The sequence below is a fragment of the Shewanella sp. genome (assembly GCF_013214165.1).
In the GTDB taxonomy this organism is placed as follows: Bacteria; Pseudomonadota; Gammaproteobacteria; order Enterobacterales; family Shewanellaceae; genus Shewanella.
In genome coordinates this window covers 57,672-147,017 of record NZ_JABSSM010000001.1, presented here as the reverse complement: position 1 = coordinate 147,017, position 89,346 = coordinate 57,672, and the positions used below count along the sequence as shown (strand labels likewise).

Below are 89,346 nucleotides of genomic sequence, written 5' to 3'. Positions count from 1 at the left end.
TACGCTTCGGGCCTGAAGGCCCTCCTACAAAAATGGGACAAACTGCATATTCCCATTAACATCGATATCGGGCCATCACGGTTCGGGCCTGAAGGCCCTCCTACAACGGAATAAACCGATACCATCCACAACAAATCTGATGACGCTAGGATTGTCTGCAATTGTTTATAATCGCTTGTCGTAGGAGCGGCTTTAGCCGCGAGAGAACCCATCAGAACCCATCACAACACATCATCAATCCATTGGGCTATCACGCTTCGGGCCATTACGCTTCGGGCCATCACGGTTCGGGCCTGAAGGCCCTCCTACAAAAATGGGACAAACTGCATATTCCCATTAACATCGATATCGGGCGATCACGGTTCGGGCCTGAAGGCCCTCCTACAACGGAATAAACCAAAACCGATACCATCAACAACAAATCTGATGACGCTAGGATTGTGTAAAATTGTTTGTAATCGCTTGTCGTAGGAGCGGCTTTAGCCGCGAGAGAACCCATCAGAACCCATCAACAATCCATCGGGATTCGGGCCATCACGCTTCGGGCCTGAAGGCCCTCCTACAACGGAATAAACCAATACCAATACCATCCACAACACATCAACATCGATATCGGGCTATCATGCTTCGGGCGATCACGGTTCGGGCCTGAAGGCCCTCCTACATGAAACCCATAATCAGCGTAACAGGCTCAACCTGAGGTGAGTGCCAGCGACTGAGTTCTGGAACTTCATCTGATCCATCCAATTTTGTATGATCCATAAGCCTCTCCCCGAGAGTGAGAAAGGGGAGGGACAATCTACTTGATTGTCTATGGGGGTGTAAGGGGAGTTATCGAGCAGATCTATGGTGATGATCTCTTGATCGCAATGCAGAATGACGACTATCTGTTCCAGACGGCTGTCGGTATGCTGTAAGACGTTGGATAATGCCTCAAGAATGCAGGTTATGACTTTAAATCTCTGTTGAGTAGGCACGCTGTTTTGTTGCAGAAACAGTTCGAACTCGGCACATAAGAGCTTACTACTCCAGACTTTTTGCGATAGATTTAATTGTATGCTGTTCATATTGCCTCCAACGGGCCTGGGCTAACTTGTTTATATCGAAATATACGGGTTGAGATCATGTTTCAAGTTTTTGTAGAACTGACTCGCTGATGCACGATTCATATTGATCACTTTTCTTGTCCTGATTCATGTCCGGATTGAGTCCTGAGACCGTGGATGCAAAGTCATTTCATTATTAGGGTACGACTGGGCGACGTTTATTTTTGCTGTATCCAAGTTCGAGGTGGAAATTATCATCATTGAGATATCATCCTGAGGGGAGTTTTGTTGCCAGAGGTCGATGGCGTGACTGAGGTGATGCAACAGAGCTTCCGGTGATAGTTGGTGTGCATCTGAGCAGGCCTTGACTAGCCTCTGTTGGCCAAACTCGCCATAGGTGGGGTGCTGGCATTCATATAAACCGTCTGAGTAGAGCATTAGGTGCTGTTCACTGCTCAAGAAGAATGAGTTGTACTGGTATTGAAATTGATTATCGATCCCTAGAGGCAGGCCTGACTCTAGGCTCATCATAGTAGCGCTATCATTATCGAGCAAGATTGGCTGGGGGTGGCCTGCTATCGTTATTCTCACTTGGCCACTGTCAGTATTGGCTATGCCCAGGATCAAGGTAGCGAACCGCCCGGCATTTTCAGGGTCTTCAAAGTCTGCATTAAGCTCAGTCACTATTAACGCGGGATCTAAGCTGTCCCAATGGCAACTCTTACCGCTGAGTCTCTGGGCCAGTGTAAAACTTTGCATCGAGGCTGCGATGCCGTGGCCGGTGACATCGAGTAAATAGAAACCCAGATGAGAATCGTCGATGTTAAAGCATTGGAATATGTCGCCAGCCAGGTCCTGAGCGGGTTTAAATCGGGTGGCCAGGCTCCATTGATTGGTAAGCTTGCTCGATGTTGGCAGTAATGAACCTTGTAGTCTGGCGGCGCTATCGAGATCTGCTTGCACTTGTGCTAAGTAGGCTTGTTCCTTAGACAGGGCGTGGTTGAGCGCCTGGTTCTGGTCGCTCAGGTGCTGTTGCATCTTGACGATGCGAGCCGCGGCTAATAGCCTCACTTTTAATATGCTAGGTATAAAAGGTTTGGTGAGAAAGTCATCGGCACCCGATTCAATGCCTTCTACCATGTGTTTTGCCTGATTATTGGCGGTTAGCAAGATGATGTAAGGTGGAGATGGGGCCTGCTTGAGTCGTTGACATAACTGGGGGCCGGTTAAACCTGGCATGCGCCAGTCACTGATCACAATATCGGGAATCTGGCTTTGATATAACTCGATTGCTTCCTCACCGCTAGCGCAGCTGGAGACGTTCATTCCCATGCTCTGTAGTAGCTTGACTATAAAATCGCGCTCGCTCTGAGTATCTTCAACCAGCAGGACTGAAAGTGTGTCTAACCGAAACTTGACAGCAGCCGTGGACATCCTATGTGTTGCAATCGAAGTCATAAGCAAGCTCATTACCTTATAGGGGGTATCAAGATAAAGGCAATCTTTGTGCCATAGCCTGAGCTTATGGTTCTATCTTGTTGTTAGTCTTTATAAAGTGTGCTGACTGGTGTTCATCTTGCTGCTGTATATTAATTGCAAAATGCAAAAATGTGATACATATTGGAGTAATAGATTGTTTTCTTGTGAGAAAAGGATCTTGTTGCCGAATTGATGATGGTGGGGTTAGCTTAGCCTGCTGAGATTTGGCATAGGCTTTGCTCCAGTATCTAGGATCGTCACAGGTAAGGATACGCATAATGAAAATATCACCATGGCTCAACACGTATCTGCTCTCCTCTATTGCCTTGTTTTTTTGTGGTGTTTTTGCGATGCAAGCATCTGATACAGAACACACAGTTAACGAACCTTCGAATCTCACCTTTGGCGTGGTGCCGCAACAAGCCGCTAGCACCCTGGCAAGAAAATGGTCTCCCTTACTGGCAGCCTTGTCGCAAAATGCAACTTTCCAATTGCATTTTGCGACGGCTCCCGACATTCCCACGTTTGAGAGGCGCTTGGCCAAGGGGGAATACGATATTGCCTATATGAACCCCTATCACTTTACCGTGTTTAATGAATCGCCCGGTTATCAGGCGCTGGTAAAAGAGCAAGGTAAAAAAATAACAGGGATTATTGTCGTGCAGAAGGGTTCTAAGGCTCAGTCCCTGTCAGATCTCGATGGACAGTTATTGGCCTTCCCAGCTCCCGCCGCTTTCGCTGCGAGTGTGCTGCCTAGAGCCAACTTGAAGATAAAGGGCATTAACAATCAAATAAAGTATGTTGGATCTCATGACTCCGTTTATCTCGCCGTAGCCCAAGGGTTAGTGGCTGGTGGAGGAGGGGTGAAGAGAACCTTTAAAACCATGGATAAAGAGGTGACCGAGCAGCTGCGAGTGCTATGGGAAACACCTGGGTACACTCCCCATGCCGTGGCGATTCATCCAAGAGTGCCGGTGAGTGTCAGAGAAGAATTAATGATAAAGTTCACACAATTCTCTTCGACTCAAGAAGGATACATGCTACTGGAAGGGCTTGGATTTAAACCTTTCGAAGCCGCTAATAGTCGTGATTGGAATGATGTGAGAGCGTTAGGCTTGGGGAGTTTCTCTCAGCCCTTAGAGACGAAGGATAAATAATGATGAGGCGCTTATTGCTTTGGCTCAAAGATAAGAGGGCGGTTACTTATGACGTTTAGGCTCAAAACGGTTTTAGGCATCGCGCTTATCGAGGGCGTGCTTTTGATGCTGCTGGTTTATACCAGTGTCGATTACCTCAAGAGCTCCAATCAGGCTGAGATTGAAAAACGTGCGCGTTCAGTGGTGGCGCTATTTGCCGCGGCGGCTAAAGATGCGGTTATTAGCACAGATGTCTCCACCTTACAGGAGTTGTCCAGCGAGCTACTGGACAATACTCAGGTGTTATATGTGGCAATTTATGATCGCGATAACTTGCTCGTCAGGGCGGGAGAAGTAAGCTTAACCTCGACTCGCGATCTATCATTCGCCGCTGAAGAGGTGTTAGCTAAAGTGGGTGGCGGCTTTGTCGATATCGAGGATGGTGTGCTCGATGTGAAGGCCGATATTATTGAGTCAGGATTTGTGTTCGGCCGTGTTGAACTGGGGATCAGTATCCATGAGTTCGATCAATTTTTAGCGCGGGCCACGACGCGTTTTAGTTTGATTGCCGGGTTGGAGATGTTGTTGGTTGCGCTTTTTTCTTGGTTATTGGGCAGTTATTTGACCAAGAACTTGAGTGAGTTGAAACGGGCATCGAAGAGAATACTCCAGGGGGAAACCGGGGTTCAAATCCCGGTGAATAGCCATGATGAGATAGGTCAAACTAGTCTGGCATTCAATCGTATGATTGAAAAAATCGAGAAAAATGCTCAGGAGCTTGAGAGTGCCAATATTCGACTCAGTACGATTTTAGAAGCCGCCGTGGATGGCTTTATCATCATAGATACCAAGGGGATCATCGTGCAGGTAAATCCGGCCATCGGCCACCTTTTTGGTTATGAAAATAAAGATTTGATTGGCCAGAACGTATCCATCTTCATGCCGAGCCACGAACGACACATGCAAAATGATTTCCTGATGCGTTTTATTAACTCTAAACGAGGTGTACTACAAGGCAAGGGCAGGGAGCTGGTGGCGCAACATAAGAGTGGTAAGCTATTTCCTATCGATCTGTCCGTCTCTAAGATGTTGATCGACGGCGACATCATGTTACTGGGCTTAGTGAAAGACTTAAGTGATATAAAGCGCAAAGAGGCGGAAGCTAAACGGACCGAGTCGATTCTACTGGCGACACTCGAGGCGAGCCAAGATGCACTCATTACCATAGATATCACCGGGCGTATTCAAGAGTTTAATGAAGCGGCCAGCCAGCTGTTTGGCCATAGTCGCGAAGAGGCCCTGGGTGAGATTTTAGAGGATCTGATTTTTGTCGATATTGAGAGAAAGGCGTTCAAGGAAGGGCTGGAAGTCTTCAGGAAAACCGGTGGTGGTCCTGCGATAAAGAAGAGCGTAGAACTCATGTCTATTCGGTCTGATGGCACTCACTTTCCGGTTGAGATGAAGATGATCCCGGTACAGCTGGGTGATGAGATCTTGCTCACTGCCTTTTTACACGATGTTTCAGAGCGTATGCAGTATGAGACTGAGTTAAAGCAGGCTAAGGAACAGGCAGAATTAGGCAGTAAGGCTAAATCCAGATTTCTGGCCACCATGAGTCATGAAATTCGCTCCCCATTGAATGCCGTGTTAGGTGGAGTCGAGCTCATGCTGGACTCTAAGCTGAATAAAGATCAACGTATTTATGCGCATACGGCTAAAGAGGCCGGTACCGCCCTACTGAGCACCATCAACGATATTTTAGATTTTTCCAAGATTGAAGCGGGACAGATGGTGTTGGAAAATATGAGCTTCTCGCCTGCTAAGATGGTGGCTCAGGTGATGCAGATTTTAGCACCTAAAGCCAATGAGAAAGGCGTCAATTTAGCGACATTTATTAATAGAAATGTACCGGACCTCGTCAAGGGGGATGCTCAGCGATTGCGTCAGGTGCTGCATAACCTCGTCGATAATGCGATTAAATTCTCCAGTGGTGGCTGCGTGTCGGTAGAGATGTGGATCCCGGACAGCCATCACCAAGAGGTGCAACTTCACTGCGCCGTCACAGATGAAGGCATTGGCATTAGCCTGCCGGCGCAGAAGAAACTGTTTCAAGAGTTTAGTCAGGTCCATGATCAACATAATACCAATTACAAGGGCACCGGATTAGGCTTAGCCATTTGTTCCGAGTTAATTATCATGATGGGGGGGGAGATCGAGCTGAGTAGTCGTCTTGGACATGGCAGTTGTTTCAGATTCAACGTACGTCTACAGCTAGAGGAGCAAAGAGGCAGTTTTTTCCATATTCCTGCACATGCGAGAGTCTTGCTGGTTCACCCTGATAAGACCTTTTCTCATCTGGTCAGAAAACAGTACAGCCAGTATGGGGTGCAGACCGTCAATGTGAGTCAACTCACAGATATTTTCAAGATAGAAGCGGTGAAAGGCAGATTTAATCTTATACTGATCGATGATACTAGCTTATCTCAGCTCAGTTTAAACTTATCGAATCAATTTAAGCGAGACTTCCTGTTCGAAGATGGCTTAATTGCCGCCTTGATGTCGGGATTAAGTCCTGAAATGCCTGTGGTTATGGCCGATATCGGCTTAGAGCAAATGATCAATAAACCCTTGAGTCGAGAGATGTTGCTTGGTTTGCTCAGTGGCGAGAGTCTGGATGAATCAGATAGCAAAGAGGTCGAAACTCTATTACCTGAGCTGACATTAAGGAATAAAAGGCTATTACTCGCTGAAGACAGCCCGTCAAATCGGGTCATCGCTGGGGCCATGTTAGCTAAATCGGGTTTCGAGGTTGAGTTCGCCCATAATGGCAAAGAGGCGGTTAAGATGTCAGCCGAACATGACTATGGCTTGATATTGATGGATATGCGCATGCCTGAGATGGACGGCGTCGAAGCGACGCGAGAGATCTTGCTCGCTCAGCCAGATACCGTGATATTAGCCATGACGGCCAATGTGTCGAAAGAGGATGTAGAGTCTTGCCTCGATGCTGGCATGAAAGACTTTGTCGCGAAACCGGTTAATCAGCTTGAGCTGGTGAAGGCGATCAACAAATGGCTTCCCAGCTCAGATGTCATTGACCTGCAAAACAAATATACTCAGGATGAAGGGGAAAATACCGACAAACCTTGTGAAGCCAGTGTTCAGGAATTAAGCTTGATTAAAGAATCAACGATAGACGATATCATGAATGAAAAAACTGATGGCCCCTATGTGATAAATAATGAAACGCTCCTTACGGACAGATTATTCGACGAGCTAGTGCTGTCTGAGCTGGTCGAGGCCCTAGGACAAGAGTCCATGCAAGGCATGTTTAATGTCTATCTGCAAGAGACCCAAGATCGTTTAGAGAAGTTAGCCTCATTAACACTGTCGATGAACTTTAACGAGATAGATGATCAGGCTCATACCTTGAAGAGTAGCTCAGGCAGTTTTGGCGCTCAAGCCCTTTATGAAGTGGCTAAATGCCTGGAAAAAAGTGCCCGAGATAAAGACAAGAGTGAGGTAGAGTCATATCTGCTAGAAGTACAAGAGATTGGTGAGCAGACAATAAAGGCCTTTAGGGAGCGCTTTGCCGCTTAGATGCCGCCAACCAGACTTATTGATAGGATATGGATAAAACCATAAGTAAATAAATTGGTGAAAAGAATAGGTAAAGAAAATATGGAAATTAAGCACTCATTTACCGTTTTACTTGTTGAAGACAGCATGTCGCTGGGGGCCTTGTATACCGAGTATCTGCGCGGAGAAGGCGCGAAAGTCACCCATGTTAATCATGGCGAAGATGCGTTAACTGAATTGTCGACTTGGCAGCCAGATCTGCTGGTGCTGGACATCAAGTTACCCGACATGTCAGGCATGGAGATACTGCAAAAGGTTCAAACTCAATACCCTGATACGACAGTGATAATGATCACCGCCCATGGCACCATAGATCTCGCCGTCGAATCGATGAAATCTGGTGCTTTCGATTTTATCATTAAGCCATTCGATGCTAAACGTCTCTCCATCACTGTCCGTAACGCGCTGAAACAAAGGCTGCTGGTTAATCTCGTTGCCAACTATGAGAAAAGCTTACCTAAGGCTAACTACATGGGATTTATCGGTGAATCCCTCGCGATGCAAACCGTATATAAAACCATAGATTGCGTTGCCAATAGTAAGGCTTCGGTTTTTATCATAGGAGAGAGTGGCACAGGTAAAGAGGTCTGTGCTCAGGCCATTCATCATGCCGGCAATCGCAGTGATAAACCATTTATCGCACTCAACTGTGCCTCAATTCCTAAAGATTTGATAGAAAGTGAGATCTTTGGCCATACCAAGGGGGCTTTTACTGGAGCCGTCGCTAACCGAGATGGCGCAGCGACTCGTGCACATGGGGGGACGCTGTTTTTAGATGAAGTCTGCGAGATGGAACTTGAGCTGCAAAGCAAGTTTTTACGATTCATTCAAACGGGGATCTTTCAAAGAGTCGGTGCAACCAAGGAGGAGAAAGTCGATGTGCGTTTTGTCAGTGCGACTAACCGCATTCCATGGGATGAAGTGAAAGCCGGAAGATTTAGAGAAGATCTATTCTATCGATTGCACGTGATACCTATTGAGTTACCTGCGTTAAGAATGCGTGGAAAAGATGTGCTATTACTCGCTCAAAAATTCTTAAAAGAATATAACACCGAGGAAGGTAAGCGGTTTAAAAGTTTCAGTGGTGAGGTGAAAAAAGTCCTACAGGCTTATCATTGGCCGGGAAATGTCCGTCAACTGCAAAATATAATCAGACAGATGGTGGTACTTAACTCCGCCGATATTATTGATGAGTCTATGCTACCTTCGTTATTTAAATCAGACTCGAGCAACAGCCTGACTCAAATTAAGCCCGTTATCTCCATTACGAGAGCCAATCAGGCTTCGGCAGTCAATAACTGCGAGTCACTCGCGATAGATGAGCAGGCCAGCAGCAACAAGCTGCAAGTAGCAGACTCAGGAATTGATAACGTTGAGACCATAGTGCCACTCTGGTTGTCAGAGAAACAGACGATAGAGGCGGCCATTGTGCAGTGTGGCGGAAATGTACCTAAAGCCGCAGCCCTGTTAGACATCAGTGCTTCGACAATTTACCGCAAGCGTCAGGGGTGGGATGAATTACAAGGCGCTGTGTCTGAAAATTAGCCTCTAGGTTTTACCAAGCCAAGCAGGCAATGCTTATTCGATGAGCTGTGCTCTATTAGGAAAAGAGAAAGAGACTGGCACCCGAGCTCAGTCTCTATCCTTCGGCAGCGATGCAGGCCTAGATTAGCTCTCGTGGTGAGCGTGCCAAGGCCTAGGAGCTGCTATTAAAAACTTCTTTCCCAGGCGGCGTACACAGTCGTATCCCAGTCATCACCACCGCTAGTCATGTATTCACTATATCCTAAGGTGCCACCGACTTTTAGCGTACCGTCATAGAAGGGTCTGTGATAGCTGGTATCGAACTGAACCATACGTTCATACTCACCAGGCGATACCGGGTTGCCCCCTTCAGGGTTAGATGTATCTGTGCCATCGAAATTGAGTTTTAGCAATCTCAGTTTGTTGGTGATGCTCTGACCGCCACCGAGCTGAGTGATGCCACCTATGACCAATGTTCTGGAGTCATTGTCATAGGTGCTACCTAGACTCTTGCCATAATAGCGGTAGCCATCTTTGTAGAAGCCGTGCTCATACATGCAGTTATAAACCTTGTCATCAAGGCCACAAGAGGCTGCAGTGTCAACATATTCGATGAAGACTCGGGTTCTGATATTGGCCAATACGAAGTCAATTCCCCCCATGTTAGATGCATTGATCAGCTTGTTCTTACCGTTATGGTAATCTTCATGGGTGCGCTCGTAATAAATACCGTAGGGGATGCCAAAAGCGGTGTCTGACCAGCGGAAATCATAGCCGGCGAGCATGTTTTCCTGACCATTTGCCAGATCGGCTTCTGTGCCTCCACCGTTAGCTAATCCATCCCACCAATCACTTAAGCTATTGCCATAGCCTTCACCGCCCCACTGCATGGTCCAGGAGAAGCCAATCTCTAGCTTAGAGATGGGTCTGAGTGTTCCCCGAGCGCCCCAATGTTTAGTATCTGGCACATAACGGTCACTCTCCATCTGACTGAAGCTGGTGGTGAAAGTCCAGGGGCCAATCCAGTTTAGCCAAGGTGTTTCGAATGCCTGGCTGTTATTGCGGCTAAAGGTGATGCCTGGCATAGGTCTGGCGTTAGTCGTCTGAATGAGACCCGTATCCCAGCCAGGTCCCCAGTACTTTTTCTGGGCACCGGCGCTGACAATCCAGTTACCTAACATGACGGCGGCGAAACTGTTATCTAAACGGGCGCTGTCACCATCGATAGGATCGTAATGATAACTGGCTGATACTCGGCCGCTGAACCAGTCTTTGGTGACTTCGGCATTGACTGTGGTTTCCGCTTTATCTCGGTAGTCATGACCAAAACCTAGAAAGCGGGCATTATCTGTTGCCGCTGCCAGTTTAACTTCGGCATTAAAGCTCTGGTGATCTTTTTTATAGGCGGCCATGACTCGGTCATAGGCGTTGGCCTGCATTGAGGATAATGTTTCAACTTCTGCCTTATCCATATCTTGCTTTAGCCCTGCCCACATCAAGGGGTAGGTTGTCACTGGCTGCAAAATAATGCCGGTATCGGCGAGCAATTGAATGTCGGCTCTTAGAGCAAGGTCGTCAGGCTCGACCCACCAGGCGGCTTGTGCCGAAGCACATGTAAGAAGTAGCAATCCAGATAATACTTTTAGTTTCATGGTAATCCCTTATTTCATTGGCGGGAATTCTAAGTGATTTAAGCCATGTGTGACAGTATTGAGATGAGAAACTGTGTAAAATATATTTATCGTATCGTGTAGATTTGATGCCTATTTATTTTATGTGTGTTTCGCTTTATTTTTGATGTCGATTGGGAAAAGGAGGAGTGAATAAAGAGATGGATTTTTTCACAAGCAAGCAGTCGAGGTCAGGTGCTTATCTGGGTAAAGGGTATAATAGCGTTTCCTTATTCTTTAACTTGCTGATTTTTCTAGTGGGGTGAGACTCGATATCGCACTCGAAAACTGGGTTATCTATTTAAGTGAGTCGATGGTGAATACGATTGCAGTACGCTTGAGCTGGCTACCTTTCACTCGTAGCTTAACTTAATCTGGCGAGTATAGATGAGGTTAACTAGCACATTTTCGATGTGTTTCGATGAAAATGTTATTAAATGCCGTTAAATGTTGCTCGTGTTTACTGATATAGTTATCACGTTGGGGAGTAACGTGAGTGTGCCAGGCAGGGCGAAATAGTCAAAAATTAATCAGATTGGATAGTGGAGTAAGACAGATGTTGCGAATGGGCGTTGATCTTGGTGGTACTAAAATAGAGCTGGTAGCCTTGAATGATGATGGAAAAGAGCTATTTAGGAAACGTTTGCCTACACCTAGAGAGTATGAGGCTACACTCGACACTATCGTGAGTCTAGTGAATGAAGCCGAGACGACACTCGGCATGACGGGGAGTGTCGGTGTCGGTTTCCCGGGGGCTATCTCGCCCTTTTCAGGCTTAGTCAAGAATGCAAACTCGACCTGGATTAATGGTAAGCCTCTGGATATTGACTTAGGTCATCGTCTGAATCGTGAAGTCAGGGTCGCTAACGATGCTAACTGTTTCGCCGTCTCTGAAGCCACCGATGGTGCGGGCGCGGGTAAAGGCATGGTGTTTGGCGTCATCATAGGCACGGGCTGTGGCGGTGGTATCGCCATCAATGGCCGCGTTCACAGTGGCGGTAATGGAATATGTGGCGAGTGGGGCCATAACCCACTGCCATGGATGTCGACACAGGAGTTTAATTCCACCTCGTGTTTCTGTGGTAATAATGACTGCATCGAGACCTTCATTTCCGGTACTGGTTTCGTGCGGGATTATAACCTGGCCGGCGGTAATGCCACCAAGGGCTCAGAGATCATGGAGCTGGTCGATGCCGATGATGCACGGGCCGTTGCGGCATTTGAGCGCTACATAGACAGGTTGGCCAGATCCCTTGCCCATGTGATCAATACACTCGATCCGGATGTGGTCGTGTTGGGCGGAGGCATGTCCAATATCGATGCCATCTATCCTAAGCTGTCCCAAGTGTTAGCAAAATATGTGCTTGGCGGCGAGTGCCGTACCCCTGTGGTGCAGAACCGTTATGGCTGCTCATCTGGAGTGCGGGGGGCCGCTTGGCTGTGGTAATGCCAATCCCACTAATAAAGGTGTTCGATGCTAATACTAAACGCCTAATACTAAACACCTAAAGCTACAGATATAACGACTTATGTTAGACTAGCCCAAAATTAGGTTCACCGGGCTAGCAACATGATGTTTGAGCTTAAAAAAGCACTCTCGCAACTCTTTATGCCAATTCCTTTGCTTGTTCTATTATTGCTATTTTGCATCCTGATGCTGAGAAACCGTAATAGGGTTCGTTTCGTGTTGGCTGTTGCCGTGGTCATTCTGGTCTTTTTGAGTAGCTCGGTGGGGAGTAATTTATTAACGGCTTCTCTTGAAAATCAATATAAGGTCAATAACCAAGCCATAGGTGCCAGCTGTTTAGTCATGGTGCTCGGCAGTGGCCATGATGATGACATCCCCGGCGGCGCCGTGCATCAGTTATCGGCCACAGCTTTGGCTAGATTAACCGAAGGCGTACGCCAGTATAGACTCGGCAAAGATTGTATTCTGATTGTTAGCGGCTGGGGCGGAAGTGCCTCTAAAACGCCTCATGCTCACATCATGGCTGCAGCTGCCATGCAGCTTGGGATCCCTAAAGATAGAATTATTACGTTCCCATTAGCTAAAGACACCATAGAAGAAGCCCAATATCTTCAATGGGAGATGGGTACCCATCCATTTAGGCTCGTCACCTCGGCAACTCATTTGCCTAGATCCATGGCCATTTTTCAAGGCCAAGGTTTAAGCCCAGAAGCCGCCCCCACAGATTTTATCACCAGACAAGGCTATTGGTGGCAGCTGGATGCCAATAACTTACTCTCATCTCAGCGCGCCATTCATGAATATGTCGGCAGACTCTGGTTTACGCTTAAATATGAAAGTGGCTAGGACTGGTGTAAAACAAGTAATTAAAACTCAATAGCAGTAAATAGATCTTTTTAGGATAACTCTTGGATATTGAACTAGTACAGATCAACTCGAAATTTAAACGTAACAGCAGAACCTTGACCTTAGTCGGTGCGATACTACTGACAATAAGCATAGGCTTGTTTTTGTCCTCTACAGCCATGTTTGCCCCTGGTATGCTCTGCTTCTCGTTAGGGGCAATATCTATAGTGCTCGGAGTGTCCAAAATTCTTGAGCCTGAAATCAGCCTGGAGCTTAACCAGCAAGGGCTTAAGTATCACCACAGACGTGGCAGTATTTTCATCGAGTGGGATAATGTACAGAGGATAGACATTCCTCGTGGACTGGATGGTTTCGAGCCTATCCAATTGCCATACATAGGTTTCAAACTCAAGCGAATCAACCCAGTGCTGGACATGATACCCGGTCGACTGGCCACAGGCCTGTTAACCGAGCAGCGACCCTTGTTGATGTCTGCGGTCACCCTGGATGAAGACTTAATCGAGTTCGAAGCCTATATGAACTCAGAGTTTACCCCATTAGAGGTCAATGATGAGCGCTACAGAGGTGTCCTGGCTATGTTCGGTCACAGATGTGAAATGTTAAGCAAAAACATGGGGTTTCATATTTATATCCCCATAGATTGTCTGGACAGGCCCGCCGATGAGTTTGTTAAACTGCTCAGAGAATACCTGCTAAAGGTAAGACAAGTCCAAGAGTAGCCTTGTCGCTGGAGTAGGCGCCCTAGGAAGGCGCCTGGAACTGTATTTACCGCAGATGAGGTCAATGAGTTACAGCGGGTTAATTCAGTTTGCTTGTCGCTCAGCTTGAATATCTGCTTTAGGCTCAGTGTGACTGTCTTGGTTCAGTGGAACTGTGTTCAATAAGGCGATATCTTCTCTTACACGCATACCGATAAACTGACCCCCCTCAAATATCTCCATAGACTCACAGGCTATCTCACCTTCGACTGTGCCTGTGCTGGTGATATTGAGTTTTTTACACTTAAGCTTGCCCTTGAAGCTACCCGAGACTTTCAGCTCCTCACAGTTCAGTTCTCCATCAACATAACCCTCAAGTTCTATGGTGATTTTCCCCGTTGAGCTTACCTTGCCGTACACCTCTCCCCCGATGAGCGCTTCCCCGGTAAAGTGGCTCTCGCCTGAGATTTTTGTACCCTGGGCTACGAAGGTGAGTCCTGTGTTGTTTTTTTTATTTCCGAACATAATGCTCTACAAATAGACCCTGAATAAATTGATATTAACCTTTTATTAACAGTAAACACACCACTAATATTGGGCACATTTTAGTCATTTTTTGGCTGTGCCTTGTTTGAGTCGACTAGAGCAATCGCTCTGTTTATGGGCCAAGGGACAGAAAGTGGATGGCATTGCTGGGGCAGGGAGAAGCACAGGCGCCGCAGCCGGTGCATAGGTCTGTGTTTATCACAGGTTTAGGCGCCTGGCCGATGGCGGATTTAAAGCTGATGGCGCGCTCATCGCAGGCATCTTTACAGCTTTGGCACCAGACTCCTTTATATGCCAGACAGGACTCCTGTACACCAGCCTTTAATTCCCAGGGGGCTTGTTCGGTATCGAGAAACAATGGCTCGGGGCAAACTTCAACGCACTTCTTACAGAAGGTACACTCGTCATCGGCAAAGTTAATCTCAGGAAAACCACCATCACCCCGGAAAATAATCTGTGTCTCGCAGGCCTTGATGCACTTATCACAGCGGGTGCAGATATCGGTGAATTCGATATCTGTTTTACTCCATGGCGGACGTATGGCGTTGGACTTTTTTCGACTAAAAAGGCGTCGACGACCCTGATTAATATTACTCATTTGATACTGCTTCATTAAGTGAAAACTAAGGTCCTAAAACCCTCTTATATTCAAGCTTAGGACCTTAACTTATAGTCTATTGTCCATAGCCGTTAGGATTACTCGACTGCCAGTGCCAACTGCTACTGGCCATATCTTCTAGGCCATGGGTCGCTTTCCAGTTAAGCTCGCTCTGGGCTTTATCCGGGTTGGCATAACAAGCGGCAATATCTCCTGGGCGGCGTGGGACAACTTGATACTTGATGGGCTTACCGCAGGCATTCTCAAAGGCTTTCACCATATCGATGACGCTGTAACCTTGGCCTGTGCCTAAGTTATAGGTTACCAAGCCAGACCGAGTGTTGAGTTTATCTAACGCCCTTAGATGACCTATGGCCAGATCGACCACATGAATATAATCACGCACTCCGGTGCCATCATGGGTGTCGTAATCATCACCGAATACGCTGAGTTTATCACGTTTCCCCACGGCTACCTGAGCGATAAACGGCATCAGGTTATTGGGTATATCATTAGGATCTTCGCCTATACGGCCACTCGAGTGAGCGCCTACGGGATTGAAGTAGCGCAGTATGGCGATGTTCCAGCTAGGATCTGAATGATGCAGATCTTGTAATATATGTTCGACCATCAGCTTAGACTGACCATAGGGGTTAGTGGCACCTGTGGGAAAGTCTTCGGTGATAGGCAGGCTGGCAGGATCGCCGTAAACGGTGGCCGACGAGCTAAAAACGAGATTTTTAACATGGTTAGCCGCCATGACTTCGCATAGGACTAAGGTGCCGGTGACATTGTTCTCATAATAGCGTAATGGCTGGGCCACAGATTCACCAACGGCTTTGAGCCCGGCAAAATGGATCACAGACTGGATTTTATGGTCACTAAACACCTTCTGCAGGAAGGCTTTATTGAGCACATCACCTTGATAAAATGTGACTGATTTTCCGCTGATCTCTTCTACTCTATGTAGGGCTTCGATGCTTGAGTTTACTAGGTTGTCGACGATAACCACGTCTTGTCCCGCATTTAACAGCTCTACCACTGTATGGCTGCCGATATAACCCGCGCCGCCTGTGACTAATATGGTCATGACTGTTTTTCCTCGTTTAACTGTGTGACTAGATTAATTAGATATTGTTTGAAATCTGGACCTATCTGTTTATGGCGCAGTGCATGTTCTATGTTGGCCTGCATATATCCCAGCTTGTTGCCGCAATCGTGGCTCTTGCCCTTCATGTAATAGGCATTTACTGTCTGCTTTTCCATCATCATGGCGATGGCATCGGTGAGCTGAATCTCATCTCCTGCCCCAGCTGGAGTCTTGGCCAGTAATGGCCAAATGTCTGCGGGTAGGATGTAACGCCCGACGACGGCCAGATTTGATGGCGCCTCTTCTATGCTGGGTTTCTCTACCAGCTGAGCTAAAGGCGCAGAATCACCGGGCCTTAGCTGATTGCCATTGACGTCGGCGATACCATATTGATTGACTTGCTCTAAGGGCACGCCTTCAACCATGATCTGGCCGACATTGGTTGAATTAAATAACTTCACCATTTCAGCCAGGTTATCTTGGCTGAGGTCGCAGCTGGCTTCATCGACGATAACATCGGGTAATAGTACGGCAAAGGGCTCATCTCCGATCACTGGCTTAGCGCACAAGATAGCATGGCCTAACCCTTTCGCTTGGGCTTGCCTGACACTGATCACTGTCACACCGGTTGGACAGATGGACTGTATTTCGGTCAATAGTTGACGTTTCACTCGTCTTTCTAGCTGGGCCTCGAGTTCGAAACTGGTATCGAAATGGTTTTCAATCGGATTCTTACTGGCATGGGTAACCAGGACGATTTCATTGATGCCTGCGGCGATGGCTTCATTGACTACATATTGAATTAGCGGCTTATCGACGACGGGCAGCATCTCTTTTGGAATGGCCTTAGTCGCAGGAAGCATTCTTGTTCCGAGTCCCGCAACCGGGATCACAGCTTTACGTATTTGCGCTTGTTTCATTTTTATCCTTCGCTTAGTTGCCTAATTCGGTTGCAAAACCTGCTTAACCTGCTGAGTTTAGTCGCTTATCACTCGCTTAGTCAGTGATAATTCCAGCCTCATGGCTCTATTTTAATAAACTGACAAGGAAAAGCCATGTTATTAGCCTACTTAGGAGTAAAAGTGTGTTTCTATAATATAGCGTAAAGTTAAAGGTACGGGGTAATGTCATTATTTATAGTTGGTTACAATATTCATTACTTAGGCTGTAACAGAAAGATTACGAACTTGGTGTGGGTTTAGGCAAACAATAAACCGTGAGGGAGTTAACAAAAAAGCTAGATTGATTGAGTATGAATAAGGGAACCATAACGAGTAAAGTAAAAAGACATGAGTAAAAATACCGAGTATGTGGCTCGATTACCAGATGCAGATGGTCACATCGATTACCCTCAAGCAGAACATGATATCTGGCAAGCCTTGTATTCGAGACAGCTGGGGAATTTATCCGCATATGCCTGCAGTGAGTATCAACAAGGTTTGATCGATCTGGGTTTATCGGACAGTAATATTCCACAGCTTCAGGATATCGATAAGGTGTTGTTGGATTTAACGGGCTGGAAAACGGCTGCAGTGCCTGCGTTGATCTCTTTCGAGCGCTTCTTTGAGCTGCTGGCTAATCGAGAGTTTCCTGTTGCCACCTTTATCCGCAGTAAAGAAGAATTTGATTACTTAAGAGAACCAGATATTTTCCATGAGGTCTTCGGTCATTGTCCCCTGTTGACCAACGAATCGTTCGCTAAGTTTTCGCATACTTATGGACAATTAGGTTTGGCGGCTAGCAAGGAAGACAGGGTATTATTGGCTCGTTTGTACTGGTTTACCGTCGAGTTTGGCCTGATCCGCAATCGAGACGATTCCTTGTCAATCTATGGCGGGGGTATATTGAGTTCACCGGGAGAAACCTTATATGCGATGGGTGGTGGGCCACAGATTAAACCCTTTAACCTGGTCGATGTGTTAAGAACACCTTATCGCATCGATATCATGCAGCCTGTCTATTACGCCATAGACGGCTTATCGTTTCTCGATGAAATCGCTGAGATGGATATCATGGGAGCCGTCGCAGAAGCTAAACAGCTAGGCATGTTTGCCCCCCTGTATGAGCCGAAATCTAAAGCCAGTTAAGTCATAGCAAATTTATCTGCTAAGTGCCATATTTGTCATTTAGTTTACGAGCATAAAATAAGAAGGAAGAATAATGTCTAAGTTATCGGAAATGAAATGTGAAGCGTGCCAGATAGATGCGCCTAAAGTTTCTGACAGCGAGCTCGCAGAGCTTATCAGAATGATCCCCGACTGGGGAGTCGAAGTGCGTGACGGTGTGATGCAGTTAGAGCGTGTCTACAAATTCAAAAATTTTAAGCTTGCCATGGTATTCACCAATGAGCTGGCGGAACTGGCCGAGGCAGAATTTCATCATCCGGGGATCTTAACCGAGTGGGGCAAGGTCACTGTGACCTGGTGGTCTCATTCAATTAAGGGGCTGCATAAAAACGATTTCATCATGGCAGCCAAGACAGACCAGTTATTAAAGTAATATTAATTAATATAAAATCAGCAGGTTAGTTTATCTGGTCTGCTCATTTTTTTCAAAACCGCCCTTCGTACTGTAAACAAGACTTGCCACATTTATCATAACCTTCTAACGTATAAGCCTTTGATGAACTGCTAAAAGCCGAGTTTCATATTTGAAATGGACGGCTTTTTATTTGTGAGTTATCCCAATAACGATACTATTAATAAAGGGAAATTTGACAGTATGCGTCTTGAAGTATGTTGCTTGGACCGGGTCGGTCTGGCCAAAGACATTTTGATGATTTTAGAAGGTTACGGCATCAACCTTATCGCGATAGATGCCAGTAACCAAGGGTTCCTCTATCTGCAGTTCGCCGAAGTCAATTTCGATGTACTCAGTGAATTATTGCCCCTGATCAGGAAAGTGGAGGGGGTGCATGATGTCCGCACCGTGTCTTTTATGCCATCGGAGCAGGAGCATTACGCCTTAAAAACCTTGCTCAAAACCCTGCCCGACTCTGTATTTTCAATCGATGTGAAAGGTCGGGTGCGGATCGTGAATGAATCCGCACTCATGACGGTGGGCATGGCCGAACATGAAATAATCGATGAACCGCTTAGCCACTGGGTGCAAGGCTTTAACTTTAGTCGTTGGCTCAGTGAGAATTTAGTGCTGGCGCAGGCGACCCGAGTCAACATAGGGCAAAACGAGTATCTAGCCGAGATGCTACCCATCTATCTGCCCGATGAGAATGAGAAAAGCATACTCGCAGGCGCCGTAGTCTCGTTGAAATCACCGGCACGAGTGGGCAAGCAGTTTAATGCACTCCAGAATCAGACCTTAGGTTTCGAAAACGTGCTTGTGACCAGTGACAAGATGAAAGAGGTGCTGGTACAGGCACGTCGTATGGCGCAACTCGATGCCCCCCTGTTGATCACTGGTGAGACAGGCACGGGCAAGGAGCTGATGGCCAGGGCTTGTCACGATGCCAGTATGCGCAGAGAGCATCCCTTCGTTGCCATCAACTGCGCGGCCTTGCCGGACAGTGCCGCCGAAGAGGAGCTATTTGGTTTCGTCAGTAACGGCACTGTGGTGAAGAGAGGTTTCTTCGAGGAGGGCAAGGGAGGTACCGTTTTTCTCGACGAGATTGCCGAGATGTCTAAATCGGCACAGGTTAAACTGCTTCGCTTACTCCAGGACGGAACCTTCAGACGGTTAGGCGGAGACAATGAGGTGAGGGCCGATGTCAGGATCATCTGTTCGACTCAGAAGAACCTGGCTGAGTTGTGTCAGACCGGTGAGTTCAGAGAAGATCTCTTTTATCGGATCCATGTATTGAGTTTTCACATGCCTTCACTGCGTGAGCGCAAGGTAGATGTGATCCCGTTGACTGAGATGTTCCTCGAGCATTATAGCCAACAATTGTCTATTCCAATCAGGCGTATTTCGGCTCAATGTCGGGAGCATTTACTCAACTATGCCTGGCCGGGGAATGTACGTCAGCTAAAGAATGCCATCTTCAGGGCCGTGTCTATGTGGGATGGCTCTGCCGAGTTATCGGTGGAACACCTGAAATTGCCTTCCTACGCGGAAGGATTCGGTTATTTTGATCATCAATTTGAGGGCAGCTTAGATCAGGCGATGAAACAGTTTGAATCCAGCCTGCTAAGGCGACTCTACCCGGCATATCCAAGCACGCGTCAGCTGGCTAAGAAGTTGGGGGTTTCACACACGGCCATCGCCAATAAGCTCAGAGAGTATAAGATCAGCAAGCAAAAATAGATGTAAAAGCTTATTGCCACCCGGTGACGGGTTTTGCTGCATATTTTCGCTGAAAAGCCCTTATTTTAGCTGGATAGAGTGAGTGTAACTATATCTTTACGCAATAGGAGCGTGTTGGGCCTAATGTGATTTAGGTCACGCTATTCCTATCTGGCTATGCTTAGGGTATTTATACAGTCATTATTGTAATAGACATGATACTCAACTGAGAGTAAAACTCAGTCGGGTGCCGATTTAGGATAGGAGCGGGTATGAAGTTAGCCAGTTATAACAATGGTCGTCGTGATGGCCAGTTGATGTTAGTGAGTAAAGATCTTTCTAAAACTGTAGCTGTGCCTGCAATTGCTCATACGATGCAGCAGTTAATCGATGCCTGGGAGCTACTGCAGCCACAACTGCAAGAGCTGTATGAAGCGTTGAACGATGGCCTGATCGATAATGCCGTCGATTTCGATGAGGCCAAGTGTTTATCCCCTCTGCCTCGTGCTTTTCAATGGGCCGATGGCAGTGCTTATGTTAATCACGTCGAGCTGGTTCGTAAGGCTCGTGGCGCAGAGATGCCAGAGACATTCTGGACCAATCCCTTGGTCTATCAAGGCGGCTCAGATTGCTTTATTGCGCCTAAAGCCGATATTCCATTGGCGAGTGAAGAGTGGGGCATAGATTTCGAGTCAGAAATTGCCATTATTACCGATGATGTGCCCATGGGCGTATCGGCTGATTCTGCACAGAAGCATATCAAGTTGCTGATGTTAGTGAATGACGTGTCTCTGCGTAACTTGATCCCGGGTGAATTGGCTAAGGGCTTTGGTTTTTTCCAGGCCAAGCCATCGAGCAGTTTCTCTCCTGTGGCGGTGACGCCTGATGAGCTGGGTGCTCGCTGGGAAGACTCGAAAGTGCATCTGCCACTCATCACTCATTTAAACAATGAGCTGTTCGGTCGTCCTAATGCTGGCGTCGACATGACATTCAACTTTAGCCAGTTGGTGTCACATGTTGCCATGACCAGACCCTTAGGCGCTGGTGCCATCATAGGTTCGGGTACCATCTCAAACTATGATCGTTCGGCGGGGTCCAGCTGTTTGGCCGAGACGCGCATGCTAGAAACGATTGCCGATGGTAAACCATCGACCTCATTTATGAAATTTGGCGATCGGGTCCGTATCGAGATGCTCGATGATAATGAGCAGACTATTTTCGGTTCAATCGATCAGCAAATCGTCGAATATAAAGGTTAACTTTTACAATATGTGATAAGAACGGGGCTAATTCAATCGGATTAGCCCCGTTTTTGTAAGCCCAGACTTTTAAGTCCAAATTTTTAAGTCCAAATTTTTAAGCCCAAATTTTTAAGGATGTATGATGTTGAAATTATACGGATACTGGCGTTCGAGCGCCGCATATAGAGTCCGAATTGCCTTGAACCTTAAGGGACTCGATGCCGACTTGTTATCAGTGCACTTGGTGAAAGATGGCGGTGAGCAGCATAAGGCCGATTATGCCAAGCTAAATCCCCAGGAGTTGGTACCGACCTTAGTCGATATCGATGACTGTGGTAATGAGTTCGTGTTGTCGCAATCTATGGCTATTCTCGAGTATCTGGAAGACTGCTATCCACAGGGTGCTCTGCTTCCTACCGAAGCCAAATCTAAGGCACTAGTGCGCGCCCTCGCATTGTCTATAGCCTGTGAAATTCATCCGCTCAACAATCTTAAGGTGCTGCAGTACTTGGCCGGCGAGATTGGCATAGCCGATGAGGCTAAATCTGCCTGGTATCATCACTGGATAAATGAAGGATTCGGTGCATTGGAACAACAACTCGAGCAGCATGGCGGACGTTTCTGCTTCGGTGACAGCGTGACCTTAGTGGATCTGTGTTTAGTTCCACAGGTATACAACGCCCACCGCTTCAAGGTGGATTTGACCCGCTATCCTAATATTGTACGTGTCACCGAAAATTGTAATCAATTAGATGCATTTATCCAGGCTATGCCAGAGAATCAGTTTGATGCCGTCTAGCGGATGCTAGTCTGTTGGAGGGTATTCTCTAATAGACTCGTTGCCACATAGGGTCAGGTTGAACTGGCTCTATATGATTAAACTCAATGCAGGTTAGTCATCTCTTGTGAGCACTTCTAATAGCTCAATCTCGAAAAATAGATCAGAATTAGCTGGGATCATAGACCCTATTTGACGCTCTCCATAGGCGAGATGAGCCGGGACCTCGAGCTTACGCTTACCGCCGACCTTCATCCCCATTAAGCCGATATCCCAGCCCTTGATCACTCGGCCCGTGCCTATGACACATTGAAATGCCTTGCCCTTGTCGTAGGAAGAATCAAATTTACTTCCATCTTGCAAAAAACCTTCATATTGGGTGGTGATCAAGGCGCCTTTGACTAATTCTTTGCCGTCGCCAATCTTTATGTCTGTTACGTGTAATTCACTATTCATCTGTTTGTCTCAGTTAATACCAATCGGTATAAATGCTTTTATTCTGGCTATGTGGCGATGATTTTATCACGGCTATAAACTAAGCATCACCTGTTTTTCATCAAGAAATCAACGAAGGCCCGGTCAGCCTGGCTGATGGGGCGCTGTTTTTTCCAGGCGATATGCAGATCGAGAAACACTTGAGGCTGAAAGGGTTTAGCCAAAATATCGTCCTTATCGCCGATCACCATCTCCAGCACGCTGGTGATGGCAAAACCTTGTGATACTACTTGCTTGATAAGGTTGATAAGGTTGGTTTCGAAGGCAATATTGGCTCTGAGCCCCAAGGATTTAGCTTGGGTTAACATCCATTCCCGATGAAAGTAGCCGGGTTTGAACATCACCAGCTCATGTTCGAAGAAGGCTTCTAAACTGATGCTCGGCTGTGCTGCCAGGGGGTGTTCAGGTCCCATGGCGACCACCATCTGTTCCCTTAGCAACAGGTGGCTGTCAAACTCAGGGCTAAGATCTTGGGCGGTGATGATGGCGATATCCACCTCTTCACGGGCAAGCATCTTGAGCGAGTCCCGGGTTCCCCCTTCGAACAGGCACAGTTTAAGATCTGGGTATTGATGACGAAATGCCATCAGGCGTGAGGGCAGGTAGAAGGAGCCAAGCATGCCAGGCACGCCGATCCTGACCTCTCCCTTAGTCAAGTTTGCCATTGACTTGATGTGGGTCTCGGCCTGCTTCATTTGCTTGATGATCAACAGGGCATGCTGATGCAGCACCTTACCTTCTGCGGTGAGACTAAGCTGTTTGTTGCCTGGGCTAGCCCTGTTCACCAGAGTGACGCCTAAGGAGCTCTCGAGGCGTTTGATACTCTGGCTTAAAGCCGGCTGGGCCATATTCAGGCTCTGGGCCGCCTTAGTGAAGCTGGCTGTTTTTACCAGGGCATCGAGATGCTTAAGTTGTCGTATATCCATAACAATAATCAATGACTTTGATTGATATAATCTATTATTGTTATGTTAACCTCGGTGCTAACCTATGTCTATGGAGTTCGACCATCGACTTGGGCCTATGTCTTTAACTGATAACACAAACATTAAAAATAAAGAGCTAAGGCTTATTTGGGGCTTGTCTATCGCCTCTGTGGTCATCTATATCAACCTCTACTTAGTGCAAGGCATCTTGCCTTTGATTGCCGAGACCTTCGATGTCGATATCAGTCACTCGACCTTGTTACTCTCGGTCACTAGCTTTGCCATGGCGTTTTCACTGTTGTTTTATGCCTTGCTATCCGACAGGATCGGACGTAAGACGCCCTTGATGATCAGCTTATACCTACTATTGTTGACCGATGTCCTGATGATCTTTGTGGCAGATTTTCCATCTCTCGTACTCTTACGATTGTTGCAGGGAGTCTTGCTCGCGGCCGTTCCTGCCATTGCCATGGCTTATTTTAAGGACGAGCTGAGCCAAGCATCCATGCTAAAGGCGGGGGGAGTCTATATTGCAGCGAATAGCATCGGCGGGATCTTAGGTCGTTTGATCGGCGGCGCCCTGTCATTACACTTACATTGGCAGCAAGTGATCTTGGTTATTTTAGCTATCTCGATTGCAGGTGTGCTCTTAGTACATTATTTGCTGCCCAATACCACTAAGTTAAAGAGCCAAGAAGAGCCCAAAGCGAGGGGCAGCATGTTCAGGGCTGAAGATCTTAATGGCTTTGTGGTGCATCTGCGTGATGCCAAGCTCAGACAAATTTACCTAGTTGGCGGCCTGGCTTTTCTGGTCATGGTGAATCAATTCAGTTTCATTCAGCTCCACCTGATGTCGGCGCCGTTTAGCTGGGGCCGCTTCGAGGTGACCCTTATTTTCCTCTGTTATCTGAGCGGTACCTGGGCGTCTTATCATTCCGGTCGTTGGATTACGCGCTTCGGGCGGCGGACTCTGTTTCGATTATCTCTGTTGCTGATGTTTTTAGGCTCCTTGATGACGCTAGTCGATACCGGCGTATTCATCTGTCTGGGATTCCTGATGACAGCATTCGGTTTTTTCTTTATCCACAGTGGTTGTAATGCCTGGGTCACCCACAGGGTAAAGCGTCACCGAGCCAAGGCGACGTCTCTTTATCTGTGTAGTTATTATCTGGGAGCCGCCTTGGGTGGACCCTTATTGATGCCATTTTGGCATCATTGGGGCTGGGAAGGCGTGGTGCTTGGCTCAAGTATGGTTATGCTGCTCTTGAGCCTGGTTTTACTGAGATTGACTAAGGATGAGTCGATGATATTGTCAGTCCATGCAAGTCATAGCTAACTATGCTTGTGAGTTATGACTCACTGCACTTGTTTTTCTGAAAAGGCCAAATTTTTGCCTTAAAGTGTCCATGGTAGAAGATGATGCCTGCTGTGAAGGTAATCGATGAGCCCAATAGCAGTGCCCACTTCACATCAAACATAGAAACCACACCGCCCACTAAGGCCGCGAGTAAATTACCCAGACAGAAAATGGTCACTAGCATGCCCATTAGCTTGCCTTGTGCCCGGTTTTCATAGGAATGAGAAAGGTAAGCAGGAAGGAAACCGTTGTAAATGGCGATGCCGGCGCCCATTAAGGCAAATGTGATCAGGTAAGCTTGACCGATAAAAAAGGGTAATGCAGCCAGAGCTGAGCCGAAAAGGAATATTCCCAATAGACCCGCATAAGGGTGATCTAGCTTTCTTTGTATGATGGGGTTGATAAAAATACTGGTTAGAATCATGCATGTAGTAAGAAATACAGTGGCCCAGCTGATATCGACAGCAAGATAGCCAAACTCTCTTACCAAGTACAGGGGATAATACTCATAATAAAGATTGACCCCCATAGTCAAGAAGAGATAAAGCACAAAGAAACGCCTCAGATCCGGTTGCGATAGCAGAGACAGGCTTGATCCTGTCTCGGCATTTGTATCGGGTTTATCTAAGCTCTTGGGCAGTAAAAGATGACTGATCAGGGCGCAGATCAGGCAGGCGAGTGCCGCTACCCAGAACACCATATCTATGCCTGCCATAATCAGGTATCCCCCAGCCAAGGGACCGAGTAAGTAACCGCCATATCCCATAGAGCTTATCAGAGAAAAGCTGCGCGTCTTGTCTATAATGGGGTGGAGATCGGCTGCAATTGCACGTGCGATAGCAATATTGCCTTCACATAATCCTGTGAGTAAACGCGAGATACAGAAGAGGAGAAAGTGCTCAGAAACGGCGGCAATAGCGGTTAAACTATAGCCTAGGGCGCTGCCCAATAACGTTAGAGTTAATAATTTTTTACGGCCGTAATTATCTGATATTGCGCCAATAACGCTACTGCCTATGATAATTCCTAGCGGATAAATTCCTAATACTATGCCTAACAGTATCTCAGAAGGGAGATCTAAGAATTGAGTCAGTGGTGATGTCCCTTCAGCAAACAGTGGTGCCAATATCGGATAGGGTAGGGCGATGCCGGCAACGCTGATCAAGGTAACCAGTAGGGTAATATAGAGAATATTATTGCTGCTGCGTTTCTCGTTGTTAGAGTCCGAATTTATCGCTTTTAAGTGTGGCTGGCTGTGCTGAAATGGACTCATATAGATAATTTATTAGCTGAAAGTCATTTTACTATTACATCAAAAACTAATTAAGTAAAGCATAAGCTTTACTTAATCTGGAGGGGGAGTCCGATTAGTTATTTTTCTGGGTTGATTCGTTTCGAGATAGCGTCGCTGGGGAGTAATTCTAAGTGGCCCAGTTCGTCGAAATACCAGCCGGTGATAAACCCTTTCTGTCTCATACTGACAAGATTGTGCATGACTTCTTTCGCTTCAACTAACGCAGAGGCTTCATCGCAGTTATGAGTTAGCTTAAGGTAAGCTGCTATGCTGCTCAGGGAGGCGGATTGACTGACATCTGCCATAGGATAGATCTCAATTAATGTTATATCTGAAGAATAGTTGAACTTAGCTAGAATGGGGCTGTAATGGCTTTCATATCGGGAAATATTATAGCGACTAGCTGTGTTATTCGATAAACAAAGGTCTCGAAATTAGCGGTATAAATTGGTTTTTATATTAATTTTAACGGGATTAATGTTGAGGGATTTACTATTTACGCAGGCAGAAAATGGTGGTCGATACTGGGCTCGAACCAGTGACCCCCTCCTTGTAAGGGAGGTGCTCTCCCAGCTGAGCTAATCGACCTGGGACTTTCGTTTTTACTGGGTATTTTCTTAGTCACTTATTCGCATAAGCCGTAAGAAAATGGTGGTCGATACTGGGCTCGAACCAGTGACCCCCTCCTTGTAAGGGAGGTGCTCTCCCAGCTGAGCTAATCGACCTGGGACTCTCTATATCACACAATTTATTTCATATTAAACAGAAACATGGTGGTCGATACTGGGCTCGAACCAGTGACCCCCTCCTTGTAAGGGAGGTGCTCTCCCAGCTGAGCTAATCGACCTCGCTGTGTGGGCCGTATTATAGGGGGGAACGATTTAGTGTCAACGGTTTTTTAGATAAAAAAGCGTGTCCGGTGTTATTTTACACTGACTGGTGCATTGTTACCCAAGGCGAGCTTCTGGTAGGGATAAATCATTAAAATCATTAGCCGTTAGCTGCTTGTTATTTTTAAACGACGCACTGAGTGCTTACACATAATGGCTCCAAGCCGCGTGATGCTTAGAAGAACAATGAATATTGATACTCATCTTGATAGCGATGAGTTGAATTTTGAGTGAATCGAATGCTCTCACATTTATATAAGGTGAATATCAACTCCAATTGCCTCAGTTTGCATTTATCCTGCGTATATAAAGAATTAGGTCTAAATTAAAGCCAAAAGCGAGATAAAGACGACATAATCAAGTTGATGAATACGCTTCTTAGCACTTGGTAATGTCCCTGAGGCTGTTTGGCTGTTAGAATATGCGCCACATTCATTGGTACAGTCTAGAATTTAGGCTTTTCTATATAGGTTAGTGTCCATTATGACAACTAAGACGCGTTTTGCTCCAAGTCCTACCGGTTTTTTACATGTCGGTGGTGCTCGTACTGCTCTTTATTCATGGCTATATGCTCGTGCCAACAGTGGTGAGTTCGTTCTTCGCATTGAAGATACCGACATTGAACGTTCGACACCTGAAGCATGCCAGGCAATTCTTGATGGGATGGAGTGGTTAGGGCTTAATTGGGAACATGGGCCTTATTACCAGACGAAACGTTTCGATCGTTACAATGAGATCATTGCTCAGATGTTAGATAAGGGCAGTGCTTATAAGTGCTACTGTTCACGTGAACGCATCGAGAAGATGCGTGAAGAGCAGGCTGAGAAAGGCGAGAGTCAAAAGTATGATGGCCGCTGTCGCGATCTGGCTCCCCGAAACACGGATGAGCCTTTTGTTATCCGATTTAAAAACCCGCAAGAGGGCAGTGTAGTATTTGACGATCATGTTCGTGGTCGAATCGAAATTGCTAACGCTGAGCTCGATGATCTTATTATCGCGCGTACCGAAGGAACGCCTACTTATAACTTCTGTGTTGTTGTTGATGATTGGGATATGGGGATCACTTGTGTTGTTCGAGGTGAAGACCATATCAATAACACCCCGCGTCAAATCAACATTTTAAAAGCATTAGGTGCCCCAATTCCTGAATATGCTCACGTTGCTATGATTTTAGGTGATGATGGTACCAAGCTTTCTAAGCGCCATGGTGCAGTTGGTGTCATGCAATACCGTGATGATGGCTTCTTGCCCGAAGCACTACTTAACTATCTAGTGCGTTTAGGTTGGTCACATGGCGATCAAGAGATATTCTCTATCGATGAGATGAAGCAACTCTTTAAACTAGAAAATATCAATAAGGCCGCTTCGGCATTTAATACCGATAAGTTGATTTGGTTGAATCAACACTACATAAAAGAACTCGATCCAGTTTATGTTGCCAAGCAACTAGAGTGGCACATGACAGATCAAAGTATCGATATCAGTAATGGTCCAGTGTTATCAGATGTGGTCACTGCTTTGGCAGAACGTGCAAAAACATTGAAGGAGATGGCAGCATCGAGTCGTTACTTCTTTGAAGATTTTGCCGAGTTTGATGCGACTGCGGCTAAAAAGCACCTTAGAGGGGTTGCTATGGAGCCGCTGCAACTCGTTCAGAAGAAATTGGCTGAGCTAAATGAGTGGACCTTAGAAGAGATCCATCAAGCAATTGAAGATACTGCTACTGAATTAGAAGTAGGAATGGGCAAAGTCGGTATGCCTTTACGTGTCGCAGTTACTGGAGCTGGGATGTCTCCTGCCGTGGATTTGACCTTATTCTTGGTTGGAAAGGCTCGTTGCGAGCAAAGAATCTCCAAAGCGATTGAATTTGTAGCAAATAGAATAAATTCCTAAAAAACGAGTTGACACTTTTGGGTGTGCTGCATAGAATGCGCCACGCACTTGAGACACAACGAAGCAAAAGCTTAGTAGCGTGCTCAGAAGTGTAGTTTTATTGTTAGTGAGGGGCCTTAGCTCAGCTGGGAGAGCGCAACACTGGCAGTGTTGAGGTCAGCGGTTCGATCCCGCTAGGCTCCACCATCTAACATCACTCTTCTTAATAGAGTCTAAACAATAAGAACCTACCCTAGCGTCTTGTGGGAGTGAGTAGGTCAAGTTTGAATCCTTATCCTTCGGATTTGAGCTTATAGACAACTCTTTATTTGTAGAGTTTAAACAATGAATGTCCGGGTCCCCATCGTCTAGAGGCCTAGGACATCGCCCTTTCACGGCGATAACAGGGGTTCGAATCCCCTTGGGGATACCAAATTTTATTTTTAACTGATGTAAAGTCGGTTAGATGTGAAAAGACTCACTCTCTAACGAGAAAGTGAATCGCAATGTTCCGCTTTTACTCACGCCTTTGAGTACTGGCCTATAAGCTCTTTAATTTTATAGAGTCTAAACAATAAATGTCCAGGGTCCCCATCGTCTAGAGGCCTAGGACATCGCCCTTTCACGGCGATAACAGGGGTTCGAATCCCCTTGGGGATACCAATATTCTTATTTAACTGATAATTACTTCGGTTGAATGTGAAAGACTCAGTTTGAGTCGCAATGTACCGCTTTTACTCACGCCTTTGAGTGCTGGCCTATAAGCTCTTTTTACTAGAGTCTAAACAAGTAAGTCCAGGGTCCCCTTCGTCTAGAGGGAACAAGACTAGGACACCGCGCGCTTAGCTCTTTTTATAATGAGACGAAAAGCACGGTACTCTCTTAAATGAGAGTGAGGTTCGAATCCATAGCCTTCGGAATTGAGCTTATAGACAACTCTTTATTTGTAGAGTTTAAACAATGAATGTCCAGGGTCCCCATCGTCTAGAGGCCTAGGACATCGCCCTTTCACGGCGATAACAGGGGTTCGAATCCCCTTGGGGATACCAAATTTATTTCTAACTGATAAATATTTCGGTTAGATGTGAAAGATTCACACTCTAACGAGCAAGTGAATCGCAATGTACCGCTTTTACTCACGCCTTTGAGTACTGGCCTATAAGCTCTTTTTTACTCGAGTCTAAACAAGTAAGTCCAGGGTCCCCTTCGTCTAGAGGGAACAAGACTAGGACACCGCGCTCTTACCTCTTTTTATATGAGATAAAGAGCACGGCGCCTCTCTTAATTGAGAGTGGGGTTCGAATCCATAGCCTTCGGATTTGAGCTAATAGACAACTCTTTATTTGTAGAGTTTAAAGAATGAATGTCCGGGTCCCCATCGTCTAGAGGCCTAGGACATCGCCCTTTCACGGCGATAACAGGGGTTCGAATCCCCTTGGGGATACCAAATTCTTATTTAACTGATAATTACTTCGGTTGAATGTGAAAGACTCAGTTTGAGTCGCAATGTACCGCTTTTACTCACGCCTTTGAGTACTAGCCTATAAGCTCTTTTTTACTAGAGTCTAAATAAGTAAGTCCGGGTCCCCTTCGTCTAGAGGCCTAGGACACCGCCCTTTCACGGCGGTAACAGGGGTTCGAATCCCCTAGGGGATACCACTATTTACCAGTTTCATGCTTATTTCCAGTGCATGAAATGGGGCCTTAGCTCAGCTGGGAGAGCGCAACACTGGCAGTGTTGAGGTCAGCGGTTCGATCCCGCTAGGCTCCACCATATCTAACTTACTCCTATCTGAATAGGATAGAGTAGACACCTAAACCACCGAAAGGTGGTTTTTTTGTATCTGATCTTCGTGGCTTTATCCGCACCCATTATCTTCCCATGCATTGCAATTTCCCACTAACTCGATATCTGTACATCACAGGCGCGAATTTCTTTTATACCAATCGGTATAATATCATTCCATATCAGTATCTGGTCAGTTCAGAGACTCTCAGTTTTTTCAATTCAAGGCGCATTGATGAGGAAATGGTTATTCCCGAATCCAAAGCATAAAAAAAGCCATCTGAATGATGGCTTCATCTTGTTACTATCGATACCGATTAATCTAGACCTAGGCGATACCGATTAATCTATCCCTAGGAAGCCTCCAGTCTGGTGTGCCCATAGTTGAGCATATATACCGCCATCGTTTATCAATTCCTGATGGGTACCTTCTTCAACAACCTTGCCTTCATCTAAGACTATTAATCTATCCATGGCCGCTATGGTGGAGAGTCTGTGAGCAATCGCTATTACTGTCTTGCCTTGCATTAGCTGGTATAAGCTTTCTTGTATCGCGGCTTCTACTTCCGAGTCCAGTGCCGATGTCGCCTCATCCAGTAGCAAGATAGGGGCATTTTTGAGAAGCACTCGTGCAATGGCGATACGTTGTCTCTGACCGCCAGAGAGTTTGACACCTCGTTCACCCACTTGAGCATCTAGGCCTCGATTCCCTTCGGCGTCCGTCAAGGTTTGGATGAAGTCATAGGCTTGTGCACTCTTAATTGCACTCATTAGCTCCTCTTCGCTGGCTTCGGGCTTGCCATAGAGAATATTTTCGCGAATCGATCTGTGTAGCAATGACGTATCTTGCGTCACCATGCCTATGTTGGCTCGTAGAGAGTCTTGTTGAACATGTTTGATGTTCTGTTTGTCGATTTCGATAGTGCCTTTTTCTACATCGTAGAAGCGCATTAGCAGGTTGACTAATGTCGATTTTCCAGCGCCAGAGCGACCGACTAGACCCACTTTCTCACCCGCTTTTATCTTGAGGTTCAGTTTTTCGATCACACCGCTATTCTCACCATAATGAAAGCTGACTTGGGTGAAGTCGATGGCGCCTTTTTCGACCGTGATCTTTGGTGCGTCCTTTATATCTTGAATCTCAGTCGGCTTAGACAAGGTATTCATACCGTCGGCGACAGTGCCTATATTTTCGAACAAGGAACTTATTTCCCACATGATCCATTGTGACATGCCATTCAACCTTAAGGCCAGACTGATGGCGATGGCAATGGCGCCGACTGTGATGGCACTCGTCGTCCATAACCAGATTGACACGGCTGCGATGGCAAATGCGAGTAGGTAGTTGATGATCTGCACACTGACATTGATACCTGTGACGAGTCGCATCTGTCGATACACGGTATTGAGAAACGTCTGCATGCTGCCTTTGGCGTATTCGGCTTCTTTCTGGGTGTGGGAAAACAGCTTCACTGTGGTGATATTGGTATAGCTGTCGACGATGCGGCCTGTCATATTTGAACGCGCATCGGCCTGCTCGGTTGATACTTGCTTCAATCTAGGTAAAAACCGCAACTGTAGGCCGATATACAGGCCTAACCAGATCAACATAGGCAGCATCAAGCGTAGATCTGCATTGGCTATCATAACCAACATAGAGGTGAAATAAACTAAGATGTACACCAGAACATCCAATAGTTTAGTGACGGTCTCTCTGACGGCTAACGACGTTTGCATCACCTTGGTGGCGATACGGCCCGCAAAATCATTTTGATAAAAAGACACACTCTGTTTCAGTAAATATCGGTGGGCTAACCACCGAATGGACATGGGGTAGTTACCAAGGAGTCCTTGATACACTATCAGTGCATGTAACAAGACTAACGAGGGGATCACCACCAAGACTAATACTGTCATCCCGATCAGCTTGAGGCCTTCCTTCTCAAACAGGGTATCAGGGTCATTGGCTATCAATAAGTCCACAAGCTGACCCATGAAGCCGAATAATGAAACTTCTAATATGGCGAGTATGGCGGTAAGGATGGACATTAATATTAGCGGGCGTTCGAATCCCTTAGTGTAATGACGGCAAAAAGCATATATCCCCTGAGGAGGTTGTTCTGGCTCCGCTGCGGGGAGGGGGTCAACCCATGACTCGAATCGTTTAAACATTGGTTACTCAATCATAATGAATTATCTCTGCCGCTAGCATATCGTAAATCGGTCACCTTGACTTAACTTTGCCTTTTTTGTATTCAGTTCCGTTTTCCGCTAGTTCGTAGTGCGTTTATTCAGTAAAGTGCCTTTAGGATTTTCTCTTATAGTTAGCACCAATATGTCGAACGTTTTGCCTAAGTTATCCAACGAGTCTTGTAGAAAAGCCAGGTTATCCCGTGATCCACGTTTCGATGGCAAATTTTTTATCGGGGTACTCACAACCGGTATTTTTTGTCGGCCAATCTGTCCAGCAGTCGCTCCGAAGGAGGAGAACGTTCGTTATTTTGATTCAGCGGTGAGTGCGTCCAGTGCCGGGCTAAGACCGTGTCTTCGTTGTCGGCCCGACAGCGCCCCTAATTCCAGTGCCTGGAAAGGGACTCGAACGACATTAGAGCGGGCATTGACCTTGATAGAGGGGGGCGTGCTTTCAGGAAGCGATGGCATAGACATTGAGGCTCTTTCGGATAGGTTGGGTATTTCTAGCCGTTATCTCAGGCAGCTTTTTAGCGACAACTTCGGTACGTCGCCTAAAAAGTACGCCCAATTTCGTGATTTAATGTTCGCCAAACAGCTTCTACATCAGACAAATTTAACCGTCACTCAAATTGCGTTTGCAGCAGGATTTAATAGTGTCAGGCGATTCAATGAATCATTTAAACAGACGTTAAAGCTCACGCCTACTGCTCTTAGAAAAACGACGCCGAAAAGCGCTAAAAGTGGCAAGGGGACCGATAAAATGGATCCGATAACTGATGGTGTGATGCTATCTCTGTTTTTCGCTTATAGGCCGCCATTGAATTGGACTCGTCAGATGGCATTTTATCGGCTGCGTATGGTTGACAAAATGGAGTGGGAACTCGATGGAGAAGGTTATGGAAGATGTTTTCAGTTTGGTGAAGCGAGAGGATATTTCGAGGCAAGTCATCAAGCAGAAAAAAATAGATTTAAAGTAAATATCTATCTGACTTCGAGTGACCATCTTGCCAGTTTAAAAGATATCACCATGCAGATCCGTAGGTTGCTAGACTTGGATGCAGACATGGAAAAGATTGAAACCGTTTTAGCGTCGACAGGCATCATGACCCAAGATATGATCCAAGGGCTAAGGTTACCGGGTACCTGGTCCGTTTTTGAAGCGGGTTGCCGTGCTGTACTGGGTCAGCAGGTGAGCATCATTCAAGCGACTGCACTGTTAAATACCCTGGTCAAAGCCTATGGCGAGAATGTCACGATTTCTGGCAAGCAAGTGGTACTTTTTCCTACGCCTGAAGCCATTGCTGCAGCGTCTCTCGATGAGCTTAAAATGCCGGCAGCGAGGAAAGCGGCCCTAAAAGCGCTGGGTTTATTTGTCAGTGAGCATCCCAACGGCTCTGTCGACTCCTGGTTATCTATCAAAGGTATCGGCCCCTGGACGCTTGCATATGCCAAGATGCGTGGCCTAAGTGAGCCTGATATATTATTGTGCTCAGATCTGGTGGTTAAGAAAAAAGTATTGGCTCTGTATCAACAAGGCGTAGAGCCTGTCGCCCACGATAAGCCAACCAAGACCTTATCCCAGGTCGATTACCGTGAGCTAACCAGCAGGCTCACCGAGCAAGCCTCGCCTTGGGGCAGCTACTTAACGTTTCAATTATGGAATTTAGCATGAAGCAATCAACAATCAGCCCCGAATTTGTCTCTATCGATAAAGACTCGCCAACTCCCCCAGATACCTGCATGGCTAAAACCGTGACGACCCAGGTGGGCGAGATCTACATTAAGGCCAATCAATTTGGTTTATCACATCTGAGCTTAGCTGATGCTAAACAGGAGATGAGTGAGCAGACAGCGCTAAACCAACAAGCGTTTAGCTATTTAATGCAGACTGAAAAGGAGTTAGAAGAATACTTCGCCGGTCAGCGACAACACTTTTCGGTTCCTTTAGCGCCAAAGGGAACCGAGTTTCAAACTGCCGTGTGGCAAGCCTTGTTAGCGCTGGAATACGGCACGACCTCTTGTTATGCCGATATTGCCAACAAGATAAACAGACCTAAGGCCGTGAGAGCCGTGGGGGCGGCGAATGGCGCTAACGCCATTGCCATCATCATTCCATGCCATAGAGTGATAGGCAAAAATGGCAGTTTAACCGGTTATGCTTATGGTCTCGAGATGAAAAAATCTCTGCTCAAATTGGAAAACTGTAGCGGCTTTTAGCTCATTGAATGATTAACGTGTTGAGATCTCTGCTGCACAGGATGGTCTCATAGGGTTTTGAGGCAAAGGGCCCCAATGGTAAAATCAAAATAAAAGCTTTCCCTGCTGATCTAGCGTAGAATATGGGCCATATTTAATACTAGAATTATTTCTAACGGATCTTTCCAACGTTATGACCCAAGTAGACTCTTCACAAGCAATATCTGACACGACATTCGAACAACTTGGGTTAATCCCTGAACTGCTAAAACGTTTAACCTTACTCGAGTATCTTAATCCCACCTTAGTCCAAGGGAAAACGATTCCGGCCGTTTTATCGGGTAGAGATCTATTGGCAGGGGCTATTACAGGCTCAGGTAAAACAGCAGCTTTTGCTTTACCTATGCTGCAGAAACTAGCCAAGAGTAGCGCTAAGGTTTCTAAAGGAAATCAGGTCAGTGGACTAGTTTTAGTCCCGACCCGAGAACTTGCTCAACAGGTGGCTGAGAGCTTTAAGAGCTACGGACAATTGATTAAGCCTAGATTGAAAATCGAGGCAGTATTTGGTGGTGTGTCGGCTAATACCCAAATGTTAGCCATGAGAGGGGGCGCCGATGTTCTCGTGGCGACTCCTGGACGATTACTCGATCTTATTTCGAGTAACGCCATTAAGCTTGATGATGTGAAAACATTAGTGCTTGATGAAGCGGATCGCATGTTGAGTCTCGGATTCACCGAAGAGTTAAATCAAGTTCTGTCCTTGTTGCCTAAACACAAGCAGACCTTGCTTTTTTCAGCCACATTCCCAGAAGAAGTCAAGACTCTTACCGACCGTTTATTATCGACTCCAGTCGAAATTCAACTTCAGAGCGAAGAGAAAACTACACTTAAACAACAGGTCTATACGGTTAACCGTAATCGTAAGACAGCCCTGCTGGCACACCTGATTAAAGAGAATGACTGGCGTCAGGTGTTAGTGTTTGCCAGTGCGAAAAATACCTGTAATCGACTCGAGCAGAAGTTGGCTAAGGCTGGGATTGCGGCGCAAATATTTCACAGTGATAAATCACAAGGTGCGAGAACTAAGGTACTCGAGGCGTTTAAAAATGGTGAGATCCATGTGTTAATCGCGACCGATATCGCGGCCCGTGGTATCGATATAGAAAAGTTACCTGTGGTGATTAACTATGAGCTGCCAAGAAGCCCAGTCGACTATATGCACCGTATTGGCCGCAGCGGTCGTGCAGGTGAAGCTGGACTGGCGCTATCACTCATCTCTCACGATGAATATCAGCATTTTAAGCTCATAGAGAAGAAAAATAAAATCAGCTTAGAGCGTGAACAAGTTGAAGGTTTCGAAGCCGATGATGAGGCGCCCTTGGATTGTCCCTCAAGAGAGATTAAATCTATGGCAGCCCCAGAGGGAATGGGTAAGAAAAAACGTAAAAAATTGCCTAAAGCGAATACTGAATTCTGGACGAAAAACTCGCCGAGTTAATGGCTGGTTAATAAGTTTTATGTTTGACGGGGCTGGTTACTGTGATGAACTATCAGTATTAAGTGCCCTTGTATTTCAATGTAATTAAGAGTGGTAAAAGGTATGCAGCATCTTTTTTGGTTAGTTGAAGACAAAATTGCTGGACGTAGTGGGCCAAACAAGGAAGCGTGGGATTTAAAGGACATAAAGCGTGCGGGTATCGGCGCTGTGCTGTCGGTCAATGGTGGTGAAGCATGCGAACCCCAGGCGTTTATCGATGCTGACTTATCTTATGCCTGTATTCCATTTTCAAGTAACATACCTCCAAAAGAAGAAGATTTAGCTCTGTGTGTGGAGCAACTACCTAAGGCACTAGCCTTCATTCGTCAATGCGAGGCAAACAATATGCCGGTATTGATCCATTGCCGTTCTGGAAAAGACAGAACGGCGTTAATCATGGCTTATTACTTGATGGAAAATGGCGCAGCGCCGTTACATGCCGTCAGTCAGGTTCGTGCCGTCAGGGATATCGCTTTCAGCGCAGAAGGCTGGGATCAATTTGCCTTCGATGTGCTCTATGCATTACAAGATTAACGCATAAATAATCAACAAGCGAGTAGGGCAACAGGAGCTAAGGTGGCGAGAGATAAACGGTATTTGACGCTAGTGTCAGTTTTATTTTTTCTCTTGTCTGCTTGTAGTAGCGTCCCCGAGTCTGTAGATAAAAAAGCAAGCTATCGTCTTATCCCCGCAGACGATTCCCCTCTGGCCACATACGTTGCACCACTCATAGAAAAACATCCTCAGCAAACAGGGGTGATCCCGCTAATCAATGGACTGGATGCCTATGTTGCCAGGCTGGCATTAATTGAGTCTGCGAATACGAGTATCGATCTTCAATATTATATCTACCGTAACGATGATACGGGCAGGCTACTTATCTGGCATATTATCGATGCTGCCAAACGTGGCGTAAGAGTCAGAATACTACTCGATGATCTCACCACCAAAGCGTTAGACAAGGGCTTGATGATGCTGGCCAGTCATCCTAATATTGATGTGCGCCTGTTTAATCCTTCCTATTCTCGGACCCTGAGAGGACTGGAGTTCATTACCGGTTTTTCGAGAATGAATCGCCGCATGCACAATAAATCATTGACCGTAGATAATTCAGCCTCGATTGTTGGCGGCCGGAATATCGGTAACGAGTATTTCTCCAACAATATCGATGATGTTAACTTTGGCGACTTCGATTTGATGTTTATTGGTGATTCTGTCGATGACGTTTCTATACAGTTCGATCGATACTGGAATGCGGATGTCAGCTTACCGATAGAGGCGCTGTCAACTCATGTCATTGTTGCAGAAGATATCTCTCAAGCCACTGAATCAATTGGATTTGAGCGTGAGGCATCTGAGTCGAGCCAGTATGTCGGACGTTTACAGTCAAGCCTGTTACTGAAACAGATCCAAGACAATGGGCTTGTGTGGTACTGGGGAGAGGCTGAGGTGGTTTATGATCCACCGGAAAAAGCCCAAAGGAAATCAGCAGACAGCTGGCTGTTATCAGACTTATCTCGATTTTTATCCGCTGCGACCCGTGAGGTACTTATCGTGTCGCCCTATTTTGTGCCGACCAAAGAGGGAACTAACATCTTGGTCGCCGCGGCTAAATCCGGGTTAGATATTAAGATCATCACTAATAGTCTGGCTGCCACCGATGTACTGGCGGTGCATGCCGGTTATCAGGGCTATCGATTGCCTTTATTAGAAGCTGGCATAAAGATATATGAAGTGAAGGCATCTCCGCTTAAGAAGCCTTCATCCTGGTCTGGGAGCTCTCGCTCCAGTCTGCATGCGAAAACGTTCATCTTAGATAGAGAGTCAATCTTTGTCGGTTCTTTTAACTTCGACCCCAGATCGGCAATGATTAACACCGAGATGGGGATCATGTTCCACAATGCCATATTTGCCGATGCGATAGTGACTGGAATCGAAAATGGCTTATCCGAGGCGGCTTACACGCTCGCCGTGGAAGAGGGTGAGCTGGTCTGGTTAGATGAAGCCGAGGGGCTGACTGTCTACGCCGAACCCGGATCGGGCTTTTGGCGCAAGTTTATGGCAAATTTTCTCGCCCTGTTTCCTTTTGAGTCCCAACTATAGAATTTATCACGGTTATTTTGATTGATGTCATCTCTTTTACACTATGATAGATTAGACTTATTCCATTATTTAATTCTCAATTCGGTACGCTAATGAAGAGTAAGGCAAGTCAATCACAAGGCTTATTGCTTTTTCGTCTGTCACAGACACAACTTTTTGCGCTGGGTACACTTAAAATCCGTGAACTCGTTCCCTACACGCCTCTCAGCGCTATTCCACATTCGCATCCCACTATCATGGGCGCCGCTACCATCAGAGGAAAAACCATACCCATAATTGATATGGCATCTGCTGTTGGCTATACCCCCATCACTCGAGAGGAGTTATCGAAAAGCTATATTATTATCACCGACTGCCAACGTATGGTCATAGGTTTCCTGGTTCGCGCCATAGATAAGATCATTGAATGTAATTGGCGAGATATCGAGTCTCCGCCAAATAATTTAGGTAAAAATGCGTATTTAACCGGGGTAACCAAGTTCGATGATAAGCTGGTTCAGCTGCTGGATGTCGAGCTACTGCTCTCCAAGGTGTTTCCACCTAGCCCTGAAACAACGCGAGCCATCTTGACCGATGTCCAACGTGAGAAGCTTAAGCCCCTGAGTATTTTGTTGGTTGATGACTCCAAAGTCGCGCGTAAACAGTTATCCGATGCACTCGACAGTATCAATATCCCCTATCAAGTCACAGCAGATGGGCGAGAAGCATTAGCCATCATGGAGCAGGCGGCGAATGATGGTATGCCAATACAGCTGCTGGTGAGTGACATAGAGATGCCGGGTTTAGATGGCTATGAGCTGGCGTTCGAAGTCAAGAATACACCGGCTTTAGCTCAGGCTTACATCATCTTGCACACCTCTTTGTCCAGTGAAATTAGCGTGAGCCAAGCTCATCAGGTCGGCGCCAACGAAGCCTTAACCAAGTTTGATGCCAATGAGTTGATAAGCGCCATGCTCAGAGGGGTAGAACAACACAATGCTAATGTGTAGTCTTGTGTTACCACTTTGCTGCCACAGGGTAATATAGTCAGCGTTTTATACTGTATTACTAGACATTAGTAGGCCGTTTAGATACAAGTTCCCAGTGAAGGAAGAAGATTCAGGTGAGGCATAGGTTTTGTAAAAACCTATGTAGCCTGATTAAAAATAAAACATAATAATGACAGGTCTATCAATGAAAGAAAATCGAACTCTGTTAGCAAAAATTGTTAACGGCAGCTTAGTGCTGCAAATATTATTTGGCATCATAGCCGGTATCTTAGTGGCGACGTTCTCAGAAAGTGCAGCCCAGAGTGTTGCCTTTTTAGGCGGTCTCTTCGTCGGCGCTTTAAAAGCCATCGCCCCTATTTTAGTCTTTATTTTAGTGGCGGCCTCTATTGCCAACCAGAAGAAAAATGCTAAAACAAATATGAAACCCATTGTGGTCTTGTATCTGTTCGGTACTTTCGCTGCGGCACTTACGGCAGTGTTGATGAGCTTCGCATTCCCAACGACTCTGATATTGGCGACGGGTATTGAAGGTGCGACTCCACCCGAAGGGATCGGTGAGGTTATCCATACTCTGCTGTTTAAGGTGGTAGACAATCCCGTCAATGCCTTGATAACAGGCAACTATATTGGCATCTTGGCCTGGGGCGTCGGTTTAGGCTTAGCCCTGCATCGTGCCAGTGAATCGACTAAGCAAGTATTTGCCGATGTCAGCCATGGTGTCTCTGAGATGGTGCGATTCATCATACGTTTGGCCCCTATCGGTATTTTCGGACTGGTAGCGGCGACATTTGCTGAAACTGGCTTCTCCGCTATCGCAGGCTATGCCCAGCTGTTAGCGGTATTACTGGGGTCGATGGCGATCATCGCACTGGTGGTTAACCCCATCATAGTGTTCATCAAGATCCGTCGTAATCCCTATCCGCTAGTATTTACCTGCCTGCGAGAGAGTGGCGTCACAGCCTTCTTCACCCGCTCCAGTGCGGCAAATATTCCGGTTAACATGGCTCTGTGTGAGAAGTTGAAGCTCCATGAAGATACCTATTCAGTATCGATCCCCTTAGGGGCAACCATCAACATGGGCGGCGCAGCTATTACTATCACGGTATTAACCTTAGCTGCAGTTCACACCATGGGTATTCAGGTTGATATGCTGACAGCCATTCTCTTGAGTGTGGTCGCTGCAGTTTCGGCCTGCGGGGCATCCGGTGTGGCTGGCGGCTCTTTACTGCTTATTCCACTCGCGTGTAGCCTATTTGGTATTTCAAATGATGTGGCCATGCAGGTAGTTGCGGTGGGCTTCATCATAGGTGTTATTCAGGATTCGGCGGAGACGGGCTTGAACAGTTCTACCGATGTGATATTCACCGCTGCAGCGTGTGAAGCGGCCGAAATGAAACAGAATAAAACCAGCTAACTGATCCGTTAAAACAGATATAAGTTTAGTTATTGAAAGCTCCCGGGTTCTGCAACCCGGGAGTTTTTTTATTGCCTGTGCTATCCCCTGTATCATGAGCCTGATAGAAAACCAGTACCTCAACTAGGCGATCGATTTGTTTGGCTAGCTGCTGTGTCTGGGTAACAGATACACGCTCGCCGTGATGAATAACCAGTAATTCTTTAGGCTTGATAGCTAAGCGCTGTAAACATAGGGTAATGGCGAGTGACCGGCGATGGCTCAAGGCTGTATTGTACTGCTGTGAGCCTGTTTCATCGGCATAAGCGTGCACCTCTATCCTGTCGGGGTCTGCGTCAAACTGGTTTATCCAAAGAGTAAGCCGCTGTATTTCACTGATATTAAGCTGGTCTTGATCGAAGTCAAAAAACAGCTGTAGACGTTTAAAGTAGGGACTGGGCTGCTGTTCTAGTGTGCTCTGGCTCGGATTCTCTGAAAAATCATATTCATGGGGACTAGGCTCAGTCATATAAAAAGTCAGTAGCGTTGGGATGGTCGGTATGCGCAGGCTCTGGATCTGGATGAACTGATGTTCGTACAGGGGCACAGCGATAATCTGATTAATTCTTGGGGCCCCGTGCCATAGCCAGGTTTGCAGCGGTGAATGACCAATATATTGACCATCTTTATAAATGGCAGCCTCGGTTGGCTTGGTCTCTATGGTTAATAGCTTGCTTTCACTGCCTTGGGGCACATCTTTGGAACTAAGCTGGGCACAGGCTGCAATTAACATGAACATAAGCATCAACAGATATTTCATGATGAAATTTCTTCATACAGGTTCGCCAGACGTTTGGATATGGCTTGCCATGAGTAGGTTTCGACGGCTTTGAGGGCATGAGCTTGAATGTACTTATAGAGCACCTTATCGCGTAAGATCTTGGTCATTTCTAGGCAGAGGCAGTCCACAGACTCAACGTCAAAGAACAAGCCATTTTCGCCGTTTGTTACAAAAGAAGGTAATCCTCCGACATTACCACAAAGGACTGGAGTGCCAGATGCCCAGGCTTCAAGCACGACAATGCCGAAGGGTTCATAGAGGCTAGGCAATACAAACAGTTCTGCGGCGGCATAGGCATTGGCTAAGCTAGGGTCATCGAATTTCAGGTTGATGATAAAGCGAACATCTTGCTGCAGTTTGAACTCAGTCCGTAGGCTCTGTAAAAGGTCAAAATAGTCCTGATCATAAATAACGCCAATTAACACCAGTTTTAACTCAGGGGAGTGCTGGTGTGCTTTGGCAAAAGCCCTGAGTAAGCTTGCTTGGTTTTTTTGCGGGGTAAAACTACTGACGCACAAGATTATCTTGTCGGATTCGGTGAAATGGTACTGGTTAATAAATGCGCATGCATCACCCGAGGCAAATCTTTGCTGGTCAACGCCATTGGGTAAATAGATCACTTTTTGTTGGGGATATTTTGCCGCTATCTTCTCCCGCTCGTTTTCCCCTACGCATATAACGGCGTCTGCACCTTCTATCACCTTCGCGCTTCGTATCAGGAGATCGAAGGGTTTGCCCCAGTTAAAGCTACCTTTCAGGGGGAGCATCATATCGTCTAGTTGCTCTTTGGGCAGACCCAAATAGCCGCCATGAATACTGACGACATAGGGGATACCTTTCAGTCGAGCGGCGATGCGGGCCAATGCCCCCAATCTGCCCATGGTATGCAGGTGGATAACACGGATATTTTTACTGAAGATAAGATAAAAAAACAGAGGCAGTGAGAACATATTCCCGCCGCGTTTATCGAGCAGGAGTCTATGCTTCTTCGATAGACCTAGACGAGTATAACTATAGTCAAAACGTTTAACTGGAATGCCGAAAATACACTCATGCTTATTGTTGGATAAGGCCAGTGTCGTCACGCTCTCAAGCTGGTATCCGATAGATTTAAGCTGATGTGCAGTTTCAGTTATCACGGTTTCGGTGCCGCCCCATTCATCTTTTACGAATCTGCGGGGAATATTGATAATGGTTCCTTTGGTCATATTCTTGCTCCAAAAGTAGATGTTGAAAATTCACTCACCTAATTATGATAAATACTAGTCATGTATTGGCTCGATTTACAATTTCAACTGCCAGCTAGGCAGCATAGAACTGATGATGCGTTTCAATTGATGGCGCTCACCGGCAGACAGACAACACTTGTAGGCTGAAAAGAGTGCCGGGATCGCGCAGATCACGCTGACCGCAATGATATGCAGCAGAGAGTTATAACTTGCTGTCACTTGCTCAAATAAGACTAGCCCAGCGGCGTACGGCAGGCCAACGGTCAAGCCGACGATAATCAGTGGCTTGTAGGACTGCCAATGTGATGTGTTAGTGAATTTTCTTGTCATGGGAATGTTGACGAAGATGGCCAATAGGATATTGGGAATGAGTGTGCCCAAAGCCACACCTAGGATGCCAAGGGGGTGTATCAGCAAACAGCTTAGTATCAGGTTGGCGATGCATTCGGTTATTCCTATCCACATCAAGGGTTTTTGGTAACCACACATGAGTAAGATTTGATTGGTGGTATTGCGATAAATAACCAGAATGGCGATATTGAGTAATAAAATCCGTGCACACCAAAAGGTTTGTTGATTATCAATCTCGAGCCAGATCCGCAGCAGATCTTCGATAAAAAACCATGAAGGCACAATGAGTAAGACCACGATAAGACAGACAAAGCGTTGGCTACGGAGTAAGAGTTGGCGTAACGCCTGTTGATCTTGTTGGGCGTTAAAGCTTGAAGACATAGGGGCTAACAGGTCATGTATTTGCGAGCAGAGCAAGCGGAAAATCTCGGCCACACGAGTCGTTACGTGGTAGTAGGCCACTAGGCCTACACCAGCCAGGGCTGAGATGACTATCTGGTCGGTTCTGAAAACAATCAAGTTACTGATGGTGATCACATAGGCGCAGAGTGAGAAGCTCATCAGTTCGACCATTTTTGTTGGGCTGTATAAACGCCATGAGAGCCGTAAGCGAGGCAAGGCACGCTTGGTGGCGATATACATGGCAATATTCGCTAAGCATTGACTGGTGACTGCGATAACGGCGAGTACACGTATGTCGGCATGCATTCTGAGGGCTATCACCAGGGCAATACAGTTGGCTATATCTCTGAGTACCTCGATACGATTGCGGATCTGGATGCACAGAGCGCCGCGCAACACCTCCATAAATATGCCGAAGGGGAAAAGCAAGCCGGTACCGATACCGAACAGCAGAAAACATTGGGTGTATATGAGCCCTTGTCCCGGCTCAAAGACAAAGATGACATGTAAAAATGGGGCACTGAGGCAGGTGAGTAACACGATGACAAAGCCTAATAAGAAATAAGTGCCGAATAATGTCGATGCCGTGCGGTTATAGCTTTTCCAATCTTGATGCACCAATACTTCACTGGTTTTTTTCTGTAAGGCGATGCCAAAACCCAGATCCAGTAACACCGAGTAGCCAAATATGGACCAAAGCAAGGCCCAAAAACCATAGGACTCCTTGGGTAACAGGAGGAACATCTCCCGGGTCAAGTACACCATCACCACAAACTTGATGATGGTGGCCAAATAGTTTGACGCGGTTAATTTAATTAATTGTTTAGTGCGAGGCATAATGCATGATCCTCCACCGTTTGGAGCAGAACTTGTTCCACTTTCGCCTTGACGCTCTCCAGTCGAAAGTGAGCGTCGACATGCTGATAGCCGGCTTTAGTCATGTCATTATAACGGGCAGGGTCGTCGATAAGCTGTGCCATGGCATCGGCTATGGCGATAGGGTCCTCTGGGTCGATCAAAATGCCCAGCTTATGCTGATTAATTATCTCGGCCGGCCCGAAACGGTCACTGGCGATGACTGCCAAGCCATTGGCCATGGCTTCGATGATGACCAGACCAAAAGGCTCAGGCATCAAGGTTGGCATCAGTAACACATGGTGTGCTTGATAGACCTGCTTCATGTCATCGGTAGGAGGTAAAATCTGTACATGCTCTCCTAGGTGCAAGGTGTGGATCATCTGTTCGATAACCTGCTGGTAACTGGGCTCTATCGGGCCTATACAGGTTAGGCTCAGCGGTTTTTTAGGGCATTTATCGAGCAATAATTTAAATGCCTGTAGGCTTTGCTCTATTCCTTTGATTTGACATAGTCGTCCACAAAACAGGAATGAAGTAGGCTGCTGACGCTTGCTTTGAGGCTCAGCGCCCAATTGAGTACCATTGTGTATGACGGCTACATTTCGGGCGTTGAGCTGCTCTTTAATGGCTTTGCCCAACCAGTGAGAGCAAGCGATGCAGGGGCCAAAATCGAACTTTCCGCCAATCAGACCCGGTAGCCAAGGTTTTACCTTACGTTTTAGGGCATTAATAAAGCCTGGACGAATATAAGCGGCGGGCCAAAAGTCACCAATTTCATAGAGTTTAGCAATACCACTATTTTGGCTGGCAAGTGATGGTGCTAAAGAAAGGTATTGCTGATTCCACAGATAGATAAGGTCGGGTAATACCTGTTCAATATATTCTTGGCAGATTTGGTAGTTAGCCGTTTCAACCTCGGCTCGTTGGCGATAGCTGGGGTTATCATAATCAATATAAGAGAGCTCCCGATGGACAGCTGCCATTTGCTGAATGCTTGATTGAGTACCCTGACCTTTATTCCCAGTCAGTACCGTTACCCTATGCCCTTTCTTAGTTAAGAATTCCACCGTATCTCTACAGGCGAGTTCATAACCGCCAATGTGAAAGGGTGGGTAGTAGTTACTGATGATCAAGATATTGAGTTTTTTCATAGTAATGACCTAATTAAATCGACAAGGTGAAAATTCTTAAACAGGTCGACTCCGAGGAGGGATTTGATTTCGTATGCCACCCAGAAGATGATTAAACTGGCCAGAATAAAACATATTCCTTTGGAAAGAATAAGGGTGCCATTGGCGAGTAAACCGCTGACGATAGGGACGGCGCTGGTGCGTTCTCTGGCGCGAGAGTCGAGTCCCCAGTACAGCACCAGATAGAAATGCCGGAAGCACCAGAAGCTGAGCTGGAGTGAGAGTAGTTTTTGACTGGGTACGGACACTGCCCGGTTTAATACTCGCAGAAATTCCTCACCTTGCTGGCGAGATAAGTCGGCTTTGACACCGGCAGAAAGCTGCTGATAAAAATAATTAGCATCTCTTTCGTTTGGCTTGGCCATTGAGCTCTCCTGTTTGGATCATTCGGTCCATGGTGGCAATAAGTGCAAATACCAACATCAATTGATAAAAATTATTGGTCTGTTTCAGCACCCACTCTAAGGTGGACTGCAGATAGATACAGGTCAGTGAAGCAATCAAGGCAATGCAGATATAGCGACTCTGCGAGCCTTTCAATCGGAAATAATTGTTGATGTTTTTGGTATAGAAAAAGAGTAGCAAGCTGATAAAAATAATCAGGTTTAACCAGCCTGTTTCGGCTGCAATCATTAAGTAAACGGTTTCCACCAAACCATGTTTTTCATCGGGATCATTTTCGTCGACCATGGGGATATGTGATGAGTATGAATAGGGAGGATTGATCTTATGCGCGAAGTTATTCAAGCCCACACCAAGCACCTTGTCATTGGCCATATAGAGCGCTGCTTTGGCGAGTCGAATTCTCACCATCTTTGACTCTTCCGGAGCGGATAAGAATCGTTCAAGAATGGTGTCTGAGGCCTTGATTAATACTAGGGTTCCCGCCAGTGGTAGGATGATCAGTAAGATCAGGTGACGCTTTCTGACCTTGGCATTGCTTTGTTTACTGACGACTGAGATGAAAAACACCATTAAACTATTGAGAATAAACAGGGCAAGGCCTGCGCGAGAGAGTGTGGCGAGTATGCAGATAGAGGCCATACCAAAGATGGTGAACCAAAACCAACTTCGGCTGCTGGCAACATTGAGCAGATAGGCATGGGCCATGGCGCCAAAGATTGAAACATACATCACCAATGAGTTTTGATGGGGAAAGGGGCCTTTACATTGAAACATGCCGAGTAGATATTTTTGTTTCATGACAGAGAGAAAGATGTAGATGATAATGGCGCCGATGGTGGTCATCAGCCACTGCAATTGCCGCTCATTTCTCAGGTAATTTGCTATGGTCCAGAAGTAGACATACATACGGCACATCTTGAGAATTTCGAAGGCGGAATAGATCCCAACATCGGCATTGATGATCGATGCCAGGCTAAATAGAAAATATAACAGGTACAGACTTGAGCCCATTGGAAACCAGTCGATGGGCAATTGATGCCTGCGATTAAGCACTAAACTCAGCAAAATATACAGTGAAATATCCACCATGCCGAATTCAAATCCTCTAGTCGTGCCACGATAGGTCTCCATGGAGACAAAGTTGATATCGACCATGTCGCAGGTAAAGAATATCACCAGAAAGAACACTAATTTCTCGCAATTTTTAGAATGCAGGCAGCAGAGGTAACCTAGAGGTACACCTATTATTAAGGTCATGAAGAAGATGAGGTACTTAAACTCAGTCATGTCTGCTGTCCTTAATTACGACTTTGTAAGTCGCTTACTCTGTGTTCGAGTAATAAGCCTGTCAGCATGGTTTCCAGCGTTGGCATTAACTGACTGAGTAATGCATTCCACGAGCCGATCATACTCTTGGGCACATAAACCAAATCGTTGGGTTGAATTAAAAAGTCGCGGGTTTCTCCGTTGAGGATCTTGTCTATGTTGACCTTATAGACCAGGGGGTGTTTGATGTTGCCGCGGATCACCAGCACATGGCTATTGGCGGTAAGTAATAGGCCTTCCGCTCTCGATACCAGGCGCGCTAGGGTCATGCGTTCACTGTAGCCATAATAGCTAGGCTTATTCACTTCACCTGTGATAAAAACTTCCTGACTCATGGAGGAGGCAATATAAACGTAATCCCCGTCCACTAAGGGGACATTGTGATGCATGTTTCCTTTACGTATAAGCTTAGTTAAATCAACGGGTAATAAGTATTCCCCTCGCTGGATATAGGAGTGTTCTAGATCCGCTAATTCGATGGTATTGTCATCAAAGACACCCGTGGAGAACCCGCCTGCTAGGCCAATGGCTTCGGCGGCTCTCAGTGAACCATCGAAGTAATATACGCCGGGGTGAATGACTTTACCTATGATGGTGATGGATGCACTACGCATGTCGTATGGCATCAGGGTCACCTTAGGAAAGTGAATATAACGCTGTAATTCTTTCTCAATTAGGGCTGTGGCCTGTGGCACGGTTTTCCCCGCAATTTGTACATCACCAATGAGTTTAAAAGTCAGGCTACCATCGAGTTTTACTATCGCCTGTTTACTGTCTAAATCAGGCTCGCCATAAACAAAGACATTAAATTTATCCCCGGCTGAAATTTCATAAGTACCGGGTTTCACCTGGTGTAACTCGGTTAATTCTTGCTCTCGGCGTTGCAGGGAAATATGTGCTGGTTCGTCTAAGGTCTCTACATCAGCTATTTTTTGCAGTACTAAGGGTAATTCAAGGGGCGGGTTACTAGTGGGGTCTCGGCTGGCGCAGCTCGATAACAGAAGCGTCAGTGCAAGTAATCTAGTGAACAGGATAAAATTAGGCATGGTAGATGTCCTTAGGTACTTGGGTGAGTATGATCCCTATGGGCTTAATATTCTTTTCGCTCAAGTAGTTGCTCACTCTATTAAGCTTGTCTTTTCGCGTAAATAGGCTTTTTGCTATTAACAGAATCGCGGCAGGGGAGTTATTGATCACGCTGTAGAGTTGCAAATGGCGCTGGGCAGGAAAAAGCTCCCAGATAACGACATCATAGTCCTGAGATATCGCCTTGATAGTCACGTCGAAACTGGCTTTATCCAGATAATTTAAATATATGTCTTGATCGTAAACGAAGTAAGCATGATCGATATTATCGGCAATATTGAGTGGCTGCCATTGGGACTCTTTTCCGTAGATGAAGGGATTGAGTACGGCCTCATCGACGTTGTCGCCTTCTTCAACTGACTCAATATACAGAACGCGCTTGCCCTGACGCAGGTAAATATCTGTGAGGGCATTGGCGATGGTGGATTTACCTTCATGCTGGTGAGTGCTACTTAAGGTGATGAGTTTACTTTGATTGCCACTCTCACTTCGAAGTTGTTCAAGGTTGCTAAATAGGCCCTGAAATGCGCTGTAATAGTGGCATTCTTCGACTGTGTCTTTATCGGGAAGGACACCGATTAAACGTTTGCCGTCTAGGTCATCGCGGGTTTTCACTCTTGGATCGAAAATGACTCTAGCGATCAGTACCAGTGCGCTAATGGTAAAGCCAAATATGCCTGCCGCGACGGCAATGAGTTTACGATACGAGCGCTCAGGATATTTTGGCGGCAGCGCGTTTTCGATGATTTCAAAGTCACTGATATTCGACTCTAACGCGAGCTTAGAATCGGTGACCCTGCCTTCCAATGTGCTGACCAGATGACGATATTCATTTATTTGGTCCTGATGACGCTGATGGTCTTGTCTTAGGGCACTGAGTCGCTGCAGACTGGCCTTGGTATTATTAATGCCAAGGCGATAACCGGCTAGTGACTGATCAGAGACATAAAGGTCAAACTCATAATGGATCTTCTCCAACTCTAGCTCCAGATAAAGGGGGTTTTGACCATAGATTTTTGTGCTGGCCTGGCCGGTAACAGACGTGTTGTCGGAATTACTCTGCAGGGTGGAAATTTTTTGTTCCATTGCCATGACTTTAGGGTTTTGTGAGGTGTATTTCAGTTTGAGCAGTTGTAGATTCTCACGTAGTCCATTGATACGGCTTACCGCGGTACCGGCAACCATGGTTTCCAGTGGGATCTCCTTTGGAATGGTGGTGAGCTTTGAGATTGTCGCTTTTAACTTGGCTCTTTTTTCGTCAGTGGCTACCTGGCTTTCGATGTATTTAATTTCTAACGTCTGTATTTTCTGGTAGTTCGATGCCATCTGTTCGTCAAATGACAACAACTGGTGTTGCTGCCTGAAGTCGGACTCTGCTTGCTGTGCCGCTATGAGTGCTTGGCGGCTTGCTGAAAGCTCATTGAGGAAGTAGGTATTCACCTTTTGTGCGGCAGAGTTTTGTACGCTGGAATAGGATTCAAGAAAGACCGCACTGACAGTGTCCGACATCTTGACTGCCATTTCTGGCTGGTGCCAGACAGCGGCGATATTGATAATATCTGAGCGATTGCCCCGGCTGATATTGATGCTGTTGTACAAGTCCTCGGGTGTGAGGGAGAGCTCCAAGCGCTCGATAACCCTAAGCAGATGATCCCGAACCAATATCGTTTGCATTATGGTGTTGAAGTCAATTTGCAGATACAGGTAGGGGATGTCAGCTTGTGAGGACATATTCTTCTGATGGCGGATGATGATGGTGTTGGCTTTCCAGCTATCTTTTATAAAATATTTAGTTAACAGTAGAGTCGTGGCGCCGCACAATATGGCCACCAGAAATGGTAACCATATTTTGCCTTTTAATTGGGACCAAAGCAGCTCCAGATCGATCTTAAGACCACTGGTTTCAGTTTGAGGCCCCTCGGCGGAAGAAAACTCAGGTACTGAGTTCATGCTCGATGATCCCGCGGATATCAGTGATACTTTTCACGTTTGCCGTGATGGGTTTGTTGGCAGCGATCATGGCGTAAGAGTCTTTGTCTTCAGGGTGATAGCCATGCATTCCAGGAATGGATTTAAGCCCCATGTAACAGGGCGTGATGAGCATACCTGGCTCCATCAAGAAGAACAGCTCACCAAATCTATGGTCATCAAAATACACATGCATCTTCTTCAGTTCATCGTCTTCGACGATCGCGCCGTGGGTTTGGCCTTCGAGTACCCCGCGAATGATGGCCTCTGCATCTGGCTGCATAAACCAAAAGCGCGCCATGGTGGAATCGTACATGGCAACATAATCTTTACCGTATTCCAGCCCGGTCGCCTGAATATCTGGAATGAGATCGATATCCCCAGTGACATCCTTCATGCCGTGGTCGGAAATGATGTAGAGCGCCACTTCATCATATTGGCTCAACGCCAGTTCATATAAGGAACGAATTTGTTGGTCGAGCCAATTTATCTGTTTTTCAACGGCCGGGTGATTGGTGCCATATTGATGCATGATGCCATCGAGCCTTGGCAGATAAACATAGTTAAATCGGGTCTCACCCTTCTCTATTTCGGCGCGGTTACTGGCCAAAATCTCTGGTTCACTATGACGCCAGTTCGAACAGTAATAGGGAATATCTTGGTTGACACACCAGTCAAATATGGTGTCCGTAGCCATTATTCCACCGGGGACGAAGTAGTCACGCTTCTCCAGATAATCAAAATAGGGCAGATGAGCGAAGGGCACCGAATACATTTCGAAATAACCTGTATATCCGTATACCTTGGCCATGACCTTGCTCAGCCAATGGCGTACACGGCCACGATCGAAAATGGCACTGGGAAGATGTGCTAGGTATTTAAAGGCTTTGAACGGAGATTTTTCTGGGTTGTAATTAAAGCAAGACCAATGGGTATGTTCGTCCGGAAAGCGACCCGTGAGTATAGAGGGGTCGGCTCCGGAGGAAAAACCGAAGGTGGTTTGCAGCGGATGGGCATCTTCAATGATCCCTTCAAGAAAGCCGTATCTCTGGTAGATCTCCCAACCAAATGCATCAATAAATGTAAAAAGAGTCAGTTTCTTTGTCATGGGCCTTGCTCCAGTTGTTTTTTGTATGCTCCTGATAATAGTCAATCAATCGTCGTGCCAAATCTTTCCAGCTATACTTTTCCCTCACAAGATCAGCGCCTTGCTTTGATATTTTAAGGGCGAATGCTAGGTCTGATAGGGTCTTTAAAATGTTATTCGCAAATTGGGATGCATTGTCGGCGTAGTAAATATGTTGCTGGTCGCATAATGCCAAGCCTTGTGCACCGACCCGGGTGCTAACCACAGGCCGCTCCATTGCTAAGGCTTCTACGAGTTTTAGTCGGGTGCCACCGCCGATGCGAAGGGGGCAAATATAGACATCAGCCATGGCGTAATAGGGACGTATATCGGCGACTTCACCTGTAACGACAACTTGTTCACCATTTTGCCAAGAGTAAACTTCTTCCGTAGGCTTAGTTCCAACGATAATTAAGCGAGCATCAGGAAGTTTTTCTAGTACCTTGGGCCAGATATCTTGTATAAACCAGCGCATGCCGTCTAGGTTAGGCTCGTAGTCCATGGTGCCAGTAAAGACTAAGGTTGGATTATTATTAATGGGTTTTTCTTGTGGGTAAAAATAGTCACTGTCGAAGCCATTTTCTAATACCAATGGAGGCGTGTCGAGTTGCTGGTGGTGCATTAGGTAATCTTTGTCTTCTCTTGAGCACACCACATGCAGGGGGAATCGTGTGCTTAATCGCTTCTCGAAACGGCGCGTTTTAAACATGTTCTCTCTGGCTGACAGACGGCGTTTCCAGCCCCGTAAATAGGGCAGTTGCTCTAATTGGTATTCGCTATCTATCCTGCTATGGTCGTTAATTAGCGGGCATCGACAATCTATGTCCTGAAAATACTGAGTCATACATATATCACTACAATGCACTAGGTCAAATGAATTAGATTGCACCAACTGCCTGAGTGCATGACAGATCTCAATATCAAACCAGTGGTGTAAGGTATCGGGAATAGGATCCAATATGCGTTTTGACAGACTGCGCCAGGCTTTTAATTTTATGGGCTCAGTGTGGAACTGGCTAAATGGCAATAGTGACTGTAATTCTTCGGCTCGTGATAGCTCGGCATCGTTATGGGTCAGGCTAAAAAAAATCACCTCATGCTCATCACATACGGCCTTAAGCAGGTTAAACACGCGTTGGTTGGTTCCACTGTTAAGGGGATAGGGGATATAAGGTGTTACAAAAAGTACCTTCATTATGTTCTCCTTGTCTCGATTGTTTTTGAGATCTTGTTAAGTGATCAAGTGTTCATTTTTTCCTGCTGGTTGCTTAACGTATTGAGTAACATTCTGGTATGTACTCCCCAGTCGAACGCCGTTACCCGTTCGAGTCCCCGCCGGATCAATTCTTGCTGACAAGACGGCTGTGTGAGTATTTTTCCTAGGCATTGGGCCATACTTGTTGAACTTTCTGGGTCGAAACAAAGGGCTGCCTCTCCCACAACTTCCGGCATCGCCCCCCGATTAGAGCAAGCCACAGGTGTTGCGCATGCCATTGCTTCCACAAGAGGGAGTCCGAAGCCTTCATAAAGCGAGGGCATCACAGACGCTGCTGCGCCGTGATACAGGCTAGGCAGATCGCTGCTATCAACAAAACCAAGCACCCTAATGGAGTTTGCTGCAGGTGAGTCGGCAATTCGCTTAAATACCACTTGGGCCCCTGACCAGGCACTACCGACAAACACCAAGGGGTGCTTGTTACGTATGGTCTCGGGCAGTTTTTCATACGCTTGGATCAGGCCGATATGATTTTTCCCCGGATGTTCTATGCGCGAGACATATAACAGGTAATCCGGTTTAAGCTGCAGGCGCTGCAAGCGTTTGGCGTGATCAGTGGGTTGTTGCTCATTGAACAGACTCTTGTCGTATCCATTGTGTAGCACACTGATATGATGAGCCGGAATGTGCAGAAACGTTTCCATATCCTTACGGGTATTGTCACTCACGGCAATGAGATGAGGGCGGTAGGGACTGGTTCTGGGTTGTAGACATTTGGGAATAAGATGACGAATGTAGTGCATACGAAGCATATCGTATTTATTGGCGATATGGCATTGGGACAAATCGTGAAACGTGGCAACCGTAGGCAAGGGATAATGACTCAATACTCGGCGATTGGCAGCCGGTAAAATAAGCGCATCATAATGGCTAGTCTTGAGTCGTTGCTTGAGTCTGTAAGGCAGTACCCAGGTGTGGTAAACCATATTGGCAATGGGGTGGTTTAAATACCAGGGCAGTACCAGCAGTGTTTGTCTTGGGTGTTCGATGGGCCAGAACTTTTGATCCCTGTTATTGATTAACACAGTAACATGATGTGATTTGAGTAATTCAGTCACCACATTTTGCATATATTGAGAAATGCCTGATTTGCCGCAATCGAAGCCGCAAGCACTAAATATAAGGCGCATATTTTTCCCTCTTGTTAATATCTTATCCATGAGATACTAAGTCCTGTGACCCGTTCATTCGCTACTTACTGTAATGCCAGTTCTCTACGGTTCGATAAAATGCCTCTAAATGGGAGACCAGTCGAGGCCAGCTGTATTCGCTTTTAACTCGAGCAAGCCCATGTTCAATAAGACGTTTCGCGAAGGATGGTGAGCTTAATACCTTGCAGACATTCGCCTGCAGTGAGTCCAGGTTGTCTGGATTAAAAAGCAAGCCATCTTGATTGTGCCTGATCAGGTGAACCAGGCTGCCGACACGACTGGCAACCACAGGTAATCCGGCGCTCCATGCTTCCAATACCACAATGCCAAAGGGTTCATGAGTGGAAGCGAGTAAGAAGCAGGACGATTGTTGATACAGAGCTGGCAGCAATTCATCATCGGGCTCAATGCCTGGAATAATAGTGACATGGGCCTGCAGTTTAGTGCGCTCTATGCTTCTGAGTAATTGACTCAAGTAACTTGACTGGATCACCGGGCCTGCCAAAATCAATTGATACTGAGTATGTCCCCTCGCATGTAATCGGCTGAGTAATTCGATAAGCATCAGTTGGTTTTTCTGACTGTCGATGCGCCCGACCGATAGCAGTAATTTTCGGCCCTTGGGTATGTGCAGATGTTGGTGTACATTCAGGCTCACGGGTGTTGAAAAACGGCTGGAATCCACTCCGTTTGGCAAATAAATTACTGGTTTATCAGGGAAACATACTTGGGCTTTAAGGTACTCATTGTAGCCAATACAGATGATGCCACTGGCATCGGTCAATACTTTGTGCGGTTGCATAAGCAGATCGATAGCCTTACCGGCATTGAGGGTGTTTTGCAAAGGTTTGCTCAGGCTGTCTATTTCGGTCTTTGGAACCGTAAATTGACCGCCGTGTAAGGAGATGACATAGGGCAGTCCACGCCGCATGGCTGCATATCGCACCATAGCAGCCATACGCTGCATGGTGTGGCAATGATATAAACGAAATTCACCTCTCAATAGTCTCTGGCTAAGGGAGAAGGAGTAGGGATTTCCGCCTTTTTTATCCAGATTGAGCCTCTTTTCTTTGGTTAACCCTATATAAGGGTAATGGTAGCGAAAGCGTTCGATAGGGATGTTATCTATCACCTCCGATGAAACGCTATTGAGTGCTTGTGTACACAAAATATGACTATCGATGTGATGTTGTTGTTTTAAGCCCAAGCTGGTATTCCAAACGACACCTTCCATGCCCCCCCATTCCTTTATATGGAATCTACGCATGACTTGAGCGATAGGGTATTTGTCGCGATTTTTCATATTAGGTCCCTGATATAACTTGAGCCATATAGGCATATCTCTGAGTTACTGAACGTATTCAAGGGTTGAGATCACTGGTAGCGGGATAACACGGCTTGTTGACCAGTCGAGTCGTTTTTTAACTGCAAGCTAATCCGGGTGTTACCCCAGCGTAAGCCGGAATAATATGCCCAGTGGTAGACACACACTCGACCCGGAGTGGCGAGCAGCCCTGCTAAGTCAGCTGTGATGATGTGGTGATAACAGCCGCGGATAAATCCTTTGCAAAAACGAGTAAAGGCTGAGATAAGCTTATGCTTTTTATGATAGATAAACGCATCCGCTTCTCCCTCCACAAACCGTCGACCGTACAATTGTTTCAAGGTGTAATTATGAGAATGCATAAGAAGTGCCTGGGGAACATAGGCTATTTTGTATCCGCAAGTTTGCGCCCAATGTCCCCATTCAGTATCTTCAGATCCCCAGGCATCCTCATAGAAAGGATGTTGTAGCCAATATTGTCGGCGCATGGCGGCGAAGGGTAATGACAAGGTTATCCAGCTTGGGGGAGTGCCTGTTGCAGGAAAGCTGGTGGCATAATCGCGCTTTACCCATTGATGGGCTTCGGGGCGGGGGATCTGACGGCCAAATGCTGCGACAGTGTCGGGAGCATTAAACGCATCGAGTAAATGAGAGAGGGAGTCGTCCCTCAGTAATACGGCGTCTGAGTTTAGAAAAACCAGGATATCGGCCTGACATTGCTCAATGGCCTGATTGAGCACCTTACCCGGGTAGTAATCGCCTGGCTCTATATGGATGAGTTGGCAATCATAGAAGCGGGCGATGTCTAGAGTTGTATCTGTCGAACCTGAATCCACCAGAATCAAATCATAATCTTGGAAGTCTTGTGAATGTAGCGCCGCAAGTGTGTTGGCGATGACCCAAGCTGAGTTCTTTGAGCGCATGATGATGGCTAATCTGTGGCTGCTCAAATTAAGGGGCGCGGCGATTGTAGCTTTCTTATGCTCTTGTGAGGCTGATTCAGGCATGGCGAGTTTCCTCTGTGAAGTCCGGTGAAGATTGAGGGACTGGGATTGCGTCACTGAGCCAAGCCGTCTCTTGGGTACTTATGTAGTCGAGTATCTGGTCGAAGCATTGAAACTTGTCACATAAGTACATGGTGATGGGGTGGATCAATAAGTTGGCATCGAGCCCCTTGGCTTCACACCTTTTCAGCTGGTTTAACACCCGCTCTGTCCATTCGCGGATATAGTAGCTTTCGCTGCCAAAATCATCGGACCATGAGTAACGTTTTTGCCAGTGTTCGACCCATTCAGGGGTGCGCTCTGCGTGGTAGAGGTGCTCATGGTCAGGAATGATGTTAATAGGGAAGTTATACACCCCATGCTTGGATTCGAGGGGCTGAAAATTGTTGCGTTTTACTCCATCGGAGCACAGCTTGATCCCGAGCTGGCTCAATACTCTGTCGGTATTGGGACCATGCATATACATGTGGTTTCGCCAGCAGGTTATCCGCTTGCCAGTCTTGCGTTCGATGATCTTGATGGTGCCTAGAGTATCTAAATATTGATACCAGTGCGGGCCGTTATAGTTGCCTAACAGCTTGTTACAGATGCGGTGCCAAATCTGTGGCGTAAAACCACTCCAGGTGTGACCACCAATTTCAACCCAGTCACTCATGCATAGCACCCGTGTATCGGCCCATTCTTCGACGAAACAGCGACCGGTAATAAAGCAAGTTAACTTGACGTGCGCCTGTTCGATACGCTTAAGAAATAACCTTGCCGTGCCTAGCTCTGAGATATCACAATGGGCTTGATTGCCGGTGCGCAAACTGGCGTGATGAATATCTGCACTTAGATAAATCATAAGTTAGCCTCCTCCAAGGATAAGCCTAAGCCGTCCAGTAGATTAGCTAGGTTAGTATCCACAAAGTTCTGCCAGTTTTTAAGGTAGCGCCGAGTCAAGACATCGGCAGCGCCTTCTGCTTGTTTCCCTTGACGATAGAGCACATAGGGAAAGCACAGCGGCAGTTTTTCCGCTTGAGTCAATGCCAGATAAGTCCAGGGAGGAGCCTCTTGGATAATGGTAAGCCTTCGCGTCATCATTCCCTCCTGCATTAGCCGTCCCAGAGTGCGCTTCATCAGATTTTTAAACTGGTTGTCGTTATGCCAAAAGGCATCACTGGATGCGTATTTAAGGTAGCTTGTCCAGGTGAGATCCGCTTGGTGCAGACGCTGGCGCTCACAGCGAAGATGGACAGGCTGCAAGGCGGTTATGATGGATTCGTTCCAGTCGTTGAGCTCGATATTCTCAAACCGAGTATAGCTGGGGGAAAAGCGAAAACTCATTGCCTCTAGATACAGCTGTTTGAACCCTGGTTCTATGCTGGTTTCATGGGTCATACGCAGCTGTTTTTCTGCATAAGACCAATGGTATTTCCCTAAGGAGAACAAGAGCGCATCACCATAGCCAATGATCGCTTTCATGGTATGTTTAATGATGGTGGTTCGATAACGATCGGGTTCGTTTTGAGCCAATAAAAATCGATTGATAAGCAATAGGGAACCCCTGTTAATCAAGAGGTTTCGTGCATCCCAAGCCGGGATGTTCTGCAGCGTATGTTGGGTTAATGACGGCACGAAATCTTCATCCCCTAGCAAGGTTCGGTGACCGTGTCGCATGTCATACCAGATCACGCGACAAGCCGAACTACGCATCTTAGCTCGGGTGGTAAAAGAGATATCAATTCCTAATCCCGCTTGCTGGCTAATAGGCTGCAACGCCTGATTAATGGACTTTTTTAGCTGTGGATCTGCATATATCTGCCGGTTAAGGATCAGTAGCAGATCGAAATTATTGTGTGGATAGAGCTTGCCACTCACAGGGTGGCAGATCAATCCTCCTTCACCGCGGCCATAACCGCCTAATAAGACTAAGGCGCAGACTTGGTTTTTATCCAGGTATGTCTCGACGGTATCGCACACCTGTGTCAGTACATCTTGGCAAAAATCTTCCGCCTGGGGATCTTGTAGCAGAGTGACGTGTTTAATGGTTAACATGGCTGCTCCCTTCGGTGATTGACGTTGACGTTGCCGTGATGGTGTGGCTTGAATTTTCCCTCTGGACATGGTGAAAAACCTGTAGAAGCTGGTTAATATGAGTCTCTAAATTGTATTGCTGCATAATATCTTGCTGAGTATGGCTCTGAGTCGTTTGGGGGTGGAGAAGGTGCTCCCGAATAGCGTCACTGAGTGCGACAAGATTATTGCTCTCTACTAGAGTGCCGTTTACGCCATCTTGTAACCACTCGGGGATCGCACCGACACGGGTTGCGATCACGGGGCAGGCATAGGAAAGCGCCTCTATACCCGTCAAACAAAAAGTTTCAGGCGTGCGAGATGGGATCACCAGCGCCGATGCTTGTTGGTAGTATTTGGCCAATGTCTCTGGGTTACACTGGCCCTTAAATTCCACTCTGGTATCAATTCCAAGTTTTTGGCTGAGTTGTTGCAACTCCTCTTTTTGAGGACCCTCTCCGCAGATCAGTAAGTTAGCCTGCTTATTCTGCCTAGCAATCGCATGTAATAACAGGTCGACGCCCTTGCCGCGCATCAGGCTGCCAACGTAGAGCAACTGGTTCGAGTATCGAGGCTGTGGCAGCTTGAAGGTTGATTTGTTGGAGGTGGTGAATAGCGGGATCACATGGGTTTTACTCACGTCAAACTCATGTTGTTTGAGGACCTGTGACATATATTGAGAGCCAACAATAAACCCGGCTAATTTTTGATTACTGTGTTGTTGAGCGCGTAAATTACCCAGTCGATTCAGGGTTAATTTATGTTGGGAATTTCGACCAATAAAACCTAAGCAGGCATAGCAGGTTGGCCCCGTTTTTCGCTGACAAGTGTTGAGCCCTATTGTGGTGTATTTGTGCTCCCTAAGGCAGAAGAGTTTATGGTCGTGATAAAAACGAATACTGGCAATACCACTGTGAACGCAAGTCTCTATATCCTGTACATGGTCTAGCTGATGGAGGTAAATAACAGTGGCGGCGTGGTTTTTGAGTTGTGTTTTAAGCTCTGTGATTGGATAGACACTATTAAATACATGAGTGAATCTGGGATGGATCTTGCCGTCTAACTGATATAGCAAGGTTGATTTAATGCCTTTTTCAGCTAATGCCTTCACGGTATCGTGGATATAGCGCTCCGCTCCACCGACAAAATCCGCATGTTTATTTATCCAGAGAACATGTAATTCATCGGAATTTGTATTCTGCATACGACTATGCGACTGAGTGGCTGCATTATTTGCCTTTTGCATACCAGCTATCCTTTTTGCTTCAGGGATACTGAGTTACTGCATGGAACTTGCCAATATGGCTGATAGGCTGAAACTGCTAGCTTGATCCATCTGGTTAGTTTGAATTTTTCGTTGAAGTGAAGTTTATTTTCAGTTTCAAGAAGTGCTGTTCGAACCGGTGGAAATTGCTTAAACCGAGTAAGCTGGTGAAAACGATAGTGGCTGAGAATGTGATGTCAGGCCTTTTATTGCCACAGAAGTCGGCATAGCGATGAGAAATATAGGACTGGCTCCAGATCTTGTAATGAGAGGTGATATATAAGCTGATGACTCTTCTTGTTAGCGAATTCATAGGGCTATTCTCCCTTATGTTCCATACTCGTTGCCTTGCCCCTGAAGCGCTAAACTCGCTTCCCTGAACATAAAATCGAATCAATCTGCTCGCTAGGCAAAAATTAACCAATATTGTGCATAAAAAGTGACTTGGATCGCATTTTTATGGTAGAAATAGGTTACACTTTTAGTCAGATATTGAGCTAAACTGAGTTGTAAACAACTTGCGGTTATTCGGTGTCAGTTTAGTTTAAAGTGCATATAAGTGGTAACACGTCTAGTTTCAATGGAGTTAATTGAAAATGAGTTCAATGGCTGAAGTCATACAATACCCAGATCGCCCTACAGAAAGCAGAGAATTACTCAAGGTGATTAAAATGTCAGTAGTAGATAAGCGAAAACGCTTAGGTTGGCAGCATAAAGACTTAGAGGCTCGTGAAGTCATGGGTCGATGGATTGATGGGCGTGACAGCACTTCAAACACATTAACGCTTTATAGGCAGGACGATAAAATTTATTTAGAAATTTGGTCAAGCGATGGCTGTCATAGCTTAGATGTAATGCTGTGCACTCAAACAGAGGCAGGCTTAAAACTCGAAGATAAAGGTGGCAATATTTTTGGTGAATATTTCTTGTTAACAGATGATAATTCACTGAAATTTTGTAATTCGAGCGAGTGTTACTATACCGCTAAAGCGGCATAGTTTGATTGCAAATCACACAGCTTGCAAGCAGGATAGAAGGCATCAGGGTGAAGGAGTCTTGCCGATGCCTATCTTAAACTAGTGTTTCCTTGAGACTTTCTTCACGAATTTAGCTTCTTCGAAAAGGGTGAAAGCTCTTAAATGTCATCTCTTTCCCCGAAAATGGATGGCCGATGCTCAATGACATCGCATGTAATCTAAGCCTGTTTGAAGCCGCTATTACCTCTTCATCCCCATAAAAATCATCGCCTAATATTGGATGACCTATAGCCAGCATATGAAGTCTGAGTTGATGCGTCCTGCCTGTCACAGGTGTTAACTCTACCAAGGTACTGCTTTCTCTGCGCTCCAGCACCTTGTAATAGGTCTTAGAGGCTTTGCCATCTGCGGCTATCTCTTGCAGCGGAGGCCGGGTTTTATCGGCTTTCATTGCCAGCTCTATCACGCCTTGATCTTGGCTCAATAATCCACGAACCTCAGCAATGTAGGTTTTCTTACTCATTCTATTCTGAAATTGAGTCTTAATATTAGACTCTGCCTGCTTATTTAGCGCAAAAACCATAATGCCAGAAGTCGCACAGTCGAGACGATGTACCAGTATGGTTTCAGGGTATCGCTGCAGTAAACGGGTGAGTGCGCAATCAAAGGTATGCTCTGCTCGACCGGGATTGGAGAGTAGACCCGAAGGTTTATTGATAACGAGTAAATCTCGGTCTCGATAGCGTATATCTAACCAAGGCACTGAAGGGGGGGCGTAAGTGAATATCTGCATGAGTTCTCCTGTAGCGGCGAATTCTAGCAAAAACAGATCCCGTTGAGAATTGCTAAGACTGAATTTTATTGGATTTTATGCTGCTAAAGCCCTAAAGCCCTAAAGCCCTAAAGCCCTAAAGCCCGTTATAAATATTCTGTCGGTGTCTTACGGGCCCAAATTCGGCTGTAGGCCATCAGTTGTGGATAGAAAGTTCTAAAGGCAATCTCTATCTCGATATCCAGCTTGTCGACCGCTTGGGTTGCACCTTGGAAAATTTCCGGTTTAGAGAGGCGCTGCGCGACAGAGTTGATGGTTCGGTGGAGACCTTTCTTGCTTCTATACGCGCTAAGCCAGTTTTCGCTGCGGATTTTCGGCGCGAGTAGCTGCAATTTTTCTGGCAAGTGTTCACAAGCATCTATGGCATCGTAAGCATTATCGGCAAATTGTTGCAGGGTAAGATGATGATATTCATCCCAATATTTCGCCAACATATGATCGAACGCCAGATCGACAATAATTGGCGCGGCTCTGGTTAAACTCTTGGGAAACTGGGCGACTAGGTCTTTGGTGAGTTCGTGGCTGTCTGTGAGTTGGTCAATTTGTCTGTGTATCCAGATCCCTTGCTGTAAGTGTTTAGGATAATTGGCTATGTTGCCTTTGGCAAAATCGCCGGCAAGATTAGCCGCTAAACTGGTTTTACAATTATCGGCAAGATGTAGGTGTGCGAGGAAGTTCATGATGTTTTTGTTAATTTTCTTGGTTATAACTCAAGTTTCACGTTATCATGGCCTCAGATGCTAAGATAGTTTTTCTCCAATTAAAATGGGTTTTAGAGTGACTTCTTAAGGATGTGCATCGTTTTGGTTGTATTCTCATCAATTATCGGTTTAAGGGTCAAGGACGATGTGGAACTGGTTATCTAAAGTGTTTCTCAAGAAAGAGCGATCTCAGCGAAAGCGTGTGCAAATCGATATTCCCTACGAGCAGCATAGCTACCGCAAGGAAGATTTCGATATCGGTGAGCAGTCAAGCAGCCTGGAAGATGGTAAAAGCAGTAACTGATCCTTGATCTTATCTGTCTCTGTTAATAGACTAGCGCCGGATTTATGTTAAGCAGAGACTAACCATGCGTGTGACCGATTTTTCTTTCGAACTTCCTGACGAGCTTATTGCTCGATATCCTACCGCCGAACGTACCGCGTCGAGACTACTCTCGTTAGATGGTAATACTGGTCAGGTCACAGACAAGCAATTTACCGATATTCTCAATTTGGTCAATCCTGGCGATCTTATGGTGTTCAACAACACTCGGGTGATCCCGGCGCGACTGTTTGGCAAGAAGCAGACCGGTGGCAAGTTGGAACTTTTAGTCGAGCGTATGCTCGATGATAAAAGCATATTGGCTCATGTTAGGTGTTCAAAATCCCCTAAGGTCGATTCGATTATCTGTTTAGATGGCGGCTATGAGATGATCATGCTTGCCCGTCACGACGCCTTGTTTGAGCTTAAACTGCTGTCGGAAAAAACCATACTCGAAGTGCTCGAAGATGTAGGGCATATGCCTTTGCCGCCCTATATAGATCGCCCAGATGAAGACGCAGATAAAGAGCGCTATCAGACTGTCTACAATGAGGCTCCGGGGGCTGTAGCCGCACCAACGGCGGGATTACATTTTGACGATGCTATGTTAAAGGCGTTGGCCGATAAGGGTGTCGATACCGCGTTTGTCACCTTACACGTTGGCGCCGGGACCTTTCAGCCGGTAAAAGTGGATAATATCCTCGAGCATAAGATGCATTCTGAGTGGGCCGAGGTCACTCAAGAGGTTGTCGACAAAGTCATACAAGCTAAAGCGAATGGAAAACGTGTTATTGCCGTAGGCACCACATCGGTGCGTTCATTAGAGAGTGCGGCCAAGGCCAGTATTGCTGAACTGGAAGCATTTTGCAGTGACACTGACATCTTTATTTATCCCGGATATGAGTTTCAGGTGGTCGATGCCATGGTGACCAACTTCCATCTGCCCGAGTCGACCCTCATCATGTTACTCAGTGCCTTCGCCGGCTTCGATGAGGTAAAAAACGCCTATCAGCATGCGATCGCGCAAAAATACCGCTTCTTTAGCTATGGTGACGCCATGTTTGTGACTAAAAAAGCGAACTAATTTCGAAAATTGTTTTAAAATACCCACCCACAAGATGAGGTGGGTATTTTTTTTCTGCTATTTTTGTACATATTTTGAGGATGTAGGGTTGATACTCAGTTGTTTGCCCTTATCTCTAGTCTTAATGTTAGCTTGTACAGGTTTCTTAAGCCCTGTGCGGGCAATTGTGAGTCAGACTGTTTATCTGGCGAGGTGAAATCATGAAATTTGAATTAGATACAACCGATGGACGTGCCAGACGCGGCCGTTTGATTTTTGACCGTGGCACAGTAGAGACGCCAGCCTTCATGCCAGTGGGCACTTATGGCACTGTAAAAGGCATGACACCGGAAGAAGTGCGTGAAACTGGCGCCGAAATTCTTCTGGGTAATACGTTCCACCTCTGGCTACGCCCGGGTGAAGAGATCATGCGTAAGCATGGTGATCTGCATGACTTCATGAACTGGCAAGGTCCGATTTTAACCGACTCGGGTGGATTCCAAGTCTTCAGTTTAGGTGATATCCGTAAAATCACCGAAGCAGGCGTGCATTTCCGTTCACCTATCAACGGTGAGAAGATTTTCCTGGACCCGGAAAAATCCATGCAGATCCAGAACTCTTTGGGCAGTGATGTGGTGATGATTTTCGATGAATGTACCCCGTATCCAGCCACCGAAGATGAAGCGCGTAAATCGATGCAGATGTCGCTGCGCTGGGCTCAACGTTCACGGGATGAGTTCGATAAGTTAGAAAATACTAATTCTCTGTTTGGTATCATTCAAGGCGGCGTCTATGAAGACCTGCGTGATGAGAGCGTAAAAGGGTTAGTCGATATAGGTTTTGACGGCTATGCCGTCGGTGGTTTAGCAGTGGGTGAGCCCAAAGAAGATATGCATCGTATTTTAGAGCATGTCTGTCCGCAAATCCCTGCTGATAAACCTAGATACTTGATGGGGGTCGGTAAGCCAGAAGATCTCGTTGAAGGTGTGCGCCGCGGTGTCGATATGTTTGATTGTGTGATGCCAACACGTAATGCCCGCAACGGTCATCTGTTTACCAGTGAAGGTGTGATTAAGATACGCAATGCGCGTCATCGTGATGATACTGCCACACTCGATGCTAAATGTGATTGCTATACCTGTAAGAACTATTCACGGGCATATCTTTACCATTTAGATCGTTGTAATGAAATTTTAGGTGCGCGTTTAAACACCATGCATAACCTTAGGTATTACCAAAGGTTGATGCAAGGTTTGCGCGGTGCAATCGAGACAGGTACATTAGACGCCTTCGTTGAGGAGTTCTATACCAGTCAAGGTCGTGAAGTTCCTAAATTATCTGATTAATTTTAACTACTGCTAAATAAGAAGAGAGAACTATGTTCATTTCAAATGCGTACGCTGCAGATGCTCCAGCAACTGGTGGCACCATGGAGTTAATTTTCATGCTGGTTATATTCGGCCTGATCTTCTATTTCATGATTTTCCGCCCGCAGTCTAAGCGCGTCAAAGAGCAAAAGAACCTAATGGGTTCATTGAGCAAGGGTGACGAGGTACTCACCAGTGGTGGTATTTTAGGTAAGATTGCTAAAATCAGTGACGAAAATGATTATGTGTTACTGACAATCAATGAAACATCTGAAATTACGATTAAAAAGGATTACATAGCGGCCGTATTGCCTAAAGGCTCTATTAAGTCACTTTAAGCCAAGAGGGCGATGGTGTGTTAAATAAATACCCAATGTGGAAAAACGTGATGGTGGCTTGCATCATCTTTGTCGGTTTTTTCTATGCAATTCCGAATCTCTTCCCCGAGGACTACGCGGTACAGGTAGTTGGTACTCGTGGAGCCGAGGTGACTGTGGCGACTCAGTCGACAGTCAAGGATATTCTTGCCAGCAAGAATATTGTGATGAAGCGTTCAGAGCTTGAAAATGGCCAACTGCTTGTTCGTGTGATGGACGGCGATCAACAGTTACTCGCCAGAGAAGCGATATCCGCTGCACTGGGTGACAAATACACCGTCGCCTTAAACTTAGCGCCAGCCACGCCTGAATGGCTGGAAGCTATGGGCGGCAGCCCAATGAAGCTAGGCTTAGATCTTCGAGGCGGGGTTCACTTCTTGATGGAAGTGAAGATGGGCGAAGCGGTCCGTAAGATGACCGAGTCTAAGATGGCCGATTTCAGAACTGACCTGCGTGGTGAGAGAATTCGTTATGCCGGTATCCGTGACAGTGCTAAAGGCATAGAGATTAAATTCCGTGATGCCGAGAGCTTAGCCAAGGCTGAGCGTTTCCTCAAGTCTAGTGGCAATGACATGGTGTTCACCGATACCTCATCGGGTGGCAACTATTTCTTGATTGCCAATCTCAGTGAGACTTACCTTAAACAGGTCAAAGAGGATGCATTACAGCAAAACATCACTACTATCCGTAATCGAGTCAATGAGCTGGGTGTTGCTGAGCCTGTGGTACAACGCCAAGGTGCAGAGCGTATTATCGTGCAGCTACCTGGTGTACAAGATACCGCTCGCGCCAAGAAAATTTTGGGTGCTACGGCATCAATCGAATTTCGCATGGTTGATGAGAAAGCCGATGCAGCCGCTATAGCCAGTGGTCGTGTCTCACCTAATTCTCAGATTTACGAGCGCCGTCGAGGTGGAGAAGTTGCCCTCTATAAAGAAGTCATGCTATCTGGTACCCATATTCAAGGTGCACAGCCAAGTTTCGACGAATACAGTCGTCCTCAGGTAAGCATCAACCTAGATTCCAAGGGGGGGTCAATCTTCTCGAATGTGACTAAGGATAACATTGGTAAACCAATGGCGACCTTGTTCATCGAGTATAAAGATAATGGTGCCAAAAACCCGGATGGCAGCATTAAGCTGGAGAAGATAGAGGAAGTTATTTCAGTCGCGACCATACAAGCGCGTCTGGGACGTAACTTCGTTATCACAGGTCTGGATCATGGCGAAGCACAAAGTCTCGCTTTATTGCTGCGTGCCGGCGCCTTGATTGCGCCTGTGGTTATCGTTGAAGAACGTACTATTGGCCCAAGCTTAGGTGCTGAGAACATTCAAAATGGTGTTCAAGCTATGATCTGGGGTTTGGCCGTTGTGCTGCTGTTTATGCTGGTTTACTACCGTGGTTTTGGTCTGATTGCCAATCTGGCACTGACGGCAAACTTAGTCATGGTGGTCGGTGTGATGTCGATGATCCCTGGGGCTGTGCTAACTCTGCCGGGTATCGCTGGTATGGTATTGACCGTAGGCATGGCAGTCGATGGCAACGTGCTGATTTATGAGCGTATCCGTGAAGAGCTAAGAAACGGTCGTAGTGTGCAGCAGGCCATTCATGAAGGTTATGCTAATGCATTCTCTACCATTGCCGATGCCAACATCACCACTTTTATGACAGCACTTATTTTATTCTCTGTCGGAACGGGTGCAGTGAAAGGTTTCGCCGTTACTCTGATGATAGGTATCGCGACGTCTATGTTCACCGCAATCGTGGGCACCCGCGCAATAGTTAACGCTGTTTGGGGTGGTAAGCGCGTTAAGAAACTGTCTATATAAGGGAACTTGATTATGTTTCAGATTTTATCGATAAAAGGCACGGTCAACTTTCTGCGTCATGCGGTGCCAATCAGTATCCTGTCGCTTATTTTAGTTATAGGTTCTTTGACGTCGCTCGCGACTAAAGGCATTAACTGGGGGCTAGACTTTACCGGCGGTACCGTTGTTGAGCTAGAGTTCTCATCGACTGCAAACCTGCAGGCACTGCGCGCCGAACTTACTAGCGTAGAAACTGAAGGCGTGGTGGTACAGAATTTTGGTTCGAGCCGAGATGTGATCACCCGTCTTCCAGTTAAAGAAGGTGTGAAGAGTGAAACCCAAGTCCAGCATGTGATGGAGGCGGCGACTAAATTAGATCCCCAGGTGATCCAGAAACGTGTGGAGATGGTTGGACCTCAGATTGGTAAAGAGCTTGCAGAGCAGGGCGGACTCGCCGTGTTAGTGGCACTGATCTGTATCTTGATTTATGTCTCTTTCCGCTTCGAGTGGCGCTTAGCGCTCGGCTCAGTGGCGGCACTGGCACACGATGTGATTATCACCTTAGGTGTGTTCTCTGTGTTGCAGCTGGATTTTGACCTCACGGTACTGGCTGGTGTCTTGACGGTTGTCGGTTACTCACTCAACGATACTATCGTGGTATTCGACCGTATCCGTGAAAACTTCCTTAAGATGCGTAAAGGTTCGCCAGAGGAGATTGTTAACACTTCAATCACTCAGACCATGAGTCGTACCATCATTACCACGGGGACGACTCTGGTTGTGGTCATCGCCTTGTTCCTCAAGGGCGGCACCATGATCCATGGGTTTGCAACGGCGCTGCTGATGGGTATCTTCGTCGGTACTTTCTCATCTATCTACGTGGCGAGTTTCCTGGCGGTTAAGCTAGGGATCAATCGTGAGCACATGCTGCCCGTCGAAATAGAAAAAGAGGGCGCAGATCAAGATCAATTGATGCCTTAAGCTTTTTAAATCTTATAAAGCATAAAAAACCACCTTAGGGTGGTTTTTTATTGCCATTTTTATATTCACAGCATCGACTGTGCTCCACAGCAAAATAACTGAATTCTTGTGCGTTATCCGACTTGGCCTCGACAGACTCGCTAATTTAGCAGTAGGATATTGCACTCATATATCAAATCTCAAATTTGCCAGAGGAGCAAGAGCTGTAGGGAATAGCATGGAAGAGCTACGTTGAATGGTTGCGGGCGGTAATTTATTACAAGCTCACATGTGGAAAGGTCTGTTAGAAACCAGTGGAATTGAAGTAGAGCTGCGTGGTGAAGCCTTACTCGGTGGAGTAGGCGAGCTGCCAGTGGATCTGCAAAATGTAGAACTCTGGGTATCTGAGTCTAGATATGAGCTCGCTAAGGCTCAACTCGGATCTCTTAACGCCGAAGGTTCTAGGTGGCGCTGCGTAAAGTGCCAAGAAATGAATGAGGCTAGTTTTGACTTGTGTTGGCAATGTGGCACTGAGAGTTGTGAGATACATAAGTCACTAGCAGTTACACATCAAATACATATACTCTAGTCTTCTGTTTCGCTGGAGCCTTTAGCTCCAATTCGATTGCCATTAATACAAGTTTAGGAATTGAGCATTAATGCGGTACTTTCCCCTCTTTGTCGATACATTCAAGCTGAAAGTCTTGTTGGTGGGCGCTGGCGATGTAGCCAGTCGAAAATTAGCCCTGTTAGCCAGAACCCATGCTGAGATTCTGGTTATTGCCACAGATATCTCTGCAGAGGTGTCTAAGTGTGCCCTGCAAGGCCGTATCACGCTCGTTAAGCGTGGTGTGGTACCTGAAGATATCCAAGGGGTCGATCTGGTTTATCTTGCGACTGCCGACGACCAGCTTAATGCAAAGTTTGCCAGTATTGCCGATGAACGTGGGATCTGGGTGAATGTGGTCGATAGCCCCGAATTGTGTCGGTTCATCACCCCCTCGATAGTCGATCGAGGCCGTCTGCAAATCGCCATAAGCACGGCCGGCGCAGCGCCTGTTTTCGCTCGAGAGCTAAGGGCACGACTCGAGTCCTGGTTACCTCCATCTCTCTCGCCTCTGTTTGACTTTGTGGCGGCTAAGCGCAAAGAAGTGCAGCAAAGACTGCCTGAATTTAAGCAAAGAAAGCTATTTTGGGAGCATTTTTTCAGAGCCAATGGTGATAAGTTTGATGATGAGACGCCTGTTCATTACCATAATGGTTTTCAAGGCTTGTCCATAGGTGGAGAGATCTTACTCATCGATGATGAGACTCAAGCCTCCTTGTTACCCATAGCTGCAATGCCATTAATGCAGAAACTCGATCATATTTTTAGTCTTGAAACGCTGCCTTTTATGCTCAATGAATTTGTCAGACGCGATGCCCATAGAGGGACGTTACCCACTCTGGGCGAGCTGAGTAAGCTATACGAAGCGGGTCAACGTTGTCTTGTGTATGCCGATAACGAGACTGTTAGCCAATTTAAAGCCCACTTCCCCGTGGCGAAACACTTGAGAGCCGGGAAAATCTAATGTCAGCGCTAGTGAGTTTATTCATCGAATTCAGCGCGACATCGCTCATTAGGCGTGAGATTGAGTTACACTAGCGCCAATTAATTGAGAGAATTAGAAGTTATGGCACCAAAAGCTACCGTGTACAAAGTCACTCTGCAGATAGCCGATATGGATCGTGGCTATTATCACGATCATCAACTGACATTAGCCCAGCATCCTTCAGAAACAGACTCCCGCATGATGGTCCGTCTGCTGGCTTTTGCAATGAATGCCAGTGAGTCATTGGCATTCAGTAAAGGGCTTTGCGTCGAAGATGAACCTGAGCTTTGGGAGAAGTCGCTAGTGGGCGATATAGAGCTTTGGATTGAGTTTGGCCAGAGTGATGAGAAGTGGTTAAGAAAAGCCAGTGGCAGAGCGAAACAAGTACAGCTATTTACCTATGGTGGACGAGCCGTTCCTATATGGTGGCAGCAAAATGAAAAAGCATTAGATCGTTATAAAAACCTTAAGGTGTGGAATATCCCTGAAGAGGCGGTGAAGCAGATGGGAGAGCTGGTCACGCGTAATATGGAGCTTCAATATAATATCAGTGATGGCGAAGTTTGGTTGTCCAGTGAGCAGGGCAGTGTTCGATTTACCCCAGAAATACTGAAAACCGGATAAAAATTCTGATGCGGCGTGAGCGAGTGATTTTTTCTCAACCGCTATGCTGTCTAACTTCCCTATTGTAGCTTCAGTTAGAGAGAAAATAGCCTGTTTATAAATTCAACTTAACAAGCGCGATAGTAGTGAGGGAGTGAAGGGATTTACTCACCGAGCATTGCTACCGATTGGTATTAGCTAGGGATACTTGGTGAGGGAAGTGAGTGCTTGCTGGTTAATGCTCTTCTTTAGGTGGGTAAGGAAGTTTAAGCTGACCCCAGCGAATAACAATAACGGTTATTGAGAGTACTAGTGTGGATAATGCTATGGTCATGATTCGCCAATCATCCATGGCTTTTATGTCTAATATCAGGTAACGAGCCAGTGCAACAATCGCGATATAGATGGGCATGCGTATCGGTAGCTTCCCAGATTCGGCATAATTAGCCACCATAGCCAGTACTTCTAAATAGATAAAAAGCATTAATAGATCGGCTAAATCGACCCTGGCATTTCCGACGATATGCACTATCTCCTGACCTATGGCGACAATTGTCGCGATGGCAATGATGATGAGCACGAAATGTTCGACAGCTTTAAGACTTTTCGAACCGTATTGACTGTATAGCTTTCCCATAGCGATCTCTTGCAGGTGTTTATTTTATGGTAGCAATATTTGAGGATTCTGCTTATTTATCTATGTGACGGAATTCACATTATGGGTATACGTAGAGAAATGGATAACCAGCGAGTGTTGGCTGCTTGGCTTGGAAGTGATGAACTATGATAATCGGTGAAAATTTTAACACTTGTTGAAACAAAAAAGCCATCAGACTGATGGCTTTTTAATCTGTTCTTTTAAACGCTAAGATTAACGTTTAAGTGCTTCGCTCAGTAATGGGCGAGCCGTTTTCACTATGGCAGATGTCGTTTTCGGCGCACCTGCTACGATATTGCCTGACGTCATATAGCCGTGATTACCGGTAAAGTCGGTAACTGTGCCGCCAGCTTCACGCACGATAAGATCGCCTGCAGCAATATCCCAAGGCTTGAGACCAATCTCGAAGAAACCATCTACGCGACCCGCAGCAACATAAGCAAGATCCAGGGCGGGAGAGCCTGCACGGCGTAAATCTGCACATTGGGTAAACAATGAAGCGAAGATTTTCATGTAGGTTTCTGTGTGTTGCTTGGCTTTGAACGGGAAGCCTGTCGCTAAAATAGTGTCTTTAAGATCATTATGCTTAGATACGCGCATACGGTAATCATTGAACTTAGCGCCTTTGCCACGTACTGCGCTAAACAGTTCATCACGGATTGGATCATAAATTACTGCAACTTCTGTCTTGCCCTTGTATTGAACGGCAATAGATACTGCGAAATGAGGAATGCCTCTAACAAAATTGTTAGTGCCATCCAGAGGGTCAATGATCCAAATGTAATCTTTATTCTCGCCTTTGTTCTCACCACTTTCTTCACAAATGATGGTGTGATCTGGGTATGATTTACGGATCTGATATGTAATGGCGGCTTCAGCTTCTATGTCTACATTCGTCACGTAGTCATTCACACCTTTCGCTGTCACTTCGACTTTATCGAGTTCAGCAAAAGCACGTATAATCGTTTGGCCGGCGGCGCGGGCAGCGCGCACGGCAATAGTCTGCATCGGATGCATTACAATCCCCTGGATGTTAAAGAACAGATATAATAATCGGGACGTAGTATACGCCAACAAGTGAATATATCAAATACCGATTTTTGTATTAAGCAAACAAAGTTCACTGTGTTAATATCTATGCATTGTTTAATCATCAAAATTAAGTAGTTTCATGCTTAGCAACATTCGTGTAGTACTCGTCGGCACATCCCACCCTGGCAATATTGGCTCTACCGCCCGTGCAATGAAAACCATGGGACTCTCTACTCTGTATCTAGCCGAACCTAAGGTCCAACCCGATGGCCACTCGGTAGCCCTGGCAGCCGGTGCATCTGATATTTTGAAACATGCAGTGATAGTGGACAGTGTTGCCGAGGCAATTGCCGATTGCAGCCTGGTTATCGCGACTAGTGCGCGTAGCCGCACGTTAGATTGGCCCATGCTGGAACCGAGAGGGGCTGGCGAGAAATTAGTCGCATCGGCACTAGAAGGTCCTGTTGCGATCGTATTTGGTCGTGAAAATAATGGTTTGAGCAATGAAGAGCTGCAGAAGTGTGATTATCATGTCGCTATCCCAGCTAACCCTGAATACACCTCATTGAATCTTGCCCAGGCCGTGCAGATCATCTGTTACGAAGCCCGTGTCGCTCATTTAGACCACGAGAAGCGTGAATTTGAAAAAGGCCGTCCAGTAGGTTATGTCGAAGAACAAATCGAGTATCCTTTTGCCAAAGAACGTGAAAACTTCTTTGATCACTTGGAATCAACCTTATTAGGCACTGGATTTATCGTTAAACAGCACCCAGGTCAAGTGATGACAAAACTGCGTCGTCTGTTTAGCCGCGCTCGCCTTGAAAGACAAGAGATGAATATCTTACGCGGCATGCTGACTTCGATAGATAAGCAGATGCCATCGAAAGACGACAAACAAGCATAAGGAATAGAACCATGGGAGTCATTGCTCGATTAAAAGATGATATTAACGCTATCTATCATCGCGATCCTGCGGCTCACGGCACCTTGGAGATATTATTGAACTACCCAGGGATGCAGGCGATTTGGATCCATAGGGTAAGTCACAAACTTTGGCAACGAAAATGGCGCCTGGTCTCACGTTGTTTATCTACTTTTTCCCGCTGGTTAACCGGTGTGGAAATACATCCGGGCGCCACCCTAGGTGATCGATTCTTTATCGATCACGGCATGGGCGTGGTGATCGGCGAAACCGCTGAGATTGGTGATGATTGCACTCTATATCATGGGGTGACACTAGGCGGCACCACGTGGCAAGCGGGTAAGCGTCATCCTACGCTGGGCAATAATGTGGTGATTGGTGCCGGTGCCCAGGTGTTGGGGCCAATCACCATCAATGATGGTGCGCGTGTGGGGTCTAATTCTGTGGTGGTGAAAGATGTGCCTAAAGATACCACTGTCGTAGGCATACCAGGGCGTATCGTTGCAACGCCAAATGCTGGTCATAAAGCACAGCATAAAAGACGCAGCGAGATAGCCAAGAAGTATGGCTTCGATGCTTATGCCGTGTCTCCTGATAACCCAGATCCAGTCGCTAATGCCATCGGCCAGATGCTAGACCATATGCATCTGATGGACTCAAAAGTCCAGGAAGTCTGTCAAGCGATTCAAACCATGGGCGGGAGTGTTTGTACCGATAAACTACCAGAACTTGACGTCGAAGATTTTAGCGATGCTGAGTTGGCTGCGGCAAAGCAACGCGAGAAGGCAATTAATGAGTTTGATCCCATTATCTGATTCTCAGTAACAGAAACCCAAATCATTGATTGAATATTGAGACGCAAACGGGTTAAATACCCCAGTCAAATGGACGGTGTTATATATGAGCTATAAATTCATAATACTTGACTGTTTTACTAGGTTTAATACTTGACTAAATTACTCGGGTATGTTTGAATTCCCTTATGCATTATTGGGAGCCATTGTCGCTATGAAACTTACCTCGAAAGGCAGGTATGCAGTTACTGCTATGTTAGATGTTGCTATGCATTCTACATCAGGGCCTGTACCTTTAGCCGATATTTCTGAGCGTCAAGGGATATCTCTTTCTTACCTCGAACAACTTTTCGCAAAACTCAGAAGACATGGACTGGTTTCAAGTGTCAGAGGACCCGGCGGTGGCTACCGTTTAGGTGCCGATGCTGTCGATATCTCAGTTGGTATGGTCGTTCGCGCCGTCGACGAGTCAGTCGATGCAACCAGGTGCAAAGGCCAGGGGGCTTGTCAGAATGGCACCCGTTGCCTCACGCATTCCCTGTGGGGTGACTTGAGCAAACAAATTTCAGATTTCTTAAATGGGATCAGCCTTGCTGGCTTAATGAATAAACGAGACGTTCAATTTATTTCAGTGAAGCAAGACGCAATGCAACAGGAACAAAGAGTAACGTTATAAGTTAACTTTGTATTTTTATATTATTTTTTGTACATCTGTTTTGCCTCTCTGAGGCTACGCTGTACGGAGTGTGTGATGAAGCTTCCTATTTATCTAGATTATGCTGCGACAACGCCGGTTGATCCACGTGTTGCAGAGAAAATGATGCAGTGCCTGACTATGGACGGTAATTTTGGTAATCCTGCGTCTCGCTCCCATCGCTATGGCTGGCAGGCTGAAGAGTCGGTTGATATCGCTCGAAATCAGGTCGCTGATTTGATCAATGCCGATCCGCGTGAAATTGTATTTACCTCGGGTGCCACTGAGTCAGACAATCTGGCCATAAAAGGAGTTGCTCATTTCTATCATAAGAAAGGTAAGCACATTATCACCAGTAAGACAGAGCATAAAGCGGTATTGGATACTTGTCGTCAGTTAGAACGTGAAGGTTTTGAAGTCACTTATCTTGAGCCTGAGTCAAACGGATTCCTACCTCTTGATCGAATTGAAGCGGCTATGCGCGACGATACCATTCTTGTCAGCATCATGCAGGTTAACAATGAAATTGGTGTTATTCAGGATATCGATGCCATAGGTGAACTTTGTCGTAGCAAGAAGATAGTTTTTCATGTCGATGCAGCCCAGAGTGCGGGCAAGTTACCTATAGATATGCAGAAAACTAAGGTTGATTTGATGTCAATCTCGGCTCATAAGATGTACGGGCCTAAGGGTATCGGTGCCTTGTATGTGCGCCGTAAGCCGCGTATTCGCCTCGAAGCGACAATGCACGGTGGTGGGCACGAGCGTGGAATGCGCAGTGGTACATTGGCGACCCATCAAATAGTGGGTATGGGCGAGGCAGCCGCTGTGGCTAAAGCCGATATGGCATCAGACAATGCCCGTATCAGAACATTACGTGACAGATTGTGGGATGGCGTCAAGCATATCGAAGAGACCTACATCAATGGCGATAAAGCACAAGGTTATTGCGGTAGCCTCAATGTGAGCTTTAACTTCGTTGAGGGTGAGTCCTTGATGATGGCATTGAAAGATCTTGCCGTATCATCGGGTTCAGCCTGTACCTCAGCCAGTCTGGAACCAAGCTATGTTTTACGTGCGCTTGGCTTGAATGATGAGATGGCACATAGCTCGATCCGTTTCTCAATCGGTCGTTTTACCACCGAAGAAGAGATAGATCATGCTATCGAAACTATTAATAAGTCTATCGATGACTTGAGGGAGATGTCTCCACTTTGGGAGATGTTCAAAGATGGTATTGATTTGAGCACGGTTGAGTGGGCCCACCACTAAGTCGCATATTAACGAATAAATATTTTGGAGTAGTATCATGGCTTATAGTGAAAAAGTAATCGACCATTATGAAAACCCACGTAATGTAGGGTCTTTCGATAAAAACGATCCCTCAGTTGTGACCGGCATGGTCGGCGCACCGGCCTGTGGTGATGTGATGAAGTTACAACTTAAAATCGATGACAAGGGCATGATTCAAGATGCCAAGTTTAAGACTTATGGTTGTGGCAGTGCCATCGCATCGAGCTCACTGATCACCGAGTGGGTTAAAGGCAAGTCTATCGAAGAAGCTGCTGCGATTAAGAACACAGATATTGCTGAAGAGCTTGCATTGCCTCCAGTGAAAATTCATTGCTCTATCTTGGCTGAAGATGCCATTAAAGCCGCAATTGAAGATTATAAGTCAAAGCAAGCTAAGTAATTTCCGGAGTTAAGATGGCTATTTCAATGACTCCGGCCGCCGCAGATCGCGTTAAAAGCTTTCTGTCTAACCGCGGTAAGGGGATTGGTTTACGTCTGGGGCTTAAGACCTCCGGATGTTCAGGCATGGTTTATGTCATCGAGTTTGTCGATGCATTGAATGACGATGATGAAGTCTACGAGGTCGCAGATGTTAACATCATTATCGATGCGAAAAGCTTCATCTATCTTCAGGGCATTGAGCTGGACTTCGTTAAAGAAGGGCTCAATGAAGGTTTTCAGTTTAATAACCCTAATGCAAAAGGCGAGTGTGGTTGTGGCGAAAGCTTCACAGTCTAACTAGCCGAAAGAATTAAACCATGAACTATTTTGAGTTGTTTAGTCTCACGCCCTCCTACGACATTGACACCGCCCTACTTGCAGAACGTTATCACGAACTGCAACGGGCGGTTCATCCCGATAAGTTTGCTCATTGCAGTGAACAAGATAAACGTATCGCCGTGCAACGAACCGCTCAGGTTAATGATGGCTTCTCGACATTGAAAAATCCCCTGTCGAGAGCCGAACATATCCTGGCGCTTGCAGGCATAGATCTTAGCCATGAGTCGACCACGGTGAAAGATACGCAATTTCTGATGCAGCAGATGGAATGGCGTGAGTCGTTAGAAGATATTGCTCACAGTGAAGATCCCGATGCTATGATAGCCGAGTTATATGCTTGTTTTAATGAGTATAGCAACTGCATCAGTCAGGACTTAGCTGGCTTGTTACTCAGCCATTCTGAGTCGGATCTCGCATCCGCAGCAGACCTTATCCGTAAATTGAAATTTATGGCAAAATTACAAATCGAGCTGGAACGCATCGAAGATGCACAGTTTGACTAGTCGTTTTTACTCTTTTTTTGATTAGCTATCCTTTCTCAATGGCTAATATTTAGGTTGGAATTTTATGGCCCTTTTGCAGATCGCAGAGCCTGGACAGAGCACAGCACCACATCAACATAGGTTGGCTGTTGGCATTGACCTAGGTACTACAAATTCGTTAGTGGCTACGGTTCGTAGCGGCGTTGCTAACACCTTGGCCGATGAGCAATCCAGACACTCGTTGCCTTCGATTGTACGTTATACGGACGATGCCATCCAAGTCGGCGCCGAAGCCGAATCATATTCGGCACAAGACCCGCAAAACACCATCATCTCTGTTAAACGTTTTATGGGTCGCAGCCTCAGTGACATTCAGTCAGGTAGCCAAGATCTTCCTTATCGATTCGAAGCCAGTGAAAATGGCCTTCCTCTGTTTGTGACTAAGCAAGGTCAGGTGAACCCGGTGCAAATTTCGGCCGAAATTTTAAAGCCGCTGATTTCGCGGGCAGAGAAGACCTTAGGTGGCGATCTCGAAGGGGTAGTGATCACAGTACCTGCCTATTTCGATGATGCTCAACGCCAGGGAACCAAAGACGCCGCAGCCCTTTTGGGAGTCAAGGTCTTACGTTTATTGAATGAGCCAACGGCTGCTGCGATAGCCTATGGCTTGGATTCGGGTCAGGAAGGCGTGATTGCCGTCTATGATCTGGGTGGTGGTACCTTTGACATCTCCATATTACGCCTCAATAAAGGCGTGTTTGAGGTGTTGGCCACCGGAGGTGACTCGGCGCTTGGTGGAGATGACTTCGATCATCTCTTGCATCACTATTTATTAAATGAATGGCAGCTGGTGACTCCTTCGGCAACGATCAGCAGACAACTGCTTATCGAGGCCAGACGCATCAAGGAGCAGTTGACCCAAGATACTGAGGTTATGGCTTCATTGACGTTAGCGGATGGTAGCCAATTACAGCACCAGGTTACCAGAGCCTTATTTGAGTCATTAATCGGTAAACTGGTGAAGAAAACCATCAGCAGCTGTCGTCGCTCTTTGCGTGACGCTGGCATTAAAACCGATGAAGTGCTTGAAATTGCCATGGTGGGAGGCTCGACTCGGGTGCCTATGGTCAGAGAACTCGTCGCCGACTTTTTTGGTCGGGCGCCGCTGACATCCATAGACCCTGACAGAGTCGTTGCCATAGGCGCTGCTATTCAAGCGGATATATTGGTCGGTAATAAACCTGAGTCCGATCTCCTGTTGTTGGATGTGTTACCCCTGTCTCTGGGAATTGAGACCATGGGAGAACTGGTGGAGAAGGTGGTATCACGTAACACCACCATTCCGGTCGCCAAGGCGCAAGAATTTACCACGTTTAAAGATGGTCAGACAGCGATGGCGTTCCATGTGGTCCAAGGCGAACGCGAGCTGGTGGGTGACTGCCGCTCTCTAGCAAGGTTCACCTTGAAAGGCATACCGCCAATGGCTGCTGGTGCCGCTCATATTCGAGTCACGTTTCAGGTCGATGCCGATGGCTTACTCAGCGTCACAGCGATGGAAAAGTCTACCGGAGTCAAATCCAGTATTCAGGTGAAACCTTCATTCGGGCTAACCGATGTGGAGATTGGTACCATGCTCAAAGATTCCATGGCCAATGCTAAGGAAGATATCACCAGACGCATGTTGGCAGAGCAGCAAGTAGAAGCGGCTCGGGTGTTAGAGACCCTGACAGCCGCGTTAACAAAAGACGCTGATCTGTTATCTGCAGGTGAACGTGTCACTATCGAGAAGAGTATGGCTGAGCTCGCTCAGGTTGCTGCGCTGGATAATACCGATGCCATTGAAAAAGCCATCGAGACATTAGATGCTTGCACGCAAAATTTTGCATCTAAGCGTATGGATAACTCTATCCGTTTGGCACTTACAGGCCAGTCGGTTGACAGTATTTGATCAATCATCAATCACAATCATCAATAGATTAATTGGTAATCAATAGGTAAAAAAGATGCCACAAATTGTATTTCTACCCCATGAAGAGCTGTGTCCAGATGGTGCAGTCGTCGAAGCCAACGTTGGTGAAACCATTCTTAACGTTGCCTTGAAGAATGGCATTAATATCGAACATGCCTGTGAGAAAGTGTGTGCATGCACAACCTGTCATGTGATCGTTCGTGAAGGGTTCGATGTGTTAGCACAAAGCGATGAGCTCGAAGATGACATGTTAGATAAGGCGTGGGGACTCGAGCCCGAGAGCCGTTTATCCTGCCAGACCAAAGTGCCTGATTGTGATCTCATTGTCGATATTCCTAAGTACACAGTTAATATGGTGAGCGAGGCTAACTAGTCTTAATCGTAACTCGTGTCGATTTGAAGATAGTGAGTCGAAAATAGTTAAGCCAGTCTCTCAGACTGGCTTTTTTTATGGGATGTGATGCCAGCTATACTCTAGTCATAAACAAATATGCTCAAGGGGCTAGATATGCCGTTAAAGTGGCTAGATTCACTCGATATTGCCTTAGACCTGTTGGAAATGTATCCTCAAACCGATCCTGAAACGATCAGATTCACCGATTTGCGTGAATGGATCTTAGCGCTGGACTCATTCGATGATGATCCTGAACACTGTAATGAGCGCATATTGGAAGCCGTTCAAGCCTGTTGGATAGCCGAGCAGTGAGCTCAGTCAATCTACTACCGTAAACCTTAGAGTGTGTTCGGGCTTATTAGGCCGACGTTTAGCTCTGGTTCGTGCAGAAGCCAGACAAAGTTAACCCAATATCCTATTCATCTAGGTATAAAGGTAGGTTTTTGGTGTCAAATTTCGTATAATCCGCGCGAAAATTAAAACCTGTTTATTATGAAGGAAGCTTCTCATGGCTATCGAACGTACTTTTTCTATCATTAAGCCCGATGCTGTTGCAAAAAATAACATTGGCGCTATCTACAACCGTTTTGAAACTGCTGGCCTGAAAATCATCGCTTCTAAAATGGTTCACCTAAGCAAAGAGCAAGCTGAAGGCTTCTACGCCGAGCACAGCGAGCGTCCTTTCTTCGGTGCGCTAGTTGCATTCATGACATCTGGCCCTATCATGGTTCAGGCTCTTGAAGGCGAAAATGCAGTTCTGGCTCACCGTGACATCTTAGGTGCTACAAACCCAGCTGACGCAGCCCCTGGTACTATTCGTGCCGATTTCGCAGAAAGCATCGATGAGAACGCGGCTCACGGTTCTGATTCTGTTGCTTCTGCCGAGCGTGAAGTGGCTTACTTCTTCAGCACAGAAGAGCTTTGCCCACGCACTCGTTAATTTGATGCTAAGTAAAGTTGAAAAGGAGCCTGATGGCTCCTTTTTTGTTGTCCGTATTTTGAATGTTTACTCGTCTCTCGTCTCGGTAACGGTCAATTCCTTGCTTATCGAGCGCGTCCTCATATCGATCAATGTAGCATGAGTATGTCGCTTTCCTTTTCTTTCGAGTTAAACACCCTGACAACTTGTTAATGTTTTGATTTTTAAATCAAGCCAATCTTGTATTTTTAGCGTTATCAGCCTGATAAGTTAACTCGCTCGGCACCTGATTGCTTGATAAATGTAAATTTTGTGGTTCGTATGTCATAGCGTGATATTTTGGGTTTTTATCTCGAACATAGGCTATTAGTCGAGGCTATATTTCGAGATTTGATATTTAGTCGGTTTATAATTTTGCCTCGCTTGTTTATTGTTATGTTTTATTAGTTTTAAATAAACGCACTCGTTAACTGTAGCTAACTGGTATTAACAATTATCTCAACTTGTATCTTGCTGGTGTTGTCACCTGCAACCTAGACTACTCAATCGTTACGTAATTATTTATTGTTTATAACTTTTTGTTCTTGTGCGTTTTATTTCTATTTCGCTGCTTTATTTAAATATATTACCTTCTTGCAAATGTATCAATTGTTATCAATTAGGTTGTTTAGCTGTAACTGCTGTTGACTTAAGTGCTGTATTTTAACAATATTCACCGCGTAGGGTTAACTGTCTATTTACAGCCTCGCAATATTCAAAACAATAAAACAATAAAATAATAAAACAATAATCATTATCACACCGGCAGTGTTAATCGTTCAGTGATTAATTAATGTCTAGTGATAAGGGAGAATATATGAACTCAATGACCTTAACAGCCAAAGCAGTCCGCGTTGGCTTATTAGCCGCAGCAACAACAAGTGTTGCATTTTCTGGTTTAGCGTTTGCTGCAGAGCAAAATGATGGTGCAAAAGTAGAACGAATCACTGTTACTGGCTCGCGTATTAAGCGTGCAGATATGGAAACATCTAGTCCTGTCACTATTATTGATGCTTCAGCAATCATGGCATCAGGTGCAACGTCAATAGATGGTGTGCTACAGAAAATGACTGCTTCAGGCGGTGCTATGACGAATGCTGCCGTAAACAACGGTTCAGGTGGTAATTCGCGAGTCAATTTACGCGGTTTAGGCTCAAACCGTACCTTAGTATTGGTTAACGGCCGTCGCATGATAGCCTCTGGTACTGGTGCCGCAGCATCGGTGGATTTGAACACTATTCCAGTGTCTATGATCCAGCGGATCGAAGTACTGAAAGACGGCGCTTCCGCTGTTTACGGTACCGATGCCATTGCCGGTGTGGTAAACATTATCCTGAAACGTGATTTCGACGGCTTCGAAATGAACGTTCAAACGGGTATGTCTGGTCAAGGTGATGCCGACGAAACCAGTATCGACTTCACCATAGGCAATACCTTCGATAAAGGCAATATCGTTATCAACGCGCAGTATACTAAGCGCGGAGAAGCCAGCCAGGCTGATCGCAGTTTTTCAGAATGTCCGATCACTGAAACCTCCGATGGCAGTGATATCTATTGTGGTGGTAGTTCATATTCTCAAGGTGGCCATATCTGGGGGGATTCACAGCATCTGATGACAAAAAGTGGTGTCGATGCAGATGGTAACTCAATCGTTGCTAATGGGGATTCAGGCTATTATGGTAAGTATGTTCAACGATTAAATGATGATGGTAGTGTGTGGTTAGATGCCAAAGGCGAGAGTAACGATGCTTACTACCGCAGCTGGAGTGCAGTCACTGATACAGCTTCAGTTTATTTTGATTCAGGTGTTGATTCATCCTTTGGTGAAAGAAGCGTTCCAGATCTGAGTGGACGAGGTGGTGAATACCATGATTTCACTAACGAAGATAAATACAACTATTCCAAAGACAGTTATCTTTCTACACCAATGGAGCGTTTGAATCTCTCTTTTTCGGGCACATATGAGCTGTCAGATTCAATCATGTTCTTCTCTGAAGCAATGTACTCTAAGCGTTGGTCTAGCCAGCAGATGGCTCCACAGCCTATTTGGAACAGCACTGCCTGGGCGTATGATTCATCTTGGATGACTGACGAGCTGAAAGGGCTAGTGCAAGAAGGTGAAAAATTAGATTACGGTCGCCGCGTGGTTGAGTCCGGCACTCGTGATTTTGCACAAGTCGTGGACACTGTACGCCTCGTTGTTGGCCTTGAAGGTGAATTCGACAATGGTTGGACATGGGACGCATCATACAATAAGGGTAAGAACGATTCTGTCGATACGCTCGCTAACTTGCATAACCTTGGCTCAATCGATGATGCCGTATTAGCCAAAGACTTCGATCCATTCCTACAGTCATCTTGGGAAGGTGCGAGTATTGCGCCTTATATTTATACTGAAATTAACAGTGGTGGGAGTGAGTTAGACATAGCTGCCGCAACGCTTTCTGGTGAGATATTTGAGCTACCTGCAGGTATCGTTGGTTTTGCCGCTGGGTATGAATACCGTAAAGAATCTGCACATTACACACCGGACTCGTTGACTTCACAAGGCCTGGCAAATGACCCTCGTGTTGAATCGACATCAGGTTCATTTGACGTCAATGAAGTCTATGCTGAATTGGCTATCCCATTGCTGAGCGACTTACCACTTGCACAGCAAGTTGATTTGAGCGCTGCAATTCGTTACTTCGATTACAGTACATTTGGTTCTGATAATACTTGGAAGCTGGGGTTAACTTGGCGCATGACGGATGATCTAATGGTTCGTAGTGGCATGTCCACAGCGTTCCGAGCACCGACTGTAAACGAGCTATTCGGTGGAAAGTCACCGTCATTTGATCAAATCAAACATGCGGCGACGGATCAGACTCAAGCTCAGGTGACAGTGGGTGGTAACCCTAACTTAACGCCTGAAGAAGCAGATATCACCACGCTTGGTTTAGTCTATTCGCCAAGCTTTGTTGAAGGTCTATCTTTCACTGTCGATTACTTTGATATACAAATAAGCAATACGATAACTGCGGTTGATTCAAACTACATTGCTAACCAGTGTTTGGATGCAAATGGTATTAAGATCAATACAGAGACAGCTCTATGTCAATCTTCCAATATCGAAATAGACGGTACTGGACGTATCTCGTTTGATAATGGTCTACAAAACATTGGCCAAACCAATACCGCGGGTTACGACATCAACGTCGCCTATGCGTTTGAAGGTTTTGGTTTAGACTGGAAAGCGGGGCTAGATACATCCATCTTAGATAAGTATGAAGAATTTGACCAAGATGGTGTAGCTGTTGATTACCGTGGCTATATTACTGGTGGCGCAGGTGCATACGCTAAGCTGAAGACTAACTTCAACTTAAGTGCAGCGGGTGATAACTGGAGTGCAACATACGAAGTTCGTTATATCGATGGAATGGATTCATTTGCATGTAAAGATGCACCTTCTGAGTGTTATGCGCCGAGCGTAGACAGTATTTTTTATCACGACCTATCAGCAACTTATGATGTGAATAATACAGTCCGTTTGTCTGGCGGTGTCAATAACATCTTTGATGAAGAGCCTCCATATTACTCAGGTAATAATGACTCAAACACTGATCCATACACGTATGATGTACTTGGGCGTTACTTCTTTGTAAGAGCGAGTGTTAGATTTTAATTTTCCATATCTTGATTAAGAGCGACAAATTACGTAAACCTTAGCTCTGATTAACTTAGTGTGAAAATAAACATCTGATTATCATATTGATGAGTGAATAATCCGAGTTCTGCCAAGTTCTCGGATTTTTTATGAGTGTGTTTCAAGCATGTAATACCATAAATGGAGTATCTATTTTGTTAGACTCGCTGTCTCTATCGTTCATTGAATCGGGACAATATTGTAAAACTAAATCTTACTATCTTAGTGAAACCCTCAAAAATACCTTTTCAACAGACGTGAATTCTTATACAAAATAGCTCAAGACAATAAGAAAGTAGGTGCTGGATGAAACAGGCTCACAATTATAAGCCGAACATGATGGTGGGAGATCAGTCCTACCCAGCTTACCAATTACGTAATTTACTGGCTTATCTCCGTCAGCATTATGGTGAAGAGGTGGTTGAGTTATTGTGCTCTCAAATCGGTGCAGTTGGCACGATATCGTAACCGAGCTCTCCACCGCCATAGGCGACAGGAGATTTACAGGTGCCGTGACCGTCAGCGTAGGGTCGCCAATATTCCAGTGTGAGGCCTGTGTTGGATGCATTGCCTTCTGGACGATGACAATGGGCACAGTTTACATCCAGATACCCCTTAGCCGTGTCCATCAGCTGCTCATCGCTTAATGATGCTAAGCCTATCTCATCGCCATCTGAATAAGCCGGCACAGTATCGATAGTCGTCACATCGGGGACACCTTGGAGTATTATTCCTTGCTTAGATTGCACTGACGTACCATATATACAATGTGAAATCCGGCCAACAAGTTAATATCAAGCTGTCATCATTGGCTTGGCGTTAAAATGTTAAACAAGTGTTTAATATTTTGTCTATATAAAACAGAATGAAACGGGCTGAGTTAAACGCAGGAGTGGGGTTGGATTAAATTTGTTGTTTTTACGCTAGCTTGTATTGATTTGTAACAACCTACTTGCGAGCAAGATAAGCGGAATAAATTAGTTGGGTGGTATGACCCCATTTTTAGGGGTACCAGCTGATTGGGGCCTCTGTAGCTGTGATTTTTCGGGTCGTTAAATCTAATCTAGGATCTAGTGATAGCACTAAGCACAATAAAGGCCGCTATGGTGCATCACTCTAAGATTTGTGTTACCCAAGGCTGTACGAAGCCGGCAATCTGCATCTGCGCCTGAGCATTGGGGTGAATGCCGTCTCTTTGCATCAATTCGGGATAGATGGCGATATCTTTCATGAAGAAGGGCATCAGGGTTATTTCATGCTCCTTGGCTAACTCGTTATAGACATCGGCAAACATCTGCGCATATCTGGGGCCATAGTTTGGCGGTACCATGACCTCACTCAAGAGCACTTTTGCATGGGTTTGTTTGGATAAGATGATTATTTTTGTAAGATTTTCTTTCAGTTGTTGGGGAGTAAAGCCGCGTAATCCGTCATTGCCTCCCAATTCAATTAAGACCAGCTTAGGCTTACCGGATTCAAGCAGGGCGGGGAGTCTACGCAATCCTCCAGCTGAGGTTTCACCACTCACTGAGCCGTTTATTATCTCATGTTGCGGTAGTTTGGCTCTCAACAAATTGACCCAACCTTTATCTTCATCGATACCATAGCTTGCACTTAAGCTATCTCCCAGGATTAATATAGGGGCGGCTAATGCTTGAGTGCTAACGAGCAGACAGGTTAAAGTTAACAGAGTCAGCAAGCGTCTAAGTAAGATGGAATAGAAGGGTTTTATGTCAGATATCAGTGCTATCACAGTTAAAAATCTCGTTAAGTCAGTGGCTACCCAAGAGGGAGAGCTTACTATCCTCAACGGCATCAATATGGATGTCAAGCATGGAGAAAGTATCGCAATACTTGGGCCATCAGGATCTGGGAAGTCGACCTTGCTCGGCTTACTTGCGGCGTTAGACTCTCCAACTTCCGGTGAGATCATCTTAGATGGCATTGCCATACAGCATTTAGATGAAGAGAAGAAGGCGGCAATGCGCAAGCAGAAAGTCAGCTTTATTTTTCAGTCATTCATGTTGGTCGATACACTCAATGCCCTGGAAAATGTCATGTTGCCCGCCGAATTGGCTGGAATACCTAAGGCAAAAGAGAAGGCTAAGTCCATGTTGGACAGAGTCGGGCTGAGTCATAGACTGAATCATTTTCCCAATCAGCTCTCCGGTGGTGAGCAGCAACGCGTCGCCATCGCCAGAGCATTTATCTGTGAGCCCAAGGTGTTATTTGCCGATGAGCCCACGGGAAACCTGGATGCGGCCAATAGCAAGAAGGTGGCGGACATGTTGTTTGAGCTTAACCGCGAGTGCGAGACGACACTGGTGTTAGTGACTCACGATCTGGTGTTGGCTAAACGGTGTGAGCGTCAGTTGTTGATGGACTCGGGTGAACTCACAGAGGCTAGGAATAATATGTCAGATGCCACCAAACCTGCGGTAGCTGTAACAGATAGTCAGCCGGCTAAGGCGGAGGCGAGTTAATGGAGATGACTCTGGCGTGGCGTTTATTTAAACGTGAGCTCTTACAGGGGCAACTCGTGCTCATCGTGTTGGCTATCACTCTGGCTGTGTTATCTGTGACTGGATTAGCGCGAGTCAGTGAGCGATTACAGCTAGCCATCAATGGCCAAGCAGCAAAATTTATCGCTGCCGATAGGATCATCAACTCACCGACTAAGATTGATGAGTCGATCCTCAATAAAGCCGATGAGATTGGATTGGATCGAGTCTCCAGCTTACAGTTTAATTCTATGGTATTTGCGGAAGATAAATTTCAATTAGTCACGGTCCGCGCCGTTGAACAGGGCTACCCTCTCAAGGGCAAGATAGAGCTTAATTCGGATAGCCGTGTATCCTTACCTGGCTCGGGAGAAATTTGGTTTGAAACCCGTTTGGGGGGCTTATTGGGTTACCCCAGTTCCTTAGAATTAGGTCATGCTCAGTTTACCTTGAGTGAGGAGATAGCACGCTTACCCGACGCCGGATTTAACCCCTTTGCCTCCTCTCCCGTGGTCTTGATGCGTATGGCGGATGTGGCCGGAACTGGTGTGATCCAGCCTGGCAGTCGAGTGACCTATCTGGCGCAATTTACGGGTAATGAGACGCAACTTAAACGGTTCGAAGCCTATGTTAAACCGCTGCTTAATAACAGTCAGCGCTGGATAGATGTGCAAACGGGTGACTCACCGATCGCCGATGCAGTTAAACGGGCGGAACGTTTCCTCTTGTTAGCCAGTCTGTTGGGTATTGCGCTGGCCTGTGCGGCAATCGGCATCGCCGCACAGAGATATTGCCAGCGCCATTATGATGTCGTCGCCATGCTGAAGACATTCGGCGCTTCGGGTAAACAGATCCGCACTTTATTTGGCATGCACCTGCTGTTAGTGACCTTGCTCGGGGTCGTGCTTGGCTTGATCGGTGGTTTTGTTTTAGATATGGTAATCACCTTCTTGTTACCGCCTGAAATCGCCGCCTATTCACCGCCTTTATACAGACCAATATTACTGGGGCTCGCTACCGGGTTTATCAGCGCTTTTATGTTCTCAGCCTACCCCTTGTTGCGGTTATTATCGATTCCACCGCTACGGGTGTTGCAGCGTCAGTTAGAGGGGCTACAACTGGGAATGTGGCTGCACTTATTATTGAGTCTGACAGCCATGGCGCTCTTGGGTTACCTCTACTCAGGCAGTCTGGTATTGACCCTGACGGTTGTCGCCGGTGTGCTCTTGCTGGGCTTACTATTGAGCGTGCTAGGCTTTTTCATGATCCGTATGGGTCATAGTGTGGGCATGAAAACCACTAACCCACTGCAGTTAGCCCTGGCGGGTCTGAGACGTAGGGCGAAACAAAATGCCATACAGCTGGTCGGGTTCAGTAGCGCCCTAGTGTTATTGTTGACCATTTTCGCCTTGAGGCAAGACTTACTCAATGAATGGCAGAAGCAGCTGCCCGAAAATGCGCCCAATTACTTCTTAGTCAATATCGCTCCCGATGAGGTCAGCCCTTTAAAGCGCTATCTGACTGCCAATACGGTTAAAACCACAGATATTTACCCTGTGGTCAGAGGTCGCTTAACGGCAGTGAACGGCGAGACATTCCTCACATCTGATCAGGTAGAGGCTGGCGTCGAGGGCAGGCAAGGCATCTCACGTGAGCTCAATCTCACCTGGCGAGACAGTGTACCGCCCAATAACGAAATATTAGCAGGGGAATTTAATGTTAACTCTGACGAGGTGTCGGTTGAGTCTGGGATTGCGGAGCGCTTGGATCTTAAGCTAGGCGACAGCCTGACCTATATCATCGATAACCAGACCTTAATCGTCAAGGTTGGCAGTATTCGCGCCGTGCATTGGGAGACCATGCAGCCTAATTTTTTCATGATCTTCACCAAAGAATCACTGGGGGCATTTTCCTATACCTCGATGGCGAGCTTCTATCTCGATGATAATAAGTCCCAGGTTATTCTGGATATCATCAAGCAATTCCCTACGGTATCCATCATAGATGTGGGCACCATGATCAAGCAATTAAGGCAGATAATCGATCAGGTTTCCCTGTCCCTCACCTTGGTATTAGTGCTGGTGGTGTTGGCTAGCAGCCTGGTCATGATAGCGCAAACCGAGGCGGGCATGGCGAGCAGGCAAAGAGAGCTGGCGGTGTTACGCACCTTCGGGGCTTCGGGCTGGTTATTGAGGATGGCAACCGGACTCGAATTTGCCTTGCTGGGTACCATAGCCGGTTTGCTGGCGGTGATTGTCGCCGAGTTTATTCTGTACTTGCTCAAGACTCAGGTGTTCGAATTGAATGTCTATATGCACTGGCCTTGGTGGGGGCTAGCACCCTTGTGTGGTGCGGTCACAGTCGCACTCTTGGGTGTGTGGCGTTGCCGACAGTTGCTAAAAAAGTCTTGCAGCGACTTGCTCAAAGCGGGCTAGCGTTGACATTAAAAATGAAGGTGAAGCCGCAAGGCTTCGCCTTTTTTTTTGATTTATGGGACACACAGGTGGGGCGATATTATCGTTATTGGACCCAGAAGAACCAGTACGGACCAAAACCGATTGCGGTGGTGTGTGATGGCAGCAGGTCGCTCACTGTGGGAGAAGATGGACGAACTCAGGCGACGTACTGGCTCTATACCTATCTTGCAGGCAGTATTTCGGCTTGGCTTGCCAATAC

General features: G+C 46.3%; 78 protein-coding genes, 10 tRNA genes and 1 pseudogene (1 of these 89 cut by a window edge). 52 read left to right on the top strand and 37 right to left on the bottom strand.

The window, feature by feature from the left end; translation table 11 throughout:
* Positions 1 to 677: 677 nt before the first annotated feature.
* Together HRU42_RS00680 and HRU42_RS00675 are read right to left on the bottom strand one after the other, a co-directional pair.
* Positions 678 to 1,067, bottom strand: a complete 390-nt coding sequence (locus HRU42_RS00680; RefSeq protein WP_295028032.1) for an ATP-binding protein — start codon at positions 1,065 to 1,067, stop codon at positions 678 to 680.
* Between the two features lie 126 nt (positions 1,068 to 1,193).
* Positions 1,194 to 2,504, bottom strand: a complete 1,311-nt coding sequence (locus HRU42_RS00675; RefSeq protein ID WP_295028030.1) for a SpoIIE family protein phosphatase — start codon at positions 2,502 to 2,504, stop codon at positions 1,194 to 1,196.
* A 299-nt stretch (positions 2,505 to 2,803) separates the two neighbouring features.
* Here HRU42_RS00675 and HRU42_RS00670 point away from each other — a divergent pair, with 299 nt between their 5' ends.
* The 3 genes from HRU42_RS00670 (at position 2,804) to HRU42_RS00660 (ending at position 8,845) form a co-directional block, all read left to right on the top strand.
* Positions 2,804 to 3,682 (top strand): phosphate/phosphite/phosphonate ABC transporter substrate-binding protein, encoded by an 879-nt coding sequence (locus HRU42_RS00670; protein WP_295028028.1) that lies wholly within the window; start codon positions 2,804 to 2,806, stop codon positions 3,680 to 3,682.
* A gap of 48 nt (positions 3,683 to 3,730) precedes the next feature.
* Positions 3,731 to 7,261 carry a PAS domain S-box protein gene (locus HRU42_RS00665; protein WP_295028026.1) on the top strand — a complete coding sequence of 1,177 codons (3,531 nt, stop codon included), beginning with the start codon at positions 3,731 to 3,733 and terminating at the stop codon, positions 7,259 to 7,261.
* Positions 7,262 to 7,342: 81 nt separating this feature from the next.
* Positions 7,343 to 8,845 (top strand): sigma-54 dependent transcriptional regulator, encoded by a 1,503-nt coding sequence (locus tag HRU42_RS00660; RefSeq protein WP_295028024.1) that lies wholly within the window; start codon positions 7,343 to 7,345, stop codon positions 8,843 to 8,845.
* A 164-nt stretch (positions 8,846 to 9,009) separates the two neighbouring features.
* On the opposite strand, the gene HRU42_RS00655 is transcribed toward HRU42_RS00660, so the two are convergent.
* Positions 9,010 to 10,476, bottom strand: coding sequence for a capsule assembly Wzi family protein (locus HRU42_RS00655; RefSeq protein WP_295028022.1), 1,467 nt, complete (start codon positions 10,474 to 10,476; stop codon positions 9,010 to 9,012).
* 574 nt (positions 10,477 to 11,050) lie between these two features.
* Between HRU42_RS00655 and mak the strand changes: the two genes are divergently transcribed.
* From mak to HRU42_RS00640, 3 genes are all read left to right on the top strand, one after another.
* Positions 11,051 to 11,941 carry a fructokinase gene (gene mak, locus HRU42_RS00650; RefSeq protein WP_295028020.1) on the top strand — a complete coding sequence of 297 codons (891 nt, stop codon included), beginning with the start codon at positions 11,051 to 11,053 and terminating at the stop codon, positions 11,939 to 11,941.
* Between the two features lie 123 nt (positions 11,942 to 12,064).
* The gene (locus HRU42_RS00645) at positions 12,065 to 12,808 is read left to right on the top strand and encodes a YdcF family protein (protein ID WP_295028018.1); all 744 of its coding nucleotides are present in this window, start codon (positions 12,065 to 12,067) and stop codon (positions 12,806 to 12,808) included.
* 62 nt (positions 12,809 to 12,870) lie between these two features.
* Positions 12,871 to 13,548 carry a DUF2982 domain-containing protein gene (locus HRU42_RS00640; RefSeq protein ID WP_295028017.1) on the top strand — a complete coding sequence of 226 codons (678 nt, stop codon included), beginning with the start codon at positions 12,871 to 12,873 and terminating at the stop codon, positions 13,546 to 13,548.
* An 84-nt stretch (positions 13,549 to 13,632) separates the two neighbouring features.
* Here the strand turns inward: HRU42_RS00640 and HRU42_RS00635 are convergent, their stop codons facing one another.
* The 4 genes from HRU42_RS00635 to galU all read right to left on the bottom strand — a co-directional run bounded on the left by HRU42_RS00635 (position 13,633) and on the right by galU (position 16,681).
* Complete coding sequence (locus tag HRU42_RS00635; RefSeq protein WP_295028015.1) at positions 13,633 to 14,052, bottom strand: polymer-forming cytoskeletal protein; 420 nt, start codon at positions 14,050 to 14,052, stop codon at positions 13,633 to 13,635.
* A gap of 133 nt (positions 14,053 to 14,185) precedes the next feature.
* On the bottom strand, positions 14,186 to 14,671 hold the full coding sequence (gene napF / locus HRU42_RS00630) for a ferredoxin-type protein NapF (RefSeq protein WP_295028012.1): 486 nt from the start codon (positions 14,669 to 14,671) through the stop codon (positions 14,186 to 14,188).
* Between the two features lie 76 nt (positions 14,672 to 14,747).
* On the bottom strand, positions 14,748 to 15,761 hold the full coding sequence (gene galE, locus HRU42_RS00625) for a UDP-glucose 4-epimerase GalE (RefSeq protein WP_295028010.1): 1,014 nt from the start codon (positions 15,759 to 15,761) through the stop codon (positions 14,748 to 14,750).
* Positions 15,758 to 16,681, bottom strand: a complete 924-nt coding sequence (gene galU, locus HRU42_RS00620; RefSeq protein ID WP_295028008.1) for a UTP--glucose-1-phosphate uridylyltransferase GalU — start codon at positions 16,679 to 16,681, stop codon at positions 15,758 to 15,760. Before galU ends, galE begins: the two co-directional genes overlap by 4 nt.
* Before the next feature lie 369 nt (positions 16,682 to 17,050).
* Between galU and phhA the strand changes: the two genes are divergently transcribed.
* The 5 genes from phhA (at position 17,051) to maiA (ending at position 22,040) form a co-directional block, all read left to right on the top strand.
* Positions 17,051 to 17,848 (top strand): phenylalanine 4-monooxygenase, encoded by a 798-nt coding sequence (gene phhA, locus HRU42_RS00615; protein WP_295028006.1) that lies wholly within the window; start codon positions 17,051 to 17,053, stop codon positions 17,846 to 17,848.
* A gap of 73 nt (positions 17,849 to 17,921) precedes the next feature.
* On the top strand, positions 17,922 to 18,260 hold the full coding sequence (locus HRU42_RS00610) for a 4a-hydroxytetrahydrobiopterin dehydratase (RefSeq protein ID WP_295028004.1): 339 nt from the start codon (positions 17,922 to 17,924) through the stop codon (positions 18,258 to 18,260).
* Positions 18,261 to 18,482: 222 nt separating this feature from the next.
* Positions 18,483 to 20,021: a transcriptional regulator TyrR gene (gene tyrR / locus HRU42_RS00605; RefSeq protein WP_295028002.1), complete on the top strand. Its 1,539-nt coding sequence runs from the start codon at positions 18,483 to 18,485 to the stop codon at positions 20,019 to 20,021.
* A 251-nt stretch (positions 20,022 to 20,272) separates the two neighbouring features.
* Entirely contained in the window at positions 20,273 to 21,259 is a 987-nt protein-coding gene (locus HRU42_RS00600) for a fumarylacetoacetate hydrolase family protein (protein ID WP_295028000.1), read from the top strand.
* A gap of 127 nt (positions 21,260 to 21,386) precedes the next feature.
* Positions 21,387 to 22,040 (top strand): maleylacetoacetate isomerase, encoded by a 654-nt coding sequence (gene maiA / locus HRU42_RS00595; protein ID WP_295028061.1) that lies wholly within the window; start codon positions 21,387 to 21,389, stop codon positions 22,038 to 22,040.
* Between the two features lie 93 nt (positions 22,041 to 22,133).
* Here maiA and HRU42_RS00590 read toward each other — a convergent pair whose 3' ends face one another.
* Positions 22,134 to 22,475, bottom strand: a complete 342-nt coding sequence (locus HRU42_RS00590) for an FKBP-type peptidyl-prolyl cis-trans isomerase (protein ID WP_295027998.1) — start codon at positions 22,473 to 22,475, stop codon at positions 22,134 to 22,136.
* A gap of 86 nt (positions 22,476 to 22,561) precedes the next feature.
* Positions 22,562 to 23,440: a LysR family transcriptional regulator gene (locus HRU42_RS00585; RefSeq protein WP_295027996.1), complete on the bottom strand. Its 879-nt coding sequence runs from the start codon at positions 23,438 to 23,440 to the stop codon at positions 22,562 to 22,564.
* Between the two features lie 97 nt (positions 23,441 to 23,537).
* Between HRU42_RS00585 and HRU42_RS00580 the strand changes: the two genes are divergently transcribed.
* The gene (locus HRU42_RS00580) at positions 23,538 to 24,776 is read left to right on the top strand and encodes an MFS transporter (protein WP_295028059.1); all 1,239 of its coding nucleotides are present in this window, start codon (positions 23,538 to 23,540) and stop codon (positions 24,774 to 24,776) included.
* 13 nt (positions 24,777 to 24,789) lie between these two features.
* On the opposite strand, the gene HRU42_RS00575 is transcribed toward HRU42_RS00580, so the two are convergent.
* The 5 genes from HRU42_RS00575 to HRU42_RS00555 form a co-directional block, all read right to left on the bottom strand.
* Entirely contained in the window at positions 24,790 to 26,070 is a 1,281-nt protein-coding gene (locus HRU42_RS00575; RefSeq protein ID WP_295027994.1) for an MFS transporter, read from the bottom strand.
* 98 nt (positions 26,071 to 26,168) lie between these two features.
* Positions 26,169 to 26,396, bottom strand: a complete 228-nt coding sequence (locus tag HRU42_RS00570; RefSeq protein WP_295027992.1) for a hypothetical protein — start codon at positions 26,394 to 26,396, stop codon at positions 26,169 to 26,171.
* Positions 26,397 to 26,603: 207 nt separating this feature from the next.
* Positions 26,604 to 26,679: transfer RNA gene (locus HRU42_RS00565), tRNA-Val, on the bottom strand.
* 61 nt (positions 26,680 to 26,740) lie between these two features.
* A tRNA-Val gene (locus HRU42_RS00560) sits at positions 26,741 to 26,816 on the bottom strand.
* A gap of 46 nt (positions 26,817 to 26,862) precedes the next feature.
* A tRNA-Val gene (locus HRU42_RS00555) sits at positions 26,863 to 26,938 on the bottom strand.
* A 526-nt stretch (positions 26,939 to 27,464) separates the two neighbouring features.
* On the opposite strand from HRU42_RS00555, the gene gltX reads away from it, so the two are divergent.
* The 8 genes from gltX (at position 27,465) to HRU42_RS00515 (ending at position 30,627) form a co-directional block, all read left to right on the top strand.
* A complete protein-coding gene (gltX, locus tag HRU42_RS00550) occupies positions 27,465 to 28,874 on the top strand; it encodes a glutamate--tRNA ligase (RefSeq protein WP_295027990.1) in 1,410 nt (469 codons plus the stop codon).
* A 110-nt stretch (positions 28,875 to 28,984) separates the two neighbouring features.
* Positions 28,985 to 29,060: transfer RNA gene (locus tag HRU42_RS00545), tRNA-Ala, on the top strand.
* A gap of 150 nt (positions 29,061 to 29,210) precedes the next feature.
* A tRNA-Glu gene (locus HRU42_RS00540) sits at positions 29,211 to 29,286 on the top strand.
* A 154-nt stretch (positions 29,287 to 29,440) separates the two neighbouring features.
* Positions 29,441 to 29,516: transfer RNA gene (locus tag HRU42_RS00535), tRNA-Glu, on the top strand.
* A 310-nt stretch (positions 29,517 to 29,826) separates the two neighbouring features.
* Positions 29,827 to 29,902, top strand: a tRNA-Glu gene (locus HRU42_RS00530).
* 322 nt (positions 29,903 to 30,224) lie between these two features.
* Positions 30,225 to 30,300, top strand: a tRNA-Glu gene (locus tag HRU42_RS00525).
* A gap of 136 nt (positions 30,301 to 30,436) precedes the next feature.
* Positions 30,437 to 30,512, top strand: a tRNA-Glu gene (locus HRU42_RS00520).
* Between the two features lie 39 nt (positions 30,513 to 30,551).
* Positions 30,552 to 30,627, top strand: a tRNA-Ala gene (locus tag HRU42_RS00515).
* Positions 30,628 to 30,981: 354 nt separating this feature from the next.
* On the opposite strand, the gene HRU42_RS00510 is transcribed toward HRU42_RS00515, so the two are convergent.
* Positions 30,982 to 32,811, bottom strand: coding sequence for an ABC transporter ATP-binding protein (locus tag HRU42_RS00510; RefSeq protein ID WP_295027988.1), 1,830 nt, complete (start codon positions 32,809 to 32,811; stop codon positions 30,982 to 30,984).
* Between the two features lie 163 nt (positions 32,812 to 32,974).
* Here HRU42_RS00510 and HRU42_RS00505 point away from each other — a divergent pair, with 163 nt between their 5' ends.
* The 7 genes from HRU42_RS00505 (at position 32,975) to sstT (ending at position 41,071) form a co-directional block, all read left to right on the top strand.
* Positions 32,975 to 34,504, top strand: a complete 1,530-nt coding sequence (locus HRU42_RS00505) for an Ada metal-binding domain-containing protein (protein ID WP_295027986.1) — start codon at positions 32,975 to 32,977, stop codon at positions 34,502 to 34,504.
* Positions 34,505 to 34,572: 68 nt separating this feature from the next.
* A complete protein-coding gene (locus HRU42_RS00500; protein ID WP_295028057.1) occupies positions 34,573 to 35,049 on the top strand; it encodes a methylated-DNA--[protein]-cysteine S-methyltransferase in 477 nt (158 codons plus the stop codon).
* Positions 35,050 to 35,221: 172 nt separating this feature from the next.
* The gene (locus HRU42_RS00495; RefSeq protein WP_295027984.1) at positions 35,222 to 36,526 is read left to right on the top strand and encodes a DEAD/DEAH box helicase; all 1,305 of its coding nucleotides are present in this window, start codon (positions 35,222 to 35,224) and stop codon (positions 36,524 to 36,526) included.
* Positions 36,527 to 36,628: 102 nt separating this feature from the next.
* Positions 36,629 to 37,099 (top strand): dual specificity protein phosphatase family protein, encoded by a 471-nt coding sequence (locus tag HRU42_RS00490; protein ID WP_295027982.1) that lies wholly within the window; start codon positions 36,629 to 36,631, stop codon positions 37,097 to 37,099.
* 42 nt (positions 37,100 to 37,141) lie between these two features.
* Positions 37,142 to 38,668 carry a phosphatidylserine/phosphatidylglycerophosphate/cardiolipin synthase family protein gene (locus tag HRU42_RS00485; protein WP_295027981.1) on the top strand — a complete coding sequence of 509 codons (1,527 nt, stop codon included), beginning with the start codon at positions 37,142 to 37,144 and terminating at the stop codon, positions 38,666 to 38,668.
* Between the two features lie 92 nt (positions 38,669 to 38,760).
* Positions 38,761 to 39,657: a chemotaxis protein CheV gene (locus HRU42_RS00480; RefSeq protein ID WP_295027979.1), complete on the top strand. Its 897-nt coding sequence runs from the start codon at positions 38,761 to 38,763 to the stop codon at positions 39,655 to 39,657.
* 184 nt (positions 39,658 to 39,841) lie between these two features.
* Entirely contained in the window at positions 39,842 to 41,071 is a 1,230-nt protein-coding gene (sstT, locus tag HRU42_RS00475; protein ID WP_295027977.1) for a serine/threonine transporter SstT, read from the top strand.
* Between the two features lie 25 nt (positions 41,072 to 41,096).
* Here the strand turns inward: sstT and HRU42_RS00470 are convergent, their stop codons facing one another.
* The 16 genes from HRU42_RS00470 to HRU42_RS00395 form a co-directional block, all read right to left on the bottom strand.
* On the bottom strand, positions 41,097 to 41,870 hold the full coding sequence (locus HRU42_RS00470) for an OmpA family protein (protein ID WP_295027975.1): 774 nt from the start codon (positions 41,868 to 41,870) through the stop codon (positions 41,097 to 41,099).
* A complete protein-coding gene (locus tag HRU42_RS00465) occupies positions 41,867 to 43,099 on the bottom strand; it encodes a glycosyltransferase family 4 protein (RefSeq protein WP_295027973.1) in 1,233 nt (410 codons plus the stop codon). Before HRU42_RS00465 ends, HRU42_RS00470 begins: the two co-directional genes overlap by 4 nt.
* 75 nt (positions 43,100 to 43,174) lie before the next feature.
* Entirely contained in the window at positions 43,175 to 44,710 is a 1,536-nt protein-coding gene (locus HRU42_RS00460; RefSeq protein ID WP_295027971.1) for a lipopolysaccharide biosynthesis protein, read from the bottom strand.
* Positions 44,689 to 45,882 (bottom strand): glycosyltransferase family 4 protein, encoded by a 1,194-nt coding sequence (locus tag HRU42_RS00455; RefSeq protein ID WP_295027969.1) that lies wholly within the window; start codon positions 45,880 to 45,882, stop codon positions 44,689 to 44,691. The genes HRU42_RS00460 and HRU42_RS00455 overlap by 22 nt, the downstream gene beginning before the upstream one ends.
* Positions 45,879 to 46,286, bottom strand: a complete 408-nt coding sequence (locus tag HRU42_RS00450) for a hypothetical protein (RefSeq protein WP_295027968.1) — start codon at positions 46,284 to 46,286, stop codon at positions 45,879 to 45,881. Before HRU42_RS00450 ends, HRU42_RS00455 begins: the two co-directional genes overlap by 4 nt.
* Positions 46,258 to 47,613, bottom strand: a complete 1,356-nt coding sequence (locus HRU42_RS00445; RefSeq protein WP_295027967.1) for an O-antigen ligase — start codon at positions 47,611 to 47,613, stop codon at positions 46,258 to 46,260. Before HRU42_RS00445 ends, HRU42_RS00450 begins: the two co-directional genes overlap by 29 nt.
* An 11-nt stretch (positions 47,614 to 47,624) precedes the next feature.
* Complete coding sequence (locus HRU42_RS00440) at positions 47,625 to 48,698, bottom strand: polysaccharide biosynthesis/export family protein (protein ID WP_295027965.1); 1,074 nt, start codon at positions 48,696 to 48,698, stop codon at positions 47,625 to 47,627.
* Positions 48,691 to 50,688: a Wzz/FepE/Etk N-terminal domain-containing protein gene (locus HRU42_RS00435; protein ID WP_295027963.1), complete on the bottom strand. Its 1,998-nt coding sequence runs from the start codon at positions 50,686 to 50,688 to the stop codon at positions 48,691 to 48,693. The genes HRU42_RS00440 and HRU42_RS00435 overlap by 8 nt, the downstream gene beginning before the upstream one ends.
* A complete protein-coding gene (locus HRU42_RS00430) occupies positions 50,672 to 51,814 on the bottom strand; it encodes an alkaline phosphatase family protein (RefSeq protein ID WP_295027961.1) in 1,143 nt (380 codons plus the stop codon). The genes HRU42_RS00435 and HRU42_RS00430 overlap by 17 nt, the downstream gene beginning before the upstream one ends.
* Positions 51,780 to 53,027: a glycosyltransferase gene (locus tag HRU42_RS00425; protein ID WP_295027959.1), complete on the bottom strand. Its 1,248-nt coding sequence runs from the start codon at positions 53,025 to 53,027 to the stop codon at positions 51,780 to 51,782. Before HRU42_RS00425 ends, HRU42_RS00430 begins: the two co-directional genes overlap by 35 nt.
* Positions 53,028 to 53,071: 44 nt before the next feature.
* Positions 53,072 to 54,238, bottom strand: a complete 1,167-nt coding sequence (locus HRU42_RS00420) for a glycosyltransferase family 1 protein (protein ID WP_295027957.1) — start codon at positions 54,236 to 54,238, stop codon at positions 53,072 to 53,074.
* A gap of 61 nt (positions 54,239 to 54,299) precedes the next feature.
* A complete protein-coding gene (locus tag HRU42_RS00415) occupies positions 54,300 to 55,562 on the bottom strand; it encodes a glycosyltransferase family 4 protein (protein ID WP_295027955.1) in 1,263 nt (420 codons plus the stop codon).
* Positions 55,563 to 55,633: 71 nt separating this feature from the next.
* Positions 55,634 to 56,590 carry a glycosyltransferase gene (locus tag HRU42_RS00410; protein WP_295027953.1) on the bottom strand — a complete coding sequence of 319 codons (957 nt, stop codon included), beginning with the start codon at positions 56,588 to 56,590 and terminating at the stop codon, positions 55,634 to 55,636.
* Complete coding sequence (locus tag HRU42_RS00405) at positions 56,583 to 57,431, bottom strand: hypothetical protein (protein ID WP_295027951.1); 849 nt, start codon at positions 57,429 to 57,431, stop codon at positions 56,583 to 56,585. Before HRU42_RS00405 ends, HRU42_RS00410 begins: the two co-directional genes overlap by 8 nt.
* Positions 57,428 to 58,624 (bottom strand): hypothetical protein, encoded by a 1,197-nt coding sequence (locus HRU42_RS00400; protein ID WP_295027949.1) that lies wholly within the window; start codon positions 58,622 to 58,624, stop codon positions 57,428 to 57,430. Before HRU42_RS00400 ends, HRU42_RS00405 begins: the two co-directional genes overlap by 4 nt.
* Positions 58,611 to 59,888, bottom strand: a complete 1,278-nt coding sequence (locus tag HRU42_RS00395; RefSeq protein WP_295027947.1) for a glycosyltransferase family 4 protein — start codon at positions 59,886 to 59,888, stop codon at positions 58,611 to 58,613. Before HRU42_RS00395 ends, HRU42_RS00400 begins: the two co-directional genes overlap by 14 nt.
* 614 nt (positions 59,889 to 60,502) lie before the next feature.
* Between HRU42_RS00395 and HRU42_RS00390 the strand changes: the two genes are divergently transcribed.
* Entirely contained in the window at positions 60,503 to 60,904 is a 402-nt protein-coding gene (locus HRU42_RS00390; RefSeq protein ID WP_295028055.1) for a hypothetical protein, read from the top strand.
* Between the two features lie 109 nt (positions 60,905 to 61,013).
* Here the strand turns inward: HRU42_RS00390 and HRU42_RS00385 are convergent, their stop codons facing one another.
* Together HRU42_RS00385 and HRU42_RS00380 are read right to left on the bottom strand one after the other, a co-directional pair.
* Positions 61,014 to 61,676 carry a pseudouridine synthase gene (locus HRU42_RS00385; RefSeq protein WP_295027945.1) on the bottom strand — a complete coding sequence of 221 codons (663 nt, stop codon included), beginning with the start codon at positions 61,674 to 61,676 and terminating at the stop codon, positions 61,014 to 61,016.
* A gap of 125 nt (positions 61,677 to 61,801) precedes the next feature.
* Positions 61,802 to 62,395: an ACP phosphodiesterase gene (locus HRU42_RS00380; RefSeq protein ID WP_295027943.1), complete on the bottom strand. Its 594-nt coding sequence runs from the start codon at positions 62,393 to 62,395 to the stop codon at positions 61,802 to 61,804.
* Positions 62,396 to 62,561: 166 nt separating this feature from the next.
* On the opposite strand from HRU42_RS00380, the gene HRU42_RS00375 reads away from it, so the two are divergent.
* The 9 genes from HRU42_RS00375 (at position 62,562) to HRU42_RS00335 (ending at position 70,529) form a co-directional block, all read left to right on the top strand.
* Positions 62,562 to 62,720, top strand: coding sequence for a hypothetical protein (locus HRU42_RS00375; RefSeq protein WP_295027942.1), 159 nt, complete (start codon positions 62,562 to 62,564; stop codon positions 62,718 to 62,720).
* A gap of 64 nt (positions 62,721 to 62,784) precedes the next feature.
* A complete protein-coding gene (queA, locus tag HRU42_RS00370) occupies positions 62,785 to 63,822 on the top strand; it encodes a tRNA preQ1(34) S-adenosylmethionine ribosyltransferase-isomerase QueA (protein WP_295027941.1) in 1,038 nt (345 codons plus the stop codon).
* Positions 63,823 to 64,022: 200 nt separating this feature from the next.
* Positions 64,023 to 65,147, top strand: a complete 1,125-nt coding sequence (tgt, locus tag HRU42_RS00365; protein ID WP_295027939.1) for a tRNA guanosine(34) transglycosylase Tgt — start codon at positions 64,023 to 64,025, stop codon at positions 65,145 to 65,147.
* A gap of 32 nt (positions 65,148 to 65,179) precedes the next feature.
* Positions 65,180 to 65,506: a preprotein translocase subunit YajC gene (gene yajC / locus HRU42_RS00360; protein ID WP_295027937.1), complete on the top strand. Its 327-nt coding sequence runs from the start codon at positions 65,180 to 65,182 to the stop codon at positions 65,504 to 65,506.
* Between the two features lie 17 nt (positions 65,507 to 65,523).
* On the top strand, positions 65,524 to 67,374 hold the full coding sequence (gene secD, locus HRU42_RS00355) for a protein translocase subunit SecD (protein ID WP_295027935.1): 1,851 nt from the start codon (positions 65,524 to 65,526) through the stop codon (positions 67,372 to 67,374).
* A gap of 12 nt (positions 67,375 to 67,386) precedes the next feature.
* Entirely contained in the window at positions 67,387 to 68,334 is a 948-nt protein-coding gene (gene secF, locus HRU42_RS00350; RefSeq protein WP_295027934.1) for a protein translocase subunit SecF, read from the top strand.
* A 235-nt stretch (positions 68,335 to 68,569) separates the two neighbouring features.
* Positions 68,570 to 68,902 (top strand): DUF2007 domain-containing protein, encoded by a 333-nt coding sequence (locus HRU42_RS00345; RefSeq protein WP_295027932.1) that lies wholly within the window; start codon positions 68,570 to 68,572, stop codon positions 68,900 to 68,902.
* Between the two features lie 70 nt (positions 68,903 to 68,972).
* A complete protein-coding gene (locus HRU42_RS00340; RefSeq protein ID WP_295027930.1) occupies positions 68,973 to 69,884 on the top strand; it encodes a bifunctional precorrin-2 dehydrogenase/sirohydrochlorin ferrochelatase in 912 nt (303 codons plus the stop codon).
* Between the two features lie 102 nt (positions 69,885 to 69,986).
* Positions 69,987 to 70,529, top strand: a complete 543-nt coding sequence (locus tag HRU42_RS00335) for a YaeQ family protein (RefSeq protein WP_295027928.1) — start codon at positions 69,987 to 69,989, stop codon at positions 70,527 to 70,529.
* Between the two features lie 214 nt (positions 70,530 to 70,743).
* Here the strand turns inward: HRU42_RS00335 and HRU42_RS00330 are convergent, their stop codons facing one another.
* Positions 70,744 to 71,145: a phosphate-starvation-inducible PsiE family protein gene (locus HRU42_RS00330; RefSeq protein WP_295027926.1), complete on the bottom strand. Its 402-nt coding sequence runs from the start codon at positions 71,143 to 71,145 to the stop codon at positions 70,744 to 70,746.
* 234 nt (positions 71,146 to 71,379) lie between these two features.
* Positions 71,380 to 72,183, bottom strand: coding sequence for an inositol-1-monophosphatase (gene suhB / locus HRU42_RS00325; protein ID WP_295027924.1), 804 nt, complete (start codon positions 72,181 to 72,183; stop codon positions 71,380 to 71,382).
* 154 nt (positions 72,184 to 72,337) lie between these two features.
* Here suhB and trmJ point away from each other — a divergent pair, with 154 nt between their 5' ends.
* From trmJ to HRU42_RS00265, 12 genes are all read left to right on the top strand, one after another.
* The gene (gene trmJ, locus HRU42_RS00320; RefSeq protein WP_295027923.1) at positions 72,338 to 73,102 is read left to right on the top strand and encodes a tRNA (cytosine(32)/uridine(32)-2'-O)-methyltransferase TrmJ; all 765 of its coding nucleotides are present in this window, start codon (positions 72,338 to 72,340) and stop codon (positions 73,100 to 73,102) included.
* 11 nt (positions 73,103 to 73,113) lie between these two features.
* On the top strand, positions 73,114 to 73,935 hold the full coding sequence (cysE, locus tag HRU42_RS00315; RefSeq protein WP_295027921.1) for a serine O-acetyltransferase: 822 nt from the start codon (positions 73,114 to 73,116) through the stop codon (positions 73,933 to 73,935).
* A 193-nt stretch (positions 73,936 to 74,128) separates the two neighbouring features.
* Positions 74,129 to 74,590 carry a Fe-S cluster assembly transcriptional regulator IscR gene (gene iscR / locus HRU42_RS00310; RefSeq protein WP_193633009.1) on the top strand — a complete coding sequence of 154 codons (462 nt, stop codon included), beginning with the start codon at positions 74,129 to 74,131 and terminating at the stop codon, positions 74,588 to 74,590.
* A 75-nt stretch (positions 74,591 to 74,665) separates the two neighbouring features.
* Positions 74,666 to 75,880, top strand: coding sequence for an IscS subfamily cysteine desulfurase (locus HRU42_RS00305; protein WP_295027918.1), 1,215 nt, complete (start codon positions 74,666 to 74,668; stop codon positions 75,878 to 75,880).
* Between the two features lie 37 nt (positions 75,881 to 75,917).
* The gene (gene iscU / locus HRU42_RS00300; RefSeq protein WP_005497959.1) at positions 75,918 to 76,301 is read left to right on the top strand and encodes a Fe-S cluster assembly scaffold IscU; all 384 of its coding nucleotides are present in this window, start codon (positions 75,918 to 75,920) and stop codon (positions 76,299 to 76,301) included.
* A gap of 14 nt (positions 76,302 to 76,315) precedes the next feature.
* The gene (gene iscA / locus HRU42_RS00295) at positions 76,316 to 76,639 is read left to right on the top strand and encodes an iron-sulfur cluster assembly protein IscA (RefSeq protein WP_295027913.1); all 324 of its coding nucleotides are present in this window, start codon (positions 76,316 to 76,318) and stop codon (positions 76,637 to 76,639) included.
* Positions 76,640 to 76,659: 20 nt separating this feature from the next.
* Positions 76,660 to 77,184 carry a co-chaperone HscB gene (hscB, locus tag HRU42_RS00290; protein ID WP_295027911.1) on the top strand — a complete coding sequence of 175 codons (525 nt, stop codon included), beginning with the start codon at positions 76,660 to 76,662 and terminating at the stop codon, positions 77,182 to 77,184.
* Positions 77,185 to 77,248: 64 nt separating this feature from the next.
* Entirely contained in the window at positions 77,249 to 79,111 is a 1,863-nt protein-coding gene (hscA, locus tag HRU42_RS00285) for a Fe-S protein assembly chaperone HscA (protein ID WP_295027909.1), read from the top strand.
* 55 nt (positions 79,112 to 79,166) lie between these two features.
* On the top strand, positions 79,167 to 79,505 hold the full coding sequence (gene fdx / locus HRU42_RS00280; protein WP_295027907.1) for an ISC system 2Fe-2S type ferredoxin: 339 nt from the start codon (positions 79,167 to 79,169) through the stop codon (positions 79,503 to 79,505).
* 135 nt (positions 79,506 to 79,640) lie between these two features.
* Positions 79,641 to 79,838, top strand: coding sequence for a Fe-S cluster assembly protein IscX (iscX, locus tag HRU42_RS00275; protein WP_295027906.1), 198 nt, complete (start codon positions 79,641 to 79,643; stop codon positions 79,836 to 79,838).
* A 196-nt stretch (positions 79,839 to 80,034) separates the two neighbouring features.
* Complete coding sequence (gene ndk, locus HRU42_RS00270) at positions 80,035 to 80,466, top strand: nucleoside-diphosphate kinase (RefSeq protein WP_144045979.1); 432 nt, start codon at positions 80,035 to 80,037, stop codon at positions 80,464 to 80,466.
* Between the two features lie 835 nt (positions 80,467 to 81,301).
* Positions 81,302 to 84,148 carry a TonB-dependent siderophore receptor gene (locus tag HRU42_RS00265; RefSeq protein ID WP_295027902.1) on the top strand — a complete coding sequence of 949 codons (2,847 nt, stop codon included), beginning with the start codon at positions 81,302 to 81,304 and terminating at the stop codon, positions 84,146 to 84,148.
* 473 nt (positions 84,149 to 84,621) lie between these two features.
* Here the strand turns inward: HRU42_RS00265 and HRU42_RS00260 are convergent.
* Together HRU42_RS00260 and HRU42_RS00255 are read right to left on the bottom strand one after the other, a co-directional pair.
* Positions 84,622 to 84,897 (bottom strand): annotated as a pseudogene (locus HRU42_RS00260) (hypothetical protein); the annotation flags it as partial.
* A 383-nt stretch (positions 84,898 to 85,280) separates the two neighbouring features.
* Positions 85,281 to 85,868 carry an arylesterase gene (locus HRU42_RS00255; RefSeq protein WP_295028053.1) on the bottom strand — a complete coding sequence of 196 codons (588 nt, stop codon included), beginning with the start codon at positions 85,866 to 85,868 and terminating at the stop codon, positions 85,281 to 85,283.
* A gap of 31 nt (positions 85,869 to 85,899) precedes the next feature.
* On the opposite strand from HRU42_RS00255, the gene HRU42_RS00250 reads away from it, so the two are divergent.
* The 3 genes in view from HRU42_RS00250 to HRU42_RS00240 are tightly spaced (each overlapping or abutting the next) and all read left to right on the top strand, a layout consistent with a single transcriptional unit that may run on beyond the window.
* The gene (locus HRU42_RS00250) at positions 85,900 to 86,652 is read left to right on the top strand and encodes an ABC transporter ATP-binding protein (protein ID WP_295027901.1); all 753 of its coding nucleotides are present in this window, start codon (positions 85,900 to 85,902) and stop codon (positions 86,650 to 86,652) included.
* Positions 86,652 to 89,105 carry an FtsX-like permease family protein gene (locus tag HRU42_RS00245; protein WP_295027898.1) on the top strand — a complete coding sequence of 818 codons (2,454 nt, stop codon included), beginning with the start codon at positions 86,652 to 86,654 and terminating at the stop codon, positions 89,103 to 89,105. The genes HRU42_RS00250 and HRU42_RS00245 overlap by 1 nt, the downstream gene beginning before the upstream one ends.
* Positions 89,054 to 89,346 carry the 5' portion of a hypothetical protein gene (locus HRU42_RS00240; RefSeq protein WP_295028063.1) on the top strand. Its footprint extends 34 nt past the window's final position, so 293 of the gene's 327 nt are visible here — the first part of the coding sequence; the start codon lies at positions 89,054 to 89,056; its stop codon lies off the right edge, out of view. Before HRU42_RS00245 ends, HRU42_RS00240 begins: the two co-directional genes overlap by 52 nt.

What these genes read in the sequence shown, in the direction of transcription:
- HRU42_RS00425 (WP_295027959.1), bottom strand. Translation starts at nt 53,027, where the DNA reads ATGAAGGTACTTTTTGTAACACCTTATATCCCCTATCCCCTTAACAGT.
- HRU42_RS00410 (WP_295027953.1), bottom strand. Translation starts at nt 56,590, where the DNA reads ATGCCTGAATCAGCCTCACAAGAGCATAAGAAAGCTACAATCGCCGCG.
- HRU42_RS00510 (WP_295027988.1), bottom strand. Translation starts at nt 32,811, where the DNA reads ATGTTTAAACGATTCGAGTCATGGGTTGACCCCCTCCCCGCAGCGGAG.
- phhA (WP_295028006.1), top strand. Translation starts at nt 17,051, where the DNA reads ATGAGTAAAAATACCGAGTATGTGGCTCGATTACCAGATGCAGATGGT.
- queA (WP_295027941.1), top strand. Translation starts at nt 62,785, where the DNA reads ATGCGTGTGACCGATTTTTCTTTCGAACTTCCTGACGAGCTTATTGCT.
- HRU42_RS00420 (WP_295027957.1), bottom strand. Translation starts at nt 54,238, where the DNA reads ATGCGCCTTATATTTAGTGCTTGCGGCTTCGATTGCGGCAAATCAGGC.
- HRU42_RS00415 (WP_295027955.1), bottom strand. Translation starts at nt 55,562, where the DNA reads ATGAAAAATCGCGACAAATACCCTATCGCTCAAGTCATGCGTAGATTC.
- HRU42_RS00610 (WP_295028004.1), top strand. Translation starts at nt 17,922, where the DNA reads ATGTCTAAGTTATCGGAAATGAAATGTGAAGCGTGCCAGATAGATGCG.
- HRU42_RS00470 (WP_295027975.1), bottom strand. Translation starts at nt 41,870, where the DNA reads ATGAAATATCTGTTGATGCTTATGTTCATGTTAATTGCAGCCTGTGCC.
- iscR (WP_193633009.1), top strand. Translation starts at nt 74,129, where the DNA reads ATGAAACTTACCTCGAAAGGCAGGTATGCAGTTACTGCTATGTTAGAT.
- HRU42_RS00380 (WP_295027943.1), bottom strand. Translation starts at nt 62,395, where the DNA reads ATGAACTTCCTCGCACACCTACATCTTGCCGATAATTGTAAAACCAGT.
- HRU42_RS00490 (WP_295027982.1), top strand. Translation starts at nt 36,629, where the DNA reads ATGCAGCATCTTTTTTGGTTAGTTGAAGACAAAATTGCTGGACGTAGT.
- HRU42_RS00465 (WP_295027973.1), bottom strand. Translation starts at nt 43,099, where the DNA reads ATGACCAAAGGAACCATTATCAATATTCCCCGCAGATTCGTAAAAGAT.
- HRU42_RS00390 (WP_295028055.1), top strand. Translation starts at nt 60,503, where the DNA reads ATGAGTTCAATGGCTGAAGTCATACAATACCCAGATCGCCCTACAGAA.
- HRU42_RS00575 (WP_295027994.1), bottom strand. Translation starts at nt 26,070, where the DNA reads ATGAGTCCATTTCAGCACAGCCAGCCACACTTAAAAGCGATAAATTCG.
- HRU42_RS00445 (WP_295027967.1), bottom strand. Translation starts at nt 47,613, where the DNA reads ATGACTGAGTTTAAGTACCTCATCTTCTTCATGACCTTAATAATAGGT.
- napF (WP_295028012.1), bottom strand. Translation starts at nt 14,671, where the DNA reads ATGAGTAATATTAATCAGGGTCGTCGACGCCTTTTTAGTCGAAAAAAG.
- HRU42_RS00580 (WP_295028059.1), top strand. Translation starts at nt 23,538, where the DNA reads ATGTCTTTAACTGATAACACAAACATTAAAAATAAAGAGCTAAGGCTT.
- HRU42_RS00450 (WP_295027968.1), bottom strand. Translation starts at nt 46,286, where the DNA reads ATGGCCAAGCCAAACGAAAGAGATGCTAATTATTTTTATCAGCAGCTT.
- HRU42_RS00665 (WP_295028026.1), top strand. Translation starts at nt 3,731, where the DNA reads ATGACGTTTAGGCTCAAAACGGTTTTAGGCATCGCGCTTATCGAGGGC.
- gltX (WP_295027990.1), top strand. Translation starts at nt 27,465, where the DNA reads ATGACAACTAAGACGCGTTTTGCTCCAAGTCCTACCGGTTTTTTACAT.
- HRU42_RS00440 (WP_295027965.1), bottom strand. Translation starts at nt 48,698, where the DNA reads ATGCCTAATTTTATCCTGTTCACTAGATTACTTGCACTGACGCTTCTG.
- HRU42_RS00430 (WP_295027961.1), bottom strand. Translation starts at nt 51,814, where the DNA reads ATGACAAAGAAACTGACTCTTTTTACATTTATTGATGCATTTGGTTGG.
- HRU42_RS00495 (WP_295027984.1), top strand. Translation starts at nt 35,222, where the DNA reads ATGACCCAAGTAGACTCTTCACAAGCAATATCTGACACGACATTCGAA.
- HRU42_RS00670 (WP_295028028.1), top strand. Translation starts at nt 2,804, where the DNA reads ATGAAAATATCACCATGGCTCAACACGTATCTGCTCTCCTCTATTGCC.
- tgt (WP_295027939.1), top strand. Translation starts at nt 64,023, where the DNA reads ATGAAATTTGAATTAGATACAACCGATGGACGTGCCAGACGCGGCCGT.
- HRU42_RS00635 (WP_295028015.1), bottom strand. Translation starts at nt 14,052, where the DNA reads ATGTTCGGAAATAAAAAAAACAACACAGGACTCACCTTCGTAGCCCAG.
- secF (WP_295027934.1), top strand. Translation starts at nt 67,387, where the DNA reads ATGTTTCAGATTTTATCGATAAAAGGCACGGTCAACTTTCTGCGTCAT.
- suhB (WP_295027924.1), bottom strand. Translation starts at nt 72,183, where the DNA reads ATGCATCCGATGCAGACTATTGCCGTGCGCGCTGCCCGCGCCGCCGGC.
- galE (WP_295028010.1), bottom strand. Translation starts at nt 15,761, where the DNA reads ATGACCATATTAGTCACAGGCGGCGCGGGTTATATCGGCAGCCATACA.
- HRU42_RS00405 (WP_295027951.1), bottom strand. Translation starts at nt 57,431, where the DNA reads ATGATTTATCTAAGTGCAGATATTCATCACGCCAGTTTGCGCACCGGC.
- HRU42_RS00505 (WP_295027986.1), top strand. Translation starts at nt 32,975, where the DNA reads ATGTCGAACGTTTTGCCTAAGTTATCCAACGAGTCTTGTAGAAAAGCC.
- HRU42_RS00245 (WP_295027898.1), top strand. Translation starts at nt 86,652, where the DNA reads ATGGAGATGACTCTGGCGTGGCGTTTATTTAAACGTGAGCTCTTACAG.
- HRU42_RS00250 (WP_295027901.1), top strand. Translation starts at nt 85,900, where the DNA reads ATGTCAGATATCAGTGCTATCACAGTTAAAAATCTCGTTAAGTCAGTG.
- HRU42_RS00585 (WP_295027996.1), bottom strand. Translation starts at nt 23,440, where the DNA reads ATGGATATACGACAACTTAAGCATCTCGATGCCCTGGTAAAAACAGCC.
- HRU42_RS00340 (WP_295027930.1), top strand. Translation starts at nt 68,973, where the DNA reads ATGCGGTACTTTCCCCTCTTTGTCGATACATTCAAGCTGAAAGTCTTG.
- mak (WP_295028020.1), top strand. Translation starts at nt 11,051, where the DNA reads ATGTTGCGAATGGGCGTTGATCTTGGTGGTACTAAAATAGAGCTGGTA.
- HRU42_RS00655 (WP_295028022.1), bottom strand. Translation starts at nt 10,476, where the DNA reads ATGAAACTAAAAGTATTATCTGGATTGCTACTTCTTACATGTGCTTCG.
- HRU42_RS00460 (WP_295027971.1), bottom strand. Translation starts at nt 44,710, where the DNA reads ATGCCTCGCACTAAACAATTAATTAAATTAACCGCGTCAAACTATTTG.
- HRU42_RS00600 (WP_295028000.1), top strand. Translation starts at nt 20,273, where the DNA reads ATGAAGTTAGCCAGTTATAACAATGGTCGTCGTGATGGCCAGTTGATG.
- fdx (WP_295027907.1), top strand. Translation starts at nt 79,167, where the DNA reads ATGCCACAAATTGTATTTCTACCCCATGAAGAGCTGTGTCCAGATGGT.
- cysE (WP_295027921.1), top strand. Translation starts at nt 73,114, where the DNA reads ATGGGAGTCATTGCTCGATTAAAAGATGATATTAACGCTATCTATCAT.
- HRU42_RS00375 (WP_295027942.1), top strand. Translation starts at nt 62,562, where the DNA reads ATGTGGAACTGGTTATCTAAAGTGTTTCTCAAGAAAGAGCGATCTCAG.
- iscU (WP_005497959.1), top strand. Translation starts at nt 75,918, where the DNA reads ATGGCTTATAGTGAAAAAGTAATCGACCATTATGAAAACCCACGTAAT.
- sstT (WP_295027977.1), top strand. Translation starts at nt 39,842, where the DNA reads ATGAAAGAAAATCGAACTCTGTTAGCAAAAATTGTTAACGGCAGCTTA.
- tyrR (WP_295028002.1), top strand. Translation starts at nt 18,483, where the DNA reads ATGCGTCTTGAAGTATGTTGCTTGGACCGGGTCGGTCTGGCCAAAGAC.
- HRU42_RS00400 (WP_295027949.1), bottom strand. Translation starts at nt 58,624, where the DNA reads ATGTTAACCATTAAACACGTCACTCTGCTACAAGATCCCCAGGCGGAA.
- HRU42_RS00455 (WP_295027969.1), bottom strand. Translation starts at nt 45,882, where the DNA reads ATGAAAAAACTCAATATCTTGATCATCAGTAACTACTACCCACCCTTT.
- HRU42_RS00330 (WP_295027926.1), bottom strand. Translation starts at nt 71,145, where the DNA reads ATGGGAAAGCTATACAGTCAATACGGTTCGAAAAGTCTTAAAGCTGTC.
- HRU42_RS00305 (WP_295027918.1), top strand. Translation starts at nt 74,666, where the DNA reads ATGAAGCTTCCTATTTATCTAGATTATGCTGCGACAACGCCGGTTGAT.
- galU (WP_295028008.1), bottom strand. Translation starts at nt 16,681, where the DNA reads ATGAAACAAGCGCAAATACGTAAAGCTGTGATCCCGGTTGCGGGACTC.
- HRU42_RS00590 (WP_295027998.1), bottom strand. Translation starts at nt 22,475, where the DNA reads ATGAATAGTGAATTACACGTAACAGACATAAAGATTGGCGACGGCAAA.
- hscB (WP_295027911.1), top strand. Translation starts at nt 76,660, where the DNA reads ATGAACTATTTTGAGTTGTTTAGTCTCACGCCCTCCTACGACATTGAC.
- HRU42_RS00680 (WP_295028032.1), bottom strand. Translation starts at nt 1,067, where the DNA reads ATGAACAGCATACAATTAAATCTATCGCAAAAAGTCTGGAGTAGTAAG.
- HRU42_RS00265 (WP_295027902.1), top strand. Translation starts at nt 81,302, where the DNA reads ATGAACTCAATGACCTTAACAGCCAAAGCAGTCCGCGTTGGCTTATTA.
- HRU42_RS00435 (WP_295027963.1), bottom strand. Translation starts at nt 50,688, where the DNA reads ATGAACTCAGTACCTGAGTTTTCTTCCGCCGAGGGGCCTCAAACTGAA.
- iscA (WP_295027913.1), top strand. Translation starts at nt 76,316, where the DNA reads ATGGCTATTTCAATGACTCCGGCCGCCGCAGATCGCGTTAAAAGCTTT.
- iscX (WP_295027906.1), top strand. Translation starts at nt 79,641, where the DNA reads ATGCCGTTAAAGTGGCTAGATTCACTCGATATTGCCTTAGACCTGTTG.
- yajC (WP_295027937.1), top strand. Translation starts at nt 65,180, where the DNA reads ATGTTCATTTCAAATGCGTACGCTGCAGATGCTCCAGCAACTGGTGGC.
- HRU42_RS00345 (WP_295027932.1), top strand. Translation starts at nt 68,570, where the DNA reads ATGGTTGCGGGCGGTAATTTATTACAAGCTCACATGTGGAAAGGTCTG.
- HRU42_RS00660 (WP_295028024.1), top strand. Translation starts at nt 7,343, where the DNA reads ATGGAAATTAAGCACTCATTTACCGTTTTACTTGTTGAAGACAGCATG.
- HRU42_RS00675 (WP_295028030.1), bottom strand. Translation starts at nt 2,504, where the DNA reads ATGACTTCGATTGCAACACATAGGATGTCCACGGCTGCTGTCAAGTTT.
- HRU42_RS00570 (WP_295027992.1), bottom strand. Translation starts at nt 26,396, where the DNA reads ATGGCAGATGTCAGTCAATCCGCCTCCCTGAGCAGCATAGCAGCTTAC.
- HRU42_RS00500 (WP_295028057.1), top strand. Translation starts at nt 34,573, where the DNA reads ATGGCTAAAACCGTGACGACCCAGGTGGGCGAGATCTACATTAAGGCC.
- HRU42_RS00480 (WP_295027979.1), top strand. Translation starts at nt 38,761, where the DNA reads ATGAAGAGTAAGGCAAGTCAATCACAAGGCTTATTGCTTTTTCGTCTG.
- hscA (WP_295027909.1), top strand. Translation starts at nt 77,249, where the DNA reads ATGGCCCTTTTGCAGATCGCAGAGCCTGGACAGAGCACAGCACCACAT.
- HRU42_RS00335 (WP_295027928.1), top strand. Translation starts at nt 69,987, where the DNA reads ATGGCACCAAAAGCTACCGTGTACAAAGTCACTCTGCAGATAGCCGAT.
- HRU42_RS00395 (WP_295027947.1), bottom strand. Translation starts at nt 59,888, where the DNA reads ATGCAAAAGGCAAATAATGCAGCCACTCAGTCGCATAGTCGTATGCAG.
- HRU42_RS00645 (WP_295028018.1), top strand. Translation starts at nt 12,065, where the DNA reads ATGATGTTTGAGCTTAAAAAAGCACTCTCGCAACTCTTTATGCCAATT.
- ndk (WP_144045979.1), top strand. Translation starts at nt 80,035, where the DNA reads ATGGCTATCGAACGTACTTTTTCTATCATTAAGCCCGATGCTGTTGCA.
- trmJ (WP_295027923.1), top strand. Translation starts at nt 72,338, where the DNA reads ATGCTTAGCAACATTCGTGTAGTACTCGTCGGCACATCCCACCCTGGC.
- HRU42_RS00385 (WP_295027945.1), bottom strand. Translation starts at nt 61,676, where the DNA reads ATGCAGATATTCACTTACGCCCCCCCTTCAGTGCCTTGGTTAGATATA.